This window comes from Parafrankia sp. BMG5.11 (genome assembly GCF_004337455.1).
The window spans coordinates 57672-173014 of record NZ_SJXI01000077.1 but is presented as its reverse complement, the minus strand read 5'-3'; the positions used below and the strand labels follow the sequence as shown (position 1 = coordinate 173014).

The following is a 115343-nucleotide window of genomic DNA, read 5'->3' as shown; positions in this document are numbered from 1 at the left end:
CCGGCCGGTGGACGGCCCCGGCACGCTCGCCGCCGCGCTCGACGGCTATCTCGACGACGCGGCCTGGGCCGACGTGGCACTCGGGCAGCTGGCCGTCGGCGACCCGTCGCCCACCGTCGGCGCCGTCTACGGCGACCTGTACCGGGCCGCGCTCCGGCGGCGGCATGCCCTCGACGCCCGGTTCGCCCGGCTGCTTGCGGACTGGACGACGACCGGCCGCCTGCCGAGCGAGGCCGAGGGCGCGCCGCTGGGCATCGAGGAGGTCCTCGACCGCGTGGTGGCCCCCGTCGTCACGGCCCGGGGCAAGGCCCTGCTCGTCGTGCTCGACGGGATGAGCGCCGCCGTCGCCATCCAGCTCGCCGCCGCACTGCGCCGCGAGCGGTGGGAGGAATGCGACCCGCTCGGCGACAGCGCGAGCGGCGCCGCCCGGCGGCGGACCGCGCTGGCCGTCCTGCCGACCGTGACGGACAGGTCGCGTGCCTCGCTGCTCGCCGGGCGCCTCCTCACAGGCGACAAGGCGAAGGAGAAGAGCGAGTTCGAGGCTCACCCGCGCTGGCGGCGGCGCGCGGTCCGGCTGTTCCACCACGCCGACCTCGACGGCACGCCGGGCTCCGCGCTCGACCGGGAGCTCGGCGACGAGCTGACCTCGAACACCCCGCTCGTCGCCGTCGTCATCAACACCATCGACGACCTGCTGGACTCCGGCCGGCAGCGCGACGACGGCGGCTGGAGCCTCGCCGACGTCGGCAAGCTGCGCACCATCCTGCGCTACGCGCGGACCGCGGGCCGGGCCGTGATCCTCACCAGCGACCACGGCCACGTTCTCGACCACGGCGCGTCGGCACTGGCTGCCGAGGACGCCATCTCGGCTCGGCACCGCATCCCGGTTGACGGTGTCTCCCCGGATGTTCGTGACGGCGAGGTCGCACTCACCGGGTCGCGGGTGCTCGTGCCCGGCGAGCGGATCGTCGCGCTCTGGGACCCGGAGCTGCACTACCGGGGCCGCAAGGGCGGCTACCACGGCGGCGCGTCGGCCGCGGAGGTGACCGTGCCCGTGCTGGCGTTCCTGCCGTTCCGCCTGTCGGCGGCGTCGACGAGCCGCGATGTGCCGGCGGGCTGGCGGCTGCTGCCCGACCAGCGGCCCCGCTGGTGGTCACTGGAGCAGCAGGACCTGCTCGGTGGGCTCGGCGGCGGCGACACCGTGCTCGTCGGTCGGCGCCCTGCCGACGCCGCTCCCGTCGTCGCGCCGGCGGCGCAGCCGCGCAGGCGGCCCAGGGCGGCCGAGGCGCAGGCCGGCCCCGCGCTGTTCGACCTGCCGGAGGAGGCGGCGCCGGCCGCGTCGCCGGCCATGTCGCCGGCCGCGTCGCCAGTGCCAGCCGAGGCCGCGCCGGCGACGGGCGTCGACGTGCTCGTCGCCGCGCTGCTGGCCAGCGAGCTGTTCCCATCCCAGCTCAGCGGCCTGGCCCGGCGGGTGCCGGTCGAGAAGGTCGAGGCGGCGGTGCGAGCGCTGCTCGACGCGGGTGGCACGCTGGCGACCACCGTCGTCGCCGACCGGGCCGGGGAGTTGCCGCATCGGGCCGCCGGCTTCGCCGTCAACCTGCAACGCGTCTTCAACGTCGACAACTACCCGGTGCTGGAGCCGCTCGACGACGGGCACACGTTGCGGCTCAACGTGGACCTGTTGCGCCAGCAGTTCGGGCTGCCCGCGTGACCGGCGCCGCCGTCAGCGCCGCGCGGCGGCGCGACGTCCTGGACGCGCTGCGGCGTGGGGCGGTGCCGGCCGCGGGGCTGGATCTGCTGGCCGTGGGGCTGGCCAGGTTCGAGCGTTCCGTGGCCGAGGACCTGGCCGCGGTCGCGTCGGGCGGGTCGGTGTTCAAGGCGGTGCGGGGCGAGTACGGCTCGGGGAAGACGTTCTTCACCCGGTGGCTGGCCGAGCGGGCGAAGCGGGCGGGGCTGGCGACGGCCGAGGTGCAGATCTCGGAGAACGAGACGCCGCTGCACAAGCTGGAAACGGTCTACCGGCGGCTCACCGAGCGGCTCGCCACGTCGACGTTCCCGCCGAGCGCGCTGCGCAACGTCGTCGACGGCTGGTTCTACGCGCTGGAGGAGGACGTCCTCGCCGCCGACGACATGGCAGGCGACGACCCGGCCGCGTTGGAGAAGGCAGTGGGCGAGCTGTTCGACCGGCGGCTGCTCGACGTCGGTCGGACAGCGCCGGCGTTCGCCGCCGCGCTGCGCGGTTACCGGTCCGCGCTCGTCGCCGGTGACGAGGCGACCGCGTCGGCGCTGCTTGCCTGGCTCGGCGGGCAGCCGCACGTCGCCGCCAGTGCCCGCCGGGCCGGCGGTGTCCGTGGCGACCTGGACCATTTCGGGGCACTGGGCTTCCTGCAGGGGCTGCTCGTCGTGCTGCGCGACAGCGGGTACAAGGGACTGCTCGTCGTGTTGGACGAGGTCGAGACGCTGCAGCGGGTCCGGTCCGACGCGCGCGACAAGGCGCTGAACTCGCTGCGCCAGCTCATTGACGAGGTGCAGGGCGGCCGGTTCCCCGGGCTGCACCTCGTGATCACGGGAACACCCGCGTTCTACGAGGGGCCGCAGGGGGTGCAGCGGCTCGCGCCGCTCGCGCAGCGGCTGGCGACCGACTTCTCGACCGACTCAAGGTTCGACAATCCGCGGGCGGTGCAGCTCCGGCTCACCGGCTTCACCGAGGCGTCGCTCGTCGAGCTCGGCGGGCGGGTCCGGGGGCTGTTCGTCGGTGGCGCCTCGCCCGAGGCCGCGGCCCGCATCGAAAGGCTGGTCGATGACGCATACCTCGCCGAGCTGGCCGGCGCGGTCGCGGGCCGGCTCGGCGGCAAGGTCGGCGTCGCGCCACGGCTGTTCCTGAAGAAGCTCGTCGCCGACGTTCTCGACCGCGTCGACCAGCACGCAGACTTCGACCCGCGCCGGGACTACCCGCTGACTCTCAACACGGCCGAGATGACGGATCTGGAACGCAACCTCGCGGGACGGGCCGCCTCGTCCGCCGACGACATCGACCTGGACCTGTAATGGCGGACCGGCCGGACCCGGCATCGTCGGAAACGGCCCTGTCGGACGCCGCGCCGCCGGACGCCGCACCGTCGGACGCGCCGGACCTGCTGCATCCGGTGGTGCTGCACCACATCGTGAACTCGTTGCAGTGGCCCGGGTTGCGGCCGTTGCAGGAGGCCGCGGTGGCGCCGCTGCTCGGCGGGTCGGATGCGTTGCTGCTGGCACCGACGGCCGGGGGGAAGACCGAAGCGGTGATGTTCCCGACGCTGTCACGGATGGCGTTCGAGAACTGGCAGGGCACGTCCGTTCTCTACGTCTGTCCGCTCAAGGCGCTGCTGAACAACCTGGCTCCCCGGCTGGAGACGTACGCCGGCTGGCTCGGGCGCCAGGCTGCCGTCTGGCACGGGGACGTGACGACCAGCAGGCGGGAGCGGATCCGCCGCGAACGGCCGGACGTCCTGCTCACCACGCCCGAGTCACTCGAAGCGATGCTGGTCAGCGTCCGCACCGACCATCGCGGCTTCTTCGCCGGCGTACGGACTGTGATCGTCGACGAGGTGCACGTCTTCGCCGGCGACGACCGGGGCTGGCACCTGCTGGCCGTGCTGGAACGGTTGCGACGGATCATCACCGCCGAAGCGGCCGACTCAGGCGCGGAGCGGCCCGAGCTGCAGGTCGTGGGCCTGTCCGCGACCGTCGGTAACCCGGCCGACCTGCTCCACTGGCTCCAGGGCTCCGGCGTCGGCCGCCGGCCCGGACTTGTGGTCGCGCCCGACCTGCCATTCGCGACCGGCACGTCGGTCACGACCGGCACGTCAGGCGCGACCGCGTCGGCGGCCGGTCCGCCGCCGGGCGAGATCGAGCTTGACTACGTTGGCTCGGTGCCGAACGCGGCGAAGATACTCGCCACGCTGCACCCAGGAGAGAAACGGCTCGTCTTCTGCGACTCGAAGCAGCTCGTCGAACAGCTCGGCAGCGAACTGCGCGCCCGCGGCGTGACCACGTTCCTCTCGCACGCGTCCCTGTCGGTTGACGAGCGGCGCCGCTCCGAGGAGGCGTTCGCCCAGGCCCGCGACTGCGTGATCGTCGCGACCAGCACGCTGGAACTGGGCATCGACGTCGGCGACCTCGACCGCGTGATCCAGTTGAACGCCCCCGGCTCGGTCGCGTCGTTCCTCCAACGCCTCGGCCGGACCGGGCGCCGGCCAGGAACCGTCCGCAACTGCCTGTTCCTGACCCTCACCGAGGACGCGCTCGTCCAGGCCGCCGGTCTGCTGCTGCTGTGGGGACGAGGCTGGGTCGAACCGGTCGTCGCCCCACCCGAGCCACGGCACATCGTCGCCCAGCAACTGCTCGCCTACTGCCTGCAGGAGAACAAGGTCGGTGACCGGCTCTGGGCCGACGAATGGAATGGCCTCGCGCCCTTCGACCGGTCCGCCGAACCGATCGTCCGTCACCTCGTCCGCCTGGGATTCCTCGACTCCGACGGCGGCATGCTGTTCGTCGGCCCGGAAGCCGAACGCCGCTTCGGCCACCGGCACTTCTCCGAGCTGACCGCCGTCTTCACCGCGGCACCCGAGTTCACCGTCCTCTCCGGCCGCACCGAGATCGGCCGCACCGACCCGATGCTCCTGTGCGACCCGGTCGAAGGCCCACGGCTGCTCCTGCTCGCCGGCCGCAGCTGGCGTGTCACCCACACCGACTGGAAACGCCGCCGCTGCTTCGTCGAACCCGCCGACGGCGGGGGCCGCGCCCGCTGGACCAGCACCCTGCCCCCACTGTCCTTCACCATGGTCAGAGCCATACGCGAAGTCCTTCTCGGAGCCGACCCCCAGGTCGCCATGACCAAACGCGCCGCCGCCCGCCTGACCGAGATCCGTGAGAAGCACACCGACCTCGTTCACCCCGCCGGCACCGTGATCGTGCGCGAGTCGGAAGCCGACGTCCGCTGGTGGACCTGGGCCGGCCACCTCGCCAACCGCACCCTCACCGCCTCCCTCGGCGACCTCGCCGACCCCCGCCAGAACCCCGACGAAGCATTCATCCGGCTACGTTCTGACCTGACCCCAGCCATGTGGAAGACCGCCGTTCCGGATCTGGAAAAGCGGCTCTGTCTGCCCCATGTGGACGAGCAGGCCCTTGCTGGTCTGAAGTTCAACGCGGCCCTGCCCCCACGCCTGGCCGAAGCCACCCTCGCCACCCGCCTGGCCGACCTGTCCAGCGCGAAGGCGGTTCTCGCCGAACCGGTCCGGTGGTACACCAGCCGGCGGGATTCGTAGTACGCGCCCGGCGCCGGTGGCGGCGATCCCGCCACCGGCGCCGGGATGCGTCAGCCGGTTGCCGCGGCCGCTGGGGGCGGATCCGTCTGCGGCGGTGGTGGCTCCGTCGTCGGCGCGGGTTGTGGCGGTGGCGGCGTGCTCTCTGGCTCCGGTTCCGGTTCCGGCCGGTCTCCTCCCGGTGGCGGAGTGGTCGGATCCGGGATGATCGGATCGGGCGGCGGAGTGGTCGGATCATCGCCCGGGACCGGATCGGGCGGCGGGGTGGTCGGGTCGTCGCCCGGGACCGGATCCGGCGGCGGATCGTCTGTCGGGTCCCCCGGTGGTGGCGATATTGAGTCGCCGTCTTCTGGCAGGGCGACCTCGTCCTGGGCTGACGAGCTGCCGGCCGCGTTGCTCGCTTCGAGGCCGATCCCGTAGGTCCCTCCTGGTTCGCCGTTGACGGTGTAGGAGGTCCCCGGGTCGGGGGTGAAGCCGCCGTCGCCATCCGCGCCCTGCGGGCTCGGGTAGGTGTGCGAGATGTAGTAGCCGTCGACAGGCGTGTTGGACGGAAGGACCCAGGTCCAGGTGATCTGGAGGCCGATGACCGACCGGGTGATGACGACCGGGTCGGGCACGGTGCAGCCCATCCCGGTGACCGGGTCCGAGGTCGCGGTGCCGCCCGGCCCGGTCGCCGTCACCGTGACGTCGAACAGGCGGCAGTCGGTGGTGCGGAAGCCGATCTGGTTGGCCTGCTCCTGCGCGCTGTAGCTGCCGTCGTCACCGCCGGCGGCCGTGTAGGACCACGAGTAGGTGATCGACCCGTCTGTCACCGGGTCCTTGACGGCGATGCTGAAGCCGAAGCCGTCGGGGGGGTTTTTCACGAGCACCGGTCTGTCGACGGGGCACAGGCCCGCGGCCTGCGGGTCGAGCGTCTGCGGGTCGAGCGTCTGCGGGTCGAGCGTCTGCGGGGAGGCTGCGGTGGCGGTGCCGTCGGCGGCGTAGGCGGTGAGGGTCACCGTGAACGGCGCGCAGTCGGGCGGTGGGATGACATCGAACGTCGTGTCCGACATCGGGGTCACCTCGACGTCCGCCAGGTCGGCGGTGAGACCGAACCGGGCCGTCTGGGCGCCGGCACCGGTGCCGGCCTGGGCTTCGACGCGCCAGCGGTCCACGGCGGGGGTCACCGTCATCGTCGGGACGGGTGGCGCCCCCGACTCGGTGATCGTGATCTGCTGGCTGGCCCGGCTGGTGTTGCCGGCCTCGTCGGTCACGGTGACCGACACGACGAACGTGGCGCCGGGATCGGCGGCCTCGTAGGTGTGGGTGGCGCTCGCCGCGGCCCCCGGCCCGCCGGTGCGGACCCCGTCGCCGAAGTCGAAGGAGTAGCCGGCGACGGGGGACGCACCGGCGGTGGAGGCGGAGGCGTCCGCACTGATCTGCAGTGGAGCCTCGCCGCTGGCCGGCGTCACCGCCAGCCGCGCGACCAGCAGGTCCGTCGGTACCGGGTCGGTCGGCGCCACTCCGGGCGGGAGCTCGACGCTGCCCTCGACGGGTGGCGTGCCGGTGCGGTCGACGGTGAGGTACACGGCGGGGGTGGCGTGCCGGCCGTCGGCGAGGGTGGCGTGCGCGACGACCAGATACTCGCCGAGCCGGGACCAGGCATGGCTGGTCTGCCCGCCGCTGCCGGTCGTCCCATCGCCGAACGACCAGGTCGCGCCGGCGACCCGGGTTCCGTCCCGGGCGGCGAGGCGCAGGGTCACCGGTTGGCCGATCCGCGCCCGGGCCGCCGACACCTGGATCGTGACCTCGGGATCGTCGACCGCGACGGCGTCCGGTGCCGTCTTCGTCCGGGTGATCGGCGGGGCTGCCGCGGTGTCCGGCAACGGGGCCGCTTCGGACCGCGCACCGTCGGCGCCGTCACCGGCGCCTCCACCGTCGCTGTTGTCTCCGCTGCCGGCGCCGTTGGTGAGGCCGGCGCCCGGCCGGTCCGGGTTGTACTTCTCGACGACCCGCGTACTGCCGTCGAGGCGGATCGCACCGGCCCGGAAGCTGGACGGGTCGTTGAAGAACACGAACGGGCCCTGCACGACCAGTTCGAACCGGGTGCCCGCCGGCAGCACCTCCGGCCGGCCGACGACCCGGCGCTGGCCGATGTCGACGACGATGACCCGCCCGTCGGTGAAGTCGGGGAGGAACAACCGGCCCGCGACCTCCCGCGGCTCGCCGAGGTCATGGCCGGCCGCGGCGAGGTCGACGACGGTGTCGCAACGTCCCGTCGTCAGATCGCTGATCACCAGCGTCCCGCGCTGACCGCTGACCGCGTACACCTCGGGCCTGCCCTGGCCGCCGCCGACGACGACCGACCTGTCGGCGGGCGCCGTCTCCAGGCAGGCGCCGGCACCGGGCTCGCCGCCGTCGCCGAGTGTCCGCACGGTGCGCGCGGTCGGATCGACGACGGTGAGCCGCCCACCGGCCAGGACCAGCCGGCCGCCGGCCGTGACACCGGCGGATGCCCGGGCCTTCCCGCCACGGTCGTCGAGCCGGACGACATCACCGCTGCCGCGGTCGATCAGCCACAGCCGGCCGGCGGCGTCGGTGACCGCACCGCCCGACCCGGCCCGCGCCGCGACGGACTGCAGCCCCCGTGCCTGCAGCGTGCCCGGGTCAGCCGTCGTGACCAGCCCCGACTCCTTGTCGACGACGAAGGTGGCGCCGCTGGTCGGGAACACCCGCAGCCGCCGCTGGCCCGTGCCGAACCGCACCGGGTCGGTGGGTTCGAACGTCGCCCCGTCGACCCGCAGCACGCTGCCCGCCGTGCTGTTGACGATGTAGGCGTCCGGCCCTGACTGCGTGGACGTCAGTTCTCCGCTGCCGACGGCGACCCTCGTCACCACCTGGGACGACGCGCCGTCGACGAGCGCTGCCTGGCCGGTCGCGGACGACACCAGCCAGGCCGCGCCGTTCTCGACGGCGAGCAGCCGCCCCGGCACCCCGCCGGCCTGGCCGACGAGCACCACCACCCCGCCGGCGAGCAACGCCACCGCGACCGTCAGCCGCAGCAGGTTCGCCGGCCGCACACTCGCTTGCGCCCTCGGTCGCACGCCGGCTCGGGCCCTCGGCCGGGCCCTGACTCGCCCTGCCGCCGCCAGTCTCAGGCTCCGCATGATCACCGTCGTCTCGTTGCCGCGTGTGCTGTGTGGGCCGGTGGACGGACCGTGCCGGGGGAAGATCTCCGCTGTGTTGCCGGGGACGATGCCGACCTGCCGGAGCGGGACAGCAGCGGCCGGGGGTCGAAGGCCGCCCGAATCCGTGTGCCGTGCCCACGCCAGCGGCGGTCAGGTCGACGTCCGAGATCGCGGATGGTGAGGTCGGCCAGCTGCCAGGCCTGGCGGGCGTCGTCCTCGCCCGGCTCGGCCGCGGCGAACAGCGCCCTGGTGACCAGTGGCGCCAGCGAGCCGAGATGGTGCGCCGCCGGGGCGCAGTCGGGCAGCGCACCGGCGCGGGCCGCGGCCTCCCGTGGGGTGAGCGCGGCGGCGCCGGTCAGACCGTGCTCGGCGAGCCGGTCGCCGACCTCCCGCCAGGCGGCTTCGGTCCGGGTGGTCGGGGTGCCGACGCGGCGCCGTCGCCGGCGGCGGCGGCGCTTCTCCGCCGGAACCAGCGCGAGCAGGAGCAGCGCCATCGCGGCGACCGCCGCCGGGTAGCGGAGCCACGCCCACCTCCGGCCGGTTCCCGGCCCGCCCCGGGTGGACGCGCCGGCCGGGTCGAGCTGGGGAACGACGACGGGGGTGACCACGTCCACGCTCCACTCCTGCTGGCTGGTGTCACCGGTGATCGGGCGGTCGACCGGCGGTAGGGCGAGCCCGAGCCGGCTGATGTCGGTGGGTTCGAACGGAACCCAGCCGAGCCCCTCCAGCGCGACCTCCGGCCAGGCATGGGCCTGCCGGGTCGTCACGTGGAACACCCCGTGGCCGTCGCTGGACTGCTGGTCCAACAGGTAGCCGACCGCGACCCGGGTCGGGAACCCCTGGGTGCGGGCGAGGACGGCGAACGCGGCGGCGTGCTGCTCGGCATACCCGCGGCTGTCCGCGTCCACGTCCACGTCGGTGCCGGTGTCTGTGCCCGTCGGACTGCCCCCGGCCCCGAGGAACCGGGCGATGACGCCGTAGGAGTGGCCCGGACGGGCGTCGCCGTCGTAGGGGAAGCGTCGCGGATCACGCAGGTACCGCTCCAGCGCGACGAGCTTGTCGTAGGGCGTCGCCGCCGCGCCCGTCACCTCGTCGGCGATCTGGGTCAACTCGGGGGCGAGCCCGGGCGGCAGCGCCATCACGTGGTCCGTCGCGGGTCCGACCGCCGCGCGGGCGAGGCGGAGATCCTCCGCGCCGGGGGTGGAGACCTCGGCGCGGAGCTGGTAACCATCCCCCGCGCGGGGGATGGACGTCGCCGCGACAGCACCCGATCCGGCCTGGACGGAGACCTCCCGCCCATGCAGCGCGACCGGCACACCGACCGCCGGCAGCAGCGTCTGGCCCCACGACTCGAAGGACACATCCAGGCCCACCCGAGTGGTGGGGGCCGTCACGGCCGGGCCGTCCTGGGGCAGCGTGCCGCCCGCGCGCAGGAAGAGTCCGTCGTCGACCCAGGTCGCCCCGTCGAAGTCGCCGAGCGCGGCGATCCGTAGCCGGTCGACGGGCAGCCGTCCGCCGGTGGCGGACAGGCTTGCGGTGAACAGCGACCGCGGCGGGTTCGCCCGCAGCTGGACCTGGACCTGGGCCAGCGGGTCGAGCAACGACACCGCCTCGACCGGTGGCGTCCGGTGCTCCCGCGGGTCGAACCGCTGGTCGCCGTCGGCGAGTGGGAGAACGCTCGCGCCCACGGTGGCGACCACGGCAGCGCCGGCGACCAGGGGCAGCCCGAACGTCGACCAGCCGGTGCCCGCGCCCGCGCTCGTTCCGTCGGCCTGGGACGTCCTGAACAGCACCAGCACGAGGGCGGTGAAGGTGAAGCAGCCGGTGAGCGGCACCTGCGAACGTCCACCGGCGGCCGTGACGACCAGGGTGGCGACCTGAGCGAGCACCGTCGGCAGGAGCGGGAGCAGCACCGACTCGGTGCGGCCGGCGAGTACGACGGCGGCGAACGTGGCCGCCCACAGCAGCAGGCTCGGGACGAGCAGCAGCTCGCCGGTCGGGTCCGCCGGCAGGCCGACGGTGAGCAGATCCGCCCAGCTTTCGCGCAGTGCGCCGGCGAACGCCGCCGGGCCGGCACCACCGAACAGCACGGCCAGCGCATACACCAGCCAGCCGCCGGCGGCGGCCGGCACGATCAGGTCGATCTTCCGGAGCCGGCTGGACGTCGCCGCCGCCAGCACACCGGCCAGCAGCACCGCACCGCCGAGCGACAGCAGGAAGCCGGTGCCCGCGAAGAAGCCGCGGTAGGCCACCGCCACCTGCACCATCAACAGAACGATCACCGCGGCCTGCACGCGATGGTGCCCCCGCACCGTCCCAGCCGATGCCGCCGGCACCACGGGCACGCCATCGGATTCGGGTGCGCCGCGCATGGGCGTGGTGGGCGTGGGCGTGCGCTGGCGCGAGGTGGCCTTCGAGGGGACGTCCGCGCCGGTGACCGGAAGCGGCGGGGGCAGTCGCAGGGTGGCCTCGTCGGAGATGTCCTCCAGGGGTGGGCCGGTCACCGGGCCACCTGTGTGTTCCACGCGGCCACGAAGTCCTCGCTGGTGCGCACGTTGAGCACCAGGGCGCCCCGCACCACCGGACCGGGTCGTCCCGGCACCGCACCGACCTGGATGAGGCTCACCATCGCGAACCGCGGGCGGACCGTCGACACCACGGCGCCTGCCACCGAGGAGGTCTGACCGGTCACGACTCCGAGGACCACCCCGCTGTCGCGGGGCACCATCCCGGTCAGTGTCGTCAGGCCCGGGTCGCCCGCGTCGGTCTCGACGCCGGCGAGCAGGTCGAGGACCGCCATCGACGCGGCCTCGCCGCGTTCCGCGACCGCGCGCAGGCCACCGGTGGTGCGCACCTCGATGGGGAAGCCGTGCGTCACCGCGGCGGCGGCCAGCGAGGCGGCGATGCGCACCGCGTCCTCGAAGCAGCCGTCCCGGAAGCGGGGTCCGTCAGAGTAGGGCGCGGCGCTGGTGTCGAGCACGACCAGCATCCGCGGCTCCCGCGGCACCACGTTGTGGCGGACCATGAGGGTGCCGGTCCGCGCGGTCGAGCGCCAGTGGACGAGCCGCAGGTCGTCGCCGCGAACGTAGTCGCGCAGGCCGTGGAAGGCCACCCCGCCGGGTGCGGCGGCGGCCGTCGTCGGCCCGTCCAGGTCCGGCGAGCCGCCGGTCGGCAGGGGCACGACCGGCAGCAGCTTCGGGTACACCCGCAGCACCGAGCGGGACGGGAACCCCCGCCGCACATGCATCAGCCGCAGCGGATCAGCGTGCCCGAGGGTCAGCGGCCCCACCTCGAACACCCCGCGCCGCGTCGTCGGCAGCGGGTACTCGGCCTGCTGGCGGCCTCCCGGTGGCAGGCTCGCCACCGCGATCCCGACCCGCTGCCCGCCCACGGACTCGCCGGCGACGATCGGCGGCGATCGCCGCCGCGCCGTGTTGGTCACCACCAGGACGCCACGTGCCACCTCGCCCTCGGCAACCCGGTCCGGACGGATCTCCCGCTCGATGGTGACGTCGGGCCGGGCGAGCATCCAGCCGGCGGCCGCGACCACGACCGCCGCCGCGCCCAGGCCGAGAACGACCAGCTCCGGGTAGTCGAGCAGGATCCCGGAGACGACGAGCACCCCCGCAGCCACGATCATCGTGGCGCCGGATCTCGTGATCAACGGCTGGCCAACCGCTGGTTCGGAACCGGGATCGAGGCGATCGCCTCGCCCAGCAGATCGGCCGCGCGCAGGCCCGACATCTCGGCCTCGGGGCGCAGCAGCACCCGATGCGCGAGCACGTACGGCGCCAGCTCCTTGATGTCGTCCGGGGTCGCGTAGGTGCGGCCGTCGGCGGCCGCGTGCGCCTGCGCGGCGGCGGCGAGCGCCAGCGCGCCCCGGGTGCTCACCCCGAGACGCACCTCAGGTCGGTGCCGGGTCGCGGCGGCGAGGGTCACGATGTACCCCAGCAGCTGGGTGGACAGATGCACCCGGCGGGCGATCCCGATCATGCGCTCGAGGTCGGCGATGGTCAGCACGGGCGGCACGGTGGCGGCGGACTGGCCGCTGCGGCGGTTCGCCAGCACCTCCACCTCGGCAGCGTGGTCGGGGTAGCCGATCGTCAGCCGCATCATGAACCGGTCGATCTGTGCCTCGGGAAGGTCGTACGTCCCGCCGTGCTCGACCGGGTTCTGGGTGGCCACGACGACGAACGGGCGCGGCACCGGGACCGGCTCGCCATCCACCGTGACCTGCTGTTCCTCCATCACCTCCAGCAATGCCGACTGCGTCTTCGGCGAGGCACGGTTCACCTCGTCGGCCAGGATGACGTTGCCGAACACCGGGCCCGGCTGGAACTCGAACGCACTCGCCCCGGCGTTCCACACCTGCACGCCGGTGACGTCGGTGGGCAGCAGGTCCGGCGTGAACTGGATGCGTCGCATCGTGCCGGCGATCGAGTTCGCCACCGCCTTCGCGAGCGACGTCTTGCCCGTCCCGGGGACGTCGTCGATCAGCACGTGGCCCTCGGCCGCCATGCACACGGCGACGAGCCGCACGATCTCGGTCTTGCCCCGGATCAGCGTCTCCACGTTGCGGACGAGCGCCGCGCCGCGTTCGGCGAACCAGGCCGCCTCGCTCGCGTCCAGCAGAGATTCCGTCATTGGTTTTCCCCCCCGAATCGAACGCGGCGGACGTCGTCCCGCCGCTGCGCACCATCACCAGGCCAGAGCCGTCATCCAGCCAGAGCCGTCATCAGGTCAGAGCCAGCACCATGGCCACCAGCAGGCAGAGCGCGCCCAGGAGCACCACCGCGACGACCGCCGTCCGGTACCCGAACCTGCGGTACTCGGCGTCGGATCCGGTGCGGATCACGACCCGCGGTTCATCGCCGACAACCTGCTGCAGCACGGACGGAGCCCGGACCGCACCGCCCGGCTGCGCGAGCGCTCGCGGTACCGGCGGCGACAGCGACCGTGGTGCTGTCGGTAGCCGTGGTGCTGTCGGTAGCCGTGGTGTTGTCGGTGGCGGTGATGTTGTCGGTGGCCGTGGTGGCCGTGGGGTTGTCGGCGGCCGTGGTGGCTGTGGTGGTGCGGGCGGCTCGATGCGGTTCGCCAGAGCTGTGCGCTCCGGGTCCTCCGGCATCTGCGTGATCGCGCCGACGTCCAGGAATGCGCCGGAGCCGTGGGCCGGGACCCGGAGCGTGATCTCCTCGCCGGCCGCGAGAGCGCGGATATCGTCATCGAGGTCCAGGACCAGGCCCGCGCGCTCCAGCCAGCCCGGGCCGAGCGACTCGTAGGTGGCGCGAGCCAGCGCGGCAGAGAAGTCCCGCGCTGTCCGGTACCGGTCGTCGGGGCGCTTCTCCAGCGCCCGCAGCACGACGGCACCGAGTGGTGCGGGTGACCCGTGCAGAGGTGGCGGCGGCGCACCCAGATGGCTGCGACGGAGCCCCTCGAACGACTGCGCCTCCGTCGGCGACGCCCGGAACGGCGGCCGGCCGGCGAGCAGTTCGTAGAGAATCACGCCAAGCGCGTACAGATCGGTGAACGGGCCCAGCCGCCCGGCCAGGAACTGTTCCGGTGCCATGTACCGCGGGGTGCCGACTGCCGTTGTGGTCTGCAGGGCGGAGCCCGTGTATTCCCGGGCGATCCCGAAATCGGCGACCTTCAGCCGCCCGCTTTTCGTGAACAGCACGTTCGCCGGCTTTACATCCCGATGCAGCACGCCCCGCTCGTGGGCATAGCCGAGCGCCGCCGCGGTGGCCAGGCCGATCGCACACACCTGCTCCGTGGACAGCCCACGCATGGCCCGCGCGCGCAGCGTGCCACCGTCGAGCAGCTCCATGACGATCAGCGCGAGGCCGTCCCGCCGGATGTAGTCATACACCCGCACGACATGCGGATGGTCAAGCCTGGCGAGAGTGAGCGCCTCCGTTTCGGCATTGTCGGCAGCGCCATCCAACCCGTGCACAATTTTGATGGCTACTTCCCGGCGCAGCCTGTCCTGGCCTGATAAAACCACACCGAAAGCTCCATGGCCGATCTCTCCGCGGATCTCATATCCCGGCAATGCAGCCATGAGCAGGTCACGCTTGCCGGTCAAGAAGTCGCCCCCCCAGGCAAAGTGCAGTGCGCCGCGGCCGGAAGGCCCACGGAAGCCGAGCACTCCACTATCGCAGAACACCCCGTGCCAGATGTTCCATAGCGCGTCTGTTGACAGGATGAAGGTTCGCGTTACTGGCCAGGTGGGCGCCGGAGGGTCGGTGCGCCGGCCCTCCGGCGCCGGCTGACCTCGCGCTGGCCCCTGCGGTACCGTCCGATTCGCGTCGTCGACCAGATACCAGATCCGTCCGTCGGTGGTCACTCGAACTACCAGTGCTCCAGGTGATGCCCCTTGAAGATCGCGGTGCGGAGAGTTCCCTTCAGGCGGCGCTGGCGATCCGGGAGGCCCCGGGAACGTGGTGTGGATCTGATGGCGTCGAAGGCACGACACAGATTGTTCGGGACCACACCTGGCCGCCGGGAAATCTCCTCGATCGGAACATCTTCAGCCCGATGCAACCGGTGGTTCTCCCCCCATCCTCGGCCTTCAGTACCCCTCCCGGTCCAGTTCGTGACGCGACGCACTGTCACCGACGACTGGATGATCCTGCCCGCCGACGGCTCCCGGGCTTTTGAGCTCCACTTCTCGCTACCGGCGCTGCTGGAAGACTGGCTTCTTTATGACGAGCGCGCGGTGGGGCAGCGTGCCCGCGGCATCAAGGCCGACTTGCCGTCCTCGATCTCGCTGTTTCGAGATGGCCGCCTCATCCGGTTGAACTATCAACGACCACATCGCGGGTGACGGCAGCAGTTGATCTGTCAGTCGGTGCGGGGCACGAACAGGTTGGCCTGGTGCGGAGCGTCTTCGCTGGTCAGAGGCTGCGCGGGACACGAACGGAATGTTCGTCGTCCAGGGAATGTGCGACTCGCTCCGATCGGGCAGGGTGACAGCAACCGATTCGACGATCACGATCTGTGTTTGAGGTGTTGCCACGTGGATGTGGTTCAGGATGAGCCGGCGGCCGTCTTCGACGAGGAGCAAGCGGACGGGCTGCGTGCACGGCTGGTCGAGGGCCTGCTTTCGGGTGGGTGGATCCGGACGGCGGAGGTGGAGGCCGCGTTCCGGGCGGTGCCGCGGCACCTGTTCGCGCCCGAGGCGACGGTGGAGGCGGGATACGCCGACGATGTCCGTGCGGACGAAGTTCGACGCGGACGGGGCGACGATCAGTTCGGTGTCCGCGCCGTGGTTGCAGGCAACGATGATCGAGCAGGCACGCCTGGCGCCCGGGATGCGCTGCCTGGAACTGGGTTCGGGTGGGTACAACGCGGCTCTTCTCGCCGAGCTGGTCGGTCCGGCGGGCGAGGTGACCACGGTCGACATCGACCCGGACATCACCGACAGAGCCGCCCGCTTCCTCGCCGCGGCGGGCTACGACCGGGTCCAGGTCCTGACCCGCGACGGCTGGTACGGCGCGGCCGAGCACGCCCCGTTCGACTCGATCATCGTCACGGCACAGGCCGTGGACATCCCACCGGCGTGGGTCGACCAGCTCGTCGATGGCGGACGTCTCATCGTCCCGCTACGACTGCGCGGCCTCGGCCGCGGGGTCGCGTTCGAACGGCACGGCGACCGGCTGGTCAGCCGCGAGACGCAGATGTGCGGCTTCGTACGCATGCAGGGCGCCGGCGCGAACCCGCTGCAACGCCTCGCGCTGCGCGGCGACGAGATCGTCCTACGGTTCGACGGCAACTACCCGGCGAAGCCCGAGCTGTTCGACGGCATCCTCGACACCCCTCGCGTCGATACCTGGACCGGGGTGCGAATCCCGCCCGTGACCCCGTTCGACACATTGAAACTCTGGCTCGCGACGGTGTTCGACGGCTACTGCCAGATCGACGTCGCGAAGGACGCGGCGACGGAGCTCCTCGCGCCCGCCGGCCGCCCACCCGGCGACGCCATCGTCAACAGCACCAGCATCGCTTACCTGACCTGCCCGAAAATCGCCGAATCGCTCTACGAGTTCCGCGCCCACGCCTTCGGCCCCGACGCCACCACCCTCGCCGAGGACCTCGCCGACCAGGTGCGCACCTGGGATCGCGACCACCGCGACGGCCCCGACCCCCGCATCACCGCCCACCCCCTCGGGACCCCGGACCACGACCTGCCACCAGGCCGGACCCTCGACCGAGCCCACGCGCGCATCACCATCACCTGGCCACATCCAGCGGACCCGGACGCTACCTGTCACGGCTCCCGGCCGGCGCCGAGCTAGACCCGGCGACCTCGTCCCGGATGCGCAGGGTGGCCAGGTCGGCGGCGGCCCGGCCGAAGGCCAGCCCCTCGCGGTCGGTGCCGCTCACCGATTTTTCCACGATCTCCGGGAACATCGCCGCGACCGCCGCGCGGACGGACTCGTCCCGGGAGGCGAGCACCGGCAGGAGACGCGGGTCGCCCGCCTCGGCGACAGCCTGGGCGCTGGCCTGCTCCGTCGCGACGCGCAGTCGCTCACCGATGCGGGTCGCGAAGGCGGTGAGGAACGACTGGCGGAACGAGCGCGTGCGGGATCGTCCGTGGCGGTCCTGGCGGGTGCCGGCGTGCGTCATCGCCGTGGTCGCCTGGACCAGCAGCGAGGTGTAGAGCAGTTCCACCGCGTCGATGTCGGACGGGTAGCCGACGACAGTGCTCGAACCGAGATGCTTCGCCCACACCGCATGGCAGCGGTTCGCGCCGGCGATCACATTCAGCAGGATCGCTTTCGCCGCCTCGTAGGGGTTGTCGATGCCGATCCGCCGGCCGATCGGTTCCACGGTCGCTGTACGTTGCGCCGCCAGTAGCGCCTCGTCGATGCTGTGCCGTGCCATGAGCTGCTGGGCCTTGGCGGTCAGCGCCTCGGCCTCCTCTGCGAAGGATGTCGACTCGGCCTTCGCCAGCAGCGCACGGACCTTGTCCAGGAGGCCCTGGTCCACGCCGCCGCTCCCACTCCCGACTCCCCCAGCGCCACCCGCACCGCCGCGCCGCGCCGTGCCCGGCACGGGGCCCAACATCTGGATCACAGGAAGACCACGCAGGAGGTTGACCAGCTCGACGGCGTCGCCGAGCACCTCCGGACGTCCGCAGCCGTGCCGCGTACCCCAGGCGTCGAGCCAATGGTCGTCGTCGTCCCACCAGACGGTCGCGTCGAGGGCCCGCAGCTGCCCCGTCCACCGTTCGTCGACGGTGGACGGGGCGTACTGACGCATCTGCGCGGCGATCGCGTCCACGGCGAGCGCCGCCACCCGCACGCCGGCCCGCCTGCTCACAACCCGGTGCAGGTCAGCGGGCTGCCAGCCCGCCTCCCAGAGCATCTCGACGAGGCCGTCGAGCAGGGAGTCAAGACAGGTGTTGACGATCCGGTGGCCGCCGGCGCCTCCCGGCGGCGTGGCCAGGCTCGCCAGATGGTTCGCCAGCGCGGCGTCATCGCCCTGGTCATGGGCGTCCAGCGCGGCCGCGATCAGGGCCCGCGCCGACCGCAGGCTCAGCTCGCGCTGTTCACGCTCCCGGTCGTACCGACTCCCCGGTCCCGCCGCGGCCGCGCGACCGCGTTCCGCCCGCGCCTTCTGCTTGGCCCGGCGCTTCTCACGATTGCGTGTACTCATGATCCCTCCGTAGCGTTTCGCCGGGGAGCTCCCCAAACCGTCGATGACAGCTTCGTCCGCTCCGCGGCGACGAAAAACGACTCGGGTCTCACACCCACACACGGATCACAGCACCTCGTGACGCACAGCCCGCGCTGCCTCTGTTCGAACAGGCCGGCGTCGACTTCACCGCGGGCTCGGCGGCTTGCGAGCGGCGCTCGCGGGGATCTCGGGTCAGCCGTGCATGTCCATCATCAGGGCCTGGTACTCGTCGAACGGTCCGAGCCCGGCGGCGGCTCGCCGTTCGTCGAGACGGTCGGGTTCGGCGATCGGTTGGGGCTGCAGCTCACCCAAGCCGTCGGCTCCACGCCAGAACTGAGTGCCGTAGAGCTGTAGATCGCCGCGGGCACACCGGACCCGATCCGTCAGATACGCCAGGTCAACAGGGGACGCCACACCGGAGTCGACCGCCGCGGCCAGCAGATCCAGGCATTCAGTCTGGAAGACAGGATCGTGATCGGCGTGTTGAGCCAGCAGCCAGGCATCGTGCGCGCCCGCCTCGCCCACCAGGGAACTGTCCGGCCAGCCGTGCTTGGCGACAACGCTCCTCAGCCAGGCTGTGTTGTCCTCGTCGACCGCACCGAGCCTCGCGAGCTCGTCCTCGTCAGCGCCGTCACCGGGACGGGCTGGCCAGGCCCGACGCATCGCCTGGTCAGCTTCGACCCGCCGCGCCAACTCCACCCGCAACACCTTGTCCATACGTTCAGTGTGCAGGTGAGCGAAAAACGTAACAGCCCGGTCTGTTCGGACGGACGCAACAGACCCCAGCACCGGATGACGTCTCCGTGTCCGGACCCTGGCGGGCAGCTACCGGCGACGCCGGCCTGCCACCCCGGGAAGATCAGGAACGGACCACGCACAGTCCACACAACCAAGGTTCAGGACAGGCGCTCAGGCTTTCGGCGGCATCCCGCCCGCGGCGCCGTCCCCGGGGAGGTGGGTCCAGGGGTTGATGAGTGAGCCGCCCATGGGGGCGAAGTCGGATTCGTCGCGGGTGACGAGTGTGAGGCCGTATACCTGGGCCGTGGCGGCGATCAGAGCGTCGTGGGCCGGACGTCGGTTCGGCGCATGAAGCCGCGCCGCGGAGTCGGCGACGGCCTGGTCGACGTCGAGCATCCGACCCGTGTAGGCGGGTAGGACGCTGTGGTCCAGCCATGAGTCCAGGATCGCCGCCTGCCGCGGGTCGTGTCGTCGCTTGTTCTCGATGCCGGCGCGTAGCTCCAGCAGAGTGATGACCGAGAGGTAGGTCTCCGACGGCGACAAGGTCCCGGCCCAGGCGTTGAATCGGTCGTCCCTGCGCTTGGCGGGTTTGCGGAGCTCGGAGATGATGTTCGTGTCCAGCAGGAAGCTCACAGGTCGACCTCGCGCAGCGAGTCCCGAGGCCGCACAGGCTCGAAGTCGATCTCCTCATCCAGGACGAACGCGTCTCCCAGGCTGCCCGCGGTGCCCGTGAGCCTCTGGTAGTCGGCGAAGGACAACAGGACGTGCGACGGCCGACCGTGATCCGTAATGATCACTGGACCACGAATGGCTGCCCGTTTGACCGCACTCACGTCATGGTTGAACTCTCGGGACGAAACCACGCTCATCTCGATCACCTCCCCGCGTAGGTACATACCTACAGTACTTGCGGCAGGGTCCTTTCCATGGCCGCGCCTCGGCGCCCCAGGAGGAACCACGATCATCGCTCTCCCCGTCATGGCCTGGACCCCCGGCAAGCCAGCGCCTTCCCCTGGCCTCCCGCGGTCGTAGCGGCTCGTCGGCACGCGCCACTCAGCCCCGGCTGCCCCCCGAGCCGGTCAGGAAATGAAACACCGTGAGCAGGAACATCACAGTCGCCACGAAGGCGCATCCACCGCACTGGATCGCAGCCGGGAGGGACGCCTGATCCGCCATCCGCAGGATGCCGCCGACCAGTGCGACGATGACGCCGAGCAGCACGGCAATCGTGGCGAGGAGGATGCGCACAGTTCCCGGCGAGTTCGGCGGCACGGCACTCATCTGGGTTCCTCCGACAGGGTTCCGGTCATCAGCAGGCCGGCGACGAGATGGTCGGTAACGTCGGCCCGGAGCCCCTCGGCCGCATCCGCGAGGGCTCGATGGGCGGCGATCTGGTCGTCGAAGTCGGCGAGGACCGCGCCGATTCGCCGCTGCTCGGCGGGCGGCGGCCAGAGCGCGGGAAGCGAGCCGAGAGTCGTGGTACTGATGGAGGGAATCGCGGTAGCGGATTCGGAGCGCCTGGTGATCCACTCCTGCGCCGGCCGCGAGGACAGCAACGCCAGCAGGTACCCGGGATCCACGCCCTCGTACGCGCGCAGACGCATGAGGTTGGTACCAAGCAGCCAACCCACCTCGGCGGCACCCACCCGAGCGACGGGCCCGACCGAGCCGGTCCGAACGAACAGGATGTCGTCCTCCCACAGCGCGAACCGCGCCAGGCCCGCCGCCCCGGCGCGGGAGACCCGCTGCGGCGAACTCGTTCGGACACGCCGGTCCCGCAGGTCACGGGGCAGTACCACCGCGATCCCGTCGGCGGTGGTGGACCGGAGTTTTTTGATCACCTGGTTGGACGGGCCGGCCTGGATCGCGCACAGATCCCGCAGCACGGCACGCGACCAGCCATCAGGAAGATCGCTGGCTGCCGTGTCATCGCCTGCTGCCGTGTCACCGCTACGCAGGACGATGCCTGCGACCTTCTTGTCCGCGATGCGAGCGGCACGCGTCGGGCCCGCCAATGCCGTGGCCGGAGGCGGTGGGATCCGGGCGGTACAGCCGGGCGAGACGGCGGGCGAGACGGCGGGCGCCAGATGATCAGCGGGATCAAGCGAGTACCCCAGTCTTGTGATCTGGGCATTCGGCACGACGCGGGCCGCCCCGGCCTGGCCCATGGCCTCGGCGAGATCTGCCGTGCCTCCCGCCTGGTCCTGCCAAAGCTGGCGGCAGGCGGCGACGGCGTCGATCTCCGCCTCCGTGAGAACCCGCTGATTACCGAGCATGGGACCGGGCCCTCGCACCTCGACGAACAGCACATCGTCGCGGGCCGCGCCCGGGGCCCGCAGGCCCCACAGCATCACCGCCACCCGTGTCGTCGCGAAAAGCCGTCGCGGCAGCGCGACGACGAACTCGACGGCGCCGGTCTCGATCATCCGTTGCCGGATGAACTGTTCCCGAGGGTCATCGGACGCCGCCGCACGGTTCGGCATGAGCACGGCGGCCCGGCCGTCCGGCGTGAGCGACGCCAGTACGTGCTGTAGCCAGGCGTAGTTGTCGTTGCCCGGGGGCGGCGGCCCGAACAGCCAGTGCTCGTCCGAACGGCGCGCGGACGTCGCGTTGAACGGCGGGTTGGTCAGGACGAGATCAGCGAGCGGGCCCGGTGCGTCGCGCCAGGGTGTCTCCGAACCGGGCGTCAGCCGAACCCGGCCGTCGCTCAGGTTGACACCGATCTCAGCCAGCCGACACATGTCCGGATCGGGGCCGGCCGCGGACAGCTCACCCGACCCGCCCGCCTCACGCGCTCCTACGAGCAACTCGCCCGCCCGCACGTAGGGGTCGTGCACCCGGACGCGGTCACCCGACTTGACGAACAGCGTCGTGACCAGGTTCACCAGCGAGCGCGGGGTGGTCGAGGAGCGGCCATCCGGGCGGGCCCACAGGTCGTAACGGCTGAGCAGGTCACGGAACATTTTCGGCGGTAGAGCCTCACACAGCCGGGTGAGCTGTCCGACGTCCTCCACCGCCGGTCCGCCGAGCGCGCTGAAGGTACCGGCGGCTGCTTCGGGCGCCGACGGCAGCCCCTGAGCCCGGCGGGCCGCGTCGACCCGACGGCCTATTCCACTCATCAGCTGCCGCGGGTCGCTCTGATCGTCGGTCGCGACCCGCACATCGTCGCGCAGGCCGGCCCACGAGCCTGGATCTCTGTGGCGTAGGAAGAGCAGACCGAGCACGAAGTGGAGATAGGCGGCGCCCGAACCGCCGCCGCGGATGCGGCGCCCGAGCGGCCCGAAAATCTCCGTGAGCATCTCCTCGGCCGTGGTGCCATCCGCCTGCAGCTGCAGCTGCCGGCGCTGCTGCCCGCCCGCACCCGTACCCTTGTCGACCGACGGCCGTGCGGCGCGCCGCACCCGGTCGGCATAGGTGATGCCGTCGGGTTCACCGGCCCGGCGCTGGGCCTTGGGCACAGGCCGATCAGCCAGCCAGGCCAGCACCTCGCTGAGGCGGAAGCGTTCCATCCCTCCGTCGGCTTCCGGCCGGGGAAAGTCCGCGTGCCGGCCCTGCCAGATCGTCACCGTCTCCCGGCTGATACCCGCCCGCTGAGAGATCTCACGGCGGGTGACCAGCGGGTCGGCACCCGGGGCCCGCTCCCCCACACGGTCCGGAGACCCCGTGCTGTCTGAACGCATATGTGCATCGTGACGGGAGGGACCCGACGGCGGCAAATGCGCATCGCGATGCGCGCGATGAAGAACGAGCCCCTGACATGATGCACCGCTACGAAGGCGCTTGTTAACAGGGAATATGTAATCCACGATGCGACCCCGGACCGACGCGAGGGGGTTAACAGAAGGCTGGCCGATCCTGCCCTTCGCCGGCAGGAGAGAGCTCCCGAGTCGTTCGCGTAGCCATGCGGGCCCGACCGCGAGCAAGGTCAGGTCGGACAGGATCCGCTACGCCCGCATGACCGTCGCCCCGACGCTCGTCACCATGAGTCACCGCGACGAGGCATGTGCCGAGCTCGAGGACGTCCGCCGAATATGGCCGACGATCCCACCGGACCGGCATCGGGCTCATGACGTTCCTCGGATGTTCTGCAGGAACCTTCCCGACCCGTCGTCGAGGACCCAGAACGACCAGCCGTTGCGGTGCGGGCTGACGCTCGGCTTGTAGTGGCTGACCACGGCGCGAGCCGCGCCGGTCGGCGTCTTGAAGCTCTGTCCCCGCAGCGGCCCGGACGTGATGTCGATCCGAGACGTCTTCGGGTCGTACCTGGCCTGGGTGCGGTGCCCCTCGTAGTCGACGTACACCGCCACCACATCCACCACCTCCGAATGCTGCTCGCTCTCCTTGGATGTCTCTGTGGGTAACGTCGCCAGGCTCGCCTCAGCCACCAGGCGGGCCACCACTTCGCCTACCGTACAGCCACTTATGCGCGCGGCGAAGGCGAGCGAGCGATAGGTTTGATCGTCAACCTCTACCGAATGCGTCACGAAAACCTCCCTCCCCAGGAGCATAAGACAGCGGGAGGAGTTTACGCAAGATTTTTAAGCGGCGAGAGCTCGAGGTGCCTCCTTAGAGGGCCGCGGCGGGAGAACGGGACGCCGGCACCGACCTGGCGACGGATCCGCCCGACAAGCCGCCAGGCCCGTATGTCGTCGCCGTCGGCCGCGGGGCCGCCGGCGAACAGGAAGGTGAGCGCGGTGCGGACGGCCTCCCGTTTGCCACGCAGCACACGGGAATCGTCCTCCCAGGAGACCGTGAGGCAGCCGGGCCTGGGGGACGCGACCGTGGCGGCGAGGGTGACCTGCTCGAGTCCGGGATCGGCCGTCGCGGCGGGGTCCGGGGCGGATCCCGCTCCCGTGTCGAGCAGGGCCACACATCCGCCGATCAGCAGGCCCACCACAGCCGTGATCACGACAATGCCCACCGTGAGCCTGGCCGGTGGAACCCGCCTCTTCGGACGGGGATCGACCGGCGCCGGGGACAGGTCGGGCTCCGAAGGCGGTTCCGACTCCGGTTCCGGTTCCGGTGGCGGCGGCTCCGGCGGCGGCTCCGGCGGCGGCGGTTGCGGGGACGAGGGCGGCGACGCCGGCGGGGTCGACTTTCCCGCGAGGCCCGGGCCCGACCGGGCGATGGAAGCCGGAGCGGAGCCCGGCCTGCCGGGTACCAGGTCGAGGCGGCTCTCGGGAAGCTCCCGGAGCAGTCCGGGTAGTTCGCTCGCCGGCGGGCGAGCCGTGCCCGTCTTGGCGAGGCATCGGACGATAGGCGTTCGCGGTCCATTCGAGCGTGGCGATCGAAGCATGTAGATCGTTGCGGATCGAGTTCAGTGCGGTGGACACCACGAGCTGGTCGAGGGCCACCATGAGCGCCGCGGTCGACGTCAGCGCGAGCACCCACTTCTGCGTCCTGATCACCGATGCCTCCAGATCAGACTGTGTGCCAGTACTGACCGATCTCGACCCGGCGGTTCACCGATGTGGGTCGAAGAGGTCGCGACGCGGCGAAGACGGGAGGGCTGCCCGTGTCGCACGGTGTTCAGACGATTACGTGCCAATACCACCCATAATCACCCACGGCCATCAAAAATGGTCGACCGGCGGGGACCGTTGTTCCGTACGAACCAGCCGGTGGGACCTTCTACCTGCACGTTCGGGCGGGTCGACAAGCTCGTCGAGCCGCTCGGCGCGCAGGGCATCTCGAAGTCCCAGGGCTCGCAGCTCGCCGGCAAGCGTGTGGGCATCGACCCCCGGGCGACCCGCTGGACGACACGGCCGGCGTAGGCGGCCTGCGCGAGGACGAGGCCAAGCCGAGGGTCGCACAGCGGGGACGCCCCAGCCGCGTGACGACTGCCTGCGCCCCACGCGGCCGGGCGGGAGCGTGGGCGGACTCACGATACTGACCGCGCCGGCAGGGGTTGAGGTTCCGGCGCAACGGCAATAACGTGGTCGTTATCATGGTTGCATGTCCTGGGACGTCGTGGTCCACCCTGATGCAGTCGACGAGTTGGCCAAGCTCCCCGCCGACGAGCGCACGGCGATCGACAACGCCCTCGACAAGCTGCGAGAACGCGGCACGGATCTTCCGTTCTCACACACCAGTGCCGTCGTGGACGCCGACCATCTGTGGGAGCTACGCCCCCGAGGTGGCGACAGTCCGTGGCGGGCGTTCTACAGGCGGATGGGGGCAAAGCTCGTCGTCGTTGGCGCCAACGGACACCACGACAGGCGGAAGTACAAGCGGGCAGTCGCCCTGGCCGTGGAACGGCTCAACGATCTGAAGGAGGACTGATGAAGCTGTCGGAGCTCAAGACCCTCGACCAGGTCATCGAAGAGCACCGCCAGGACCCGGAGTTCCGCGAGGAGTGGGACGCGCTGGCGTTCGCCCGGAAGGTCGCCCACCAGGTGATCGCATATCGGGTCGAACACGGCCTCACGCAGCGGGCCCTCGCCGAGCAGGTCGGCTTCAAACAGCCCGCTATTGCGCGCTTGGAAATTGCCGAGACGCAGCCGCGGCTCGAAACGCTGGCGAAGCTCAGCAAGGCCACCGGTTTGACCTTTAACCTTCACGTCGCCAATGGAGCCGTCGAGATCGTTCAGGTCGCCTAGGCCGCGGCTACGGCCGCCGCTCGCGGCTTCACGTTCGTGTTCGACTCGACCGTGCTCACCGCCCTCTCCTACGCTCGGCCGTTGGTCGAACAGCTACTAACGCCCACACAGTGGGTGATCGACCGGCCGACGTCATCGTCGAGGGCGAGCAGGATTTTGCGCTACTACGACTCAAGTCCTGCCGCTTGCCGGGTGCGCGGATCTACGCGATGACGCAGGCCCACGGATCGCACGACGAGATCGACGAACTTCTCCGCATCCTGCCCGCAGACACGACCATGGAACTGGTTGAGGTCGGGCAAGCGAAGGAATACTGACTGCTCGCTGGGTGCGGGGCGGACGCATCCACCCGCGCCCAGCAGGGAAGGGCCGCACGGGCAGGCAGAACAGCGCCGCGCTCAGCGGGGCGACATCACGAAACCGGCTGACAGGTCAGTGAACGTCCCGTAACCTGCCGGAGGTGGTCGGTCACGGGCGAGGGATGGCGGATGCTTGATGCCAACCAGCATCAGGGCAAGTTCGGCGAGGACTACGTGCGCGTCCTGGCCTCCGCTGCCGGCCTGATCGTCCTGAAGGAGGACATCGACGCCGCCGGAGGGAACCGACACACGGAGTGACACCCAGATATGAGGAGTACGCCGAATACGCGCCAGTCGAACACGCGACTCTGCCAGTCTCGACCCCGGAATACGGCTGCGGATCGTCCCTGCTCCCGCCAGCTCGCACCGGTGGCGGGCACAGCTTGATCTGATTCACGACAGCGGCGCTGCCTACGACGACCACGACCGGTGCTGGTACCTGCCCCTCACCGAGGACCTCATCGCACCTGGCACGCTCGATGCCCTGTTTCGCGCCGCCGCTGACTATCGCACCCGTATCACCACGCAGTGATCCACAATCCCGTCAAGATATGTATCTCATATCGCGTTAAGTAATTATATGAGGCCTTAGAGTGACGTAGTCCTTTTGCCTACCTGGTAGATGACATGGAGGCAGAACGACTCCCTGTGGTTGATCTCGATGAGCGTGAACGGCATCGCTGGTTGTTGACCCGTCGCTACTGGACTGGCTGGACCGGCAGCAGCCCGGTCCCGTCCGCGGAAGCGGTCGCGATGGTGGCCACAGTCGCCTCGACGACCGTCGATACGGCCCCGCTCGCCGACGACATCTACGCGGCCCTGGCGCTGCTTGCCGACGCCCGGGAGACTCTGGACTACTGCGAGCTGGTCCTGCTGGACGCCGGCCGCCGCGCCGACCTGACCTGGAAGACCCTCGGCGGCGCCCTCGGCCACACCACCCCGGCAGCCCGCTCGGCCACCTCCACCCGGGCCCGGCGGCTCTTGGCTCGCTGGCCGGGCTACCACCCCCAGCTTCCCCGGGGCCTCCACCGCTGATCGCCACGGCAGCACACGGACACCGTCCCTCCCACCAGCAGGGCGGCTGCGGCGAGTGCAGGACGGCGCCACACCAGCATCGCGACCGAGTTGTCCCACCGAGGGAACAGGCATCGCCTCTTGCAGTGCGGTGCACGAACGCGGTGGCCACGGGAGTAGATACGGGTGCGTACCCGTATCCTCCGAGGGGAGTGGGAGGAGTCCACCTGTGGCCGATGCGAACGTGCGTATCCCTGCCGATGCCCGCGACCGGCTTGCCGAGGTGGCCGCGTCTGACAGAACATCACGCTGCCGTTGGGCGAGCGGCCGATCTGGTGGCACGTGTTGATGTCGCGCAGGTACCCGAAGGAGAACGCCTGGGCCCGCTGGGCGGGTGTGCCGTGCGCGTCCGGCGCGGACGCCGACTCCTGGTCGAACCAGCCGCCGCGGGGTGTCGCCCAGGCTGAAGAACAGCATCGCCCCGCTCATCGCGTCGTTGAGCGTGAGCCGGCCCGCGTCGCCCGCGAACCGGGTCTGCGTGTCGGCCAGACAGTCCGCCTGGTTCTCCTCCGCGCGGGAGACCGCGCCGAGGGTCCCGCCGATCCGGTCGGCCCGATGGCCGAGCTCGTGCATGAGTACGAACGCCGGGTAGGAGGCCCCGCCGATCTCGGACAGCTCGGTCATGAAGTCGACGCTGTCGTCGAGGGGGCAGTACAGGGCGTTGTTCGCGAACACTGGGGATCGTCGACGTCCTCGGCGCAGGCGATGTCAGGCATCTCGCCGTTCTTGTACGCGACGGACCGGGGCTGCGTCCAGGCGTCGCCGAGCTGGTCGTGCCAGTAGGTGTTCACCGCACCGGCGCAGCCCGCCGGTTCGGAGACCAGCGCCTCGACATCCTCGACGGTCTCGACCTTCCCGCCGCACGCCTGAGCCTCGGCGGCCTGGGTGTCGGCAGCCTCGGCGGTCAGCGCTCCGGTCTGTGTCCGGGCCTGGGCCTGCGTCATCGTGGGTGATCCTCCCGAGGGCTGCAGCGAGACCGAGCCGCTGGCGCTCCGGAATCCCGCGCACCCCGCAAGCAGGCAGGCGGAGAGGATAAACACGGCCATAACCGCACATCTGACGCGCAGGACGATCACCGTAGAGGCCAGCGGGCCCCGTTGGCGGCGTCGGTCGTCCCGCTGACAGCCGGACCGGCGCCCCGGTGCCGGTCCGGTGATCCGCGTCGGTCCAAGGGGGAGCGGCCCAGCGATCGAAACCCCACTTGGGACGCTGACGCGCGGACAGTGGGGGTGCGATGTGACAGTTGTCCCGTGTCTGCTCCGGGGGGCACGGACGGGCCACCCGCCCGGACCGTGTGGTCCGCGCGGGTGGCCCTGATGTTCCAGCCGGGGCCGTCAGCCCGTCCCGGTGACGCGGGCCGTATCGGCCCCGAGGGCTGCCCGGTCGGCCCGGCCCTGGTGGGTCCGGCCTGCCCTGGTCAGGAGCGGCAGGAAGCGCCGCTGCAGACCGCCAGTTCGTCGAGACGGGTGTCGAGCTCTGCGACGAGTTCGGCGTTCTGCTGGTGACCGGCGGGGGTGGCCAGCAGGTTCGTCAGCTGGTACGGGTCGGTGGACAGGTCGTAGAGCTCGCGCTCGTGGACCTCCGTGCGGTCGGTGTCGTACCACCGGACGTAGGTATAGCGCTCGGTGCGCAGCCCACTCCACGGGGGAACGTCGAAGTAGTGGGCGATCGGGTCACCGGTGAACTCCGGCGCCTCGATCTCGGCGCCGGGCACCTGCTCGGCGGCGATGCCGTCGACGCCCAGCGGACCCGGACCGGCGTACTGGCCGATCAGGTCGGTGCGCCACGACTGCGGTTCCTCACCGCGCAGCAGCGGGGCGATCGACATGCCGTCCATGTCCTGCGGGACGGGAACCCCGGCCAGCTCCAGGAACGTCGGAGCGATGTCGTGCAGGGCGACCATGTGGTCGTCGGTGCCCTTGACGACGCCCGGGCCGGCGACGACCAGCGGCACCCGCAGCGACTCCTCGTACGGAGCCATCTTGTTGATCAGTCGGTGCGAGCCGAGGTTGTAGCCGTTGTCCGAGGTGAAGACCAGGTAGGTGTTGTCGAGCTCGCCCGTCTCGCGCAGCGTGTCGACGATGCCGACGACCATCTCGTCGAACGCGTAGAGCGAACCCATCCGGTCCTGGTAGTCGCGGTCGTTGGTCAGGTTCACCTGGGCGGAGCGCACATTCGCGCTCGTGCGCAGCCAGGCGGGCTTGTCGCTGAGGTCCTCCTCCTGGAAGTTGGGCGTCTGCGGCGCGGCGTCGTCCGCGAACGGGTTGTCGGCGTGCCGCGGCGCGGGCGGCAGCGGCAGGTGCGGCGCCGTCGACGCCGCGTAGAGCATGAACGGCTCGTCCTCGGCCGCCGCGCGTTCGAGGAAGTCCACCGACTTGTTCGCGACGACGTCGGTGGAGTAGTTGGCGGGATCGTCGTTTCCTCCGTACTGAACGATCGTCCCGTTCTCGTTCAGCGCGTAGTTGTAGCCCGTGTAGAAGGCGTTGTCGACGCTGCCGTACCACTCGGTCCAACCGGGCGGAACATGGTTGGGGTCGTCCTCGATGCCGTTCATGTACTTGCCGACGAGCGCCGTGCGGTACCCGCCGTCCTCGAGGTACTTGGCGAACGTCTTGTCCTCGTTGCCGTTCGCCTCGAAGGTCGCCCAGCCGCCCTGGTCACCGCTGTTCGTCAGAACACCGGTGTTGTGCCCGTACTTGCCGGTGAGCAGCGTGCCGCGGGCGGGGCAGCAGATGGGAGTGGGCGCGAAGCTCTCGGTGAACGTCAGGCCGTTGTCGCGCAGCAGCGCGGCGGTGTTCGGCATGGCGTCCCAGTAGGGCGACGTGGTCGCGTCGAGATCGTCGGCGGGGATGAAGACGAAGTTCGGGCGTTCCCCTTCCGCTGCCGCGAGAGCGATTTCGGACGGCGTTCCACCGCCCCCGCCGCCCGCTCCGGCGAGCACTGTGACCCCGAGGGTCGCCAGGCCCAGCATGCCCGCGATCCCCACCTTGGCGCGCGGTCCGAGACGTCGATGTCGTCCGGGCACGTCATCACTCCTTCGTGTCTGGTGTGCGATCGGCCAGAAATGCGTGCCGCCGTGCAGGCGGCACAGCCACGATCGCGCACAAGATTGCGAGGAGTTCGTCAGGAGTGTGTGCGCTCCATGTGAGAGCGGGCAGCGCGGTCAACCGCTCAGCAACCGGATTCACCTCCCACTGTCAAGTACCGGGTTTGATGGAGGCTCGGTTGTCACGCGCCGGCGGGCTGCCGGGCGTCCTCGATCTTGTGCTGGGCGGCCGCGTAGGCGGCTTCGTACTCCGCGGGCGGGACCATGTTGATCTCCCCGTGGAGCCTTCGGTGGTTGTACCAGTCGATGTACTCGGCGACGGCAACCTCAAGATCGGCGTGCCCCGCCCACGGTCCTCTGTTGCGGATCAGCTCAGCCTTGAACAGCGAGTTGAACGCCTCCGCCATGGCGTTGTCGTAGGAATCGCCGACCGAGCCCACGGAGGCGACGGCCTCCGCCTCGGCCAGGCGCTCGGTGTACCGGACGGCGACGTACTGACCGATTCGATGCGGTGGAAGTAGCCGGCTGGCTTGAGAAGCAGAGGAGCGAATAGCACCGGGAATCCACTGCCAGCCAGGAACCTCCGGCCCGCGAGGCAACGATAACCAGTTGCGGCGAGAGAACCAGTCAGCCCGTGGCGCGAACACCGGGCAACAGAAATCCCTGAAGTAGAAACGACCCCCGGCACCTGGTCAGGTGCCGGGGTCGTTCGGATTTTCGGTGAGGAGTTCGGATTTTCCGGTGCCGGAGCTGACCGACGGTGCCGTCAGGCGACCGTCGGCCGCCCCGACATGGTCAGGAACCTCCCCGTGTCGATCCGCAGTCGCACGGGCTGACGAGCCACGTCCGCCGCGAGGCAACGTTCGGGTCGATGATCCCGGTCATCGCCTCCACGTACCGCACGGCGAGCATGGCCGAGGGCCGGTGGCGTAGCGGTGACGGCTGGCCGTCGGACTCGACGAACATCAGGTGCACCGGCCCCGGATCGTCGCTCGCAAGAATGACGACCCGGGCGCCCGTCGTCGCGCCCATGGCCCTACTCACCGGTGAAGGCGCCGAGGGCCGCTCCGACGGCGCTCAAGTCGGCGTCCTCGTCATCGTGGCCGATGACCTTGAACGACAGCTTGCCGTCCATCATCGACGCCAGGATGCACGCGATGGGCAGCGTGCGCAGTGCGGCCGCGAGCGTCGCGGGGTGGATGCCGTCCGGGACGGTCACCGTGACGTAGTGGTAAGGGCCTGTTCCTTCCTCCTCAATCGTGAGCGTGGTGTTGGGGGTGCTCCCAGCGCTGGCGCTGCGCGCGGGAGCTGACAACATGTCGGACACGGTGTCGACCTCCTACAAGGGTCGGTGCCGAGGGCCGTCCCCAGTGCTGACTCACCGGGGGCGGCCCGACCTCTTTCGGGCTACTGGGCACGCTACACGCGCTCTTCCACCATCGGTAGTCCTAGGGTGGTAGTCCCTAGGTTGGTAGCGGTGGGCCGGCTGATCACCATCTCCGAGGTGCAGGAGCTACTGCGCCCGTCGTCACCGGACGGGCACCTCTCACGCCGACGCGCGGACCAGATCACGAGGAAGGCGGGCTTCCCAGAGCCTGCACAGAAGACCCCGGCCGGCCGCTTCTGGGACGAGGACGACGTCCAAGCTTGGATCGTGGCAAACCGCTCGTCGGACGACACCGACTCCGCCATCGGATAAGCACGCCCGACCTCGGCGGTGCGATGATCGTCGGATGCGGGTTCGCCGGGGTGTTATCGGTGATGCAGAGCAGGTCGCCAAGGTGCATGTCCTTGCCTGGCAGGCCGGGTACCGCGGGCTGCTGCCGCAACCGCTTCTGGACGGGCTACACCCCACACAGCGCCTGCCTCGGTGGACGACGACCCTGAGCCAGGCCACCTGGCCGACCCGAGGCACTCTGGTTGCCGCCGATGCCGGTGACATCCTTGGCTTCGCGGACCTGTGTCCCACCCAGAACGACGACCAGGAAGCGGACCAGGTAGGAGAGATCCTCTCGTTCTACGTCCTGCCCGCCGCTTGGGGCCAAGGCGTGGGACGGCACCTGATGGCCGCGGCGATGGACACGTTCGACTCGGCGGGCTTCACGTCCGCAACCTTGTGGGTGCTGGAGACGAATCTTCACGCAAGGCGGTTCTACGCTCGCCTGGGTTGGGAGCCGGACGGTGCCGTGCGGGACGAGATCGTCGGCGGCGCAGCGATCCGTGACGTTCGATATCAGGCGCACAGCTCGGTCGGTGAGGGCCGGCGCGCGAAGGTCAGCGCACCCGCCGCGCGCCATGGCAGACCCCGCACGGACCGACCGGGGCGGGGGCACTAGCGGCAGACGACGAGCGGCATCGAAGATTAAAGATGACCGTCGACAGCTTCGCAAAGCGTGGGGTTACCGTGGGGTTTGCGATCTTCGGGGCTTACCCGGCAACGCCGAAAATTGCTGTCTACCAGGGATTTTAGTGGGGCGGGTGGGGCTCGAACCCACGACCGACGGATTATGAGTCCGCTGCTCTAACCGGCTGAGCTACCGCCCCGGAGCTGCGCGCCACCCGACCTCGGCTGGGGCGCACCACGGGCAAGCATATCCGGGTGATCGGGCTGCGGCAGCGCGAGCGCATCCGGCGATCTCAGGCAGATCACACCCGACAGTCCTCACCGCGGCCGACCCGTTGTTCCCATCGGTGAGCCGTCGCCGGCAGCCACCCGAGGACGTCGTGGGGGCACCCGCGCCCGGCTCGTCGCCGAACGGGTGCAGTGGCCGGGCGGGGCCGCCTCAAGCGGTGCGCGCCACCACCAGCCCGGATGGTCAAGGGTTCGGGCCGGCCAGAAAGGAGATGACGTCGGGGAACGCTCGGACGTCCTGGGCGAAGAAGGTGTGGCCGCCCTCGTAAGTGCGCAGCGTGGCGGTGGGGATCCGGCTGGCGATCGCCTCGCTGTTCGCGGCGGGCGCGATTCCGTCGTAGCGGCCACAGGCGACCAGGGTCGGGCAGGTGATCGCGCCGAGCCGGTCGAACACGTCGTGGTGTCGGCGGGCCTCAAGCTGCGCGGTCTCCCCGCGTCGCTGCTCGTCGGTACGCGGCGTTGAGGCACGCCCGGCCATGCCGTCCGCCGTCATCCGGTCGGCGGGATGCGAAGCCAGCCATTCGGGGGTGAAACGCGAGTCAAGCAGCCGCGGTGCCAGCGCCGCCCGTTCGGCGGGGCTGAGCCCGTCGAGCTCATGGAGGGGGTAGGACGATCCGCCGGCGCCGCCGGCCGACGTGCACAGCAGCGCCAGCCGCTCGATCCGAGCCGGCCAGGTTACGGCCAGTTCCTGGGCGACCATCCCGCCGAAGCTGATGCCGACGACCCGGCATCGCTCCCAGCCGACCTGGTCGAGCAGGCTGGCGGCGTCCGCCGCGTAGTCGGCCATCGAGTAGGGGCCGGGTGGTACCGCGGTCCTGCCCAGGCCGCGCTGGTCGTGGGCGAGCAGGTCGAAGTGTTCGGCGAACGGGGCGAGCAGCCGTCCCGTCGTCGCCAGTGTGGTTCCGGAGCCGTTCAGGTAGAGCAGTGCCGGGCCGGCGCCGCGCCGTTCGTAGTAGATCTCGATTCCGTTGGCTGTCACCGTGGGCATCGGCCCCTCCCCCGCTTCGCCGCCCTCGGTGTCTCCGGCGGATTTACTCCCAACGTGGTCCGGTCAGTCCGGTCCGGTCAATGCGATCCGGCCTGCGCGAATCTCCGAGCCGGGAACGGGCGAAAACGCTGGGCGTCGCCCACCTGCTCGCCGCGCGGTTGTCCGGCGTCACCGTCGGCGGTGGCCGGTATCGTGAAGGCGCAGGGCGAGTCAGCTCTGCCGGCGGTGGGGCCCGCCGTCCTCGCGCCTGGGGAGAACCGCGACGGCGTCGCCAACGGTCCCTGCCAGTAGCTGTTTCCGCTGGTAGGAGGCCCGCCATGTCCGAACCCGTTGCCCGTCCCGGCCGCTCGGACGTCGATGCTCCGCGGCCCGTCGTCCGGCCCGGCGGGGCATCCGAAACCGTGGCTCGGCCCGTCGACCCCGATGTCGATCTGTCCGATCCCGAGGAGCGGGCGGAGCTGCGGCCGAGTCCCTGGCCGGTTCTCGCGGCCATCGCGGCCGGTGGTGTGCTCGGCGCGCTCGCCCGGCATGGCCTGGTTGTGGCCTTCCCACACGAGGCGGCCGATTTCGACCGGGCCACGTTCGCGATCAACACGTCCGGCTGCCTGCTCATCGGCGTGCTCATGGAGCTGGTCGGGAGCGTCTGGGCCGGGCGCCGGCTGGTCCGGCCGTTTCTCGGCGTGGGCGTGCTCGGCGGCTACACCACGTTCTCCGCCTACGTCGTGGACGTCGAGCGTGCCGTCGAAGCGGACGCGCCCGGCACCGCCCTTCTGTTCCTCTTCGCGTCCCTCGCCGCCGCGCTCATCGCGGTCGCCGTCGGTTCAGGTCTCACCGCGCGGCTGCTGCGCTCCCGTGACCGCACCCGTGACCGCACCCGTGACCGCTCCGGTGACGGCTCCCGTGGCGGCTCCCGTGACCGCTCAGCTGATCGCCTCCGCGGCGCCGCTCACGGGGCTGGCGAAGTGCGGGGTGGACGGTGACGGTGCTGCTGGTCGCGCTCGGAGCGGCGGTCGGGGCGCCGTTGCGCTACCTCACCGACCGGGCGGTCCAGAGCCGTCACAGCTCGGTTTTCCCGTGGGGCACCCTGACCGTCAACACCGCCGGGTCCCTGTTGCTCGGGTTCCTGGTCGGCCTGCCGGCGTCGTCCGAGGTACTGTCCGTCGCCGGTACGGGGCTGTGTGGCGCGCTGACCACCTACTCGACGTTCAGCTACGAGACGCTGCGGCTGGCCAGGGACTGGACCCATCGCCACGCCGTCGCCAACGTCGTCGTGAGCCTGACCGTGGGTCTCGCGGCCGCCTTCGCCGGGGTCGCGCTCGGGCAGGCGGTCGGCGGGTCCGCGGGCTGACCCGGGCCCGGCAGCGCCTCTGGACCCGGGAAAGTCACCTGCCTTAGATTGCGGTCGACCGATTGAACGCAGTCCGGAGAAGCAGTCCGGAGGAGCGGAGCCGTCCATGACAACGGAAGGCACCGCGCAGGCGGGGCAAACGGGGCGAACAGGGCACGCGGGGCACGCGGGCGATGAGCGGGACCCCGCGCAGGCAGACGACGAGCGGGATGCGGGACGCACCGGCGTGGCCGAGCGCGTGTTCCGGGAGGTCATGGCCACCGAGGCACCACCGGCACTGACTCCGTTCGAGGCGGCGGCGCGGGACTTCGTCTTCGGCGAGGTGTGGCGGCGTCCCGGGCTGAGCCGGCGGGACCGGCGGTGGGTGACGCTGACCTGCGTCGCGGCGGCCGACGCGCCCGGTCCCATCGACGCGCACGTCTATGCCGCCCTCAGCAGCGGTGACATCGAGATCGCGGAGATGCTCGAGTTCGTCCTGCACTTCGCGGTCTACTGCGGCTGGCCGAAGGCGTCCCACCTCGAAGGGGTCGTCGGCCGGCAGTGGGCGCGGGTCCAACGGGAGCGGGGGGTGGAGCCGACGGGATGGCCCCCGCTGGACGTCCCCTCGTTCGAGACCGGCGACTGGAACGCGCGGTTGGAAGGGGGCAGGGCCGAGTTCACCGACGTGAATCTGATGCCGGCGCCACCCGCGGACACGCCGTACCGCCAGGCCGGGATCCTGGGTTTCGTGTTCGGCAACGTCTGGCGGCGGCCCGGTCTCACCCGCCGGGAACGCCGGATCATCACCGTCGCCTGTGTGGGGATCGACGACTCCCCGATGCCGCTGCGGACGCACGTCGACGTGGCGTTGCGCTCCGGCGACCTCACCAGCGCGGAGATGGATGAGATCGTGCTGCAGTTCGCCGTCTACTACGGTTTCGCCAAGGGCGAGGCCCTCAGCGACGCCGCGGCCGCCGCTGTCACTACGGCCGCCGCTGTCACTACGGCCGATGCTGTCACCGCCACCGAAGCGGGCCCCGCGGGAAGTCCGCACCTGGAGGAAAAACGATGAAAGATCAGCGTCGAGGCCGCAAGATCGCCATGAGCCCGGCCGAGGTCGATGCGTTCCTCGCCGAGGAGCGAACCTGCCGGGTGGCGACGACCAGCGCGGACGGGCCGCATCTGACGCCCCTGTGGTTCGTCTGGGACGGGCAGGCGCTGTGGCTCAACTCGGTCGTCAAGAGCCAGCGCTGGACCGATCTCGAACGTGACCCGCGGGTGGCGATCGTCGTGGACACCGGTCACGAGTTCACCGAGCTGCGCGGGGTGGAGATCCGCGGCCGGGCCGAAAGCGTCGGCGAGGCGCCCCGGGTTGGCACCCCCGACCCCGGCCTGGCCACGCCGGAGCTGCTCTACGCCCGCAAGTACGCCGGCCGCGACGAGATGCACTACGACGGCCGGCACGCCTGGCTGCGGGTGACCCCGGAGAAGATCACAAGCTGGGACTTCCGGAAGATGTGACCGGCGGCTGGACGTCGGCATCGGCATCGACATCCACGCACGGTTGTCGCGCGCGGGCGTCAGAGTGCGGAGAAGGCCACCTCGGTTGACTTGATCAGTGCGGTCACGGGCAGGCCCGGGGCAAGCTTGAGCTCGTCGACGGCGGCGCGGGTGATCGCCGCGGTCAGCTCGATGTCCGTGCCGAGGTCGATGCGGACGAGCGCCATCGCGCCGCCGGTGTCGATGCCGACCAGCGTCCCGCCCAGCCGGTTCCGGATGGTCAGGCCCGACGTCTCTCCCGTGGCGAGCGAGACGTCCGTCGACTTGACCAGCACCTCGACCGCCGAGCCGATGCCGATGCCGACGTCCTTGATGGCGTCCATGGTGACGGCCGATGTCAGGGTGTCGCCGTTCGCGAGGGCGATGCGGACAGTGCCCATGACAGCACCATCCGTGATATCAGCGACGGTGCCAGCCAGCCGATTACGGATGCTCAAGGTCATGGCTGGACATTAACGGCGTCCTGTTGCGGGCTGGTTGCGCCAGGCCGTGCGCACCCTCCTCACCTGCCCGTTCGGGCCGTCGGGAGGGTCGGTCACGGTTCACCCAGGCCGGCGCGGCGGGCTCGCAGGATTGCCGCCGTGCGGTCCGGGGCGTGCAGTTTGGTGAGGATGTTGGAGACATTGTTGGCGACGGTCTTCGGGGTGAGTTGGAGATGGCGCGCGATGCGGCTGTTCGGCCAGCCGTTCGCCAGCAGGCTGAGTACTTCACGTTCCCGTTCGGTGAGTTCGGGGAACGGGGCGTTCTCCGCGGGTGGGCTGGTGAAGGTGCGCAGTACGCGGTGCGCGACGTCCGGTCCGAACACGGCGTCGCCGCGGGCAACGGCCCCGATGGTGCGTACGACGTCCTTCTGCTGGGCGCCTTTGAGCAGGTAGCCGCGGGCGCCGGCGCGTAGGGCGGCGAAGACGAACTCGTCCTCGCCGTACATCGTGAGCATCACGACCGCGATCGTCGGCTGGGCGGTGGTGATCCGGCGGGTTGCCTCGACCCCGCCGATCCCGGGCATCTCGATGTCCATGAGCACGACGTCGGGCTGTTCCGTGCCGGCGAGGGCGACGGCCTGCTCGCCGGAGGTCGCCTCCCCGACCACGGTGAGGCCGTCGACGGAGTCGATCAGCGCGGACAGGCCGTCCAGCACGAGGCGGTGGTCGTCGGCGAGGAGCACCCGGATGGTGGCGGGGGGTTCGGTCACTGCTGGCTCCTCGTGAGCATTCCGGTGACGTCGGTGTGCGCGGATGAAGAAGATCCGTGATGCCTTTCTGGAGCGACCACGGCGGCGGACCGGGGTATCGCGCTTCCGGCGAGGGAGAGGGGGAGTTCTACCAGGACCCGGCCGCCGGTAGCGGTGGGTCCGGCGATCCAGCTGCCACCGAGCGCGGTCGCCCGTTCCCGCATCGAGGTCAGGCCGACCCCGGGTGCCCATGTTGCGCCGCTCCCGCTCCCGCTCCCGCTCGCGGTGCCGCCTGTCGCGGTGTCGCCCGTCGCGCTGTCGCCTGTCGCGCCGTCGCCGGCTGTTCCGTTGTCGCGGATCTCGACACGCAGGTGATCGACGCAGGTGATCGACACTTCGCAGGACGACGCCCGGGCGTGCCGGGTGACGTTCGTGATGGCTTCCGTGATGATCCGGTAAGCGGCGATCTCCACCGCCGCCGGCAGCGGCGGCAGGGATTCGGGCGCCGACACCACGACCGGGACCGCGGCGTGCCGAAGCTGCTCGCGCAGCGCGGGCAGCAGCCCGAGTTCGTCGAGGACGGGCGGCCTCAGGGCGTAGACCAGGCGGCGCAGGTCGGCGAGGGCCGAGGTGAGGTCCCGCCGGACCGAGTCGAGCAGGTTCCTGGTCCGCGCCACGTCCCGGTCGACGAGGTTCCCGGCGGCGTCCACCTTGGTCGCGGCGGCGGTCAGGGTCGGTCCGAGACCGTCGTGCAGGTCGTGGCGCAGCCGGCGGCGCTCCTCCTCCGCCGCGCTGACGATGCGCTCGCGCGAGCGCATCAGCGCCTCGGTGAGTTGCACGTTGCTGGCGGCCACCGCGACCTGGCGGGCGATGTCGGTGAGCAGGCGGTTCTCCCGCGGAGCCAGCGCGTTCTGCCCGGCCCGCAGGCTGACGACGAGCGCGCCGATGTCCTGCCCCTGATGCACCAGCGGGAAGCGGACCGACGCGCCCGGCCGCGCGGCCTCGCCGTGGGTGATGGAACGAACGGAGCCGTCGTCGCCGCGCATCTCCACTGCGGCCGACGGCAGCCGCAGTGCCCCGACCAGGGCTTCGAGCAGGCCCGGCAGCAGGGTCTGCACGCTGCCGGCCGCTTCCAGGCGCGCCGCCACCCCGGTCACCACGGTGTACGGCTCGTCGCGTTCGCCGTAGAGAAAGCGGTTCACCATGCGTTGCACCCGGTCGCGTGCCGGGGCGAGGCTGAACGCCGCGCCGACCGCGGCGAGCACCGTGGACGTCCCGCCCACCTGCTGGCCGAACGCGACGAGGACCGCGACGCCGGCCGCGTACACGACGGCCACGAACGCGGTGAGCAGCGTGTAGACGAGCGTGCGGTTGAGGACCGCCTCGATGCCGTAGACACGGTTCGCGAGCACCACGGCGACGACGACGACGAGTTCGACCACGGTGCCGACACTGCCGATCAGCTCTCCGGCGGGAAGCGCGACGACGACGGGGGTGAGCACGATCGCGACCGCGTTGATCACGGCCAGCCAGCGCAGCACCTGGCGCAGCTCGCCGTCCGCCCGCATCCAGCGGACCACCATCACGGCCGACCCGAGCAGCAGGCCCGAGGAGAACAGCGCGACCGGCAGCCAGCCGGGGATGGCGTCCACCCCGATCGGATTGGTGAGCCCGGCATAGGCCGGCGGAGACTCGGCGGATCTGAAGGACCACAGCGGTCCGCTCAGCCAGCCCACGGCGCACAGCCCGACGCTGACCGCCGCGAGCCGCCCGACCCAGCCGTGGGGGAACCGCCCCTGCGGGAACGTCGCCCAGATGATCGCCAGCACGAGGGGCCCCAGCGCCTCGCACGTGGAGGCGGCGAGAAGCGCCGGCGCAGCCCCCGGCAGCTCCCGGTCGCCGAACACGGTGAACACCGCCCAGCCCGTGCCGGCGGCCGCCACACCGTGGCCGATCGCGGCGGCCAGCGCGAGCCAGCCGAACGGGACCTCCGGCCGGCGCGTGGCCAGCAGCCAACCGGCCGCCACGAACGGAACCGCGAGGAGGACCTGGGTCCAGCCCGCCGCGCTGGCGGAGCCCCCCGACGGCGTGAGGAACCCGTGCCGGTTGGCGACGGCCAGCACCGCGCCAGCGACGGCCAGCACGAGCGCGGCCAGGGCCAGGATGTGCGCGGCCCGTCGACGCCCTGGCCGTGCCGGCGGCGGGTCCTGCGCGAACACGTCCAAGCCAGCTCCCTCACCTAAACCCGTGGGGCGCGAAGGATCGCATGATCGCACCCCGTGGGGACCCAGTGTGCGGGACCGCTGATCCCGTCCGCCTCGGGAATTTCTCCCGGCCGTTCCGGGAACGCGCACCCGTGCCGGCGGGACGGTTCCACCCGAATGATCAGGCTGCCGCCGCGACCGGTCAGCAGGACCGGTCCGGCCCGGGATCCGATCGGGAGACAACGATGAAGACCCACAGCATCGCCGGCCAGGCCCGCCGCCGATGGATGATCACCGCCGGTGCCCTCGGCCTCGGCGCGGTCGTCGCGCTCGCCGGCTGCTCCGACTCCTCCGGCACGGCGGGCGCGACAGAGACACGCGGAGCCACGACGACTCCCGATGCCTCGACCACCGACGCCACGACCACCGACGCCACGCAGGCGGCCTGCGCCGCCCAGTTGGCGAGCAACTGGGTCGGCATGCCGGGGATCGACCCGGACTCGCCGCCGCCGAGCGCCACCGAGGTCCAGACCTGGGCGGCGTCCGTCGAACCGCACCTCGGGCCGCTGCGAGCGGGCGTACCCGGCGACGTGGCGAGCCAGGTCGACGTCCTCGCCGAGACCGTGCGGGGCGCCGCGGAGGGAAAGCCGCCCGCCGACCCCGACGGCTCCATGAACACCGCGCTCACCGCCGTCAACGCATGGGCTCATGACACCTGCGGCTACACCACGCTCGACGTGACCAACAGCGACGGCAGCGGCCTCGCCGGTGTCCCAGCCTCACTTCCCGCCGGCCCGGTCGCACTGAAGTTCACCAACACCGGCGACCCGGCGAAGGCCGGATTCATCCTGCTGCTCGGCAGGGTCCGCGACGGTGAGACGGCCACCGCGGCCGACGTGCAGTCCGGGAAGACGAACATCGAGGCTGTCGCCGACATCGTCGCCGTGGCCCAACCGACCGGTTCCGATCCCGCCTACGGCCTCACCACACTCGTTGCCGGACGCTACATCGTGACCACGCCCATCGGGGCGCCCCCGCAGTTCAGCGGCGTCATCGCCGCCGGGTTCGAGGTCAGCTGACGCCACACGGCACCGTCAGCCACGACGAAGCTGTCAGGTTCCGCGCGCCGGCAGGGGGCGCGCGGAACCCCTGCGACGACTGATCTGATCGTCGACAAGGCCGACGCCGCAGCGCGGGAGGCGTTGGGGGCGGCCACGCCGGCGCAGGTGGCGCTTTACGGCGACCACCTCGCCGCGATGGAGCAGGCGGGGGCCACGGGGTGCTGTCCGGTGGTCCGGTGCGTGACTGGATATGTCGGTACAGTGTCGGTCAGGCAGTCAGATCACCGGGTCGGCGTGGGGGACGCTTTCTGATCATCGATCGTGCCCGGGTGGAAGCCGCGTTGCCCGACTACGAGCTGGGGCTGGAGCTCGGCAGCGGCGCTTTCGGCCTTGTCGTGGCCGGCCGTCACCGGCGTCTGCACCGCGACGTCGCAATCAAGATCCTGGCAAGCGAGCTGGACGCCGACGAGTTCGAGGCGGAGGCTCGGGTGCTCGCCGGGCTCGATCACCCCCATGTGGTCCGCATCTACGACTGTCGCGAGCACGGTGGGCTCGGTTTCATCGTGATGGAGCTGTTGCCCGGCGGGAGTCTGCGGCAACGCACGGCCCGGCGGCACGGATCACGGCGGCGCAGCGTCGAGACCGCGTGCGCGATCGGCCTGGCGGTCGCCGGCGGCGTCGGCGCGGCGCACCGGCGCAACGTGCTCCACCGCGACATCAAGCCGGAGAACATGCTGTTCGCGGCCGACGATCGCCTGAAAGTGACCGACTTCGGTCTTGCCAAGGCCATCGACGGCAGCGCCGTGGCGGCCAGCCGGATCGTCGGCACTCCGCTGTACATGGCGCCGGAGCAGTTCGACCTGCGTGAGCTGCGGCCGGCGACCGACGTGTACGCCCTGGGCGTCGTGCTCTACGAGGTGCTCACCGGGGCGCACCCGTTCGCCGACCATCGGCGTTCCTTTGCCGCGCTGCAGCACTGCCATCTCAACGAGGTGCCGCCACCCCCGGTCGGGATACCGGGCCCGATCGCGGACGTCATGGCGCGTGCTCTTGCCAAGGCGCCGGACGACCGGCCGGCCACCGCCGGTGAGCTGGCACTCCAGCTCGCCCGCGCGGCGCGGGACACCCTCGGCGCCGGCTGGCTCGACCGGGCCGAGCTCGTGCCCCACCTCGACGACGACGTACGGGTCCTCGCCTGGAGTACCGGCGGCGACATCGGCTCGCCGACCACGATGTCCGACCTCGCGCCGACCGCGACACCCGACTCCACACCGACCGCGGCCAGGCCGGCCGACACCCCGCCGTCCGAACCGCCGCCGTCCGAACCGCCGGCGAACGACGCCGGGCCAGACGCAGGCGCGGCCACCGGTGTCACGACGACCGCTGCCTCAGCGCAGCAGGCGATCGGGCCGAGCACCATCCGCCCGCCCGAGGCGCCGCCGACCAGTGACGAGGCGCTCGACGAGGACGGGACCACACACCGACCGGACGACACGAACCGGCTCGGGCAGGAGGACCGGAACCGGCCGGGATCACGGGACGGGCCCTGGCCCGCGGTGGACACCCCTGCGGCCGCGGGCCCGCGCGACCGACCGCCGGGCACGGGTGACTCGCCGGGCATCTGGCCGCACGTCGTGCTGGGCGTGGCGGCCCTGGCGAGCATCGGCCCGTTCCTGGCCCCCGTGACCTCCACGATGGCCTACTACGGGACGCTCGGCGCGTGGGCGGTCTGGGGACCGTTCGCGGTCGTGCTGGCCGCCCTGCCGGTGGTGCTCGCGCTGCGCGTCACGCTCGACCGGTGGGCGGCGGTGCGCGCGCCGACGACCGGAGCCGCCTTCGGCCTGGCTGCACTGACCCTCGGCGCGCTGGCGGAGGTACGCCAGCAGGCGATCGAATACAGCCATCCGCTGCGAGCCGGCTGGTGGGTGTCCGTGGCCGCGGCCTCGCTCGTGCTGGCGGTCACGGCGTTCGCACGGCTGCGGCGGGCGCCCGACGCAGCGGGTCGGGTCGGCCCGGCGCTGGCCGCCCTCGGGTTCGTCGCGCTGCTACTTTTTCCCGATGATCCCTACTGGACGCACCAGGCGTCGTTCCGGTTCGGACAGGCCACGGCGGTCACGGTGCTCGCCGGGCTGGCTCTGCTCGTCCTGCTTTTCCGCCGGGGAGCGCCACCCGCCCTGCTCACGGCCGCAGCGGTGGCGGTGACCTCGGTCGATCTCCTCGGATGGTTCCGGACGACACCGAACTTCCAGGTCGGCAACGCCACGGTTCTGATCGCGCTGCTGGCCCTGTCACTCGTGACGGACCCGCGCCGGAAGACAGACCGTGCATTCCTGCTCGCCGCCGGCCTGTCCGGTCCGCTTCTCGCAGTCCGCGTGCTCGTCGACTACCAGCCGTCCGGGTACGCCGTGGCCAGCACCATCGGCTATGGGGGATTCGCGCTGCTCGTCGTGGCCGGGTTCGTCGCGGCACGCCGCCGGCACCGGCGGGTCGGACCGGCCGGCGCCGAGCGGCCTGGGGCCGAAGGAACAGCGGGTCCACCGCCGATCAGAACACTCGGCTCGGCCGGGGCGCAGCTCGCGGCGACGCTCGCCGCGGTGGTCGTCGTGGCGCTCCCCCTCGGCGTGACGGCGGCATCGACCAGCGACCAGATGCCGCTGGCGGCGAACTCCTCGGCCGGCGCGGGGTCGCAGGCGGAACCGGCCTCGGACGGGCAGGGCGGCGAACCATCCGACCCAGAGGAGGGCACGGCCGGCGACGATCTACCCGCGGTGGCCGGGGCGACCGATCTGACAACCGAGCCGGTGGTCAGTGCCGGATCGGGCAGTCCACCGACCTCGCTGGTCACCAGGGACCTGGTGGCAGGCATCGGCCCGGCCGCATCGGCGTCGGGCACCGTCACCATCCACTACGTCGGCGTCCGGTGGCGGGACGGAAAGGTGTTCGACTCGAGCTGGGGCCGCGGCGCATCCGACACGTTCTCGCTCAGAACGGTGATCGACGGGTTCGCACGCGGGATCGAGGGGATGCGCACCAGCGGCCGCCGCGAGATCGTCATCCCACCCGATCTGGGTTACGGACCCGCCGGTGGCCAGCCCCCGGACATCGCGGCCGACGACACGCTCGTCTTCGTCGTCGACCTGATCAGCGTGGCACCGGAACCGACCGCGGGCTGAGGCGTTGTCGGGCATCCGGCCTCGTACAGGTTGACGGGCTCCGCACACACCAGTACTCGACGAACTCCCGATCGTCGTCGTTCAAGGCGCTCCCGACCAGCGCAGCCGCCGCCTCGGGCTCATGCGCCCGACGTCCTGGCCGCCGAACGCAAGGAACGAGCCCGCATCCGAAGCGAGAAGGGCATCCGCTGGGGCGGACGCCCTCTCAAAACCGCAGCCTGACCCAACCCGGCGAACCAATGCGGTCACAGCTCCAGCCGAGCCCCCGTGAAGTGATCTGACTCACGTCCTGTCACAGCGACCGATGACGCGGTGTCTTGAGGCCGACCACCTGGAAACGGAGGAGGCACTATGACTGGGAACACGCATGTGGTCGTGATCGGTGGCGGATACGCGGGCGTGATGGCCGCGAACCGGCTGACGCTGCGCGACGACGTGACCGTGACGCTGATCAACCCGCGCCCGGACTTCGTCCACCGGGTCCGCCTGCACCAGCTGGTGGGCGGGTCCGACGACGCGGTCGTCGCCTACCAGGACGTCCTGGCCGAGGGCGTCCGGCTGGTGGTCGACACCGTGACCCGTATCGACGCGGCCGAGCGCAGCGTGACACTGGCGGCCGACCGCACGCTCGGCTACGACTACCTGATCTACGCCGTGGGCAGTGGCAGCGCCGAACTGAGCGTGCCAGGGGCGGCCGAGTTCGCCTACCCGATCTCCACCCTGGAGGAGGCACAGCGGCTGCGCCCGGTCCTCGACGCCGCGCCCGCGACGGCCCCCGTGACGGTGGTCGGCGCCGGTCCCACCGGCATCGAGACCGCCGCCGAGCTGGCGGAGCAGGGCCGCCGGGTGACCCTGGTCTGCGGCGGCGTGCTCGGCCCGTACCTGCACACCCGGGGTCGGCGCTCGGTTGCGAAGCGGCTCGCCAAGCTCGGTGTGACGGTTATCGACGGCTCCGACGCGAAGGTGACGGCGGTGACCCGCGACACCGTACGGCTCGCTGACGGCCGTGAACTGCCGAGCGAGGTCACCGTCTGGACCGTCGGCTTCGGCGTTCCTGAACTGGCCGTACGCAGCGGTCTGAGCACCGACGCCGTGGGCCGCCTGCGCACCGACGAGACGCTGACCAGCGTGGACGACGAGCGCATCGTCGCGGCCGGGGACTCGGCGGCACCGTCCGGCCTGCCGCTGCGGATGAGCTGCCTGAACGCGATGCCGCTGGGCGCGCGGGCCGCCGACACCGTACTCAGCAGGCTCGCGGGTGAGCGGCCCGACGACATCCACCAGTCGTTGGGCGCCCAGTGCATCAGCCTGGGCCGAAGCGCGGGCATCTACCAGTTCGCCAACAGGTCCGACGTCGCGGTGTGGCTGCACATCGACGACGGCCTGGGCGCCAGGGTCAAGGAATTGGTCTGCAAGGTCATCCCCAAGCACTTGGCCGAAGAGGCGCACAAGCCCGGTTCGTTCAGGCTGCACCGCATTCCGGGAGGTGTCGCCAAGCGCCAGCAGCTGCTGCGCGCCAACCGCGCCGAGGCACCGGCCGCCGCCGACCGGGCAGCCTGACCGGTGCGTGCCGCGAGGATCTTGCTGTGGACGCACGCGAACGCGGTCGGCCGCCAGGGCCGACCGCGAAGGACGAGGAGAAGGGACGAGAGATGAGCGACGACGCCACCGACCCGGCGACCGAGGCGTTCCTCGCACACCGCAACCTGCTCTTCACCGTCGCCTACGAGATACTCGGATCGGCGGCCGACGCCGAAGACGTCCTCCAGGAGACCTGGCTTCGATGGGTCAAGGCCGACCAGGGGCAGATGCGCGACCAGCGCGCCTACCTGGTCCGGATCACCACCCGCCAGGCGCTCAACCGGCTGCGCACCATGAAGCGCCGCCGGGAGGCATATGTCGGCCCCTGGCTGCCCGAGCCGCTGCTCACCGCGCCGGACGTGGCCGAGGACGTCGAGCTCGCCGAGAGCGTGTCGATGGCGCTGATGCTCGTCCTCGAGACGCTGTCACCGACCGAGCGCGCCGTCTTCGTGCTGCGCGAGGTCTTCGACATCGGCTACGACGAGATCGCGGCCGCCGTCGACAAGAGCCCTGCGGCCGTCCGCCAGATCGCCCACCGCGCCCGCCAGCACGTCGATTCCCGCCGCCCCCGCCGGGTGGTCTCCTCGAACGAGGGCCAGGCAGTCCTGGAGTCGTTCCAGCGCGCGATCGAAACCGGGGACCCGCAGGGCCTCCTTGAGGTGCTCGCCCCCGAGGTCGTCCTGATGAGCGACGGCGGCGGCATCAAACACGCCGCGCTGCGGCCGGTCACTGGCGCCGAGCAGGTGGCCCGTATGTTCGCCGGCGGCATCGGCAAGCTCGAAGGCACGCTCACCGCCGAACCGACCGTGGTCAACGGCAACCCGGCACTCCTCGTCCGCCTGGACGGCGAGATCGACGGCGTCATGGCGATCCGTGTCGAGGACGCACGCATCACCGGCCTCTACTACGTCCGCAACCCGGAGAAACTGTCCCACGTCGCATCCGCGACCCCACTCACCCTGCGCTGAACACCACCGGTCCCCGACGCGCGGACGTCAGGTCGCCGAGTCGCCGGTCGGTCGGCCCAGGCAATCCGGCTTGCCGTGAACGGGAAGGCACGCGCCCTCGGTCGGCTCGGTGACCGCACCGGCGTGGACCGATCCGTGGCCGAAGCGTTCGACCTGGCCGACCAGTATCCGGTGCCCGACGGGATGTCACCCTGTATCTCCTTCGGGCCCTACAGCACGGCCCGTGTCGCCGCGAACGCAGCGACCGCATACGTCTCCCTGGGCGAAACGGCCAGGGTGCGGGAGTATGCGGACATGGCCGTGCAGGTAGCCGACCGATCCCCATCGATGTGGAGCCGTTGTCTCGTCCGCCTCGACCTGGCGACCGCGCTGCTCCTGTCCGACGCTCCCGACCCGGAGCAGGCTGCCGCACTTGGGATCGAGGCTCTGACTAGCGCGGCCGGCAACCCGATCGAGTCCATCCGACGTCGTAGCCACGAGCTGGTCGCCCGTGCCAGGCCATGGCAGCAGATCGGCCCGGTCACCGAACTCGCGGAGGCTTCCCGCGCGCTCGCCCTCCCCGCCGGCGCACACCGGTGACCACGTCACCCACCACGAACCCGGTCATGGACGACTGGCACCGCTTCACCAGCCTCGACCGGCTCGACAACCACTGGGACCGGCCCGGCTGGACGCCCGGACGCCGCTCCTACCACTGGATGCTGACCTTCGAGAACGCCACCGAGCTGCACGCCCTTGCCGACCGGTGCCAGCAGCGGCTGCGCCTGCCCGTCCTCGACCCGGTACCGCCTGACGGGCTGCATCTGACGCTCCAACGTCTCGCCTTCACCGATCAGATCGGCCGGGCTGATGTTGACAGAGCCGTGGAGCAGACGTGTGTACGGCTGGCCGGTGTCGAGCCGTTCTCGTTGGCTGTGGGGCCACTGGCGGGGTCGTCCGGTGCCGTCCGCTTCAGCGTCCTGTCCTGGGCGCCGGTGGTCGCCGTTCGGGACGGGCTCATCGAGGCGATCACGGCCGTACTCGGGCCCGCCGCGGTGGTGGTCAAGCCGAACGGGTTTCGGCCCCACGTCGGCATCGCCTACTGCAACAGTCGGACCGACGCCCATCCGATCATCTCGGCCGTCAGAGATCTCCGGGAGCTTCCACCCGTCCGTGTCACGGTCGGCGCCGTCACGCTGGTCGAACTACGCCGCGAGGAACGCGCGTACCGGTGGGACACCTTGGCCCGCGTGCGCCTTGTCAGCGCCTGCTAGGTGTACTGACCGGGGACGTTGGTTGAGCACCGCGCCCACGGGCTCTCTGCCGTCGGCACCTGCAACGGAGCTGCGGGCCCGAGACTCACGAGGCCAACCGCTCGCGTGCGTTGCGACCTGATCTTGTGGGTTCGACCTCGCCGTCAGGCTGGTTGATCTCGGCCCACACTTCGTCGAGGGAAAGGCCGAGGACATCGGCGATCGCCGCGATGGTCGGGAAGGCAGGGGTGGCTACGCGACCAGACTCGATCTTCCGAAGGGTTTCTGGTGAGACACCTGCATCCAGCGCGGTATCGAGCATCGAGCGCTCCCCCCTGGCCCGACGCAGGAGGGCGCCGAGGCGCTGCCCGCGCTCGACCTCTGCCGGAGTGAGCGGCAACCTGACCATGACTCCAATTATAGTACCGGTATAATATGGCCGGGATAGTTATTGGTAGTGCGAGAAGGGCGCCGCATGATCGAGATCCTGAGCCCCACCAAACTGGCCCAAGCAAAGGACACAGGCGCCCTGGTCGCTGACATTTTGCAGACGCTGAAGAGCCGCAGCACGGTCGGCACGAGCCTCCTGGACATCGATCGGTGGGCCGAGACCATGATCGTCGAGGCTGGAGCGCAGTCCTGCTACGTCGACTACGAGCCGTCCTTCGGACGCGGGCCGTTCGGCCACTACATCTGCACGGCCGTCAACGACGCCGTGCTCCACGGCCTGCCCTACGACTACACGCTTGCCGACGGCGACCTGCTGACGCTCGACCTCGCCGTCTCCAAAGACGGAGTCGCCGCGGACTCCGCCATCAGCTTCATCGTGGGCGACTCAAAGCCCCCGGAGAGCGTCGCGATGATCAACGCGACCGAACGCGCGCTGTACGCAGGGATAGCCGCTGCCGGCCCCGGAGCTCGCATCGGTGACATCTCCCATGCCATCGGCTCCGTCCTCAGCGAGGCCGGGTACCCGATCAACACCGAGTTCGGAGGTCATGGCATCGGATCGACGATGCACCAGGACCCGCACGTTTCGAACACCGGACGGCCCGGCCGTGGATACAGACTGCGCCCTGGGCTGCTGCTGGCATTGGAGCCGTGGGTCATGGCGGACACCGCCGAGCTCGTCACCGATGCCGATGGCTGGACCCTCCGAAGCGCGACAGGCTGCCAGACAGCGCACAGTGAGCACACGATCGCCATCACCGACGACGGAGCCGAAATCCTCACCTTGCCGACGCAGGCGCACTCGTGAGATCGGAGCCACACCTGCCCCTATGCTCCTGGCGCCTCATCACGAATCACCGGTGAAAAGGAAGGTCCCCGACGTCTCATGTCCACGCGATTGATCAACGTCCCCGATCATTACAGCTAGAGGCTCCCCACCAGACGCCCAGGAGAGGGTCCCCTCTCCGCCCACTGGGGACTACGGCGCGACCTGTCTCCCCCGACCAGCCGAACCCCGTCGATACCGGGGCGGACCGGCCGCCGCTCGGCCGACATCGGGATGGGGCCTGAGGCCAGGATGACGGTCGACTCGGCGGGTCGGTGGCCCAGGTAGACGATCCTGGGAACGGTCACCGCGGAAAGAATCATGGGGTAAAGCTAGGGTGATCTTCGTCTCGCGATCCGAAGGATCTTGAGGAAACCTGGCCTGACCAGGGAAAACGTGCTCCCGCGATAGGACTCGAACCTATAACCTGCCGGTTAACAGCCGGCTGCTCTGCCAATTGAGCTACGCGGGACCGTCATTTCCGTCAGGCCCGAACCGCCCAGGTTCCGCCGAGCGACCAGATGCTCCGCGGCCTGGCCGCCGTGCCGCCTGGATCTAGCCGCCCGAACCGGGCGGGTGGCGGCGACGGATCGTGCCTGACGTCGTCAGCCTACCTGAGGTTCCGGCACGGCTGTCGGTGGGGTAGTAAACAAGCCTGTGACAAGCCGGAGCAAGCGCGGTGTCAGCCGCGAACGCCCGGCCCCTGCCCCGGGAGGAACCATGCGCATCAGGCCCAGTGTGGTCGTTGCCCTCGGCATCGGGTACGTCCTCGGTGCCCGTGCGGGGCGTGACCACTACGACGCGATCATGCGCCAGGCGCGCGAGGTCAGGGAACGCCCGGAGGTCCAGAGCGTCGCCGGGGTGGTCTCGGCCCAGGCCGGGGCCCTCGCCCAGCGGGTCCGCACCGTGCTGGGCAGCGCCCAGGACAGCGACGGCACCACCTTCGCCGCGTCCCTGGGAGCGCACAGCTCCAACGGTGTGGGGGTGCACTCGCGCTGACGACGACCAGCATCTCCCACCACACCGCGGTGTGGGCCCTGCCCCATTTGGGGGACCACCCCAGGAAACGCCGGTTCCGGGCGGTCTGGCTGCAGGCCGTCCGGGTCCGTCCCGCTGGCGAGCGCTCGGCACGGGTCCACCCGGCCGCCGGCGGCCACACCGGTGTCCGTGCGCGCTGACCGGGGGCGACGCGGCCCCGGCGGCCGGCGGACGTCCACGCATGCCGGCGGTGCCACGCCGGGGTCAGGTGCCGGGTCCGGGCCTGGCTCCGGCTCCGGCTCCGGCTCCGGGCAGGCTGCGGCCGGTGTGCCGGAGGAGCTCGCCGCCATCCTGGAACTGCTGGGACGCCGGTACACGCTGGCCGCCTTCTGGAGCCTTCGCGGCGGTTCGTCCTCCTTCCGGTCTCTCACCGGACGGGTCGGCGCGCCGGAGTCCCAGCTCTCGCAGCGGATGCGCGAGCTGCGCGAAGCCGGCCTGGTCGAGGTCGACGAGGCCGGCGAGTACCGCCTGACCAGCCATGGACGTCGGCTGTTGGGCGTTCTGGAGCCGCTGTCCGCCTGGGCCCAGGACTGGGTCGCGCTGAGTCCACGCCAACGGATCCCGAAGGGCTCCGCCAGCCACGCGACGGACGAACCGGACCCCGACTGACCCGCCCCGGCACCCCGGTCAGCCCCCGGGCCGACTACGGCGTCCCGCGGTCGGGTGGACATCCCACGGTCAGTAGGTGCAGTTCGGCGGGGGGGGTGGGGTGGCCGCCGCGGGGGGCGCGGGTGCGCCGGGGACGGTTCCGGCTGCCGTGGTACCGGCGGCGGCGGTCTCGGCGCCGGTGGCGGCCGGAGCGGCCGCGGGAGCCGTGACCGGGACGTCGGCGATGCCGTCGAAGGACGATCCGAGGATCAGCTGGAGCCCGTCGATGCCGGGGTCGCTCTCCAGCCGTGCCCCGGGTACGAGGGTCTGCAGGGTGGCCGCCGCGGCGTCCAGGCCGGTGCCGAAGCGGACCCGCGAGGTCACGTAGTTGCTGGTGGAGGCGTTGCCGGCGTTGGTTGCCCGGAAGCCCTTGCCGTTCAGCTCGTCGACGGCGTCGGCGGCCAGTCCGGCGATCCCGCTGCCGTTGAAGACCTGGACGGCGACCTCGGTGGCGTCGGCGCCGCCGGCGCCCGGGGCCGAACCTGTGGAGCCGCCCAGCGGGGCGACGATGCGCTCCAGATCGGCCGGGTTGTAGAACTGGACGGACACCCTCTGCCCTCCGACGAGGATCTCGCCGCGGTCGTTCACCGCGCCCTCGGCCCTGGTGGGCGGATGGGTCGGCAGGGTCTGCATGCCGACCCCGCCCGAGGCGATGCCCTTCAGCCTGGTCGCGAGCTTCCGCAGGTCCAGGAGATCGGTGTTGTCGTCCAGGGTGAGCGCGCCGGTGGCCGTGGACAGGAGCTGCTCGAGCTGGCTGGGGTTCGTCAGGACCCCGCCGCCGACGACCTTGTGGAACACCGCGCCCATGAACTGCTGCTGGCGGCGGATGCGGTCCATGTCGCCGCCGGGCAGGCCGTGCCGCTGCCGGACGAACGCCAGGGCCTGCTCGCCGCCGACGTGCACCGTCCCCGGGCCGCCGACGAAGCCGCTCATCGGGTCGTTGGTGTTGCGGCTCGTCCGGCCGTTCTCGGCGACGAACTCCTTGTGGTCCGAGGGTAGGACACAGACGTCCACGCCGCCGATCGCGTCGGTGATCGACTTGAAGCCCGCCAGGTCCATCGAGACGTAGTGGTCGATGCGCATGTTGGTCAGCGACTCGATCGTGCGGACCAGCAGTGACGGGCCGCCGTCGGAGATCGCGGAGTTGAACTTGGCCTTGTGCCGGGCGTGCTTGCGCCCGTCGGTGTCGGTGTACTCGGGGATCGTGACGTAGGTGTCGCGCGGGATGGACAGCATGGTCACGGTCTCGTCCTCACCGAAGTGGGCGAGGATCGTGGTATCGGAGCGCTGCCCTTCGAGGCCCGCACGGCTGTCCGTGCCGACGAGCAGGAAGTTGGTGGCGCCCTCGGACTCTTCGGGCCGGTCGTCACCGAGGTCGAGGTTGACCTGCCCGATGCGGCCGTTGGCGTACGTGTAGACGGCCCATCCGCCCGCGGTGACGGCGAAGACCAGGACGGACAGGAAGCCGAGGAGCACCCGGGAGAGCTGCGAGGAGGCGCTGCGGGGCGGCCGGCCTCCGCCGCGCAGGTCGAACGGGAGCGTTCTGGATCGCCGCTCTGGATCCCGTGGCACACCCGGTCGCCCGCCCAATCCAGGGTCTCCCTCCGGCGCACCACACGGAAAACAGCGCTTGGGGCGGAAATCATAGGCTATGCACTCACGGACGGGACCACCTGGTGGTCCCGTCCGCGCTGGTCAGGAGCGCCCGCGCGGAGACACCCTCCGACCGGGCCAGATCGCCACCGGGACTGTTCCGCGCCGCCCGCGGCCGGGTTCAGAACCTCGCCAGCCGGGTTCTTGACCTCACCAGCCGGCTCTGGACCTCACCAGCCGGGATCGGGGCCTCACCAGCCGGCTGGCCGGCTGCCGGGCTGACTGGCCCGCCCGTCCCCACCGCTCATACCTCTGCGCGATGTTCATCGCGTTCCGCAACGTTCATCGCGCCGTACGCGGAGCGTCGGCGGGGAGTCGGTCGCCGGATCGCCGTGATTGCCAGGCTTCTCCCCACTGGGGCCATCGCGCTGACGCCGCGCCGGAACCACCGCGCGGGATGGCGGCCATGGGGGCGACCGCCGGGGCGCGCGCGGGGCCGGTGCGGCCGGAGGAAGGACGCTCATGACCGCACCTGACCACCGATCCACGTCACCCCTCGAGAACGGTCCGGCGGAGCTCGGGCCGGCCGGAGTGGGACGCCGGGCGCTGCTGCGCGGCGGCGCCGTCGTGGCGACCGCCGGCGTCGTCGGGCTGGGGAGCGGGGCCGGGCGGGCCGGCGCCGCGACCGGTGCGCCGGCGGTCGCCGCCGGCGGGCCGGGGCAGGTGCTGGGCGGGCGCCCGGCGTTCACCTCCGGGGTGCAGGCGGGCGATGTCGACACCAGCGGCGCCGTGATCTGGGCCCGCTCGGACCGCCCGGCGCTGATGACCGTGGAGGTGTCAGGCAGCGAGTCGTTCCGGTCGGCGCGGACGGTGGGCGTCACGCGTCTCACCGATGCCACGGACCGCACCGGGGTCGTCGCCGTGAACGGGCTCCCGCCCGGCAGCGAGGTCTTCTACCGGGTGCGGCTGGCGGCGGCGGATGATCCGCGCCGCGTCGGCGAGACCCTGGTCGGACGTCTGCGGACCGCGCCGGTCCGCCCCCGGGACGTGTCTTTGGTGTGGTCTGGTGATGTCTGCGGCCAGGGCTGGGGAATCAACCCCGACCGCGGCGGAATGACGATCTTCGAGACGATGCGCCGGCTGTCGCCGGACTTCGCCATCTGCTCGGGTGACTTCGTCTACGCCGACGGGCCGCTGGCCGAGACGGTCGCGCTGCCCGACGGCAGTGTGTGGCGCAACCTGGTCACCGACGAGAAGCGCAAGGTCGCCGAGACCCTCGCCGAGTTCCGCGGGAACTTCCGCTACAACTTCATGGACGCGAACCTGCTCGCGTTCAACCGCGAGGTTCCCTGGGTGTTCCAGTGGGACGACCACGAGACCACGAACAACTGGTATCCGGGCGAGATCCTCACCGATGACCGGTACACCGAGAAGCGCGTGGACGTCCTGTCCGCCCGGTCGCGGCAGGCTCTGTTCGAGTACACCCCCACACTGCCGGGCCGGCCGGACCCGGCGGGCCGGCTGTACCGCAAGATCTCCTACGGCCCGCTGCTGGACGTGTTCGTCCTGGACATGCGCAGCTACAAGAACAACAACGGGGTGGGGCAGACGGATCCGGCCGGCGCGGCGATTCTCGGCACCCGGCAGCGGGACTGGCTCATCGACGGCCTGACCAGGAGCAGGGCGACCTGGAAGGTGATCGCGAACGACCTGCCGCTCGGCATCGTCGTTCCGGACGGCACCACCGCCATCGAGGGAGTGGCGCAGGGCTCGCCCGGGGTGCCGCTGGGTCGTGAGGTCGAGATCGGGCAGGTCCTCTCGGCGATCCGGCGCAACCGGGTGCGCAACACCGTATGGATCACCGCGGACGTGCACTACACCGCGGCGCTGAGCTATCACCCCGACCGGGCCGCCACCCGGGGCTTCGACCCGTTCTGGGAGTTCGTGGCGGGGCCGCTGAACGCGGGCACGTTCGGCCCCAACGCGCTCGATCCCACCTTCGGTCCCGAGCAGGTCTTCGCCCGGACGCCTCCGCCCGGCCAGTCGAACCTCCCTCCCTCCGCCGGGCTGCAGTTCTTCGGCCGCCTCGCGATCGACGGCGGCTCCCGCGCGCTGACCGTCGAGCTGCGTGACGCGGCCGGCGGCGTCCTGTGGTCGAAGGCGCTGCCAGCCGGCTGACCACACCGTGTCGGGCGCAGCCGTACCCACCGTGCCAGCCACGGCGCTGGCCGCCGCGCTCGCCATGGCTGGCACGCTGCCGCGCCAACCGCCGCCTCGCTCGCCGCCGCCGGGCCTACTCGGCGCCGGCGAGCGCAGGCGCAGGCTGAAGCGGCACCTCCGCGACGGGGTCCCGCTGCTCGAACTGGGTCCGGTACAGCTCGGCGTAACGACCGCCCGCCGCGATGAGCTCGGGGTGGCTGCCGCGCTCGACGATCCGGCCGGCCTCGATGACGAGGATGACGTCGGCCGACCGCACGGTGGAGAGCCGGTGCGCGATCACCAGCGCTGTCCGGCCGGCCAGCGCCTCGCCGAGCGCCTCCTGCACGGCCGCCTCGGACGTGGAGTCCAGATGCGCGGTGGCCTCGTCCAGGATCACCACCCGGGGGCGGGCCAGCAGCAGGCGGGCGATCGTGAGGCGTTGGCGCTCCCCGCCGGAGAGGCGGTAGCCCCGCTCCCCCACCACGGTGTCCAGCCCGTCGGGAAGCTGGGTCACCAGGTCCGCCAGCCTGGCCCGGCCCAGCACGTCCCACAGCTCGGCCTCGGTGGCCTCGGGCCTGGCCAGCAGCAGGTTCGCCCGCACGGTGTCGTGGAAGAGGTGGTCATCCTGGGTGACCATGCCGATGGTCTCGCGCAGCGAGTCCGCGGTCAGGTCACGGACGTCCACCCCGGACAGCCGGATCGCGCCCGAGCCCACGTCGTAGAGACGCGGGATGAGCTGGGCGATCGTCGATTTTCCAGCCCCGGACGAACCGACGAGGGCGATCATCTGGCCCGGCTCGGCCCGCAGCGAGACGTCGTGCAGCACCTCACCGTTCTCGCGCTCGTCCAGGACGGCCACCTCCTCCAGCGACGCCAGTGACACGGCGTCGGCCGAGGGGTAGGCGAAGTGCACGTGGTCGAACTCCACCGACACCGGGCCGGCGGGCAGCGGGCGGGCGTCGGGGCGCTCCACGATGAGGGGCTCGAGGTCGAGGATCTCGAACACCCGCTCGAAGCTGACCAGGGCGCTCATCACCTCCACCCGGGCGCTGGCCAGTGAGGTCAGCGGCGCGTAGAGGCGGGTGAGCAGGAGCGCCAGGGCGACGACGGCGCCGGGCTCCAGCTCGCCGCGCAGGGCGTAGTAGCCGCCCAGCCCGTAGACGAGCGCCAGTGCGAGGGCGGACACGAGGGTCAGGGCCGTCACGAACACCCACTGGACCATGGCGGTGCGCAGGCCGATGTCGCGCACCCGCTGGGCGCGGCGGGCGAACTGGGCGGATTCGTCGGCGGGCCGGCCGAACAGCTTGATCAGGGTGGCGCCGGGGGCGGAGAAGCGCTCCGTCATCCGCGAGCCCATGACGGCGTTGTGGTGGGCGGCCTCGCGCTCCAGACGGGCGAGGCGGGAGCCCATCCGCCGTGCCGGCAGGACGAACACGGGGAGCAGGACCAGCGCGAGCAGGGTGATCTGCCAGGACAGGCTGATCATGACGACGAGGGTGAGCAGGAGCGCGACGAGGTTGCCGACGACTCCTGACAGGGTGTCGCTGAAGGCGCGCTGGGCGCCGATCACGTCGTTGTTCAGCCGGCTGACCAGGGCACCGGTGCGGGTGCGGGTGAAGAAGGCGATCGGCATCCGCTGGACGTGGTCGAACACCGCGGTGCGCAGGTCGAGGATGAGGCCCTCGCCGATGCCGGCGGACAGCCAGCGGTTGAGTACGCCGAGGGCGGCCTCGGCCACCGCGATCGCCGCGATCAGCGCCGCGAGGACGATGACCGTGCGGGGGCGGGAGCCGTCCACGATCGCGGTGACGACCCGGCCGGCCAGCACCGGCGTCGCCACCGCCAGGACGGCTCCGGCGATGCTCGTCACCAGGAACAGGCCCAGGGTGCGGCGGTGCGGCCGGGCGAATCCCGCGATCCGGCGCACGGTCGCCCGGGAGAACGGGCGCCGCTCCTCCTGGGCGTGCATCGCCGAATACATCGAGTTCCAGGCCGCGAACTCCATGCTCATCTGAACACCACCTGTCCGTCGCCGAGGTCCGTACGGCCGCACGTATCGGAACACGGAGGTCCGACAGTTTTCCGCGCGTCCCAGGTGGGCGCGCCGGCGGCGTTCGGGGCACGCGGCCCCTCGGCCGGACGGCCGGGGGATCACGAGCCGGCTCGGACGCTAATACCTGAAGTTGACTTCAGGTCAAGCTTTTGCGACCGGGGCCGCCCGGCGGGCCGACGTCGCCCTGCTCCGCGACGAGCGAGGGCCAAGGGCGAAGGGTGGGCTGGCGAGGAGAAAGGCAGAAAGCGGATCCGCCTGCGGGAGCCACCCCGGGATTCGGCGGTTCCAGGGGGCCGGCGAAAGGTGTGCCCGGTCGCCGTTGACCGGACTACGTCCCTCGTCGCGGTCCCGACCGCGAGCTCAGGCGATGCGTGTCGCCCGCTCGGCCATTCGCGGCGCCGCCGGCAGCACGGACACCGGGTGGTCCGCCATCCATCCGACGTCGGCGACCGTCACCTTCATCCGGCTGGCGAGATCGGTGGGGGCGTACCCGCCCTCGAGCGCCTGCCTGATGGCGGCGGCCCTGATTGCGCGCAGGGCCGAACGCTGCGGATGTGACGTCCACATCAGCTCGTCGGCAAGCCCCGCACGTTCGATCGGGTCAGTTACCTGCATTACCTCGTCACATGTCACGGTGATAGATGGTTGCGTGAGCAGGAAGTCTTGGCAACACCCTGCACAACAGCTGTTCCGGCGGCCTGCCAGACCGGCCACCGGAACGGACCTCGAGGCGACGCGACCCGTCCCGCGGATCGATTACAGCCCGTTTACGGATCCCCGCCGGACCATAACGCGATCCCGCAGCGGTGTGCGCTCGGTAACCGGCGGCGCTCAGTTCTCGGAGGGAACCCCGAACCAGGAGACGACCTGCCCGCCGAACTTGAGGTCACCGTCAATCTTGATCTTGCGAGTGAGGTAGAGCTTGGCGGCGTTCGCCTGCCCTGTGACAACGCGCACCAGCCGCACGCGGTCGGTCGTGATGGTCACCGTCCGCCCGCCGCCCGGCGCCGTGCCGCCGGGCGGGTCGATGGTCAGCTCGCACGCCGCACCGTGGACGGCCAGCACATACACCCGCGTCGCACCGCCCGGCCCACCGCTGAGGACGAACTGGACCAGCGCGTCCTCGCCCTTGGCCTTCTCGGGCTGGAAGCTGTCGCGCATCCGGGCGAACAGCTCGTCGAGGACGGCGTCGCCCGACGGGCCACGCAGAACCGTCTCCGTCTGGGACTCCGACAACGAGCCCAGCGCGTCGACCAGCGTGGCCGGGTCGGCGTTCAGATCAACGGACAGGTCGGACATGGGTGCTCCCAGGTGCCGCGCCGATACGGATGGCCGGCCATGTGCCGGTACGTCCCATGATGTCGCGCCCCCTCGACGCCCTCGGCGCGACCCCCTGCCGAAGGTGACACCCGGCCGCTGCCACGGCCGTGTGGCATTTGGGCCTGTTCGGGCGCATGTGGCCGGTGGATACCATCGGCGACCGGGCGGCCGGCCCGGCGCCGTCGACACCGAGCCGCGGCGGAAAGGACACCGGATGCTGGAGCCGCTCATCGACTCCGACCCGCGTGCCATCGGGCCGTACCGGCTGTCGGGCAGGCTCGGCACCGGTGGGATGGGCGCCGTCTACCTGGGGTTCGACCCCGCCCGCCGACCAGCGGCGGTCAAGGTCGTCCGGCCTGACCTGCTCGGCGACGCCGAGTTCCGCGGCCGGTTCCGCCAGGAGGTCGCCGCCGCCCGCCGCGTGCGCGGCTCGTTCGTCGCCGCCGTTCTCGACGCCGACGTCGACGCACCGACACCGTGGATGGCGACCGAGTACGTCGACGGGGTGAGCCTGCAGGCGGCGGTGAGCCGGCGCGGGCACCTCGACGGGCCGATGCTCGCCGGCCTCGCCGCCGGTCTGGCGAACGCGCTGGTGGCCGTGCACGCCGCCGGCCTGGTGCATCGCGACCTCAAGCCGTCCAACGTGCTGCTGGCCTGGGACGGCCCGAAGATCATCGACTTCGGCATCGCCCGGTCGCTCGACGCCACGAGCCACACGACCGCCGGGGGCGTGCTCGGGACCGTCGCGTGGATGGCGCCCGAGCAGCTTCGCGGCGAGCGGGTCGGGCCACCCGGAGACATCTTCGCCTGGGCTCTGTGTGTGGTCTTCGCGGCGCGGGGGCGGCACCCGTTCCCCGCCGACGCGCCGGCGGTGTCCGCGATGCGCATGCTCGCCGACGACCCCGATCTGACCGGTGTGCCCGACCACCTGCTTCCGCTGCTCGCCCGTGCCCTCGCCAAGGACCCGGGCCTGCGGCCGACGGCGACGCAGGTCGTGTCCAGCCTCGCCGGGGTCGCGGTGGCCAGCCTCGACGAGGCCGACGCCGCGGTCCGCGGACTGATCGGAACCGGCTGGGTTCCACCGACGCCGCCAGGCGCCGGCCCCCCGCCCGACGTGTCGGACGTCCAGACCGCGGCGGCGCGGGCGGGCTCGGTGGCACCGGCGGGCTCGGTGGTGGCGCCGGGCGCGGTGGTGGCGCCGGGCGCGGTGGTGGCGCCGGGCGCGGTGGTGGCGCCGGGCATCGGCACGGTGGCGGATCGGACCCTGCGGGCGCGCCGCCGCGGGAGCGGCGGCACCGGTGGCGGCCGCTCCGGCCTGCTGACCGGTCTCGCCGCCGCCGGCCTGGCCCTCGCCGTGCTCGCGGTCACGTTCGCCGTGACCGGTGTGGGATGGGACCGGTCGGCGGGGAGCGGTGACCGGAGCGACCAGGACGCGCGGATGCGGGTCGGGGCGCTCAAGGACATGGTGCCCCCGGTGCCGGCGGACAAGGGGGCACGCGCGAGCCGGCCGGGCTTCCCGGCCGCGGATCCCGCGAAGCCGGGCGCGACCCAGACCGCCTCCGGCTCCCCCGGCGTGGCGCCGGGCTCGAATCCGCCGGGCCCTTCAACGGGCACACCGGGTGTGCCGCCGTCGGCGGCCCCCGCGCCCGCGCCGTCCCAGACTCCGCAGCTGCCGCCGGCCACGCCGCTGTACCGCTACTACAACGGTCAGGATCACGCCTCGCTCACGAGCGCGGCGCCGGCGGCCGGCTTCCACCTGGAGCATGTGCTGGGCAAACTCTTCACCAGCGGTGACGCCCCTGGGACGGTTCCCGTCTACACGTGCCTCAACGGGGCGGAGTCGTTCACCTCGCTGGCGTCCTCATGCGAGAGTCGCACGCCGGTGGGCGTGCTGGGCTGGATCTACGCGGCGAAGCCGGCGGAGCCGGCCACCCAGGCGGTGTACCGGTGCCGTATCGGCGAGGATCACTTCGAATCACTCCAGGCCGACTGCGAGGGCCAGACAGCGGAGGGGCTCATCGGCTACGCGCCGCCCTGACGGCCGGCAGGCCGGTCCGCCGCGCTCTCCGCCCCGCGGAACAGCGTGCCCGGCCGCCCCGCGGAACAGCGTGCCCGGCCGTCCTACGGAGTAGCGTGCCCGGCGCGGCGAATCCGCCCCGGCCCGGCCCCGCCGTACAAACACTCTCCGCACAAACCCGCTCCGCGCGAATCTCCGCCGTGCGCCCCGCCGCACGAATCACGCGCCGGCGTGTGGTTTCCTCTTACCAGCACCGGCGGGATACGGGAGCGAGGATGCCGTGAAAGTCGTGGCAGTCGTCAATTACAAGGGCGGGGTGGGAAAGACGACGCTCACCGCGAACATCGGCGCGGACATCGCCCGTTGGGGAAAGCGCGTCCTGATGATCGACCTCGACCCGCAGGCGAGCCTCACGTTCTCGTTCTACCGCCCGGAGGAGTGGCGGGCGAATCTCGCCGACGACCGGACCGTCAAGGAGTGGTTCGAGGCCTGGCGCGGCGAGTCCTACGTTCCGCACCTCTCACCGTTCGTCACGACGCCGCCGGTCGTCAACTCGGCCATCACCCACAACGGCGGCGGGCTCGGGCTGGTCGCGTCGCACCTCTCGCTGGGTGACGTCGAGATGAACCTGGCGGCCCGGCTGGGCGGGGCGCAGGTCCACCGCTCGACCCGGTACTACTTCGACGTCTACCAGCGTCTCGCCGCGGGCCTGGCGACGTTCCACCCGCACGACTACGACCTGGTGCTCATCGACTGCCCGCCGAACTTCGGTGTGATCACCCGCATGGCGGTCGCCGCGTGCGACTTCCTGCTCGTCCCGGCCCGGCCGGACGAGCTGTCGACGCTGGGCATCGAGCACCTGCTCACCCGGCTGCGCCGCTTCGCGTGGGAGTACAACCGGGTCGCCGACATGCAGTCGGACCGCTACCCGGGGGTCAAACGGCTCGACCCGCAGATCCTCGGCATCGTGTTCACCATGGTGCAGTACTACGGCGGCCAGCCGATCACCGCGATGCAGCCGCACATCGAGCTGGCGAAAAGCCTCGACGCGCCGGTGTTCGACGCGATGGTCCGGGAGAGCAACAGCTACTTCGCCGGCGCGGCCGGAACCCAGCTCCCCGTCGTGCTCTCCGAGCGCATTCCCCGCGGGCTCGCACTCGAGCTGCGCACGCTCGTCGACGAGTTCCTCCGGCGGATCGGGGCGGCCAACCGTGGGTACTGAAGCCACCACCATGAGCACGGGAACCGGCGCCGTGGGTGCTGACTCCGGCGCCTCGCCCGCGGACCTCGGCGCGTTGCTGCTGCGCCAGGTGGCGGAGCTGCTGACCGGCCTCGACAGCCGCCAGGTCGCCGACCTGATCGCGGGCCACGCCCGGCTCGCCGTGGTGTCCACAGCCGCCGGACGCCCTTCGGGCACGGCGGCGCGACGTCCCACGGGCACGGCGGCGCGACGTCCCGCTGGTGCGGCGGCGGGCGCCGCGGGCCGGGCCCAGGTCGAGGTTCCCAGCGGAGCCGAGCTCGAGGAGCTGCGCCGATCCCTGCTCGACGCGCCCAGCCGCGCGGCCGCCGAGCAGCTCCTGGACGCCCTCGGCCCGCTTACGGTGGCCCGGTTGCGGGCGCTGGCCGTCGACCTGGGGATCAAGGGCATCACCAGCCGTGACCCCCGGGCCGCCGTCCAACGGAAGATCGTGGACCAGACGGCCGGCCTGCGGCTGCGGTCGGAGGCGATGTTCGGCGGCGTCCACGGCACGTGAGGCCGCCGCCCCAACAGCGGGTGGCGGGTGCGGCTACCGGCCGGGCAGGGTGATCCGGATGGCGGTCTGGGTCTCCGGCGGACGCCGGCGCACCGTGCGCGCCGCCTTCGACATGGCCGAGACCAGCGGCGCCGCGACCCGGTAACGGTGGCGCACCATGGCCCGCGCGGCACCGGTACGTTCCGGGACGATCTCTGCCATCACCTCCACCGGGCTCTCCGCCGCCTTTCCGCGGGCGTCGCACGGGGCGACCGTCGCCCGCGGGGAGTCACGCAGACGGCGCACCTTTCCGCTTTTTTCGTCGGTAAGAACGAGCAGCTCGGCGCCGTTGACCACGAACCACACCGGCGTCGAGACGGATCGCCCGTCACTGCGAAAGGTGGTCAGTGACAGGTACTTCGACGTTTCGGTCCATGCAGGCAGTGTGACGGCTGACGACATGGGCGGAACCGTAGCCCGGCCGCGGCCGGGCCGCTCGCCGGGTGGCGGAGAAGCCCGGAAGATCCCCCGCACGAATCACGCGGCCGGACCGATTCACCGCGCCGGCGGGATGATTCCGAGATTCGGGAGAACGAACCTCACCCGCCTGGCTTCGCCGGCTTTCTCTCGTTCCCCCGCCGGCCGCGGGCGCTGACGGGCGTCCGGTGCGGTCCCGCGGCGGCGGGCCCGACACCGGTCGGTCACCGCCGCGCCACCTGCGGTCACGCCCACCCAGCCGGGAGCCGGGCAGGCCGGACGGACGGGTCAGCGAAGCCGGCGGCTCCGGCGGCGAACCCCACCCGCACACCGGCCCACAGCGGCGGAGTGCTGACTCCGGTCAATATCCCGGAAACGCGGCCCGGTAAAGCCGCGGACGGGCGTCCCGCCGCGGCGACGACCCGAGGCCCATACGGGCGTGGAGCGGAGTCACGGAAAGCGGCCGTGGGTCGACACGAATACCGACGCCGGGCCGGCGGAGCACTTGACAGCGTTCGCCCGCTTGGCAGAATTGGGTCTCCGGCCGACGATGGCACATCGGATGAGGAATCGGCGTTCTCATCCGCGGGATCGACCGATACCACGGCGTGCCTTTGTCCCGGAGGCGAATACCCCGGAGGCGGAACCTCACCTCCCACATCCCGCGCGGTGCCAGACCCACCTCGCCGCGGGTGCCGCCGAAACAACCAGAGAATAATCCTCTATATAAATTTCTCGCTCGATCCGGCGGCGGGACGACCTCCGTGGCGATCGGGCCAGTCTGGAGGCGGCACCCGATCCGGTGTCCAGGGAAGGCACACAGATGAGCCAGGTGGCCAGAAAGGAACGATCCGACAAGGGCAGCATCCGCATCAACGCGCGTGACTTCCGGTGCCTGAGCTGGCTGCTGGAGATGGGTTCGGCCTACGAGGTGGATCTCGCCATCGTGCTCGACCCGGCGCGGCTGGCCTCCCCGAGCGCGGCGAGGGCGGTCGTGCGGCGTTGGCAGCAGGCGGATCTCGTCCAGGCGGAGGGGCTGTTCGCCAACCGGGGTCGGATCGTGCGTCTCACCGACGACGGCGCATGCCTGGTCGGCGAGGTCGATCACAGCGCCGCGGGCCCGCTGACCGCGGCCGTGCACGCCGCCGAGGTGGCTCGCACCCGGCTGCTGCTGGAACACCGGCCGCCCGGCATCCCGGTGGTCGGGTGGGTGGGCGCGCGCCGTTGGCGCGACGAGCACGAGCGGGCGGTCCGGACCGGCGCGCACGTTCCGGACGGTGTCGCCCGGCTCGCCGACGGATCCTGCGCCGCCGTGCAGGTCGAGCGGGTCAACCACGGGATCAGCGCGGCGATCGGTGTCGCCGGCGACCTGCTGCGCAGGTTCCCCCACGTGGTCTACGCCGTCCCGGCGATGAACGACGGGGTGTCGGCGGTGATCGAGTCGGCCGTCGCGGCGGCGGCGCGGCAGATCCGCTCCGCGGGAGCGGATCCGGGCACCGCGCTGGTGATCAGCATCCCCGACCGGCTCCACGGGGCGTTGGACGACGCACCGGACGGTGGCTGGTCGGCCCCGGGCCGACGGATGGCACGACCCTGCCGGTGACATGAAAAGGCCGCCCGGGGTACGGGGGGATCCCCGGGCAGCTAGTACATGTTTGCACCGCCCCACCGGGTGATGCAACGGTCTGCGGACAACGAGATGGTCACACGTGGTCGAGCGCCCGCACCGGGCTGTTCGCGGCGGGTGGCCTCATGCTGCCGCTGCGCACTGCCGCGGCCGCGGCGGGTGGCCTTAGGCAGCCGCTGCCGCGGCGAGCGGCAGCACGACCCGAGGGCAGAGGTGGATCAGCCGGGTTGACAGCGTCCCGCCTTCGAGGACGTCCAGCAGGGCACCGGCTCGCCGGCGGTCGAGCCGGCCGGACCGGTGCAGACCGCGCAGGCGGAGCAGACCGGGCAGGTGGGCCTCGATCGCGTGCTGGTCCGGTCGGGGGGCTCCGTCGAGCCACGCGTCGAACTGGGCGTCGGTCATGACCTCCCAGACCACGGTGTCGGCGATCGCGCCGGTGGCGTCGGTGACGGTGACCAGATGGGGAATGCGCACCAGGTCCGCCAGGCCGGTCAGGTCAGGCCGGGCGCCGGCGGTGACCACGTGGGTCTCCCGCCCGCTGCGCAGCAGCACCGACCGCAGGTGGGAGGCGAACGCGAGTGCCAGGGCGCTGCGGCCGGGCAGCCCGCCCTGCATGTGCATCACGACCGCGTCGATCCCGGGGCCGCGGACCCGCTCGGCGGCGGCCCGGGCCAGCCAGCTCGGCTCCACCATCACGAATCCCACCTGCGCACGCCGCCGTTCACCGACGGCGTCACCGCCGTCCTCGGCCAGGGCCCGCACCACGACAGGCTCGTGGAACCATCTGCAGGTGATCAGCCCGTCGGCCTGCGGGAGGGACAGGAGCGGGAGATCCCCGGACGTGAAGATCCGATCCATGGTCAGGGTCGTCATTCGGCTCTCCGGTGCGCGTACAGGGCATGGCAGCGCTCGCGTCAGCCCCGGGGGGTCGATGTCGCATCGGTACGTGGTGCGGCGGGTACCGGGTCTCGCGTCGGCGGTCGGGTGCGGGCGGTGCGCGGGCGTGGATCCGGCGGTCCACAAGCCGTCATGCGACCCGGCAGGTGCTGCCGAGGCCTGGGGTACTGCCCGCCCCCGTATCGGCGCCTGGCGACGGGCCACGGCGGCCCGCGCAGGGCGTCACGGAGACGGTCTGGCGGAGAGCTCCCAGCCACGCATCTCACCTTGCGATCATGACCGGACGCCGGTGTCCGGTCGTGATCCGGAGCGAGACGGACTACAGCAGGATCCGTCAAGCTCGCCCTGGCGCTGATCGAGCGGCCGGCGCCGGTGGGCCGGCGCCTCGTTCGTCAGCGGTGGTGGTGCGTACCTGGCGCGAGTCACCCAGGCGGAGGTTCGTGGCGCCGGTGGTGCGTGGCGCGATGTCCCATGCGTTCGCCACCTGGAGATCGCTTGATGCGTTTGGCATTTCACTTTCCGTTAGTTCACACGTGTCGAACGACACCCTGACGGATGCCTGGTCACCACCCCCGAGGGCGACCGTGACGCCACGCGCTGGGGACCCCCGTGAGACCACCCCGCTCAGATGAGCAGGTTGTCGAAATCCCCGTCCTTCGCGCCCAGGATCAGCGCCTCAATCTCGGCCCGCGTGTAAACCAGCGCGGGTCCGTCGGGATGCCTGGAGTTTCGGACGGCCACCGCGTCCCCGGGAAGCCGCGCCATCTCGACACAGTTGCCCTGCGAATTGCTCCGTCGACTCTTCTGCCAGGTAACCCGCTGTAGGGCCGTGGCAGGCATACCGCTGTAGATCTTGGACAAGGTCGTTCTCCTGAAGATTCGTCCGGAGCCAGGCGATCGCTACACGCGGTCTGGGCACCTTTCCGCTCGAGCGGCTCGCAGCTCGTCCGCAGCCACAGAACCGCTCCGCCACAGGGAAGCCTCGGCCGATGAGAGGCCTCGTCCCACCTCCCTCCGGGGGTCGGCGCGTGCGCTTGCACGGACTTCGGCTCACGATACAGCACGCGCGTGTGCACGTGCATCCGACCTGCGCCCACGTGCACGCGACGTTCGACCGCTACGGATCGACCCTTTCGGGTGACACTCACAACCCGCGACACGGACACACGACATCAACACCAGGACACACTGAATGCACTACGGAATACCGCAGGCAGAACGTCGATCTCGTGTTCCGCCTACATTTCATCGTCGTTACGGACACGGATCATCGCGGAGATCCCCTGTGGTGTAGGACTTTCTCCGGCGACAAAGAAGATCGGAAGGAAGAGAGCCCGCCACGAACCCGCAGCCCTCCGGCCCCGGCCCGGCACGCCCGGGCTCGACGGACCCGACGGACCCGACGCCCGACGGACCCGACGGCTACACAGACCCGGCGGCTGACGGACCCAGCCCCGACAGACGCGACGCCATCGGACCCGTCGAACCTGGCCCCGGTCCGGTCCGGTCCCGATCCCGTCCCGACCCGGCCAGGCAGCGCCCAGCCCGCCTCGGCCGCCCGAAGGATCCATTCCGGTGATCACCCGATCGTGCCCACTCGCCGGCGCCGGCAGTGGTGGCGAACGGCCTGTTCGGCTCCGCCCGCGGCGGCGCCCGTCCGGCCTGCCGACATCCCGCCGGCGCGTGCCCCGAGCAGCGTTCCCACGTGAATTCCGGCGCGCGCGGCCAGGCTCCCGCCCTCAGCGCCGTACCGCCCTACGTGCCGAGACGAAGGTCCCGATCACACCCGGCAGGCCTGCGGGGAGGTTGTACGGTCGACACGACGCCCGATTCCGGCCCACAGAAGCGGGTCCCGGACCGAACGCGGCGGCACCGTGCGCGAGGCGCGAGCACCGTCGGCGAGCGGGGAAAAAGGTGTGCTCCGCGTCGTTGACAGGCGCTCTTCCGATCCCGGCGACGGGATCACCGGTGAGGAGATCAGAGGTGTGCTCCGGCGGCCGGCAACTGCTCGACCCAGCGTGGTCTTTCTGCCACAGTGGCGACCGAGCAAGGCTGATCCGGTCAAGGGGGATCCGGATGGAAGCAGGCACCACCAGACCTCCTCCGGTGGTCCCGCCCCGGGGGATGCCCGATGGCGGGGGTAACGGCAGCCGTCCCAGGAGCCGGCCGGACTGACGCGGGTTACGCACCCGCCGCCCGGGCTTCGCCGCGCCCGGAGCCGCCCGCCCAACCTCGGAATGCGTACCCAGCGTGGGACGCAATGACCGGGCAGTATGCGGAACGGCCGGACCGAGTCTCGTACCCCACCGAAATTGGGAGTCGGTCGCGAGCGCTCTCCGTCAACCGTGTATACGTATCTCGTTCGCACCGCGAGACGTGACTTGAGTTGAACGGGGCGGAGAAGGCGCGAGGTGAACGAGGGTAGAAGATCGAATGCCGTACTCTTGCATTGACCTATGGCGAGGGGGCCGACAGTGACGACCACTCAGCCGGGTGGCGGTCCGACCGTACGTCGGATCCTGCTCGGCTCACAGCTCCGTCGGCTTCGGGAGGAAAAGGGCATAAGCCGCGAGGATGCCGGCTACCACATCCGGGCCTCGGAGTCGAAGATCAGCCGCATGGAACTGGGGCGGGTGAGCTTCAAGGAACGCGACGTCGACGACCTCCTCACCCTGTACGGGGTGACGGACAGCGCCGAGCGCGCGCCGTTGCTCTCCCTCGTCCGGGAGGCCAACCGGCCCGGCTGGTGGCACAGCTTCGGTGACGTGCTCCCGAACTGGTTCCAGCCCTTCATCGGGCTGGAGGAGGCGGCGCAGCTCATCCGGACCTATGAGCTCCAGTTCATCCCCGGGCTCCTCCAGACGGAGGAGTACGCCAGGGCGGTGATCAAGCAGGGCAACACCGGTGTGCCCGCGGAGATCATCGAGCGCCGGGTCAACGTGCGCATGAACCGGCAGAAGGTTCTCCACCGCGAGAACGCGCCTCGACTGTGGGTAGTTGTCGACGAGGCCGCCCTGCGGCGCCCGATCGGCGGCCCCAAGGTGATGCGCAGCCAGCTCGAGCAGCTGATCGCCCTGTGCGACCTGCCGAACCTGACTCTGCAGATCATGCCCTTCGCCTTCGGCGGGCACGCGGCCGAGGGCGGCGCTTTCAGCATCCTGCGTTTCCCGGAGTCAGACCTCCCCGATGTGGTCTACCTGGAGCAGCTCACCGGCGCCGTCTACATGGATAAAAGAGAAGATGTGGACATTTACGCCGAAGCGATGAACCGGCTGACGGTGGACAGCCCGCCGCCGGCCACCACGCCCGAGCTTCTCAGCCAAATCATCACCGAGCTCTGAAGCCGGCCAGGCGTACCACAACGAGATTCACCCCGACGCCGGATAGGCCAGCCAGTCATGCGGGGCCGTCCGGCGGCACGAGGCAGGCCACGGCTCGGGCGGGCCAGGCCACCTCGACACCCTTCTGAGCCGCGGTGCTCGGAGCCGCGGCTCGCGGCGTATCCGCGGGCTCCACACGGCGCCGCCCCGGCGCTCAGGATGCGCTCGCGGCGCGATCCGCGACGTCGCAACCGGCCACGGCCGGCCCGAGCGACCTCGGCGGCGGCCGACGCGTCCACCGTCGGTGACTCCGGCAGACATCTGCATCAACCGGCACACATCTAGGCAATGGCACCCAAGTGCTCCCGCAACTTGGTATGAATGCACCCATTCAGCCGCGCCCACAGGATGGAGAGCCGGAAAACCATGGTCTCGGCGCTTGTCGTGATCTCCCTAGTCCTGACCGGGCTCGTCGCGGGGACCATGGCCGTCGGCCTGGTCGCCGTCCGGCCCGCGATGCACTCCCTGCCCCCGACTTCGTATGTGCTGGTCAAGCAGGCGTTCGACGTCAGCTACCCGAAGCTGATGAAGCCGCTCCAGATCAGCAGTCTGCTGTCGACGGTCGCGCTGGCCGTCGTGGCGGCCGTGGACGGCGCGTCCACCTGCGCGATCATCGCCGCCGTCGCGGCCGTCGCCGTGCTCACCAACATCCTCGTCACGGTGCGGGGCGACCTGCCGATCAACAACGCGATGGCCACCTGGCGCCCGGAGGCCCCGCCCGCCGACTGGCAGTCCCAGCGGGCCCGGTGGGACTTCTTCAACTCCATCCGCACCACCGCCGCCGTCGGCGCGCTGGTGCTGCTCGCGCTGGCGGCGACCACGACCTACTGACCGCGTCGACCGACTGAGCGCGCCCGCCCGGGCGGCGCGTCCGCCCGGGCCCGGGGCTGATCCCGGGACGATCCCCGACCGGAGCCGGCGTCCGCTGGGAATGCGGGCCGCCGGCCCGGCGCTGGAGAAAAGCAGGTGCCGGCGCGCGGCGGCGCGGGCACAATGCTGCCCTGAGGGGCTGCCTCGGAAGAGCTGCCTCGAAGACAACGCCGCGCGAAGGCGGCCGCCGCGGTCCGGGCCGGAGTGCGGCCGCGCTCGTAGCGTGGCCCGTGCCCAGCTCGACCGGGGTACCCACGAACCGACGACCGCCCGGGAATACGCCGTCTGTGATCTCTCCTGCTGAAACGCCGCCGCCGGCACCGCCGCCGCTGGCCGAGCTGCGTGCCTGCCTGCCCCAGCTCATGGCGCGCGACGCCCACCGCCTGAGCCGGCACCTCGACCGGGCCCGCCGGATGCGCGACCCGGCGGCGCGCGACTCCTCGATCGCGCGGCTGGCGGCGGACGTCGAGACCGCCCGGCTGCGGGTGGAGACGCGCCGGGCCAGCGTCCCGGTGATCGGCTACCCGGAGGAGCTGCCGGTCAGCCAGCGCCGGGACGAGATCCTGGCCGCCATCCGGGACAACCAGGTCGTGGTGATCGCCGGCGAGACCGGTTCGGGCAAGACCACGCAGCTCCCCAAGCTGTGCCTGGAGCTGGGCCGGGGCGTGCGCGGCATGATCGGGCACACCCAGCCGCGGCGGATCGCCGCGCGCACCGTGGCGGAACGGATCGCCGAGGAGCTCGGCAGCGTGATCCCCGAGACCGGCCGTGACCGGGCCCAGGCCGGCCCGAACGGCAGCGGAGGCGGAGGCGGGAACGGCAGCGGGGGCGGGCTGGTCGGCTACCAGATGCGCTTCACCGACCGGGTCGGCCCGTCCACGCTGATCAAGCTGATGACGGATGGCATCCTGCTCAACGAGCTGACCGCCGACCGGCTGCTCCGCCAGTACGACACCCTGATCATCGACGAGGCGCACGAGCGCAGCCTCAACATCGACTTCATTCTCGGCTACCTGCACGGGCTGCTCCCCCGCCGCCCGGACCTCAAGGTGGTCATCACCTCGGCGACGATCGACCCGCACCGGTTCGCCCGCCACTTCCACGACGCGCCGGTGATCGAGGTTTCCGGCCGCACCTACCCGGTCGAGACCCGCTACCGCCCTCTGATCGACACCGGGCCGGGCGTCGATGCCGACTCCGAGGCTGACGCATACGCCGACGCCGACGCGGATGCCGGCACCGCGGCACGGAGCGAACCACGAGCCGGTGGTCGCAAGGGAGCCGGCGGCGACGGCCGAAGAGGCAACAGCGAGGCCCGGCGAGGAGCCGGTGGCGACGCCCGAACCGGGGCGGGCGCCGACACCGAGCGCGACCAGGTCTCGGCGATCTGCGACGCGGTGGACGAGCTGTGCGCCGAGGGGCCGGGCGACATCCTGGTGTTCCTCAGCGGAGAGCGCGAGATCCGCGACACGGCCGACGCGCTGGCCCGCCGCGACCTCCCGATGACCGAGATCGTCCCGCTCTACGCCCGACTGTCCTCGGCCGAGCAGCACCGGGTCTTCGCCCCGCACACCGGACGCCGGATCGTGCTGGCCACCAACGTCGCCGAGACGTCGCTGACCGTCCCGGGCATCCGCTACGTGATCGACCCGGGGCTGGCGCGCATCTCCCGGTACAGCCATCGGACGAAGGTGCAGCGCCTGCCGATCGAGCCGGTCTCGCAGGCCTCGGCCAACCAGCGGGCCGGCCGGTGCGGCCGGACGTCCGACGGGATCTGCATCCGGCTGTACTCGGAGGAGGACTTCGCCGGCCGGCCGGCCTTCACCGATCCCGAGATCCTGCGCACCAACCTGGCCTCGGTGATCCTGCAGATGGAGGCGCTCGGCCTCGGCGAGATGGCGGACTTCCCGTTCCTCGATCCGCCGGAGTCGCGCCAGGTCACCGACGGCATGCGGCTGCTGACCGAGCTGGGTGCCTTCATCGAGGACGCCGAGCCCGGCAAACGGCTGACCCCGATCGGGCGCAGTCTCGCCCAGCTGCCGGTGGATCCCCGGCTGGCCCGGATGGTGCTCGCGGCCGGCGAGCTGGGCTGCCTGTCCGAGGTGCTCGTGATCGCCTCCGCGCTGGCCATCCAGGACCCGCGGGAGCGGCCCGTCGAGCACCGGGCCGCCGCCGACGAGCGGCACGCCCGGTTCACCGATCCGACGTCGGACTTCCTGTCGATCCTGAACCTGTGGCGGCACCTGCGCACCGCGCGCGAGGAGCGGTCGTCCAACCAGTTCCGGCGGATGTGCCGCACCGAGTTCCTGAACTACCTGCGGATCCGGGAGTGGCAGGACGTCCACGGCCAGCTGCGCGCGATCGCCCGGAGCCTGGGGCTGGAGCCGAACGACAGCCCGGCCGACGCCCGGTCGGTGCACCAGGCGCTGCTCACCGGGCTGCTCTCCCACCTCGGCCGCTACGAGCCGGAGAAGAAGGACTATCTCGGGGCCCGGGGCGCCCGCTTCGCGATCTTCCCCGGTTCCGGGCTGGCGCGGCGGAGGCCGGCGCGGCCCGAAGCCGGCGACGCGGGCCGGGGCGCACCGGCGGAAGCGGACGCGGAGGCCGGAGGGCGGCGCGGGCCGGGCATCCCGACCTGGGTCGTCGCGGCCGAGCTGGTCGAGACGTCCCGGCTGTGGGCGCGGACCGTGGCGCGGGTGGAACCCGAGTGGGTCGAGCCGCTCGCCGAGCACCTGCTGCGGCATACCTACAGCGAGCCGCACTGGTCCCGCAAGCAGGCCGCGGCGCTGGCCTACGAGAAGGTCACGCTGTACGGGATCCCGCTGGTGACGTCGCGGCTGGTCCAGTACGGCCGGATCGACCCGGTCGTCAGCCGGGACCTGTTCATCCGGCACGCGCTCGTCGAGGGCGACTGGAACACCCGGCACGCCTTCTTCCACGCGAACCGGGAGCTGCTCTCCGGGGTCGAGGAGTTGGAGCACCGGGCCCGCCGCCGCGACATCCTCGTCGACGACGAGACGCTGTTCGAGTTCTACGACCAGCGCATACCCGCCGACGTCGTCTCCGGCCGCCATTTCGACACCTGGTGGAAGGCGACCCGCCGCACCGAGCCGGACCTGCTCGACTTCTCCGCGTCGATGCTGGTCAACGACCACGCGGGCGCGATCCGCCAGCAGGACTACCCCGACGCCTGGGTCGCCGACGGCGTCGAGCTGGCGCTCACCTACCAGTTCACGCCCGGGGAGGCCGCCGACGGGGTGACCGTACGGGTGCCGCTGCCGGTCCTCGGCACGCTGCGCGCGGAGCCGTTCACCTGGCAGGTGCCCGGGCTGCGGGAGGAGCTCGTCACCGCGCTGATCCGTGCGCTGCCCAAGGTGGTGCGGCGCGGCTTCGTCCCGGCGCCGAACTACGCCCGCGCCGTCCTGGACCGCCTGACCTCCGACGACGGCCCGGCCCCCGGCGGTCCCCCGGCCGAGGGCGGCGGACCGCCGGCCGACGACCGCCCGCTGGCCGACGCCGTCGCCGGTGAGCTGCACCGGATGAGCGGCTCGGCGCTCCCCTCGGGGGTCTGGGCGCCGCCGCGGCTGGCCGAGCTGCTGCCGCCGCACCTGCGGATGACCTTTCGGGTCGTCGACGACGGCGGGGCGACGCTCGCGGAGGGCAAGGACCTGGCCGAGCTGCGGGCCCGGCTACGGCCCCGGACGAAGGCGGTCGTCTCGGCCGCGGCCGCCGGCGTGGAACGCTCGGGCCTGCGCACCTGGGACGTCGGCACGCTGCCCGCGGTGATCGAGCGCAGCCGCGGCGGGCATGTCGTGCGCGCCCACCCGGCTCTGGTCGACGAGGGCGACTCGGTCGCGGTCCGGGTCTTCGACGACCGGGAGGAGGCCGACCGCGCGATGTGGGCCGGCACCCGCCGGCTGCTGCTGCTCAACGTCGCCTCCCCCGTCCGGGGGATCATCGGCCGGCTGCCGAACGCGGCGAAGCTGGCCCTGAGCAACAACCCGCACCGCGACGTCACCGACCTGCTGGACGACTGCGTCGCCGCCGCCGTGGACACGCTGCTGCGCCGCGCCGGCGGGCCCGCCCGGGACGAGGCGGGTTTCGCCGCGCTACTCGAGACGGTGCGCGCGGACCTGGCGGACACCGCGTGGTCGGTGGTCCGCGGCACCGAGCGCGTGCTGGCCGCCGCCCACGAGATCAGCCTCGGGGTGCGGGCGCTGGGCAGCCCGGCGCTGCTGGTGACCGCGACCGACCTGCGTGCCCAGCTCGACACACTGATCCACCGGGGCTTCGTGACCGAGACGGGCGCCGAGCGCCTGCCCGATCTGGAGCGCTACCTCACCGCCGCCCGGCGGCGCCTGGACCGGCTGCCCGCCGACGCCGCCCGGGACCGCCAGCTCACCCTCCGGGTGCGTAAAGTCGTCGAGGCCTTCAACGAGCTGATCGACGAGGTGGGCCCGGCTCGCGCCGGGTCCGAACCGGTCCAGGCGATCCGCTGGATGATCGAGGAGCTGCGGGTCAGCCTGTTCGCCCAGGCGCTGCGCACGCCGTACCCGGTCTCCGAGGAGCGCGTCTACCGGGCGATCGACCGGCTCCGCCCCGGCTGACCTCGCCACGCGCCGGGCCCGTCACCCGCCGGCTGTCACCCACCGGAGGGCACCTGCGGCCGGCGCACGTCGGCCGGCCCGCACGGACGGCAGCCGCCATGGCACCCTCGGCAGGCACCCGCTGGTGGCGGCTCGCGCGCGGGAGGACACCGCCGGTGAGACGCCTCGCCCAGGGAACGACCGGCCGTCGGCGCCCACTACGATGACACCCCCGGCGAGAAGCCTCTGTCGATCACAGCAACGTACGAACATCTCCCGGATCCACCCGATCTCACCTCCTCGTGAGCAGGGTCGTTCTTCTTGTCTTCGGTGGCCTCAGGTCGCGCTGGGCCGGGCGTTGGGGGTGCGGTGACGGCCGGCGGCAGGCTCCTGGCGGTGCTGCTCGTGATCGTCGGCATCCCGCTGGCCGCCGTGCCGGTGGCCCTGATGTACGGCGGTGGATCACCTCCTGCGGCTACGGCGCCTGCCCCCGCACGGCCGGCCGCGACGTCCGCGTCCCCGTCACCGGCCGCTGCGTCCACCATGCACCGGGCCACCGACAGAACTGGCGACCGGACCGCGAGCGATGCCACCGACGCGGGCCCGGTGTACACCAAGGAGATCGCGCTCCGGTCGGGGCGCAGCTACGACCTGCACACCACCGTCCGTTCCGGGGCGCCCAGGCCGCTCGTCGTCCTGCTGCACGCCTACGCCCACACCGCGGCCGACATGCGCGACATCAGCGGGGCCACCCCGTTCGCCGACGAGCACGGGTTCGTGCTCGCCTACGGGCACGCCGTGGACGGATCGTGGAACGCCGGCACCTGCTGCGCCGGGACGAATGGGCAGGACGACATCGCCTACCTACGCGAACTCGTGGCCGACGTGGCCCGGCGGACCCCGGTGGACCGCAGCCGCGTCTATGTCTGGGGCTACTCCAACGGCGGGATGCTGGCGGCCCGCGCCGTCTGCGAGGCACCGGACGTGTTCGCGGCGGCCGGTGTTGTCGCGGGCCACCTGCTCGTGCCCTGCGACCAGGCACGCATCCGGATGATGCACATCCACGGTACGGCGGACACCACCGTGCCGTGGCGCGGCGGCTGGTCGGACTACGTCCATGTCACATTCCCGGACGCGCGCACCGAGTCGGAGCGGGTCACCAGCTCGTCGACGGTGGTGGGCATCCCCTGGGACGGCGGACACGCCTGGCCGTGGTGGGCCACGGGCACCCTGTGGGGGTTCTCCCAGCAGTGGTCCGGGACGACGGCACTCCCCAGCACCCGCTGACCCCCGCGTCTGCTGCCACCGGAAGCCAGGCCACCGCTCGGGATCATCCCGGCGTGAGCCCCCGCGTGGGCTCTGTTGTCCGTTTCTCCGCGCGAGCCCCGGCGGCCCGCAGCCGGGCGGCGGCGTCCTCCGGGGTGATGTCGCGTAGCACGCCTGCGAACATCTCGTAGCCCACCAGGTGCTTGCGGACGGTCGGTGACCGCAGCAGCGGCGGGTGGAAGTGGGCATGCAGCTGCCAGTGCGCGGGCACCGGCGCGTCGGGATCCGGGCGCGCGCCGGGCGCCGCGTGCCAGCCCATCGAGTAGGGGAAGGGCGAGTCGAACAGCGCGTCGTAGCAGCTGAGCAGGGACCGCAGCGCCTGTGCCAGCGCGTCGCGCTCGGCGTCGGTCAGGTGCTGGAGCAGGCCGACCGGGCGGCGCGGGAGCACCAGCGTCTCGAACGGCCAGAACGCCCAGTAGGGGACGACGACGAGCCAGTGGTCGTTCGCCACGACCACCCGGCTCGCGGACCGGCCGGGGCCGTCCACGCCGTCAGCGGCCTTGCCGTTGGTGGCCTTGCCAGCAGCGGCTCTGCTGGCGGCGGCGGTGCTGGCGCCGTCATCCGCGGCGGCGAGCTCAGCCTCCAGCGCCGCGTAGTCGACCAGCAGCGAGGTGCCCCTGGACCGCAGATGGTCGCGCTGGGTGCGGTCCTCGACCGCGGCGAGGTCGGGCAGGAACGACGACGCCCAGATCTGCCCGTGCGGGTGCGGGCTGGACGCCCCCATCGCGGCGCCGCGGTTCTCGAAGATCTGCACCCAGTTCCAGGTCCGGCCGAGCTCACGCTCCTGGTCGGCCCAGGTGTCGACCACCGCCCGCACCCGGTCGAGCCCCAGGCTCGCCAGTGACTGGTCGTGGCCCGGGTCGAAGCAGACGACGCGGCACGTGCCGATGCCCGGCTCGGCGTGCAGCAGCCCCGCCGCCCGCGCATCCAGCCCGGACGGATCAGCAAACACCGCCTGATCGGGAGACACCGCCTGATCGGGGGACGCGGCCAGGTCCGCGGGCTCGGGGCGCAGCGCCGGGAAGTCGTTGTCGAACACGTAAACGCCGTCGTAGTCGGGATTCGCCTTGCCGGAGGCGCGCACGTTTCCCGGGCAGAGATGGCATTCGGGGTCGTAGGTCCCCACGGCGGTGGCGACCGCTTCCTGGCCGCCGCGCCACGGACGCGCCACCCGGCCCGCCGAGACGATGATCCAGCGATCGCCCAGCGGATCGTGCCGCCGGTGCGCCGCGGGCCCGGCCGCAGCCTGCCCGTTCGGCGAGGGCGTCTCGCCGCGCCGGTCGCAGTCGCCCCCCGGCCCGGGCTGATCGTCCGGACCAGGACCGTCATCGGACGGGAAAACCGAGACCAGCACGGACGAACCGTATCAACGCCCCACCGGCGCCTCCGGCGCCAGAGACATGCGTCACCGCCGCCGGCGGACGACCCGCCACCGGCCCCGCCACTACTAGCAGTGTCATCGTCATCACTTTAGGGTCGGGTCGCTGACCGCAGTGAGGAGGCGACAACCGTGGACCGCCGCGCCGTGCTGCGCCTGGCGCTCGCGAGCGCCGGGGTGGCCGCTCTGTCCGGAGCGAGCTGGGCACCCGCGCTCGCCGCCACCGCCCGACCGGGCGAGGGCCCCTATGGCCTCCCTCAGGCACCTGACGCCAACGGGGTCGCCCTGCCCCGCGGGTTCACCAGCCGGGTGGTCGCCCGTTCGCGCCAGGTCGTCCCCGGCACGGATCTTCAGTGGCACGACGCCCCGGACGGCGGCGCCTGCTTCCCCGCCGGAACGGGTTGGACCTATGTCTCCAACTCCGAGACGGCGTGGCGCGGGGGCGCCTCTGCGCTGCGCTTCGACGCCACCGGCACGATCGTCTCGGCCAGCAGGATCCTGCGGCGCACCTCGGCCAACTGCTCGGGCGGGGCGACGCCGTGGGGCACCTGGCTCTCCTGCGAGGAGCACGCGTTCGGGCGGGTGCACGAGACATGGCCGGACGGCCGCCGGGACGCGGTGGCACGCCCCGCGATGGGGCGGTTCACCCACGAGGCGGCCGCCTGCGACCCCGACCGCCAGGTCGTCTACCTCACCGAGGACCGCCGTGACGGCTGCTTCTACCGCTTCCGCCCGGCCCGGTGGGGCGATCTGTCCGCGGGCGTCCTGGAGGTGCTGGTCGCACCCGAGGACACCGAGTCCGGTCCGGTGCGCTGGGCGCGGGTCCCCGACCCGGACGGCCTCCCGCGGTCGACCCGCAGGCAGGTCTCCGACGCCCGCGCCTTCGACGGCGGCGAGGGCTGCCACTACGTGGCGGGCACCTGCTTCTTCACCACCAAGGGCGACAACCGGGTCTGGGCCTACGACGCGGTCGGCGAGCGGATCTCCGTGCTCTACGACCCCGAGCGGGTCCCGCGCGGCGGAACGCGGATGACGGGCCCGGACAACATCACCGGATCGGCCGCCGGCGACCTGTTCATCGCCGAGGACAACCCCGGGCCGGCACTGCACATGATCACAAGTGCCGGCGTCCTCTCCCGCTTCCTGCACCTGCCGGACCACCGCGCCTCCGAGATCACCGGCCCGGCCTTCAGTCCCGACGGGCGCCGGCTGTACTTCTCCTCCCAACGGGGGAAGGACGGGCGCGGCCGGACCGGGATGACCTTCGAGGTGTCCGGCCCGTTCCGGCGGTGAGCCGCCCGCGCTAGCTCTACCTGACTTCAGGTTCAGGTAGTACCGTCGGGCGATGCGCTCCACGGATCTGCTGACCCTCGGCGAGGTCGTGCACCGCAGCGGGTTCACCCCGTCCGCGCTGCGCTTCTACGAGCGGGAGGGCCTGCTCACCGCGAGCCGGACCAGCGGCGGCCAGCGGCGCTACGCCCGCCACGTGCTGCGCCGACTGGCGTTCATCCGGGCCGCGCGCAACATCGGCCTGAGCCTGGAGGAGGTCCGGGAGGCGCTGCGGCGGCTTCCCGACGAGCGGACCCCGACCCGCGCGGACTGGACGGCGATCTCACGCGACTGGCGTATCCGCCTCGACGAGCAGATCGAGGCGCTGGAGCGGCTGCGTGACGGTCTCGACTCGTGCATCGGCTGCGGCTGTCTGTCGTTGCAGCACTGTCACATGTCCAACCCCGACGACCGGGTCGCCGCCTTCGGTCCGGGCGCGGTGGCGCTGCCGGCTGCGCTGCGGCGCGGCCCGGACCACTCCTGACACGCCGACCACCCGTGACACGCCGACCGGCCACCATCCGTCGCATCTGACCTGGTCTTTGCGGTAATGAGATGAGAAGTCATTCAACACATCCGACCGATGTCCGGCGCTGGGCGCCCGGGCCTCGGCGGGGGCCCGGTCTCGGGCGGTCGCCGGTCGCGGACCGGGGCGCCGCACCGCGCCGGTCCACCGGGGAACCGCACGAGGTCTGGTGAGGAGGAGTCGATGGACGACGTGCACGGCGCGTTCACGACGAACGGCGAGGGGCACAACTCCGAGGGCCTGCTGGCCCGGCGCCGGGTACGACCGGGTCAGGATCTACCGGCCCGGTCGGGGGGTGACCCGCTGGGCGGCCTGGGCGGGCTCGACGCGCTCAGTGGGCTGACCGGGTTCGCGGGCCCGACCGTCCGGAACGAGCGGCGGCGCCGCCCGACCATCGTCGGCATCGGGGGGACGACCCGGCCGGAGTCGACGACGCTGCACGCGCTGAGCACCGTCCTGCGGACGATGGCCGGCGCGGGAGCGGAGACCGTCCTGCTCAGCTCGGCCGACCTGGACCTGCCGATGTACGTCCCGGAACAGCGGGAGCGGACGCCGGCGGCCCAGCGGCTGATCAGTGAGGTGGCCCGGGCGGACGGCCTCGTCATCGCCACTCCGGGCTACCACGGCGGCATGTCGGGCCTGGTCAAGAACGCCCTGGACTATCTGGAGGACCTCCGGGACGCGCCCCGCCCCTATCTCGACGGGCGTGCGGTCGGGCTCATCGTCTGCGCGGACGGCCCGCAGACCGCAGGCACCGCGCTCGCGACGCTGCGCTCGTCCGTCCACGCCCTGCGCGGCTGGCCGACCCCGCTCGGCGTCTCGATCGACACCTCGACGCCGCCCTTCGGCCCGGACGGCAAGGTGGTCGACCAGCGGACGGCGAGCCACCTGGAGACACTGACCGACCACGTCATGGGCTTCGCCTACGCGTGGTCCCAGGTGATCTGACATCAATCCGAGCGGCGTCCCAGATGATCTGAGCGGCGCCGGCCGGCGACACCTTCCGGCACCCGCGCCCTGACCTTCGGGCACCACGTCCGGCCTGGTCAGGGCGAATGTGCGCGGTCTCGCCATGCCCTGTGACGCCACGACCCGCGACGCTGCGTAGCGTCACCCCGGAGGCACACTGGGAGATTCCCGACTCACCCTGCCGTAGGGATCGCGTACGGACGGGTCTACCGTGGCGAGGCCTGTGGCGCCGCGCGGGCGGACGACCCCGCCGCGCCGCCGGCACGCCAGGAGTATTCAGGAGGGACGAACCGGTGAGACGACGTCTGGGTCTGCGGCTCGGGGCCGCCTTCGCCGGGGCCGCGCTGGCGCTCGCCGCGTGCGGCGGCGGCGACGGCGAGCAGGGCGGTGGCACGGCCACCAGCTCCGGCGAACCGGTCAAGCTGATGATCATCGCGCCGGTCGGCACCACCGGGGCCAACCATCCCGAGATGGTGGCGGCGGTCCGGGCCGCCGCCCGCGGTGTCAACGAGCGTGGCGGCATCAAGGGCCATCCGGTCGAGATCCTGCACTGCAACGAGAAGAACGACCCCACCGCGGCGAAGGAATGCGCCCAGAAGGCGGTGGACGAGCACGTTCTGGCCGTGGTCTCCACCGTCAACGGCTCGGGCGGGATCATGCCGATCCTCGAGGAGGCCGGCATCCCGGCGATCGGGTCGGCCGGGATCGCGGCGGACGGCTCCGAGCTCAGCTCGGACGTCAGCTTCGTCGTCAGCCCACTCACCTTCTACCCGGCCGTCTGCCCGTCGCTGCTACGCAAGGCCGGGGCGTCCAAGGTCGGGCTGGTCGGCTACGACCTGAGCGCGAGTGACCGCCTGATCACGATGGCCCAGGCCGGCGGGCGCGCGGCCGGGGCGCCGATCAATCCCGAGCTGCGCATCCCGATCACCAGCAGCGACCTCACCCCGACCGTCGCGCAGCTGAGCAGGGCGGGTGCGGACGGCGCCGTCCTGGTGGTGTTCGACCAGGCCGCCTACGCGGTCATCGGCGGCGGCGACCCGAACCTGCGCACCTGCCACGCGGCCGGCACCCTCTCCAAGGAGTACCTCGCCACGCTCGGGCCGGCCGCCGACAACCTCGTCGTCGCCAGCGCGTTCCCCGAGCTCAGCCAGGCCGCCGAGTTCCCCGAGCTCAAACGGATGATCTCCGAAATGGACGCCGAGGCGGCTGGGGGCGATGCCGACGCGCGCGCCGAGCTCCGGGATTCCACGGAGACCACCGGGGCGTGGCTGTCCGTCCAGATCGCCGAGAAGGTCGGCAACTCCGTCTCGGGCGACCTGACGACGAAGAGCCTGCTCGAGCAGCTCCGCGCGACCAAGGGCCTCGACCTCGGCGTGATCCCGCCGCTGGACTTCACCACGCCCAACCCCATCCCGGGTGTGGAGCGCGTCTTCAACACGACGATGCGCGGTGCCCGCTGGAACAGCGCCCAGCACACCTTCGTCCCGCTCGGGCCGGAAACCTACGAGGCGCTCGGCCTGCTGACCCGCGGCGCTTCCTGACCCGACGGCCTGGCGCGCGGGCCCAGCCGGCCCGCGCGCCGGGCGACGACCTCCGGGTGGCGTCAGGCCAGGGGCAGGTAGGCGCCGAGGAGCAGGTCGGGATCCGCCCGCACCCCGGCCGCCGGGCCCGACCACGCGACCTGGCCATGCCGCAGGACGATCACCCGGTCGGCCACCGCCAGCGCGCTGCGCACATGCTGCTCGACGAGGAGCACGGCGAGACCACCGTCGGCCGCGGCCCGGACGGCGCCGAGCAGCCGTTCGACCAGCTGGGGCGCGAGGCCGAGCGAGAGCTCGTCGGCGAGCAGCGCCGCGGGCCGGCGCGCGAGGGCCCGGGCGAGCGCGACCATCTGCTGCTGACCACCGGAGAGCAGGCCCGCCCGCCGGTCGAGATGCCCGGCCAGCTCGGGGAACGTCTCCAGGGCCACGCCGGTGTCGGCGCGGCCGAGCCGCAGGTTCTCCCGCACCGTCAGATCCATGATCACGGACCTGTCCTCGGGGACGAAGGCCAGCCCGGCGCGGGCACGCTGGTGCAACGGGGCGGTCGTCACCCGGCCGTTCCACGAGACGGTGCCGCCGCTGGGCGACAGCGCCCCGCTCAGCGCGAGCAGCGTCGTCGTCTTGCCGGCGCCGTTCGGCCCGAGCAGGGTGACCACCTCCCCCGGCCGCAGGTCCAGGTCGAGCCCGCGGACCACCGGCCCGCCCTCGCCGTAGCCGGCCGACAGCCCGCGCGCGCTGAGCACCGGCGCGGCAGGCCCCGTCCTGGGCCGCGGCACACCGGGGGCCGGGGGGTTCGTGCTCACCGGCTAACCGCGCCGGCCGAGCCGGCCGCCGGTGTGCGGCCGGCGCCGGTCGCCGCGCCCAGGTAGGCCCGGCGCACCCGCGGGTCGACCCGGACCTGACCCGGGGTGCCCTGCGCGATCACCTCACCGCCGTCGAGAACGACCACCTGGTCGCAGATCCGCATCACCACGTCCATGTCATGCTCGTTGAGCAGGATTCCCAGCCCCCAGTTGTCCGCCAGCCGCCGCAGCAGCGTGGCCACCCCGGCGCTCTCGTTCTCGTCGAGCCCCGCGCACGGCTCGTCCAGCAGCAGCACGGACGGGCAGGTCGCCACCGCGCGGGCGATCGCCAGCAGCCGGCGGCGGCCGTAGGAGAGCTCCGAGACCGTGCGGAGCAGGTCGTCGCGCAGACCGAAGGCCTCCACGGCGGCGGCGGCCGCGGCGGGCAGCGGCCGGGAGCGCGGCAGCACCAGGTCACCGGCGTAGGCACGGGCGTCCCGCGGGTCGCAGGCGGCCTGGATGTTCTCGATGACCGTGAGATCCTCGAAAAGCTCGAGGTTCTGGAACGACCGGCTGATCCCGGCACGGGCACGCAGGTGGGCCGGCAGCCGGTCGAGCCGGGTGTCGCCGAGCATCAGGGACCGCGAGACGGACGAGGTGTAGCCGGTGATCGCGTCGATCACCGTCGTCTTGCCCGCACCGTTCGGGCCGATGACGCCGACGACCCGTCCCGGCTCGACCCGCAGGTCGACCGAGCGGACCGCAGCCACCGGCCCGAAGCTCACCGACAGTCCCCAGACCGACAGCGTGGCCGGCCGGGCCGGGTAGGCGACCGTGCCGACCCGGCGGATCGGTCCCGTCGCCGGGCCCGCCGCTGCGGCGGGGGCGGAGGCGTTGGCGGCGTTGACGGCGGGGGCGTTGGCGGCGGGGGCGCTGGCGGCGGGGACGCTGGGGGCGCTGGTCGCGGCGCTCAGGGAAGCGGTGCCGTTGGTGGCGTTCGGGGTGGCGAGAGTTGGTTCGCGGGTCGGAGCGGGGCCGAGCAGGCGGGCGACCCGGGCCGCGTCGGCGGCCATCCGCCGCTCGACGGCCTTCGGGAAGCGGCGCTCCAGGATCCGGCGGGCGGTACGGGCGTTCTCCGGCGCCATCCCACCACCGGACCGGGAGAGGACCGTGACCAGCACCAGGCCGCCGATCAGCGGGACGTAGCGGTCAAGGTCGGCCAGCCAGTCGACGACCCTGCCCCCGCCCGCGAAGGCGGCTGCGGCGAAGGCCGCGGTCACCACCCACGGCGCCGCCCGCCGCAGGTGCGCGGCCCGCACCGTGCCCGGCGCCGTCCCGCCTGCGGCCGGCGCTGTCGGCCCCGTACCTGGTGGCACGACGGCGCGGCCGACCGCGAGGCCCAGCAGGCCGGCGGCCGCGGCGAAGAGCAGGCGCAGCAGCAGGCCGAGCTGGCCGAGGACGCTGCCGACCCAGGCCCCGGCTCTCGTCGCCAGCGCCTCGGCGGCCATCGTCGCGCCGGCGAAGGAACCGCTGATCCAGCCGACTCCCCCGACGACCGCGTAGGCGATCAGCAGGATCGAGGCGAACGGCGAGAACAGGCCGCCGCCGTAGTCGATGTTGCCGCGTTCGCCGTAGGTGTAGAACGCGTACAGCACCCCCCCGAAGCCGGCGATCGCGGCGGACAGCGCGAAGGCGTAAAGCTTCGCCCCGACCACGCTGATGCCCAGCGCCGCCGCGGCCCGCTCGTTCGTCCGGACGGCGATCAGCCGCCGTCCCGCGCGCCCCCGCCGCAGGTTCGCCACGGCCAGCCCGAGCAGGACGAACGTGAGCAGCGACAGGGTCGCGAACCCGCGCGGGTGCGTCACCTTGTCCAGACTGATCCCGAACAGGGTCGCGTCGCCGACCTCCGTCCCCTCGAGCGTGCCGAGATCACCGAAGAGGGCACCGAGCGGGCTTGCCGCCGGCGAGTGGTAACCGCGCTGGAACAGCAGCGCGTCCACGGCGGCACCGAGGCCGAGCGTCACGACGGCCAGTTGCAGGCCCCGGGTGCGCAGCGCCGGCAGCGCGAACAGCACGCCGACGACCGCCGTCCCGGCGACGCCCACCACGAGGGCAGCCTCCAGCGGCCAGCCCCGGGTGGCGACCAGCCGTCCGGCGATCAGTGCCGCGATCCCGGAGAAGGCGAGCTGCGCCAGCGAGAGCTGCCCGGTGAAGCCGACCAGCACCACGACCGACAGGATGATCGTCGCCCAGATGGCGTTCGCGTTCAGCGCGTTCACCCAGGACGCCGGCAGCAGCCACCACACGGCGACAAGCGCGCAGCCGACCGTGATCCCCAGCGCCCGCCAGTGCACCCGGCCGCTACCCAGCACCGGATGGCGCTCGGCGACATGGCCCCGGTCGGGAATGCCGCGCCCGCGCACCGCCAGGTAGAACACGATCACCGCGAGCGGGACGGCACGGTCGACACCCCGCCAGGCCGGATGGTCCGCGACCAGGTGGACCTGGGTCTCCAGCTCCACGACGCCCAGCGCCAGCGCCCCCACCAGCACCGCCGGCAGCGACCGGAACCGGGCGACCAGCGCCACCGCCAGCCCCGGGACGATCAGCAGCATCAGACCACCGGCCGACAACGGATTCTGCAGCGGCGCGAGCAGCACACCGCCCAGCCCCGCCAGCGCCGACCCGGCCAGCCACGCCCAGCTCGCCACCGCGTCCGGCGACCAGCCCAGCGACGCCGCGGCCTGCGGATTCTCCGTCACCGCGGTCGCCGCGAGCCCGAGCGTGGTGAACCGGAACACGGCCCACAGCCCCGCCACGACGGCAGCCACCACGGCGAGCCGCACCAGGACGTCCACCCCGACCGCGGTGTCGAACAGGGTCACCTTGCCGGTCGGCAGCACGGTGGGCGAACGCCGGACATCCCCGCCGTACATCAGGGTCAGCAGCGACTGGATGACGATCAGCAGGCCGAGCGTGGCCATCAGGCGCAGCACGGCCGTGGCCTGGCGCATCGGGCGGAGTACCAGCTGGTGGAACACCAGGCCGACCGCCATCGTCGACCCGACGGCGAGCACCGCCGCCGGCGCCGCGGGCAGACCCCACTCGTCGCGCGCCCCGTGGAACGCGTACGCGGCCCACGCCAGCAGCGCGCCCTGCGCCATGTTCAACACGCCGGCACCGCGCTGGATCACGACCACGCCGGTGGCGACGAGCGCGTACAGCGCGCCGGCACCCAGGCTCAACAGGGCGTAGCCCATGACGTCGTCCACGGCCGCCCACCTCACATGGCACCGGTGACCGGTGCCTGCCTGCGCTCGGGATGGTCACAGAGGACCCCCCGGAAGCCCGCGAGAAGATACGCGGAACCATACGACCACCGCGACAATACTGATCACGGTGACGGGAGCGAACGTAAGGTCGTGAATGGTCGCCGGACAAGCAAACCAGCCACAACTCACCGGCCCCAGACCCCGCCGGCACCGCTCCGAGGGGCCCGGACCAGGGCATTCAGCCCTCGACCGGCGTCCGGGAGACCCTACGTCACACCAGCCGCCGACGAATCGCCACCTTTGGACCCGGCTGCCGCCGGCAATGGACGGCCACCGCAATTCCACCAGCGTGGGGACACACCGAAGTGCCGGGCGCGGGAGTCAGCGGGGGGTGCCGAAGACCTGGGTCCAGTAGACGCCGTACTCGCCGCCGTCGAAGCGGGCCACGCCTGTCTGGCGGACCTCGGGGCGCAGGATGTTCGCGCGGTGCGGCGGGCTGTTCATCCAGCCGGCGACCACCTCGGCGGCGGTGCGCTGGCCGGCCGCGATGTTCTCGGCCACGACGGCGTAGGAGTAGCCGGCGGCCAGGACCCGGTCGGCCACCGTGATGCCGTCCGGGGTGTCGTGGGCGAAGAATCCCCGGGTCGCCATGTCGGCGCTGTGCCGGTGCGCCGCCGCGGCCAGCCGCGGCTCGGTGACCAGGGCGACCAGGCCGCCCCGGGCTCGTTCGACGTTCGTCAGCGCCACGACCTCGGCGAGGTCCCCACCGTCCGGCGCGCGGGAAACTCCCCCGGCCGGCCCGGCGTCGACGCCGCCATCAGCGCTGACATCGACGCCGAAGTCGCGGGCGAGCCCGGCCAGTCCGTCCGCGTAGCCCAGGCCGAGCGCGCGGATCTTCCAGTTCCTGTCCCGCCGGTAGAGCTCGGCGAGCTGTAGCGCCGTCTGCGTCCCGAGGCGGGGTGGGCGCAGCGTCGCGATCGTGCGGCCGGCGGCGCGCAGGGTGGCCAGCGGTGGTGGCAGCCGACCGAAGGGGGTGGCGCCGTCGGCGGGGCTCGCGACCAGGACGACCCGCTCACCGCCGGGGCGCAGGCCATCCAGGTCGAGCTCGACGGAAGGCACGCCCGCGGTGGCGCGCAGGGTGACACCGGGACCGGTCGGCTGGTTGTAGAAGATCATGTCCCGGTCGCCGGAGACTCGGCCGTCCGGCCCGAGGACCAGAGCGGTCACATCGAAGGGACCGGGGAGTGACAGCGCGACCACGGGGCCGGGCAGGGTCAGGTTCGCGCCGGACACCAGCTCCGTCATCCGGCCCTCCGCCTCTCTTTCTCACCAGTCACCGGGCTCCGCGCATCGACACAGGCGCATCGGTAGTACCGCGCATCGGTACGGCGCCGCCCCACCACACGTGGAACGAGCGACACGCGGAGAGGTTCCGCCGGGCCCACGGCCCGAAGGGACGTCTAGATCGCGCGGCCGCGCAGGACGATGAGGTCGGGGGCGCGCAGTACGCGGACGTCCGCGGTCGGGTCCTCGGGGTAGACCACGAGGTCGGCGGGCGCGGCCTCCTCCAGGCCGGGTCGGCCGAGCCAGCGGCGGGCGTCCCAGCAGGCGGCGCTCAGGGCCGTCCGCGGCGGGAGGCCGGCGGCGACGAGCTCGGCCACCTCGTCCGCCACCAGGCCGTGCGGGAGGGAGCCGCCGGCGTCCGTGCCGACGTAGATCGGAATGCCGGCCTCGTGCGCGGCGGCCACGGTGTCGTACCGGCGGGCGTGCAGGTCGCGCATGTGGCGGGCGTAGGTGGGGAACCTCGCCTCGGCGCCGGCGGCGATCCCTTCGAAGGTCGCGATGTTCACCAGGGTCGGGACGATCGCGACGCCGCGCTCGGCGAACAGCGTGATGGTGTCGGCGGTGAGCCCGGTGGCGTGTTCGACGCAGTCGATGCCGGCCCGGGCCAGGTCCGCGAGGGAGTTCTCTGCGAAACAGTGTGCCGTCACCCGGGCGCCGTGGGCGTGTGCGGCGTCGATCGCGGCGCGGGCCGCGTCCGGCGGCCAGCAGGGGGCGAGGTCGCCCACGGACCGGTCGATCCAGTCACCGACGAGTTTGACCCAGCCGTCGCCGCGGCCGGCCTGCTCGATGACCTCGGCGACGAGGTCCCCGGGGTCCACCTCGGCCGCGTAGCCGCGCAGGTAGCGCCTGGGCCGCGCGATGTGCCGGCCGGCGCGGATCAGTCGCGGCAGGTCCGGGCGGCCGTCGATCCAGCGGGTGTCGGACGGCGATCCCGCGTCGCGCAGCAGGAGGGCGCCGGTGTCCCGGTCGGTGCGGATCTGGTCTTCGGCGGTCGCGGCGTCGGTGGCCCCGGTCGCGACGAGGCCCACGTGGCAGTGCGCGTCGACGAGGCCGGGAATCGCCCACCCTGACACGGTGCGCACGTCGCGCGCGGCGGCCCCGGTCGGGGCGGAGAAGCTCACCCGCCCGTCGACCACCCAGGCCTCATCCCGGACGTCGTCGGGGCCCACCAGGACGTGGCCGGTGATCCGCAGCGTCGGCGTGGTCGTCACGCCCTCCATCTTCCCCGCCTGAAGCGGCCGTCCCCCGGGGATACCGCCGGATCGGCGGCCCCGGGGGCCCGGCGGCGTGACTCAGAGGTCGAGCTGTGCCTCGTTGGTGCGCAGGCGGTGCCGGGACAGCGCGAGGTTCGCTCGCGACTTGTCGAGCACCAGGTAGAGGAACAGCCCCCGCCCGGAGTGGCTCTGCAGCAGGCGGATCAGGTGGTACTGGCGGCCCAGGGTGATGAGGATGTCCTCGATGGAGTCCGCCAGACCCAGGCTGTCCATGGTGCGGATCTTCGCCCGGATCACCTCGGTGTTACCGGCCGCTGCCACCTCCAGGTCCAGGGTGTGGCTGCTTCCCAGCGTGCCGAGCGTCATCCCACTGGTGAAGTCGACCAGCGCGACCCCGGTCGCACCATCGATCTCCATCGCTTCCTTGAGAGCGATGTCGACGCTGTTCATATTGCCTCCCGCACGTATTTCCTGAGTATCCGGAACGCCGGGCTCCGAACGCTCCGACGAGTTCTCCTGCTGCTCAGTCGCAGCTACATTCGACCGCTCGAACCAGGTGTTCTCGGCCCGTCTACGCATCTCGCCCCACTGGCCCATGCGCCCCGCCCGGTCGCCGAGCGCGGTCAAGATCCCGCGCCCCCTCCCAGGCCGGGACGCCCACGAAGATCCGGGAACGTGTGCTGGTCAGATGCGTGGGGGACCCGCGGGCGGGGAGCGGGGGCAGCCTCAGGCCCACCGTGACACCAATGCACCACCGGCCGGCTCCCAGCCGGCAGGAAAGATCGAGAAACGGCTTGGCGAACATGGTCCACCACAGCACCGACCCCCCGTTCCCGGCACCGGGACCCGTCAACGGAATCGCCTGCACCGCAACAACTTCGGCGCCGGTCACCCGACACCGTCACCCCAATCTCCGAACCCGGCTCCGAATTGCTTCGAACAGCTGGTTGCGGACATTACGGAGTACTCAGAGGCCAACGCCGACCAGGAAATACACATTCACAAACGTGATGTACATCATATTCGCGAGGGTAATACTCTCCGTGATAGATATGGTCGCGCAGAGCGTGTGCCATCCAGGCCAGCGGACGCGTTTCATCCAGCCCGGAGACGTACGTCATCCGAACCGGGAGACGCGTGTCAGCCGGGCAGGAGATCCGTGCCCGGCGGGAGCGTTCCGGCCTCGGCCGTGCTCTTCAGGTAGGCCCGCAGGCTGCGCCGCAGCTCCTGGGCCGCCCGCGGCGGCTCGACGTCACGGCGGTGGGCCAGCCCGATCGTCCGGTGCAGACCGGGCGGGGCGAAGGCGGTGGTACGCAGCCGCTGGCGCCGGGCGACCATGCTCGGGATCACCGCGGCACCCAGCCCGGCCTCGACGAAGCCGACCACCGCGTCCATCTCCCCGCCCTCGATCGCGAAGGTCGGCTCGAAGCCGGCGATCCGGCAGGCACTCACGGTGAACTCCCGGAGGTCGTAGCCCCGGCGGAACATCACCAGCGGGCGGTGGCGCAGGTCGGACACCTGGAGGTGGCCGTCCCGCGCCGGCGGCGGGGAGTTCTCGGACGTGACGACGACCAAGTCCTCGCGCAGCAGTGGCGTGGTCGACAGCGCCGGATCCGAGCTGTGCAGCGGAAGGATGATGAGCGCCAGGTCGAGGTGGCCCTGCGCCAGGTCGCGGATGAGATCGCGTGAGCCGCCCTCCTCGACGAGCAGCCGGATGCCCGGGTAGTCGAGGTGGAAGGCGTGCAGCACCTCGGGCAGGAACCCGGTGCACAGGCTCGGCGTCGCGCCCAGCCGCACGGTGCCGTGCCGCAGATCGAGCAGCTCCTGCACCTGACGGCGGGCCGTCTCGGTGTCGGCGAGGATCCTTCGTGCCAGCGGGAGCAGTGTCTCCCCTGCCGGAGTGAGTGTGATGTTCCCCCGCATTCGGTTGAACAGGGGACTACCCAGCTCCTGTTCCAGGGCACGGATCTGTTGCGAGAGGGACGGCTGCGCTACGTGCTCACGCTCGGCCGCACGGGTGAAGTGCCTGGTCTCGGCCACGGCCACGAAATACGCAAGCTGATGGAGCTGCACACCTTAGGGTAGCCGACGATAGTTACTGGCTATCGAGATCAGGCCCATCATGTCTTGGACCACTCGGAGACTTGTCCTTAGGGTTTCCCAACGTGGCTGTAACGAACGACGCGCGGCCTACGTCCCCCGTAGGCATCTTCTGGCGGTCCACCATCGGCAAGAAGGCTGTGATGGCCGTCACCGGGGCGGTGATGCTCCTCTATCTCCTCGCCCACATGCTCGGGAACCTGAAGATCTTCTTCGGCCGCGAGAGCTTCGACGAGTACGCGCACTGGCTGCGCTCGATCGGAGTACCGGCGCTCCACGAAGCCTGGTTCCTCTGGGTCATGCGAGCCCTGCTGCTCGGGGCGGTGGTCCTGCATGCCGCGTCGGCGTACCAGCTGAGCCGGCGCGACCTCAGGGCCCGGCCGCAGAAGTACTCGCACCGGCAGCGGCTCGAGGCGAGCTACGCCGTGAACACGATGCGCTACGGCGGCATCATCATCGGCCTGTTCATCATCTACCACCTCCTCGATTTCACGGCTCTGACGCTCAACCGCAACGGGGTTGAGGGCGCCGCCTACGACAACGTGGTGTCCAGCTTCTCCGTGTGGTGGGTCACACTTTTCTACATCATCGCCATGCTAGCGCTCGGTCTCCACATCCATCACGGATTCTGGAGCGCTGCTCGTACCCTCGGCGTGCACAGTGCGGCCCGGGAAAAGAACCTGAAGGCCGTCGCGACCGTGCTGGCGGTCCTCCTCTCGGCGGGTTTCATGGTCGTTCCCATCGCCGTGCTGGCCGGATTGGTGGACTGAGATGCCCGAGACGACCTCCCTCGGCTCTGGCGGAGGCTCCTACTGGACGGTGGGCGACGACATCGTCGACACCGCCGCCCCGGACGGCCCGATCGAAACCCGCTGGGACCGGCGCAAGTTCGCCGCCAAGCTGGTCAACCCCGCCAACCGCCGCCGCCACACCGTGATCGTGGTCGGTACCGGCCTCGCCGGCGGCGCGGCCGGCGCGACCCTGGCCGAGCAGGGTTACAACGTCATCCAGTTCTGCTTCCAGGACTCGCCCCGGCGCGCGCACTCGATCGCCGCGCAGGGCGGCATCAACGCGGCGAAGAACTACCGCAACGACGGCGACTCCGTCTACCGGCTGTTCTACGACACGGTCAAGGGCGGCGACTTCCGCGCCCGCGAGTCCAACGTCTACCGGCTCGCCCAGATCTCGACGCAGATCATCGACCAGTGCGTCGCGCAGGGCGTGCCGTTCGCCCGCGAGTACTCCGGCCTGCTCGACACCCGCTCCTTCGGCGGCGTGCAGGTCCAGCGGACCTTCTACGCGCGGGGCCAGACAGGCCAGCAGCTGCTGATCGGCGCCTACCAGGCGCTGTCCCGCCAGATCGACGCCGGCGGGGTGGAGATCCACCCCCGCACCGAGATGCTCGACCTGATCGTCATCGACGGCCGGGCCCGGGGCATCGTCGCCCGCGACCTGGTCACCGGCAAGATCACTCCGTACCTGGCGGACGCGGTCGTGCTCGCCACCGGCGGCTACGGCAACGTCTTCTTCCTCTCCACGAACGCCAAGGGCTCCAACACCACGGCGACGTGGCGGGCCCACCGGCGCGGGGCGCTGTTCGCCAACCCCTGCTACACGCAGATCCACCCGACCTGCATCCCCCGTTCCGGGGAGTACCAGGGCAAGCTCACGCTGATGAGCGAGTCGCTGCGCAACGACGGCCGCATCTGGGTGCCCAAGCAGAAGGGCGACACCCGCTCGCCGGACCAGATCCCCGAGGCCGAGCGCGACTACTACCTGGAGCGGATCTACCCGGCCTTCGGCAACCTGGTCCCGCGTGACATCGCGTCGCGCGCGGCGAAGTACCAGTGCGACGACGGCCGCGGCGTCGGCCCGGGTGGGCTCGGTGTGTACCTCGACTTCGCCGACGCCATCAAGCGCATGGGCGAGGACAAGGTCCGCGAGAAGTACGGCAACCTGTTCGAGATGTACGAGCGGATCACCGGCGAGGACCCGTACAAGGTCCCGATGCGGATCTACCCGGCCGTCCACTACACGATGGGCGGGCTGTGGGTCGACTACGACCTGCAGAGCTCCATCCCCGGGATGTTCGTGATCGGTGAGGCCAACTTCTCCGACCACGGCGCGAACCGCCTCGGCGCCAGCGCCCTCATGCAGGGCCTGGCCGACGGCTACTTCGTCCTACCACCCATGATCGGCAACTACATCGCCAGCACCAAGCTGGGCTCGGTCAGCCTGGACGACCCGACGGTGACGTCCGTGGTCGGCGAGGTCACCGGCCGGCTCGGCCGGCTGCTGGAGATCAACGGCGACCGCACGCCCGACTCGTTCCACCGCGAGCTCGGCGAGCTCATCTGGGACGAGTGCGGCATGGGCCGCACCGAGGCGGGCCTGCGCAAGGCGCTCGCCCGCATCCCGGAGATGCGCGAGGAGTTCTGGCGGCGGGTGAAGGTGCCAGGCGACTCCGGCGAGCTGAACCAGTCGCTGGAGAAGGCGAACCGGATCGCGGACTTCCTCGAGTTCGGCGAGCTGCTGTGCATCGACGCCCTGCACCGCGCCGAGTCCTGCGGCGGCCACTTCCGCGAGGAGAGCCAGACCCCGGACGGCGAGGCGCTGCGCGACGACGAGCGCTTCGCCTACGCGGCGGCGTGGGAGTACACCGGCGGGGCCCCGGTGCTGCACCGGGAGCCGCTGCAGTTCGACTACGTCCACCTGGCCCAGCGCAACTACTCGTGATCCTCCTGGTCGGCCGCCGCCCGTCGCCCCGATGTGGGGCGGTACGGTGGCGGCCGGCGACGGGGCTGCCAGCGGCGGCCGGCACACGTCCCACCGGGTGAGCCCGGGCGGCCGTGGGCACGTCCCGTCCGGAGCAGCCAGCGGCCGCCGGCCGCTCCGGACGCGCCCCTCCCCCGCTCCCCGCTCCCCGCCATCAGTCTTCCCCGCGCCACAGGCGGCGCGATCATGGACGTCCGCGCGCCGCGCGACGAGCCCACAGCACTCGAAGGAGCCCCGACCGTGAACCTCACCCTTCGGATCTGGCGGCAGCGCGGCCCGGAGGACCGCGGTGCCATGGTCACCTACGACCTGCCCGACGTCAGCCCGGACATGTCCTTCCTCGAGATGCTCGACGTGCTCAACGAGCGGCTCATCCTCGAGGGCCAGGATCCGGTGGCCTTCGACCACGACTGCCGCGAGGGCATCTGCGGCGCGTGCGGAGTGGTCATCAACGGCCAGGCGCACGGCCCGCGTGACCGCACCACGACCTGCCAGCTCCACATGCGCTCGTTCAACGACGGCGACGTCATCGACGTCGAGCCGTGGCGGGCCGGTGCCTTCCCGGTCGTGCGGGACCTGGTCGTCGACCGCTCCAGCTTCGACCGCATCATCGGCGCCGGCGGCTACATCTCGGTGGTCACCGGCAGCGCGCCCGAGGCGCACTCGACGCCGGTGCCCAAGCCCGTCGCCGACGCCGCGTTCGACAACGCGACCTGTATCGGCTGCGGTGCCTGCGTGGCGGCGTGCCCGAACGGGTCGTCGATGCTGTTCACCTCGGCCAAGGTCACCCACCTCAACCTGCTGCCCCAGGGCGCCCCGGAGCGCGAGACCCGGGTCCGCAACATGGTCGAGGCCATGGACGCCGAGGGCTTCGGCGGCTGCACCAACACCGGTGAGTGCACCGTGGCCTGCCCGAAGGGCATCCCGCTGACGAGCATCGGGAACCTGAACCGCGAGTACCTGCGGGCCGTCACCCGGCGGTAGCCGCCGTCCCACCCACACCGCGCCGCCCGCCCGCCCGGCGCCCGCCCGCCCGCGCCACTCGACGCCGGCCGCCCCGCCCACCTGGCGGGGTGGCCCGCAGGTGCCCGGTTGGTGGCTGTTTCGGCGGCCGGAGGGCTGAACGGCCCACGGGCGGGAACATCTTCGGTCGTGGACCCTCGTCCCGCGCATGTCATCTCCTCCGCCCCCAGGGCGCGCTCCGCAGGGCCACGCCCCGACCACGTGGCCGTCGTCGGCGGCGGCATGGTCGGGCTCTGTGTGGCCTGGTTCCTCCAGGAACGCGGGGTCGGCGTCACCGTCCTCGAACGCGACCGGGTGACGCCCGGTCCGGTCTGGGGCGGGGCCGGCGCGTCCTGGGGCAGCGCGGGCTGGCTCACCCCGGGGCTGGCCACGCCCCTGCCGGAACCGGCCGTGCTGCGCTATGGCCTGCGGATGCTGCTCCGGCCGGACAGCCCCGTCTACCTGCCGCCGGCGGCCGACCCGGCGCTCGGCCGCTTCCTCGCCGGCTTCGTCGCGCACAGTACGCACGACCGGTGGCGGGCGGCGATGCGGGCGCTGTCCCCGCTGACCCGGCGCAGCCTGGACGCCTTCGACGACCTCGCGGACGGCGGGGTGGCCGCGCCGACCCGGGCCGCCGCCCCGTTCCTGGCCTGCTACCGCGACCAGCGCGGCGCCGACGCGCTGCTCGCCGAGCTCGACGACGTCCGGGCCTGCGGCCAGCCGGTGGACGCGGTCGCGCTTGATCCACTGACAGCGCGGGACCTCGCTCCCCTGCTCTCCGACCAGATCACCCACGTCGTCCAGGTGCACGGGCAGCGCTACTGCGACCCGGGCCGGTTCGTCGCCGCGCTGGCGGACGCGGTGCGCGAGCGCGGCGGGATCATCCGGGAGGGAGTCGGCGTCGACAAGGTCATCGACCTGGGCTCCCGGGTGGTGCTCGCGCTGGCCGACCACACCGAGCCACCTGTGCACTTCGATGCGGTGGTGCTGGCGACCGGCGCCTGGCTGCCCCGGCTGGCGGCCCGTTACGGGGTGCGGTCGACGGTGCAGGCCGGCCGCGGCTACTCGTTCACCGCCGCGGTGGAGAAGCCGCCCACCGGGCCGATCTACTTCCCGGCCTCCCGGGTGGCCTGCACCCCGATCGGGGACGGCCTGCGGATCGCCGGGATGATGGAGTTCCGCCGTCCCGACGCCGCGCCGGACCCGCGCCGCGTCGACGCGATCGCCGCGGCCGCGGGCGAGCTGCTGCGCGGGGTCGACCTGCGCTCGCGGACACTGGAGTGGGTGGGCCCGCGCCCGTGCACGCCGGACGGGCTGCCGCTCGTCGGGCCGACATCCTCACCGCGGGTGCACGTGGCTGGCGGCCACGGGATGTGGGGCATCACCCTGGGCCCGATCACCGGGCGGCTGGTGGCTGAGGCACTGGTCGACGGGCGGACACCACCCGAGCTGGCCCCGTTCGACCCGCTGCGCAGGTCGGCCCGCTGGCCCCGCTCCGCCGCTTCGGGCCTGCGACACCGGTAGCGGCCAGCGGCGGGCTCGGTTCGCGGCGGAACGGCGACGGGCCGCCCGCGCGAGATTCGCGCGAGCGGCCCGAGCCGTTCACAGGTGGTGCCGGATCACCTCTTCCCCACGGTGCCGGACCGCACTTCCTCAGCCTGGACGGGTCAGCCCTGCATCCGGCCGGTGAGGCGGCGACGGCGAGCGGCTACCCGCAGCAGCACACCGCCGCCGAGCAGCGCGACGGCAATGGAGGCCATGGCACCGGTCGCGACACCGGTGAAGGGCAGCGCCCCACCGGCCGCGCCTGCGCCGCCGGCGCCGCCGACACCGCCGACACCGCCGACACCGCCGACACCGACCACGCCACCGGCGATGATGCAGTCACCGTTGCGGTCCCTGCCGTCCTTGTCGTCCCGGTCGTCCCGGTCGTCCTTGTCGTCCCGGACGGCCTTGTCGTCCCAGCCATCCTTGTCGTCCCGGTCGTCCTTGTCGTCCCGGACGTCGGCCAGTGGCGCGGCCACCGGGGCGGCCAGACCGTCGCGGTGCTCACCGAACCTGTCGTCCCTGACACCGTCGACCTTGCCGCGGTCCTTGTCGAAGCCGTCGCCGAAGCAGGAGCGGTCACGGTCCTTGTCGAAGCCGCCGACGCCCCAGCGGACCCAGTCGCCGACCCAGCTCCCGACCAGGGCCGGGTCGAAGGGCAGACCGGTGATGCCGCGCTCACCGATTCCGATGACCAGCACCGAGGCGGTGACGATGCGCTCGCCCTCCACGCCCACCGGCCAGTCCTCGTAGCCCTTGTCCTTGTCCAGCACGCTGAGACCGGTCGGCACAGGCGGCTCGGTCACGGCCGCCGCGGCATCCGGGACCACCGGCTCGGTCACGGCTGCCGGCACGCCGGGTACACCCGGCACAGCCGGGTCGGTCGCGGCGACACCCGGCGCCACCGGCTCGGTCGCGGCCGGCGGTGCATCCGGGAGGACCGGCCCGCCGAAGTCGTCCAGCAGTCCCGGCTCACCAGGCACGTCCGGCGGCCCCGGATCACCGGGCGGCGGGTCCACCGGCGCCGGCGATACCGGCCCAGCGGGCACGTCCGGCGGCCCCGGATCACCGGGCGGCGGGTCCACCGGCGCCGGCAGTACCGGCCCAACAGGCGGATATGGCCCGCCGGGGCCAGTAATGGCGGTACCGACTGCGGTGATCGTCTGGACACCCGCGGTGGAGAAGGTGAGGTTCATGCCGAACAAGCCGTCGCCGTCGACGGAGGCATTGTCCCGGTAGATTCCGTTGACCTCGACTCTCACCGATGTCGACGGCGCGAAGCCGCATCCACTGAAGTAGATTGGCTCGCCCACCATGACGACCGAGCTGCTGACGCCACCTTCCCCGGTCGGTCCGAAGCAGCCGCTAGGCCCTTCGTCGTCGATCGCCGCCGCTGGTGAAGCCGGCAGCGCGGCGAGCGCCAGCCCGCCGCCCGCCAGCAGCGCGACGCCGAGAGTTCGGAACTTCATTCAGACACTCTCCCTGAGCATGATCCGTTCAAGCCGTTGGATGATTGACTACGGGGAGACTACAGAGAGTCACTCTCAGCGTCTAGAACGCTCCGCACTCACTTTCCAACTCTCTGTGACCAGGGTGAGGTGACGGGCAGCCCCTCTACCACCAGCCGCTCGGGAAACGGCAGAGGCTGGCCACGAACGGCGAGTGTCGGGCCGGCCACCGGTTCGAGGACACGCACCTGCAGCGTCCGCGTCTGGCCCCGGTCGACCGTCAGATACGTCGACAGGACCGGGTGGCCGCGCTCCTCGCCCGATGTCAGCGAGACGGGCCTGCCGTCAAGGCGCGCGTCGACGAACCAGCTCCCGCGCCCGGTGTAGAGGGAGAACCACAGGTTGTTCTGAGCTTCTTCGTTCCGCCGCCCGGGGCCGTCGAGGTCCGCGCGGTTGCGGACGTAGTCACTCAGACCCACCGGCGCGGCGTTCGTCAGCCGCACGGTGATCGTCACATATCCGGTCCCGTCGGGCTGGCGCTCCATTCGGTAGGTGGTGCTACGTCGCAGCCAGTAGTCGAGCTTGCTCGCTGTAGCGTTCTGCGTGACGACTCCGAGGAACGGGCCGGGCGCCTCCGGCAACGCACCACCGAGCACGGTCGAGGAAAGCACCTCCTGTTCATCGGCGTGGTTACTTGACACCAGCAGCCGACCTTCTCTCGCGGCGCGGGCCATGACCCGGAGAAGGTTCTCCGTACCGCCCGCGGCACCCGCGTCCGACACGACCGCCTCGTAGACCGCCTCGCCGACCGCGGCGAAGAAGGCGTCCCGCGCCGCGACGTCGTCGATCTCCTGGTAGACCCGGGACTCGACCAGCTCGACGAGTTCTCCAGCCGTGATCACCCGCCCGTCGGGCAGGACGGCCGGGCGGGTGGCCGCCAGCAGGTAGGACAGCGTGGTGGGGTCAAGGCTGATCGTCCCGTCGACCGCCGTCCCGGTGCCGGCGCGGTACAGCTGGGAGTAGAGCCGCCCCGCGCTCGGGTAGTCCGGGGTGAGGTTGACGTTCGCCCACACCCTGGCCGGCCAGAAGGCCCCGTAGCGCGCTGCGAACTCGGGCGACAGCGCGGTTACCGGCCGAGCCTGGGTCGACCCGCCGGGCAGCGCACCGTTGCCGGAGATGTCGTCGAGCTCCAGTCTGCCGCCGGTGGCCGTCAGCACGCCGAACCCGCCGATGATGCCGCCGTTCGTCCGCGACTCGGCCGGGTTCTGCACCACGAGCAGGTAGCGGCGGGGACCGTCCGCTCCGAGCATCCCCGGGCCCAGCCGGGTGGCGAGGACCAACGTGTCGAGCGCGCCGTGCAGCCGGGAGCCGGTGGCGACCGCCTCCTCCCTGGCCTCGTCGAGGCCGACCGCTCCGCCGAGCCACCCGCAGCCGGAAACCCGCCGGGCCGCCGCCTCGAACGATTCGACGGCCGCCCGGGCCCGCGCGGCAGGCGCTCGCGCCACGGCAAGCGCCCTGACGTTCACCGCCATCCCCGACCGCAGGCTGGACGGGGCCAGCCGGTCCCCCAGCTCGGCGACCGGCGGCAGCGCGCCGGCGGCCACATCGTGGAGCGCGGCGGCGAGGGCCGCGCTGGAGCGCAGCGGGCAGCCCGCCAGCGGCACACGCCCGGCCAGCGACCACAGCGGGTCGGCGGTGAGCGCGCGGGCCGACTCGGTCTGCGCGGTGATCTCGTCGACGGCCCGGCGCAGCTCAGCCCCCTCGGGAACCGCCCCGTTCGTGACGGCGGCCTGCAGCCGGGAGATCTGTGCCCGGGCGGCCTCCAGGTGCGACCGCGCGAGCAGGCCGCGCACGACGATCCAGGTGCCGGCCATCAGCAGGACGACCAGCAACAGCGCGCCGCCCGCCACGATCCTCCGGTCCGGTCGCCACTCCCGCCGCGGCGACGGGCTGGTGCCACCGTCGCCCGGCCGCACCTTTCCCCCGGCCGGCTGTTCCCCCTGGCCGGCCGGCCGTTCCGCTTCCCCCGTCGACCGCCGCGTCACCGGCCTGTCGAACCGTCGGAACCGCGGTCGGGCGTGCTCGCGCCATAGGCGAGCGGCGCGGTGTGGTCCCCCGGCTCGCGCTGCGCGGCGATCTCGACGGTCGGCGGGTTCGCACCGGCCTCGGTGGCCTGATCAGGCGCCCGCTGCGCGGAGCCCGAAGACCCCGGCGAGTTGGAATCGGGCGCTGTGGCGCCCTGCTGCTGGCGCGCGCCCTGCCGTCCAGCGGCCGATCGCTTCGTCGCCGGGGCGGCGGGCGTTGACGCCGCGGCGGCCGGCGGCTGTGCGGGACCGGCTGCCTGCTCCCCTTGGCCCGCTGGCGCTGACGCCGCCGCCGATCCCGCGGCGGATGCCGATACCGGGGCGGATGCTCCCGACCCGGATCCGAGCCGGGACCCGGCCCGCGATCCCCCCCGACCGGCATCGGTCACGGCCCAGGTCGCGGCCTTGCGGGCGCCCTGGGCGGGCTTCACCGGCGCCGCCGACGCGGAGGCGCCCTGGGCCGCGGACCCGGTGGGCGAGGCGTTCCCCGGGCGGGACGCCGAACGCTGCCCGGACGGCTGGCCGGAAGACGACGTCGCGGGGGAAGCGGCGGAGGCCGGCCTGGCGGTCGCCGCGGATCGGCCGCCGGCCGGGCGCAGGCCGCGGTCGGGGGCGGCTGGAGTGCGAGCCCAGTTCAGCCCGGGTGCGCGCGCGTGCCGGGCGCGCGGCGCGTAGCTCTCGTACCGCCCGTAGTAATGGGCGTTCAGTCCCTTGGTCGGCACCATGTTGAGAACCGTTCCGATCATCCGCGCGTCGACCGCCCGCAGGGTCTCCGCGGCCCGGTGCAGCTGCTCGCGCCGCGTCCGTCCCACCCGGGCGACCAGCAGGGTGCCGTCCACCCGGGTCGCCAGCACGGCGGCGTCGGTCACGGGCAGCAGCGGCGGCGCGTCGATCAGGACGATGTCGAAGCGGGAGTGGAGCACCTCGATCAGGTCGGACATGTTGCGGGAGCCGAGCAGCTCACTCGGGTTGGGCGGGATCGGTCCGCTCGGCAGCACCTCGACCCGGCCGTCGCCGACCCGGCCCTCGCCCCAGGGCTGGAGCACGTCGTCGAGGTCGGCCGCGCCGATCAGCACCGAGGTCAGGCCGGCCGCGGACTCGATGCCCAGGTACTCGCCGAAGGAAGGCCGCCGCAGATCACCCTCGACCAGGCAAACCCGGGCGCCACCCTGTGCCAGGGCGATCGCGAGGTTGCAGGCCGTGGTGGTCTTACCCTCCCCCGGCACCGAGCTGCTGACGAGGATCGACCGGGGGGCGGTGTCGACGTCCACGAACTGCAGGTTGGTGCGGAGCTGGCGGAAGGACTCGGCGCGCGGCGAGTGCGGGCCCGCGTGGATTATCAGCGGCCGCCGCCCGGAGCTCGAGTCATAGTTGATCATCGCCAGGTTCGGCAGCCCGGTGACGCTGTCGGCGTCCGCCTCCCCGGTGACGCTGGTGTCGAGGCGGTGCCGGAGGAACGCGGCGCCGATGCTGATCAGCAGGCCCAGCAGCAGCCCGAGCGCGATGTTGCGCACGGGCTGCGGGGAGACCGGGGTGGTGGGAAGCTTGGCGTGCTCCCACACCCTGACCCGCACCGACGGCGGCTCGTCCGCGACCGGCTGCTCGATCCGGGCGACGGCCTCGGAGAACGCCTCTCCGACCGCGTCCGCGATCGACCGCGCGCGGCCCGGATCGGCGTCGCGCACGACGGCGCGCAGCAGGACGGTGTCCGGGATGGCCTGCGCCTGGATACGCCCGCGCAGACCGGACGGGCTGTCGTCCAGCTTCAGCTGCTCGATGACCGCCGCGGCCACCCGCTCGCTGGCGACGAGGTTGGCGTAGGACTTGACCCGCTGCTGGGACAGCAGGCCGCCCTGGTAGGCGGTCGCCACGCCCTCGCTGTTGTCCGAGGACGACACGATCATGGTCACCGTCGCCGCGTAGATCCTGGCCGCCCGCCAGGTCGCCGTCGCCGCAAGCAGACCTCCCAACAGGGCGCAGGTCAGCACGAGCAACCAGCTTCGACGCAGGACGCGCACGTAGTCGCGCAGTTCCACTCGCCGACCACCCTCCCGGGACCTCTCCCGAACACTCACCGTGACACTCAACAGACACAACGTACCGCACCGGTAGTCGTCCATTTACGCACAGTGGCAATTACTCTATGGCCTCATGTGGAGACGTAGAGTAGACGGATCGCGTCACGGTCTGTGGATGACAGCGGTCGCACGGCGCGTGTCGCGCCTCAATCTCCGTCAGCGGGTCGGGCTCCAGATCGTCCTGGACGTCTGTGCGCTCGCGCTCGGGTTCACCGCCGCCCAGGTCGGCCGGCTCGACCTCGACCCGGCCGCGCTGGCCGACCCAAGCTTCTGGGTCATCGTCTTCCTGGCCACCTGCCTGCTCCACTTCCTGGGCACGGCGCTGCACCTCTACCTGGGCCGGTACCGGTTCGGCGGGTTCGAGGAGGTGCTGGGCATCCTGGTCACGGTGGCCCTCACCGTCCTCGGGGTGCTCGTCGTGGTGATGGCGTTCGGCGCGCCCCGGCCGGTTCCGCTCAGCGTGCCGCCGCTCGGCGGGGCGGTGACCCTGGTACTGATGTTCGGCGTCCGTTACCTGTGGAGGCTGACGGAGGAGCGGCTGCGCCGGCCGGCCCCGGACGCGGCCGAGCCCCTGATCGTCTTCGGCGCGGGCGACGGCGGGCAGATGGTGCTCACCGCGATGCTGCGCACGCCGAGCAGCCCCTACTACCCGGTCGCGCTGCTCGACGACGACCAGCGGACCTGGAACCTGCAGCTTTCCGGGGTGCGGGTCCGCGGCGGCCGGGACGCGATCGCCGGCGTCGCGGCATCCACCGGCGCACGCACCCTGCTCGTCGCGATCCCCAGCGCGGACGCGGCCCTACTGCGGGAGATCAGCGCGCTGGCCGAACCGGCCGGGCTCGCCGTCAAGGTGCTCCCCCGCGTCGTCGACCTGGTGGACGGCACCGTCGACGTCGCGGACATCCGCGATCTCGACCTCGCCGACCTGCTCGGCCGGCGGCAGATCCAGACCGACATGACAGCCGCCGAGCGGTACCTCACCGGGCGCCGCGTCCTGGTGACCGGCGCCGGCGGGTCGATCGGATCGGAGCTGTGCCGGCAGATCCACGCCTTCGGGCCGGCCGAGCTGATCATGCTGGACCGGGACGAGTCGGCATTGCGCGCCGTCCAGCTCTCGCTGCACGGCCGGGCGATGCTCGAGGACGACGCGATCGTCCTCGGTGACATCCGCGACACCGAGCTGATGGCCTCGCTGTTCGCCGCCCGCCGGCCCGAGGTCGTCTTCCACGCCGCGGCGCTCAAGCACCTCCCGCTGCTGGAGCGCTTCCCGGGTGAGTCGGTGAAGACGAACCTGTGGGGGACGCTGACCGTCCTGGAGGCCGCGGTCGCCTGCGGGGTGCGGCGCCTGGTGAACATCTCGACGGACAAGGCCGCCAACCCGAGCAGCGTGCTCGGCCACTCCAAGCGGATCACCGAGCGCCTCACCGCCCACGTCGCCGGGCAGGCGCCGGGGGTGCTGGTCAGCGTCCGCTTCGGCAACGTGCTCGGCAGCAACGGCTCGGTGCTGACCGTCTTCGCCGGCCAGCTCGCCGCGGGAGGGCCGCTGACGGTCACCCACCCGGAGGTGACCCGCTACTTCATGACCGTCCAGGAGGCCGTGCAGCTCGTCCTGCAGGCCGGGGCGCTGGGCTCGGCCGGCGAGGCGCTGGTCCTCGACATGGGGGAACCGGTGGGCATCGCGGACGTCGCCCGTCGCATCGCGGCCCGCGCGCCCGCGCCGGTGGACATCGTCTACACCGGGCTCGGCGCGGGCGAGAAGCTGCACGAGGAGCTGCTGGGCGCCGGCGAGTGGGACTCCCGGCCGCGACACCCGCTGATCTCGCAGGTACCGGTGCCGCCGCTGGACCCGGCCGCCGTCCGGGACGTCGACCCGTACGCGGCGCCGGATCTGATCCGGGCCACGCTGGCCCGGCTGGCCGCCGAACAGCCCACGCCGAAAGTGCCGCGCCAGGCCGGTCCACGCCAGGACGGGCCGCGCCAGGACGGGCCGCGCCAGGACGGGCCGCCCGAGGCTCGGGTCGGGTGAGGCTCGGGTCGGGTGAGCCGGCAGTGACGGTCAGCGGTGGGGGGTGTCCGCGGATCTGGGCGCGGCGCCGGGGGCCTCGCCGAGGCGTTCCCGGTACCAGTGCACGGTCTCCTCCAGGGTCGCCCGCAGGTCAGAGCGCTCGACGGAGCCGAAGAGCGCGTGCATGGCGTCCGGGCGGGCGCACGAGTCGCGGACGTCCCCGGCGCGCGGCGCGCCGTGCGCCACGTCCAGCCGGCGGCCGAGGATGTCCTCGAGGTGGGCGACCAACGCCAGCAGGTCGGTGCTCGTCCCGAACGCCAGGTTCACCGGCCCGGGGTGGGCCAGCCGGCGGCAGGCCGCGTCGGCCAGCAGCCCGGCGACCGCCTCGACGTAGGTGAAGTCCCTGGTCTGCCGGCCGTCGCCGTGCACCGGCAACGGACGTCCACGCAGCGCGGCGTCGATGAACGACGGCACGACGGCGGCGTGGGCGCGCCGGGCCGGCTGGTACGGGCCGTAGACGTTGAACAGCCGCGCGACCAGGACCGGCAGCCCGAAGCTCGCCTGGTGCGCCAGGGCGTACCCCTCGGCCGCCAGCGCGCTGGCCGCGTACGGGCTGGTCGGACGCGGCGGGTCGTCCTCGGTCTGGGGGCGGCCGCCGGACGTCCCGTACACCAGAGCGGAGGAGACGACCACCACGTGGGTCTCGCCCCGCTGCGCCACGTCGAGCACGGTCAGTGTGCCGGTCGCATTGACGTGGTGGGTGGCCAGCGGGTCGAGCAGCGAGCGCTCGACGGAGGGCCGCGCAGCCAGGTGGACGACGCTGTCCGCCCCGGTGCAGGCGTCCTCCAGCAGCTCACGGTCGGTGACGCTGCCGAGGACGAGGCGCGCGGGCAGGCCGAGCAGGTTCGACCGGGCTCCGGTGCTGAGGTCGTCGACCACGACCACCTCACAGCCATGGGCCAGCAGCGCACGGGTCAGGTGGGCACCGATGAACCCGGCGCCCCCGGTCACCACGACCCTCATCGTCCGAATCACTCCCCATGAGCACATCAAGCGACGATAAGCAACCGATCAGATACCCATAGTAATCGAGTCGAGGGAAGCGGCCGGCGATACCGCACATCCCGTGGCGGCGCACCCTCCAGGCGGGCGGCACCGCCCGACGGGATCGACTACTCAGAGTGTCTGATTGAACGGGAGCCGTCATCGCTCTACGGTCGGCCCCGTGCCAGACCTCGGACGCCAGCTCGTCATCGTGGGAGCCGGCGGCCACGGCCGCGAGCTCCTCGACCTCGTCGAGGCGGTCAACGCCGCCAGCGACCGGGACATCTACCGGTTCCTCGGGTTCCTCGACGACGGCGAGGTCGATCCCGACCCGCTCGCCCGGCGCGGGAGCACCGTGCTGGGCGGGCTCGACCTGCTGGCCAGCCTCGAGGCCGACTACCTGATCGGCGTCGGCGCGGCGGCCTCACGGGCCCGCATCGACCGGTACGCCAGCGCGTGCGGACGGCGCCCGGCCACGATCGTCCATCCCCGCGCCCACCTGGGCGGCGACGTGAAGCTCGGGCCGGGCACCGTGGTCTGCGCGCTCGCGAGCCTCACCACCAACATCGAGACGGGCCGGCACGTCCTGGTGAACATCGGTGCCGGCATCGCGCACGACTGCCGCCTCGGCGACTACGCGACGCTCGCCCCCGGCGCCCGGATCGGCGGCGGCGTCGAGGTCGGCCCCGGCGCCTGGGTGGGGATGCAGGCCAGCGTCGTGCGGAGCCGGCGGATCGGCGCCGGGGCGGTGGTCGGCGCCGGGGCGGTCGTCACCGGCGACGTGCGCCCCGGACTCGTCGTGGCCGGGGTGCCGGCCCGCCCGATCGACCCGTCCGACGCCGGTGCGGACGCCGCCCGGCCACCGATAGTGGAACCGAGGACACCCGAACCCCAGTCCGGGGCACCCCGAGCCGACCTATGATCGGGAGGTGCACCGCTGGTTCGACCTCGCAGGCACTGACAACACCCGTGACCTCGGCGGGATGCCGACGTCCGACGGGCGCCTGACCCGGTCGGGCGCCTTCCTGCGCAGCGACACCCTGCAGGAGCTGACCACCGCCGACGTGGCCCGGCTGCGCGAGGTGTTCGGCCTGCGGACGGTGCTCGACCTGCGGGCCCGGGTGGAGGCCGCGCGGGAGGGCCGCGGCCCGCTGGAGTACGAGGACGTGGCCTACCACAACCACTCGTTCCTGCCCGGCGAATGGATCATGCCGGACGATCCCCGGTTCCCCGCGATCGTGAAGGACCTCGACTCGGTCGACCGGGTCGAGCACTACCTGGACTACCTCCGCCTGGCCGGGGACGCCGTGGCCGAATCCATCCGCCTGCTCGCCCAGCCGGTGACGGGGCCGGCACTGTTCCACTGTGCCGCCGGCAAGGACCGCACCGGCGTACTGTCGGCGCTCCTGCTCGGGATCGTCGGCGTCGACGACGAGGCGATCATCAAGGACTACACCCTGACCAACGAGCGCATCGCCCGGGTCGACGCCCGGCTCGCCCGCCGCCCGTCCTACAACCGGCCCGAGGATCCGCTGACCATCGACAAGATGAGCTGCCGGCCGGAGGTCATGCGCGGTTTTCTCGGCGGTGTCGCCGAGATCTGGGGTGGTCCGGCCGCCTGGGCGCGCGGGGCGGGCGTCCCCGAGGAGGACCTGCGCTCGCTGCGGTCACGGCTTGTCGGGTGAGGGGGGGCGACGGCTGGAACGGCCGCGGCGAAGACCACAATCGCTCGGACACATCACCCGTACGGAACGGACAACAGGAGGCATGATCCGGCGCGCGCCCGTCACCGCGGTCCTGGCCGTGGTCATCGTGATCGCGCTGCTGTCCGGATGCAGCCACATCTTCGAACGACCCTTCGCCGACGTGCCCGCCGACCTGATCCCCGTGTTCCAGGCCGCGGCGGCCACCTACGGGGTCCTCAGCGCGGCGCAGCTCGCCGCGCAGGCCAGGGTGGAGAGCAGCTTCGATCCCGCGGCCGTCTCGCACGCCGGCGCCCGCGGCATGATGCAGTTCCTCCCGACCACCTGGGCGGAGTTCGGCATCGACGGCAGCGGCGACGGCCGCGCCGACCCCCTCGAGCCCCGCGACGCGATCGTCTCGGCGGCCCACTACGAGGCACACCTGGCCGAGGCCGTGGCCAATCTGCCCGGGGATCGCATCTCCCTGGTGCTCGCGGCCTACAACGCGGGGCCGGACGCCGTCCGCGTCGCGGGAGGCATCCCGGACTTCGACGAGACCCGCTCCTATGTCGCTCGGGTGCATGACTGGGCCGCCACCTATCGGGACCAGCTCTGACGGCGTGACATGCTCGACGCCGTGGCAGCAGACCGGTCCGGCGAGGCATCCGCGCACGAACCCCCGGCCGGTCCGGGATCGCCGGCGGAGGGCGCTCCGCTGCCCCCGTCCCTCTCGCCGGCCACCGCGGCCTCCTTCTCCTCCTCCACCCCCGTCTCCTCGACGTCGGGGCCCGGCCACGTCGTGCCGCCGGCCCGGACCGCGCCGCCCGCGCGGGACGACGCCCTCGGCGGCGCACCGGCCGGCCGCGCGCTTCCGCCCCGCGGCTCCACCGACGAGGTGATCCGCCGGGTCGAGCTGGCGAGCGGCCGGCTCGCCTCGCGGGCGGTCACCCGGATGACCGAGGTGCTCCCCTGGTACCCGGCGATGTCCGCCCGGCACCGCGCCGACATTCAGCTCGTGGTGCAGGCCGGGATCTCGTCGTTCGTCGAGTGGTGCCGCCGCCCCGAGCACGCCCGGGAGCTGTCCGGCGACGTCTTCCGGGTCGCGCCCCGCGAGCTGGTGCGGGCGGTGACCTTCCGCCGACTGGTCGACCTCGTCCGGGTCGCCGTCGAGGCGATCGAGGCCGAGGTGCCGACGCTGGCCGGCCCGGAGCACGAGCAGCGGCTGCTCGCCGACGTGTTGCGCTACTCCCGGGACATCGCGTTCGCCGGCGCGGTCGTGTACGCGCGGGCCGCCGAGGAGCGCGGTGCGTGGGACGCCCGGCTGGAGGCGCTGGTCGTCGACCACGTGGTGCGCGGCGAGGTCGACCGCGGCCTGCCGTCGCGGGCCGCCGCGGTCGGCTGGCGCAACCCGCCGTCGGTCACCGTCGTCGTCGGCGCGGCGCCGCCGACCTCGCCCGAGGTCGCCGTCGACGAGGTGCACCGGCTGGCGCGGGGAGCCGGCCTCGAGGTGCTCGCCGGGGTCCACCACGACCGGCTCGTGATGGTCGTCGGCGGTGCCTTCGGCCCTGATGACGGCGACCCGCCGGGCCCGCCGGCGACCAGCGGCGGAAGCGGGCCCGGCAGCGTTGGGCACGGTGGGTCTGGGCACGGTGGGAGTGGGCACGGTGGGAGTGGGCCTGGCGGCGTCGGCGGGTCCGCGTCCGCCGCGACGGGTACCGGGGGCGGGTCCGGCCGCGGCGACACCCCGCCGCCGTCCGGCGACGCCGACACCGCGCTGGAGGCCGCCCGCGCGCTGCTGCCCGCCTGCGGGCCGGGCCCCGTGGTGGTCGGGCCGATCGCGGGCGATCTCACCGGGGCGCCCCGGTGCGCCCGCGCGGCGCTCGCCGCCGCGGACGTCGTCGCCGCCTGGCCGGCGGCGCCGCGCCCGGTCTCGGCGAGCGCACTGTTGCCGGAGCTCGCGCTGGCCGGTGATCCGGACGCCCGGCAGAGCCTGATCAGGGAGGTCTACCTCCCGCTGCGCCACGCCGGCACCCCGCTGTTGGAGACAGCCGGCGCATACCTCGACTTCGGCGCGTCGCTGGAGGCGACCGCCCGGGCGCTCTACCTTCATCCGAACACGGTGCGTTACCGGCTGCGCAAGGCCGCGGACGTCTGCGGTCTCGATCCCGCCGATCACCGCGAGCGGTTCATACTGCACATCGCTCTGGTACTCGGTCGCCTGGACGGTACGTAACCTACAGGTCAGATCGGACCCGACCCCCGTCCGCGACCCGCCCGCGCGGCCCCTCCCGTCGGTGCGAGAACCGTCACACCAAGCAAATTTACCGCCCTGTCACCGGATTCCGGTCCAGAGGCATGGAGGGGCACTAACGCACCGTCGGAGCCTGCCGCTTTGTAGGACACCGACAACGAGCCGACGAGACATCGGTGACTCGTCGCCAGCGACAACGACCGGCCACACGGGGTTAGGTGAATACGTGCTCGCGATCCTCGCACCAGGACAGGGTGCTCAGACGCCGGGACAGCTCCGTCCCTGGCTGGAACTCGACGGCGTCGAGTCCCGGCTGCGCTGGTGGTCGGCGGCGGCCGGTTTGGACCTCGTCGACATCGGCTGTGAGGCACCGGCGGAGACGATCCGGGATACCGCGGTCGCCCAGCCGCTCATCGTCGCGAACGGGCTGCTGGCCGCCGAGCAGCTCGGCCTGCTGCCGGCGGCCCCCGCCGGCGGCGCCCGCGCCGTCGTGGCCGGGCACAGCGTCGGCGAGATCACCGGCGCCGCGATCACCGGCTCGCTCACCCCGGAGTCGGCGCTGCTGTTCGTCGGCCTGCGGGGCCGCGCGATGGCCGAGGCGTCCGCGCGGACCCCCACCGGGATGACCGCGCTGCTCGGTGGCGACCCGGACGAGGTCGCCGCGGCGCTGGAGGGAATGGGCCTCACCGCCGCGAACCGCAACGGCGCCGGGCAGATCGTCGCCGCGGGCACGCTCGAGGACCTCGCGAAACTCGCCGACTCCCCGCCACCGAAGACGAAGCTGCGGCCCCTGTCCGTAGCCGGCGCGTTCCACACCCACCACATGGCCTCGGCCGGCGACGCGCTGCGCGCCGTCGCGGGCGGCATCCGGCCCGGGGCTCCGGTCCTCGGCCAGCTCTCCAACGCCGACGGCGCCGCGGTGCACGACGGCGCCGACCTCCTCACCCGGCTGGTCACCCAGGTGGCGGCACCGGTGCGCTGGGATCTGTGCCTGGCCGCCATGCGCGAGGCCGGGGTGACCGCCGTGATCGAGCTGCCGCCCGCCGGCACGCTCGCCGGCATCGCCCGGCGCGAGCTGCGGGGAGCGAAGATCGTCGCGGTGAAGACGCCCGCCGATCTGGACGCCGCCCGCGAGCTCGTCGCCGAGTACCTGCCCCCCGCCGGAGTGGCCGTGCCGACCCAGACCGAGTCCCTGGTCGGGGAGACCTCATGACAGGGGCGCGGTTGCTGGGGCTGGGCACCTACCGCCCGGGCCGGCTGGTCACCAACGACGAGATCACCCGGCAGGTCGACACCTCGGACCTCTGGATCCGCACCCGGACCGGCATCTCGACCCGGCGGATCGCCGACGACGACGAGACCACGGTCGCGATGGGGGTCAGCGCCGCGGACAAGGCGCTGGCCGCCGCCGGGCTGGCCGCCCGCGACGTCGACGCCGTGATCGGGGCGACCTGCACGGCGCCGTCCCAGATCCCGGGCACCGCGCCGCAGGTCGCCGCCCGGCTCGGTGCGTCGGCCGCGGGGACCTTCGACATCAACGGCGGGTGCGCCGGCTTCTGCTACGCCGTCTCCACCGCGGCGGACATGGTGCGGGCCGGCAGCGCCCGGCACGTGCTGGTCGTCGCGACCGAGCGGCTCTCCGACTACACCGACTGGAGTGACCGTTCCACCTGCATCCTGCTCGCGGACGGCGCCGGCGCGGTCGTGATCGGCGCCGCCGAGACCGATCACATCGGCCCGGCTGTCTGGGGCCACGACGGGTCGCGGCCCGAGGCGATCCAGGTTCCCGGGCGGGGCGACAACTCGTTCCGCATGGAGGGCCCGGCCGTGTTCCGTTGGGCCATCTCGCTCGTTCCCACCCTGCGCACGGTCTGCGACCGGGCCGGTGTGGCGCCCGAAGAGCTGGCCGCGATCGTGCCGCACCAGGCGAACCTGCGCATCGTCGAGGCGCTCGCGGGTGGCCTCGGTGTCCCCGACGTGCCGATCGCCCGCGATGTGGTGGACTCCGGCAACACGTCCGCGGCGAGCATCCCGCTGGCGCTCGACCGGATGATGGAAGCCGGCGAGGTCGTCTCGGGCGATCCGGTGCTGCTGTTCGGTTTCGGCGCCGGCCTGACCTACTGCGGACAGGTCGTCCGATGCCCCTGAGCACCGACGTCCCCGAGCACCACATTTCTCCCAGGTACTCCGCTGCCCCCGAGTACCCCGGCCCGAGCCGCGGCCACCCGTGCCGCGACCGGGCCCCGCACCACCGCCGGACGGAGCTGCCCGCGCGGGCCGCCCGTCCAGCCACCGGCTCGGCCGGAACGCTGATCCCGTAACGCACAGGAGGAAAGCCATGTCGCAAACCGATATTCTCGCCGGCCTCGCCGCGATCCTCGAGGAAGTCGCCGGTGTGGACCCGGCCGACGTCACCGCGGACAAGACCTTCATCGACGACCTGGACGTCGACTCGCTCTCCATGGTCGAGGTCGTCGTCGCGGCCGAGGAGAAGTTCGGCGTGAAGATCCCGGACGAGGACGTCAAGACCCTCAAGACCGTCGGCGACGCCGTCTCGTACATCCAGCGGGCGGGTGTCGCCGCGTGACCCCGACCCCCAGGCAGGTCGTCGTCACCGGCCTCGGGGCTACCACTCCCCTCGGCGGCGACGTGCCGTCCACGTGGGAGGGGCTGCTCTCCGGCCGCTCCGGCGCGCGTCGCCTGACCGAGGACTGGGTCGAACAGCTCCCCGTCCACATCGCCGCCCCGCTCGCGGTCGAGCCACCGCTGGGCCGCGTCGAGGCCAGAACTCTCGACCGCAGCCAGCAGATGGCGCTGGTCGCCGCGCGGGAGGCATGGGCCCACGCGGGCTCCCCGGAAGTCGACTCCGAGCGCCTCGCCGTCTGCGTGGCGTCCGGGATCGGCGGGGTGCTGACCCTGCTCAACCAGCACGACGTGCTGCGGGAGCGTGGGGCTCGGCGGGTGTCGCCGCACGTCGTGCCGATGCTGATGCCAAACGGCCCGGCGAGCACGGTCGGCCTGGCGTTCGGTGCCAAGGCCGGTGTGCACGCGCCGGTCAGCGCGTGTGCGTCCGGCTCGGAGGCGATCGCGCTGGCGCTGGACATCATCCGCGCCGGCCGGGCGGACATCGTGATCGCCGGCGGCACGGAGGCGGCGATCGCCGCCCTGCCGATCGCCGGGTTCGCGCAGATGCAGGCGCTCTCCCGGCGTAACGACGCTCCCGAGACCGCCTCACGGCCGTTCGACAAGGCCCGGGACGGCTTCCTGCTCGGCGAGGGCGCGGCGGTCATCGTGGTGGAGGCGGCGGAGCACGCGCAGGCACGCGGCGCGCGGGTCCTCGGGACCCTCGCCGGCGCCGGCATCAGCTCGGACGCCTACCACGTGGCCGCGACGGATCCGACCGGTGCCGGCGCGGCCCGGGCGATCCGGGCGGCGCTGCGCTCGGCCTCCCTGGAGCCCGAGGACGTCATCCACGTCAACGCGCACGCGACGTCGACCCCGACCGGAGACGTCGCCGAGTCGATCGCGCTTCGGCTGGCGCTGGGCTCCGCGCTCGACTCGATCGCGGTGACCTCGACCAAGTCGATGACCGGCCACCTGCTCGGGGCGGCCGGCGCGCTGGAGGCCGTGGTCACGCTGCTCTCGCTGCGCGAGCGCGTCGTCCCCGCGACGCGCAATCTCGACGCGCTCGACGACGAGATCGCCCTGGATGTCGTGAGCATCGACAACCGGGAGCTCGGCACCGGCGCGGGCCTGTCGAACTCGTTCGGGTTCGGTGGGCACGACGTCTGTCTCGCGTTCACGGTGTAGGACGCACGCCCGGCGCCCCGAGGGAAGACCGTGCCGCCGCCGCGGCGGCGGCACGCCCGGGGGCGCCGGGACGGTTCGCCGGGATCCAAGCCCCGGCCAGGAAACACCTCACGGTGGCCGCACCGGGGCCGCCATCTGCGCAGGAGCAGGCTGATACCGCTCAACCAAGGAGACCTACGGTGAGTCTGTCCACCATCGACCGCACCGATTCCCGAACTCCCGTCTCGCGGCTGAGCCGCTTCTTCGACCCGGACACGCTCTCGCTGTTCGCCTCCGCCGACGGTTCGGGTGTCGTGGCCGGCCAGGGCCTCGTCGACGGCAACGAGGTCGTCGCCTTCGCCACCGACCCCACGGTCCAGGGCGGCGCGATGGGCCGGGACGGCTGCGCGCGCATCGTGCACGCGATCGAGTCGGCCGTCCGGATGAGCTGCCCCGTGATCGGTATCTGGCACTCCGGGGGCGCCCGCCTGCAGGAGGGTGTGGCCTCGCTCGACGGCGTCGGCCGGGTGTTCGCCGCGACGGTCCGCGCCTCGGGACGGGTGCCACAGATCTCGCTGGTCCTCGGGGCCGCGGCCGGCGGCGCCGCCTACGGCCCGGCGCTCACCGACCTGGTCATCACCGGGCCCGACGCGAAGGTCTTCGTCACCGGCCCGGACGTCGTCCGCTCGGTGACCGGCGAGGAGTGCACGGCCGACAGCCTCGGCGGCCCCGAGGTCCACTCGACCCGCAGCGGTGTCGTCCACCTCGCCTGCGACACCGACGACGCCGCGTTCGACCGGACCCGCGCGATCACCGCGCTGCTGGCCGACCAGGGCTCCATCGGCCACGTCGCCGAGCGTGAGCTCGGCGATCTGCTGCCGGAGAACCCCCGCCGCGCCTACGACGTGCGACCGCTCGTCGCCGGCCTGCTCGACGACGAGGTCGTCGAGCTGCACCCCAAGTGGGCTCGCAACATCGTCACGGCCCTCGGCCGCCTCGGCGGGCGGACGGTCGGCGTGGTGGCGAACAACCCGCTGCGCCGCGGTGGCTGCCTCGACGCGCTCTCGGCGGAGAAGGCCTCGCGGTTCGTGCGGATGTGCGACTCGTTCGGGATCCCGCTCGTGGTGCTCGTCGACGTCCCCGGCTACCTGCCCGGCGTGGGCCAGGAGTGGGAGGGTGTGGTCCGGCGCGGCGCGAAACTGCTCTACGCCTTCTCCGAGTGCACCGTGCCCCGGGTCACCGTCGTCACCCGCAAGGCCTACGGCGGCGCGTACATCGCGATGAACGCCCGCTGCCTGGGCGCGACCGCGGTCTACGCGTGGCCGACCGCGCAGCTCGCGGTCATGGGGGCGGAGGCCGCGGTCGGCATCCTGCACCGCCGGCAGCTGGCCGAGGTGCCCGCCCAGCGCCGCCCGGACGTGATGGCCGAGCTGGCCGAGGAGCACGTCCGCACCGTCGGCGGGATCGACCGCGCGGTGGAGCTGGGCGTGGTGGACGCGGTCGTCACACCGGCGACGACCCGCGGGGCGGTCGCGGCCGCGCTCGCCGACGCGGTCGCCGCGGCCCGGGTGGACAAGAACGTTCACGGCAACATCCCTCTGTAGTTCCTCCCGCTCCGCCCGGCCCGCCGGCCGGGGCGCCGGCCCTCGGCGGCTCCGGCCCTCGACGGTGCTGGACTTCAGCGGCGCTGGACTTCGAGACGTGGCGGCCGGGCGAGTCTCTGGACTCCCCCGGCCGCCACGTCTCATCTCGGGGCTGTCGCCCTCCGGCCCGTGCTCCCGGGCCTCGCCACCGGACGCCGTCGCGGCCCACCGGGCCCGCCCGGCGCAGTGGGCCCGCCCGGCGCAGTGGGCCCGTCACGACCCAGGGGGCTCAGACCCGCCCGGGAGACGTGGGCTCTCCGACTCGGCCAGGCGGATCCACGTCCGGACGACGTTGCCCATCTGACGGGGGTTCATCCACAGGGCCGCGCGGGCGAAGATCGGGTCGGCGCTGCGCGCGAGCTCGCCGCGCGCGGCCTCCAGCGCGGGGGCGATGGCGCGGACGTGGTCGAAGCTGATCGTGCCCGTCCGGAAGGCCTCCGCGGTCACCGGCAGGGATCGCAGCGCGCGCGCCACCGTAAGCGCCGAGGTCGTCGTGGGGTGGACAAGCCTGCACTCCCGGCGCAGCCAGGCGGCCGCCGACCGGGCACCGTCGAGGTTCCACAGCTCGCGCCGGTCGAACTCCGCGAGCAGACGGACCCAGCAGGCGTCGGTGGCGTCGACGAGCCGGCGCACGTCCATCACCAGCAGGGCGAGCTCGGCGTCCGGCACCTCTCCGGGATCCACGGCCGCCAGCCGGGCCACCTGCGCGTCGAGATCCTTCACAGCCGCCTCCTTGTCCGACACCCGCACTCCACTCACTGAACGCCCCGTGTGCGGCGCCACCCCACGCGCCCGCCACCTCCGCAGGCCCTGCCGACGGGGCCTGCCCTACCGGCGGCCCCTGCCCCGCCTGCGGGCAGCGCCTGCCCACCCGGCCACACCGAGACCGTCGAACACATGTTCGAATGCTAGGGCATCATCACCCAGCCACCAAGCCGCGGCCCGGATACATGACCGATCCGCGACCCCGAGCCACCCTGCTCCACCCTCGTTCCCACCCGCCCACGAAATACTTAGCTGCGCGAAATAAATATCGGCCGGGGCGTGTTGTGAACCTCGGAGGTGCACCGCATGAGTCGTTCGGACCAGGTCACGTCGAGGACGAGCGCAGGAGGCGCGGAGGAGGCAGGCACCCGGGCGCTGTCGTCCACAGGCACCTTCGCCGCCCTACAGGTACCGAACTTCCGCCTCTTCCTCGGCGGTCAGGTGGTCTCGCTCTGCGGGACCTGGATGCAGATGATCGCCCTGGGCTGGCTGGTGCTGTCGCTCGGCGCGTCCGGCACCGAACTCGGGCTCGTCACCGCGGCCCAGTTCCTGCCCGTGCTGCTGTTCGGCGCCTACGGCGGGCTGATCGCCGACCGCTCGAACACCCGCAGGCTCCTGATCACCACCCAGATCATTCTCGGTTCCCTCGCCGTCCTGCTCGGCGTCCTGGACCTGACGGGCACGGCCCAGCTGTGGATGGTCGCCGCCGTCGCGGCGGCGATCGGGATGACCAGCGCGGTGGACAACCCGGCGCGGCAGAGCTTCGTCCAGGAGATGGTGGGGTCGGAGTTCCTGCCCAACGCCGTCACGCTGAACTCGGTGACCATGAACGCGGCCCGGGTCGTCGGGCCGGGCATCGCCGGCATCCTCATCAGCCTGGTAGGCACCAGCGGCTGTTTCCTGCTGAACGGCGCCTCGTTCGTCGCCGTGGTCATCGCGCTGCAGCGGATCGACACCGCGGCGCTGGTGCGCCGACGTCCCGTGCCGCGGGCACCGGGGCAGGTGCGCTCCGGGCTCGCCTACGCGATGCGGACGCCGAGCCTGCGGATCCCGCTGCTCATGATGGCCGTGATCGGAGCGTTGTCCTACGAGTTCCAGGTCGTGCTGCCGCTCGTGGCACGTGAGACCTTTGCCGGGTCGGCCGCGACGTACAGCCTTCTCACCGGCGCGATGGGTGCGGGGGCCGTGGCCGGTGGCCTGGTCGTCGCCCGGCACCGGCGGGTGGGGATCCCGGCCCTGGCGGTCACCTCCGGGGTGTTCGGCGTGGTCACCCTGGTAGCAGCCGCGGCCCCGGTGCTGGCGCTGGAGGTCGCCGCGCTCGTGGTGGTCGGCGCGGCGAGCGTCGCGTTCATCTCCACCGGCAACGCGACCGTGCAACTCTCCGCGGCACCGGAGATGCGTGGCCGGGTGATGGCCCTGTGGTCGGTGGCGTTCCTCGGCTCGACCCCGGTCGGCGGCCCGATCGCGGGCTGGGTGTCCGAGACGTTCGGTGCGCGGGCCGGCCTGGCGATGGCCGGCGTGGCGGCGTTGGCCGGATCCGCCTTCGCGGCGGTGTCCCTGCGCAGCCAGGCGGCGCGCGCGCAGGCTGTCCCGGCGGCCGCGGCCAGCCCCGGACCACCGGCCGCGCCAGGCGTCGACCCGCCACTCGCCACAGGCATCGTCACCGCAGAAGGCACCGCGCTCGACGCGGACACAACGCTCACCGGTGGCACCACTCTCATCGCTGGCACAGTGAGCGACGCTGACGCAGCAGGAGACGCTGACACAGCGCTCACCGCCGGCCCCACACACCGCGCTGGCACGGCAGGCGACGCTGACACAGCGCTCACCGCCGGCCCCACACACCGCGCTGGCACGGCAGGCGACGCTGGCA

The 115343-nt window shown here is 72.1% G+C and carries 94 protein-coding genes, 2 tRNA genes and 3 pseudogenes (1 of these 99 only partly in view); 55 read left to right on the top strand and 44 right to left on the bottom strand.

Annotation, left to right across the window (positions count from 1 at the left end):
• The 3 genes in view from pglZ to E0504_RS39180 are tightly spaced (each overlapping or abutting the next) and all read left to right on the top strand, a layout consistent with a single transcriptional unit that may run on beyond the window.
• Positions 1 to 1711, top strand: partial view of a BREX-2 system phosphatase PglZ gene (gene pglZ, locus E0504_RS39190; protein WP_112106786.1) — the 3' portion only. The gene continues 1271 nt to the left of window position 1, outside the view; 1711 of the gene's 2982 nt are visible here — the last part of the coding sequence; its start codon lies beyond the left edge, outside the window; it ends in the stop codon at positions 1709 to 1711.
• The gene (gene brxD / locus E0504_RS39185) at positions 1708 to 3048 is read left to right on the top strand and encodes a BREX system ATP-binding protein BrxD (protein WP_112106785.1); all 1341 of its coding nucleotides are present in this window, start codon (positions 1708 to 1710) and stop codon (positions 3046 to 3048) included. The genes pglZ and brxD overlap by 4 nt, the downstream gene beginning before the upstream one ends.
• Entirely contained in the window at positions 3048 to 5309 is a 2262-nt protein-coding gene (locus E0504_RS39180) for a DEAD/DEAH box helicase (RefSeq protein WP_235014082.1), read from the top strand. The genes brxD and E0504_RS39180 overlap by 1 nt, the downstream gene beginning before the upstream one ends.
• 50 nt (positions 5310 to 5359) lie before the next feature.
• Here the strand turns inward: E0504_RS39180 and E0504_RS39175 are convergent, their stop codons facing one another.
• The 5 genes from E0504_RS39175 to E0504_RS39155 all read right to left on the bottom strand — a co-directional run bounded on the left by E0504_RS39175 (position 5360) and on the right by E0504_RS39155 (position 14555).
• Positions 5360 to 8365, bottom strand: a complete 3006-nt coding sequence (locus E0504_RS39175; protein ID WP_131626880.1) for a PKD domain-containing protein — start codon at positions 8363 to 8365, stop codon at positions 5360 to 5362.
• 89 nt (positions 8366 to 8454) lie between these two features.
• The gene (locus tag E0504_RS39170) at positions 8455 to 10977 is read right to left on the bottom strand and encodes a transglutaminase domain-containing protein (protein ID WP_131626879.1); all 2523 of its coding nucleotides are present in this window, start codon (positions 10975 to 10977) and stop codon (positions 8455 to 8457) included.
• Complete coding sequence (locus tag E0504_RS39165; protein ID WP_235014081.1) at positions 10974 to 12137, bottom strand: DUF58 domain-containing protein; 1164 nt, start codon at positions 12135 to 12137, stop codon at positions 10974 to 10976. Before E0504_RS39165 ends, E0504_RS39170 begins: the two co-directional genes overlap by 4 nt.
• On the bottom strand, positions 12134 to 13117 hold the full coding sequence (locus E0504_RS39160; RefSeq protein ID WP_112106781.1) for a MoxR family ATPase: 984 nt from the start codon (positions 13115 to 13117) through the stop codon (positions 12134 to 12136). The genes E0504_RS39165 and E0504_RS39160 overlap by 4 nt, the downstream gene beginning before the upstream one ends.
• A 91-nt stretch (positions 13118 to 13208) precedes the next feature.
• Positions 13209 to 14555 (bottom strand): serine/threonine-protein kinase, encoded by a 1347-nt coding sequence (locus E0504_RS39155; RefSeq protein WP_131626878.1) that lies wholly within the window; start codon positions 14553 to 14555, stop codon positions 13209 to 13211.
• 510 nt (positions 14556 to 15065) lie between these two features.
• Between E0504_RS39155 and E0504_RS39150 the strand changes: the two genes are divergently transcribed.
• Complete coding sequence (locus E0504_RS39150) at positions 15066 to 15296, top strand: hypothetical protein (protein WP_131626877.1); 231 nt, start codon at positions 15066 to 15068, stop codon at positions 15294 to 15296.
• Between the two features lie 382 nt (positions 15297 to 15678).
• On the top strand, positions 15679 to 16767 hold the full coding sequence (gene fxlM / locus E0504_RS39145; protein WP_243657822.1) for a methyltransferase, FxLD system: 1089 nt from the start codon (positions 15679 to 15681) through the stop codon (positions 16765 to 16767).
• On the opposite strand, the gene E0504_RS39140 is transcribed toward fxlM, so the two are convergent.
• From E0504_RS39140 to E0504_RS50810, 8 genes are all read right to left on the bottom strand, one after another.
• Entirely contained in the window at positions 16733 to 18130 is a 1398-nt protein-coding gene (locus E0504_RS39140; RefSeq protein ID WP_131626876.1) for a DUF2786 domain-containing protein, read from the bottom strand. The genes fxlM and E0504_RS39140 overlap by 35 nt on opposite strands.
• 213 nt (positions 18131 to 18343) lie before the next feature.
• Positions 18344 to 18850, bottom strand: a complete 507-nt coding sequence (locus E0504_RS39135) for a DUF6624 domain-containing protein (protein WP_243657821.1) — start codon at positions 18848 to 18850, stop codon at positions 18344 to 18346.
• Positions 18851 to 19060: 210 nt separating this feature from the next.
• Positions 19061 to 19522, bottom strand: coding sequence for a type II toxin-antitoxin system VapC family toxin (locus E0504_RS39130; protein WP_112108776.1), 462 nt, complete (start codon positions 19520 to 19522; stop codon positions 19061 to 19063).
• The gene (locus E0504_RS39125; protein ID WP_112108781.1) at positions 19519 to 19758 is read right to left on the bottom strand and encodes a type II toxin-antitoxin system Phd/YefM family antitoxin; all 240 of its coding nucleotides are present in this window, start codon (positions 19756 to 19758) and stop codon (positions 19519 to 19521) included. The genes E0504_RS39130 and E0504_RS39125 overlap by 4 nt, the downstream gene beginning before the upstream one ends.
• Before the next feature lie 184 nt (positions 19759 to 19942).
• Positions 19943 to 20170 (bottom strand): hypothetical protein, encoded by a 228-nt coding sequence (locus tag E0504_RS39120; protein WP_131626874.1) that lies wholly within the window; start codon positions 20168 to 20170, stop codon positions 19943 to 19945.
• The gene (locus tag E0504_RS39115; RefSeq protein ID WP_112108778.1) at positions 20167 to 22569 is read right to left on the bottom strand and encodes an N-6 DNA methylase; all 2403 of its coding nucleotides are present in this window, start codon (positions 22567 to 22569) and stop codon (positions 20167 to 20169) included. Before E0504_RS39115 ends, E0504_RS39120 begins: the two co-directional genes overlap by 4 nt.
• Before the next feature lie 384 nt (positions 22570 to 22953).
• A complete protein-coding gene (locus E0504_RS39110) occupies positions 22954 to 23373 on the bottom strand; it encodes a hypothetical protein (RefSeq protein WP_131626873.1) in 420 nt (139 codons plus the stop codon).
• 41 nt (positions 23374 to 23414) lie between these two features.
• Positions 23415 to 23798 (bottom strand): hypothetical protein, encoded by a 384-nt coding sequence (locus tag E0504_RS50810; RefSeq protein WP_165938749.1) that lies wholly within the window; start codon positions 23796 to 23798, stop codon positions 23415 to 23417.
• A gap of 712 nt (positions 23799 to 24510) precedes the next feature.
• Here E0504_RS50810 and E0504_RS50805 point away from each other — a divergent pair.
• The 6 genes and pseudogenes from E0504_RS50805 (at position 24511) to E0504_RS39075 (ending at position 26882) form a co-directional block, all read left to right on the top strand.
• Entirely contained in the window at positions 24511 to 24663 is a 153-nt protein-coding gene (locus tag E0504_RS50805) for a hypothetical protein (protein WP_160144360.1), read from the top strand.
• A 181-nt stretch (positions 24664 to 24844) separates the two neighbouring features.
• Entirely contained in the window at positions 24845 to 25171 is a 327-nt protein-coding gene (locus tag E0504_RS39095) for a type II toxin-antitoxin system RelE/ParE family toxin (RefSeq protein WP_131626872.1), read from the top strand.
• A complete protein-coding gene (locus E0504_RS39090; RefSeq protein ID WP_112108780.1) occupies positions 25171 to 25488 on the top strand; it encodes a helix-turn-helix transcriptional regulator in 318 nt (105 codons plus the stop codon). Before E0504_RS39095 ends, E0504_RS39090 begins: the two co-directional genes overlap by 1 nt.
• A 110-nt stretch (positions 25489 to 25598) precedes the next feature.
• A complete protein-coding gene (locus E0504_RS39085; protein WP_112108507.1) occupies positions 25599 to 25805 on the top strand; it encodes a hypothetical protein in 207 nt (68 codons plus the stop codon).
• Positions 25806 to 25976: 171 nt separating this feature from the next.
• Positions 25977 to 26084, top strand: a pseudogene (locus tag E0504_RS53710) (DUF4365 domain-containing protein); the annotation flags it as partial.
• Between the two features lie 411 nt (positions 26085 to 26495).
• Positions 26496 to 26882, top strand: a complete 387-nt coding sequence (locus E0504_RS39075; RefSeq protein WP_131626871.1) for a hypothetical protein — start codon at positions 26496 to 26498, stop codon at positions 26880 to 26882.
• 659 nt (positions 26883 to 27541) lie between these two features.
• Here E0504_RS39075 and E0504_RS53705 read toward each other — a convergent pair.
• The 5 genes and pseudogenes from E0504_RS53705 to E0504_RS39050 all read right to left on the bottom strand — a co-directional run bounded on the left by E0504_RS53705 (position 27542) and on the right by E0504_RS39050 (position 31285).
• Positions 27542 to 27865 carry a hypothetical protein gene (locus E0504_RS53705; protein WP_306769307.1) on the bottom strand — a complete coding sequence of 108 codons (324 nt, stop codon included), beginning with the start codon at positions 27863 to 27865 and terminating at the stop codon, positions 27542 to 27544.
• Between the two features lie 473 nt (positions 27866 to 28338).
• Entirely contained in the window at positions 28339 to 29946 is a 1608-nt protein-coding gene (locus E0504_RS39065; RefSeq protein WP_243657820.1) for a sulfatase-like hydrolase/transferase, read from the bottom strand.
• Between the two features lie 203 nt (positions 29947 to 30149).
• Positions 30150 to 30464, bottom strand: a pseudogene (locus tag E0504_RS39060) (integrase core domain-containing protein); the annotation flags it as partial.
• 298 nt (positions 30465 to 30762) lie between these two features.
• Positions 30763 to 30999, bottom strand: a complete 237-nt coding sequence (locus tag E0504_RS39055) for a hypothetical protein (RefSeq protein ID WP_112108504.1) — start codon at positions 30997 to 30999, stop codon at positions 30763 to 30765.
• A gap of 4 nt (positions 31000 to 31003) precedes the next feature.
• Positions 31004 to 31285 (bottom strand): hypothetical protein, encoded by a 282-nt coding sequence (locus E0504_RS39050; RefSeq protein ID WP_235014710.1) that lies wholly within the window; start codon positions 31283 to 31285, stop codon positions 31004 to 31006.
• A 159-nt stretch (positions 31286 to 31444) separates the two neighbouring features.
• On the opposite strand from E0504_RS39050, the gene E0504_RS52690 reads away from it, so the two are divergent.
• Positions 31445 to 31666, top strand: a complete 222-nt coding sequence (locus E0504_RS52690; RefSeq protein ID WP_243657819.1) for a hypothetical protein — start codon at positions 31445 to 31447, stop codon at positions 31664 to 31666.
• A 34-nt stretch (positions 31667 to 31700) separates the two neighbouring features.
• Positions 31701 to 32303 carry a GNAT family N-acetyltransferase gene (locus E0504_RS39040; RefSeq protein WP_131626870.1) on the top strand — a complete coding sequence of 201 codons (603 nt, stop codon included), beginning with the start codon at positions 31701 to 31703 and terminating at the stop codon, positions 32301 to 32303.
• A 134-nt stretch (positions 32304 to 32437) separates the two neighbouring features.
• Here the strand turns inward: E0504_RS39040 and E0504_RS39035 are convergent.
• A tRNA-Ile gene (locus E0504_RS39035) sits at positions 32438 to 32511 on the bottom strand.
• A 272-nt stretch (positions 32512 to 32783) separates the two neighbouring features.
• A complete protein-coding gene (locus tag E0504_RS39030) occupies positions 32784 to 33587 on the bottom strand; it encodes an alpha/beta fold hydrolase (protein ID WP_131626869.1) in 804 nt (267 codons plus the stop codon).
• Positions 33588 to 33904: 317 nt separating this feature from the next.
• On the opposite strand from E0504_RS39030, the gene E0504_RS39025 reads away from it, so the two are divergent.
• The 4 genes from E0504_RS39025 to E0504_RS39010 all read left to right on the top strand — a co-directional run bounded on the left by E0504_RS39025 (position 33905) and on the right by E0504_RS39010 (position 36435).
• On the top strand, positions 33905 to 34567 hold the full coding sequence (locus E0504_RS39025; RefSeq protein ID WP_131626868.1) for a CrcB family protein: 663 nt from the start codon (positions 33905 to 33907) through the stop codon (positions 34565 to 34567).
• Positions 34564 to 34935: a fluoride efflux transporter CrcB gene (gene crcB / locus E0504_RS39020; protein ID WP_071059970.1), complete on the top strand. Its 372-nt coding sequence runs from the start codon at positions 34564 to 34566 to the stop codon at positions 34933 to 34935. Before E0504_RS39025 ends, crcB begins: the two co-directional genes overlap by 4 nt.
• Positions 34936 to 35188: 253 nt before the next feature.
• A complete protein-coding gene (locus tag E0504_RS39015) occupies positions 35189 to 35986 on the top strand; it encodes a carboxymuconolactone decarboxylase family protein (RefSeq protein ID WP_235014708.1) in 798 nt (265 codons plus the stop codon).
• Positions 35983 to 36435, top strand: a complete 453-nt coding sequence (locus tag E0504_RS39010; protein WP_020459053.1) for a pyridoxamine 5'-phosphate oxidase family protein — start codon at positions 35983 to 35985, stop codon at positions 36433 to 36435. Before E0504_RS39015 ends, E0504_RS39010 begins: the two co-directional genes overlap by 4 nt.
• Positions 36436 to 36494: 59 nt before the next feature.
• Here E0504_RS39010 and E0504_RS39005 read toward each other — a convergent pair whose 3' ends face one another.
• From E0504_RS39005 to E0504_RS38995, 3 genes are all read right to left on the bottom strand, one after another.
• A complete protein-coding gene (locus E0504_RS39005) occupies positions 36495 to 36917 on the bottom strand; it encodes a molybdopterin-binding protein (protein ID WP_112108497.1) in 423 nt (140 codons plus the stop codon).
• A gap of 92 nt (positions 36918 to 37009) precedes the next feature.
• Positions 37010 to 37666, bottom strand: coding sequence for a response regulator transcription factor (locus tag E0504_RS39000; protein WP_112108496.1), 657 nt, complete (start codon positions 37664 to 37666; stop codon positions 37010 to 37012).
• On the bottom strand, positions 37663 to 39864 hold the full coding sequence (locus E0504_RS38995; RefSeq protein WP_131626894.1) for a sensor histidine kinase: 2202 nt from the start codon (positions 39862 to 39864) through the stop codon (positions 37663 to 37665). Before E0504_RS38995 ends, E0504_RS39000 begins: the two co-directional genes overlap by 4 nt.
• 230 nt (positions 39865 to 40094) lie before the next feature.
• Here E0504_RS38995 and E0504_RS38990 point away from each other — a divergent pair, with 230 nt between their 5' ends.
• The 6 genes from E0504_RS38990 to E0504_RS38955 all read left to right on the top strand — a co-directional run bounded on the left by E0504_RS38990 (position 40095) and on the right by E0504_RS38955 (position 47885).
• Positions 40095 to 40928, top strand: a complete 834-nt coding sequence (locus E0504_RS38990) for a hypothetical protein (protein WP_235014702.1) — start codon at positions 40095 to 40097, stop codon at positions 40926 to 40928.
• Between the two features lie 323 nt (positions 40929 to 41251).
• On the top strand, positions 41252 to 44083 hold the full coding sequence (locus E0504_RS38980) for a protein kinase (protein ID WP_165938748.1): 2832 nt from the start codon (positions 41252 to 41254) through the stop codon (positions 44081 to 44083).
• A gap of 351 nt (positions 44084 to 44434) precedes the next feature.
• The gene (locus tag E0504_RS38970; protein WP_131626865.1) at positions 44435 to 45643 is read left to right on the top strand and encodes an NAD(P)/FAD-dependent oxidoreductase; all 1209 of its coding nucleotides are present in this window, start codon (positions 44435 to 44437) and stop codon (positions 45641 to 45643) included.
• Between the two features lie 92 nt (positions 45644 to 45735).
• Positions 45736 to 46632 (top strand): RNA polymerase sigma-70 factor, encoded by an 897-nt coding sequence (locus E0504_RS38965; RefSeq protein WP_131626893.1) that lies wholly within the window; start codon positions 45736 to 45738, stop codon positions 46630 to 46632.
• Positions 46633 to 46767: 135 nt separating this feature from the next.
• Positions 46768 to 47211, top strand: coding sequence for a hypothetical protein (locus tag E0504_RS38960; RefSeq protein WP_235014700.1), 444 nt, complete (start codon positions 46768 to 46770; stop codon positions 47209 to 47211).
• Positions 47208 to 47885 (top strand): 2'-5' RNA ligase family protein, encoded by a 678-nt coding sequence (locus E0504_RS38955; protein ID WP_200835442.1) that lies wholly within the window; start codon positions 47208 to 47210, stop codon positions 47883 to 47885. The genes E0504_RS38960 and E0504_RS38955 overlap by 4 nt, the downstream gene beginning before the upstream one ends.
• Before the next feature lie 85 nt (positions 47886 to 47970).
• On the opposite strand, the gene E0504_RS38950 is transcribed toward E0504_RS38955, so the two are convergent.
• A complete protein-coding gene (locus E0504_RS38950; RefSeq protein ID WP_071067269.1) occupies positions 47971 to 48273 on the bottom strand; it encodes a helix-turn-helix domain-containing protein in 303 nt (100 codons plus the stop codon).
• Positions 48274 to 48339: 66 nt separating this feature from the next.
• Here E0504_RS38950 and map point away from each other — a divergent pair, with 66 nt between their 5' ends.
• Positions 48340 to 49122 (top strand): type I methionyl aminopeptidase, encoded by a 783-nt coding sequence (map, locus tag E0504_RS38945; RefSeq protein ID WP_131626864.1) that lies wholly within the window; start codon positions 48340 to 48342, stop codon positions 49120 to 49122.
• Between the two features lie 417 nt (positions 49123 to 49539).
• Here the strand turns inward: map and E0504_RS38935 are convergent.
• Positions 49540 to 49612, bottom strand: a tRNA-Asn gene (locus E0504_RS38935).
• 248 nt (positions 49613 to 49860) lie between these two features.
• Here E0504_RS38935 and E0504_RS38930 point away from each other — a divergent pair.
• Positions 49861 to 50139, top strand: coding sequence for a hypothetical protein (locus E0504_RS38930; protein WP_020458943.1), 279 nt, complete (start codon positions 49861 to 49863; stop codon positions 50137 to 50139).
• Between the two features lie 306 nt (positions 50140 to 50445).
• The gene (locus E0504_RS38925; protein ID WP_112108489.1) at positions 50446 to 50787 is read left to right on the top strand and encodes a helix-turn-helix domain-containing protein; all 342 of its coding nucleotides are present in this window, start codon (positions 50446 to 50448) and stop codon (positions 50785 to 50787) included.
• 69 nt (positions 50788 to 50856) lie between these two features.
• On the opposite strand, the gene E0504_RS38920 is transcribed toward E0504_RS38925, so the two are convergent.
• Entirely contained in the window at positions 50857 to 52398 is a 1542-nt protein-coding gene (locus tag E0504_RS38920) for an LCP family protein (protein ID WP_373693985.1), read from the bottom strand.
• Positions 52399 to 52941: 543 nt separating this feature from the next.
• On the opposite strand from E0504_RS38920, the gene E0504_RS38915 reads away from it, so the two are divergent.
• A complete protein-coding gene (locus tag E0504_RS38915) occupies positions 52942 to 54597 on the top strand; it encodes an alkaline phosphatase (protein WP_131626862.1) in 1656 nt (551 codons plus the stop codon).
• A 115-nt stretch (positions 54598 to 54712) separates the two neighbouring features.
• On the opposite strand, the gene E0504_RS38910 is transcribed toward E0504_RS38915, so the two are convergent.
• The 3 genes from E0504_RS38910 to E0504_RS38900 all read right to left on the bottom strand — a co-directional run bounded on the left by E0504_RS38910 (position 54713) and on the right by E0504_RS38900 (position 57970).
• Positions 54713 to 56629 carry an ABC transporter ATP-binding protein gene (locus tag E0504_RS38910; protein WP_112108265.1) on the bottom strand — a complete coding sequence of 639 codons (1917 nt, stop codon included), beginning with the start codon at positions 56627 to 56629 and terminating at the stop codon, positions 54713 to 54715.
• A 402-nt stretch (positions 56630 to 57031) separates the two neighbouring features.
• The gene (locus tag E0504_RS38905; RefSeq protein ID WP_020458932.1) at positions 57032 to 57286 is read right to left on the bottom strand and encodes a hypothetical protein; all 255 of its coding nucleotides are present in this window, start codon (positions 57284 to 57286) and stop codon (positions 57032 to 57034) included.
• Between the two features lie 216 nt (positions 57287 to 57502).
• Positions 57503 to 57970 (bottom strand): SCP2 sterol-binding domain-containing protein, encoded by a 468-nt coding sequence (locus E0504_RS38900; protein ID WP_071061261.1) that lies wholly within the window; start codon positions 57968 to 57970, stop codon positions 57503 to 57505.
• A 235-nt stretch (positions 57971 to 58205) separates the two neighbouring features.
• Here E0504_RS38900 and E0504_RS38895 point away from each other — a divergent pair, with 235 nt between their 5' ends.
• From E0504_RS38895 to E0504_RS38885, 3 genes are all read left to right on the top strand, one after another.
• Positions 58206 to 60029 carry a serine/threonine-protein kinase gene (locus E0504_RS38895; protein ID WP_165938747.1) on the top strand — a complete coding sequence of 608 codons (1824 nt, stop codon included), beginning with the start codon at positions 58206 to 58208 and terminating at the stop codon, positions 60027 to 60029.
• Between the two features lie 259 nt (positions 60030 to 60288).
• Positions 60289 to 61230, top strand: coding sequence for a ParA family protein (locus E0504_RS38890; protein WP_112108263.1), 942 nt, complete (start codon positions 60289 to 60291; stop codon positions 61228 to 61230).
• 10 nt (positions 61231 to 61240) lie between these two features.
• Positions 61241 to 61762, top strand: a complete 522-nt coding sequence (locus E0504_RS38885) for an oxidoreductase (protein WP_235014565.1) — start codon at positions 61241 to 61243, stop codon at positions 61760 to 61762.
• 33 nt (positions 61763 to 61795) lie between these two features.
• Here E0504_RS38885 and E0504_RS38880 read toward each other — a convergent pair whose 3' ends face one another.
• Complete coding sequence (locus tag E0504_RS38880; RefSeq protein WP_071061269.1) at positions 61796 to 62203, bottom strand: PPOX class F420-dependent oxidoreductase; 408 nt, start codon at positions 62201 to 62203, stop codon at positions 61796 to 61798.
• An 838-nt stretch (positions 62204 to 63041) separates the two neighbouring features.
• On the opposite strand from E0504_RS38880, the gene E0504_RS38875 reads away from it, so the two are divergent.
• Entirely contained in the window at positions 63042 to 63821 is a 780-nt protein-coding gene (locus E0504_RS38875) for a hypothetical protein (RefSeq protein WP_243657817.1), read from the top strand.
• 189 nt (positions 63822 to 64010) lie between these two features.
• On the opposite strand, the gene E0504_RS38870 is transcribed toward E0504_RS38875, so the two are convergent.
• Positions 64011 to 64718, bottom strand: a complete 708-nt coding sequence (locus tag E0504_RS38870; protein ID WP_112108261.1) for a hypothetical protein — start codon at positions 64716 to 64718, stop codon at positions 64011 to 64013.
• Positions 64719 to 65366: 648 nt separating this feature from the next.
• Positions 65367 to 65603, bottom strand: coding sequence for a DUF397 domain-containing protein (locus E0504_RS38865; protein ID WP_020458923.1), 237 nt, complete (start codon positions 65601 to 65603; stop codon positions 65367 to 65369).
• Between the two features lie 1613 nt (positions 65604 to 67216).
• Here E0504_RS38865 and E0504_RS38860 point away from each other — a divergent pair.
• The 4 genes from E0504_RS38860 to E0504_RS38845 all read left to right on the top strand — a co-directional run bounded on the left by E0504_RS38860 (position 67217) and on the right by E0504_RS38845 (position 74865).
• Positions 67217 to 68083: a helix-turn-helix transcriptional regulator gene (locus tag E0504_RS38860; RefSeq protein WP_131626860.1), complete on the top strand. Its 867-nt coding sequence runs from the start codon at positions 67217 to 67219 to the stop codon at positions 68081 to 68083.
• Between the two features lie 405 nt (positions 68084 to 68488).
• Complete coding sequence (locus E0504_RS38855) at positions 68489 to 68953, top strand: DUF1772 domain-containing protein (RefSeq protein ID WP_131626859.1); 465 nt, start codon at positions 68489 to 68491, stop codon at positions 68951 to 68953.
• A gap of 401 nt (positions 68954 to 69354) precedes the next feature.
• Positions 69355 to 73599: a DUF3418 domain-containing protein gene (locus tag E0504_RS38850; RefSeq protein ID WP_165938753.1), complete on the top strand. Its 4245-nt coding sequence runs from the start codon at positions 69355 to 69357 to the stop codon at positions 73597 to 73599.
• A 348-nt stretch (positions 73600 to 73947) separates the two neighbouring features.
• Positions 73948 to 74865, top strand: coding sequence for a PHB depolymerase family esterase (locus E0504_RS38845; RefSeq protein ID WP_112108258.1), 918 nt, complete (start codon positions 73948 to 73950; stop codon positions 74863 to 74865).
• Between the two features lie 43 nt (positions 74866 to 74908).
• Here the strand turns inward: E0504_RS38845 and E0504_RS38840 are convergent, their stop codons facing one another.
• Positions 74909 to 76258 carry a UDP-glucose--hexose-1-phosphate uridylyltransferase gene (locus E0504_RS38840; RefSeq protein ID WP_112108257.1) on the bottom strand — a complete coding sequence of 450 codons (1350 nt, stop codon included), beginning with the start codon at positions 76256 to 76258 and terminating at the stop codon, positions 74909 to 74911.
• A 156-nt stretch (positions 76259 to 76414) separates the two neighbouring features.
• On the opposite strand from E0504_RS38840, the gene E0504_RS38835 reads away from it, so the two are divergent.
• The 4 genes from E0504_RS38835 to E0504_RS38820 all read left to right on the top strand — a co-directional run bounded on the left by E0504_RS38835 (position 76415) and on the right by E0504_RS38820 (position 80647).
• Complete coding sequence (locus E0504_RS38835; protein WP_131626858.1) at positions 76415 to 77575, top strand: alkaline phosphatase PhoX; 1161 nt, start codon at positions 76415 to 76417, stop codon at positions 77573 to 77575.
• 52 nt (positions 77576 to 77627) lie between these two features.
• Complete coding sequence (gene soxR, locus E0504_RS38830; protein ID WP_020458915.1) at positions 77628 to 78095, top strand: redox-sensitive transcriptional activator SoxR; 468 nt, start codon at positions 77628 to 77630, stop codon at positions 78093 to 78095.
• A gap of 225 nt (positions 78096 to 78320) precedes the next feature.
• Entirely contained in the window at positions 78321 to 79085 is a 765-nt protein-coding gene (locus E0504_RS38825; protein WP_131626857.1) for an NADPH-dependent FMN reductase, read from the top strand.
• 314 nt (positions 79086 to 79399) lie between these two features.
• Complete coding sequence (locus E0504_RS38820; protein WP_071061284.1) at positions 79400 to 80647, top strand: ABC transporter substrate-binding protein; 1248 nt, start codon at positions 79400 to 79402, stop codon at positions 80645 to 80647.
• Positions 80648 to 80709: 62 nt separating this feature from the next.
• Here the strand turns inward: E0504_RS38820 and E0504_RS38815 are convergent, their stop codons facing one another.
• The 6 genes from E0504_RS38815 to E0504_RS38790 all read right to left on the bottom strand — a co-directional run bounded on the left by E0504_RS38815 (position 80710) and on the right by E0504_RS38790 (position 89332).
• Entirely contained in the window at positions 80710 to 81450 is a 741-nt protein-coding gene (locus E0504_RS38815; protein WP_071061286.1) for an ABC transporter ATP-binding protein, read from the bottom strand.
• Positions 81447 to 84701, bottom strand: a complete 3255-nt coding sequence (locus E0504_RS38810; RefSeq protein WP_131626856.1) for an ATP-binding cassette domain-containing protein — start codon at positions 84699 to 84701, stop codon at positions 81447 to 81449. Before E0504_RS38810 ends, E0504_RS38815 begins: the two co-directional genes overlap by 4 nt.
• A 381-nt stretch (positions 84702 to 85082) precedes the next feature.
• Positions 85083 to 86006, bottom strand: a complete 924-nt coding sequence (locus E0504_RS38805) for a CAP domain-containing protein (RefSeq protein ID WP_112104694.1) — start codon at positions 86004 to 86006, stop codon at positions 85083 to 85085.
• Between the two features lie 155 nt (positions 86007 to 86161).
• Positions 86162 to 87265, bottom strand: a complete 1104-nt coding sequence (locus E0504_RS38800; protein WP_373693984.1) for an amidohydrolase family protein — start codon at positions 87263 to 87265, stop codon at positions 86162 to 86164.
• A 72-nt stretch (positions 87266 to 87337) separates the two neighbouring features.
• Positions 87338 to 87709, bottom strand: a complete 372-nt coding sequence (locus E0504_RS38795) for a hypothetical protein (RefSeq protein WP_112104693.1) — start codon at positions 87707 to 87709, stop codon at positions 87338 to 87340.
• Positions 87710 to 88399: 690 nt separating this feature from the next.
• Positions 88400 to 89332 carry a LysR family transcriptional regulator gene (locus E0504_RS38790; protein WP_112104692.1) on the bottom strand — a complete coding sequence of 311 codons (933 nt, stop codon included), beginning with the start codon at positions 89330 to 89332 and terminating at the stop codon, positions 88400 to 88402.
• 134 nt (positions 89333 to 89466) lie between these two features.
• On the opposite strand from E0504_RS38790, the gene E0504_RS38785 reads away from it, so the two are divergent.
• The 4 genes from E0504_RS38785 to E0504_RS38770 all read left to right on the top strand — a co-directional run bounded on the left by E0504_RS38785 (position 89467) and on the right by E0504_RS38770 (position 94660).
• Positions 89467 to 90129, top strand: coding sequence for a succinate dehydrogenase cytochrome b subunit (locus E0504_RS38785; RefSeq protein ID WP_304598611.1), 663 nt, complete (start codon positions 89467 to 89469; stop codon positions 90127 to 90129).
• Position 90130: 1 nt separating this feature from the next.
• The gene (locus tag E0504_RS38780) at positions 90131 to 92095 is read left to right on the top strand and encodes a fumarate reductase/succinate dehydrogenase flavoprotein subunit (RefSeq protein ID WP_112104690.1); all 1965 of its coding nucleotides are present in this window, start codon (positions 90131 to 90133) and stop codon (positions 92093 to 92095) included.
• Between the two features lie 279 nt (positions 92096 to 92374).
• Entirely contained in the window at positions 92375 to 93118 is a 744-nt protein-coding gene (locus tag E0504_RS38775; RefSeq protein ID WP_112104696.1) for a succinate dehydrogenase/fumarate reductase iron-sulfur subunit, read from the top strand.
• 240 nt (positions 93119 to 93358) lie between these two features.
• Complete coding sequence (locus E0504_RS38770) at positions 93359 to 94660, top strand: FAD-binding oxidoreductase (RefSeq protein WP_131626892.1); 1302 nt, start codon at positions 93359 to 93361, stop codon at positions 94658 to 94660.
• A gap of 143 nt (positions 94661 to 94803) precedes the next feature.
• On the opposite strand, the gene E0504_RS50800 is transcribed toward E0504_RS38770, so the two are convergent.
• The 3 genes from E0504_RS50800 to E0504_RS38755 all read right to left on the bottom strand — a co-directional run bounded on the left by E0504_RS50800 (position 94804) and on the right by E0504_RS38755 (position 100249).
• Entirely contained in the window at positions 94804 to 96150 is a 1347-nt protein-coding gene (locus tag E0504_RS50800) for a hypothetical protein (protein WP_165938746.1), read from the bottom strand.
• Positions 96151 to 96248: 98 nt separating this feature from the next.
• The gene (locus E0504_RS38760; protein ID WP_131626855.1) at positions 96249 to 98039 is read right to left on the bottom strand and encodes a DUF4012 domain-containing protein; all 1791 of its coding nucleotides are present in this window, start codon (positions 98037 to 98039) and stop codon (positions 96249 to 96251) included.
• A gap of 131 nt (positions 98040 to 98170) precedes the next feature.
• Positions 98171 to 100249: a polysaccharide biosynthesis tyrosine autokinase gene (locus tag E0504_RS38755; protein ID WP_243657815.1), complete on the bottom strand. Its 2079-nt coding sequence runs from the start codon at positions 100247 to 100249 to the stop codon at positions 98171 to 98173.
• A gap of 157 nt (positions 100250 to 100406) precedes the next feature.
• Here E0504_RS38755 and E0504_RS38750 point away from each other — a divergent pair, with 157 nt between their 5' ends.
• Positions 100407 to 102317 carry a nucleoside-diphosphate sugar epimerase/dehydratase gene (locus E0504_RS38750; protein WP_243657814.1) on the top strand — a complete coding sequence of 637 codons (1911 nt, stop codon included), beginning with the start codon at positions 100407 to 100409 and terminating at the stop codon, positions 102315 to 102317.
• A gap of 30 nt (positions 102318 to 102347) precedes the next feature.
• Here E0504_RS38750 and E0504_RS38745 read toward each other — a convergent pair whose 3' ends face one another.
• Complete coding sequence (locus E0504_RS38745) at positions 102348 to 103319, bottom strand: NAD-dependent epimerase/dehydratase family protein (RefSeq protein WP_112106398.1); 972 nt, start codon at positions 103317 to 103319, stop codon at positions 102348 to 102350.
• Positions 103320 to 103521: 202 nt separating this feature from the next.
• On the opposite strand from E0504_RS38745, the gene E0504_RS38740 reads away from it, so the two are divergent.
• The 10 genes from E0504_RS38740 (at position 103522) to E0504_RS38695 (ending at position 112666) form a co-directional block, all read left to right on the top strand.
• A complete protein-coding gene (locus tag E0504_RS38740) occupies positions 103522 to 104262 on the top strand; it encodes a NeuD/PglB/VioB family sugar acetyltransferase (RefSeq protein ID WP_071061306.1) in 741 nt (246 codons plus the stop codon).
• 7 nt (positions 104263 to 104269) lie between these two features.
• Positions 104270 to 105025 carry a tyrosine-protein phosphatase gene (locus E0504_RS38735; RefSeq protein ID WP_112106391.1) on the top strand — a complete coding sequence of 252 codons (756 nt, stop codon included), beginning with the start codon at positions 104270 to 104272 and terminating at the stop codon, positions 105023 to 105025.
• 82 nt (positions 105026 to 105107) lie between these two features.
• Complete coding sequence (locus E0504_RS38730; RefSeq protein WP_112106390.1) at positions 105108 to 105638, top strand: transglycosylase SLT domain-containing protein; 531 nt, start codon at positions 105108 to 105110, stop codon at positions 105636 to 105638.
• 9 nt (positions 105639 to 105647) lie between these two features.
• Entirely contained in the window at positions 105648 to 107255 is a 1608-nt protein-coding gene (locus E0504_RS38725; RefSeq protein ID WP_235013994.1) for a CdaR family transcriptional regulator, read from the top strand.
• Positions 107256 to 107499: 244 nt separating this feature from the next.
• On the top strand, positions 107500 to 108486 hold the full coding sequence (locus E0504_RS38720) for an ACP S-malonyltransferase (protein ID WP_131626852.1): 987 nt from the start codon (positions 107500 to 107502) through the stop codon (positions 108484 to 108486).
• A complete protein-coding gene (locus E0504_RS38715) occupies positions 108483 to 109421 on the top strand; it encodes a beta-ketoacyl-ACP synthase III (RefSeq protein WP_071061313.1) in 939 nt (312 codons plus the stop codon). The genes E0504_RS38720 and E0504_RS38715 overlap by 4 nt, the downstream gene beginning before the upstream one ends.
• Entirely contained in the window at positions 109412 to 109594 is a 183-nt protein-coding gene (locus E0504_RS51530) for a hypothetical protein (RefSeq protein ID WP_112106388.1), read from the top strand. The genes E0504_RS38715 and E0504_RS51530 overlap by 10 nt, the downstream gene beginning before the upstream one ends.
• Positions 109595 to 109611: 17 nt before the next feature.
• Entirely contained in the window at positions 109612 to 109860 is a 249-nt protein-coding gene (locus E0504_RS38705; RefSeq protein ID WP_020458891.1) for an acyl carrier protein, read from the top strand.
• On the top strand, positions 109857 to 111083 hold the full coding sequence (locus E0504_RS38700) for a beta-ketoacyl-ACP synthase II (protein WP_071061315.1): 1227 nt from the start codon (positions 109857 to 109859) through the stop codon (positions 111081 to 111083). The genes E0504_RS38705 and E0504_RS38700 overlap by 4 nt, the downstream gene beginning before the upstream one ends.
• Before the next feature lie 179 nt (positions 111084 to 111262).
• Positions 111263 to 112666: an acyl-CoA carboxylase subunit beta gene (locus E0504_RS38695; protein ID WP_041253743.1), complete on the top strand. Its 1404-nt coding sequence runs from the start codon at positions 111263 to 111265 to the stop codon at positions 112664 to 112666.
• A 252-nt stretch (positions 112667 to 112918) separates the two neighbouring features.
• Here the strand turns inward: E0504_RS38695 and E0504_RS38690 are convergent, their stop codons facing one another.
• On the bottom strand, positions 112919 to 113428 hold the full coding sequence (locus E0504_RS38690; RefSeq protein ID WP_112106396.1) for a DUF222 domain-containing protein: 510 nt from the start codon (positions 113426 to 113428) through the stop codon (positions 112919 to 112921).
• Between the two features lie 348 nt (positions 113429 to 113776).
• Between E0504_RS38690 and E0504_RS38685 the strand changes: the two are divergent.
• Positions 113777 to 115058: pseudogene (locus E0504_RS38685) on the top strand (MFS transporter); the annotation flags it as partial.
• Between the last annotated feature and the right edge of the window lie 285 nt (positions 115059 to 115343).

Excerpts from the sequence above, each read along its gene's own strand:
- E0504_RS39090 (WP_112108780.1), top strand. The coding sequence starts at position 25,171 with ATGAAGCTGTCGGAGCTCAAGACCCTCGACCAGGTCATCGAAGAGCAC.
- E0504_RS53705 (WP_306769307.1), bottom strand. The coding sequence starts at position 27,865 with ATGACGCAGGCCCAGGCCCGGACACAGACCGGAGCGCTGACCGCCGAG.
- E0504_RS39115 (WP_112108778.1), bottom strand. The coding sequence starts at position 22,569 with ATGCGTTCAGACAGCACGGGGTCTCCGGACCGTGTGGGGGAGCGGGCC.
- E0504_RS38885 (WP_235014565.1), top strand. The coding sequence starts at position 61,241 with ATGAGCACGGGAACCGGCGCCGTGGGTGCTGACTCCGGCGCCTCGCCC.
- E0504_RS38750 (WP_243657814.1), top strand. The coding sequence starts at position 100,407 with ATGACAGCGGTCGCACGGCGCGTGTCGCGCCTCAATCTCCGTCAGCGG.
- E0504_RS38970 (WP_131626865.1), top strand. The coding sequence starts at position 44,435 with ATGACTGGGAACACGCATGTGGTCGTGATCGGTGGCGGATACGCGGGC.
- E0504_RS38850 (WP_165938753.1), top strand. The coding sequence starts at position 69,355 with ATGGCGCGCGACGCCCACCGCCTGAGCCGGCACCTCGACCGGGCCCGC.
- E0504_RS38915 (WP_131626862.1), top strand. The coding sequence starts at position 52,942 with ATGACCGCACCTGACCACCGATCCACGTCACCCCTCGAGAACGGTCCG.
- E0504_RS38825 (WP_131626857.1), top strand. The coding sequence starts at position 78,321 with ATGGACGACGTGCACGGCGCGTTCACGACGAACGGCGAGGGGCACAAC.
- E0504_RS39160 (WP_112106781.1), bottom strand. The coding sequence starts at position 13,117 with ATGACGGAATCTCTGCTGGACGCGAGCGAGGCGGCCTGGTTCGCCGAA.
- E0504_RS38905 (WP_020458932.1), bottom strand. The coding sequence starts at position 57,286 with ATGCAGGTAACTGACCCGATCGAACGTGCGGGGCTTGCCGACGAGCTG.
- E0504_RS38875 (WP_243657817.1), top strand. The coding sequence starts at position 63,042 with ATGAGCCAGGTGGCCAGAAAGGAACGATCCGACAAGGGCAGCATCCGC.
- E0504_RS39125 (WP_112108781.1), bottom strand. The coding sequence starts at position 19,758 with ATGAGCGTGGTTTCGTCCCGAGAGTTCAACCATGACGTGAGTGCGGTC.
- E0504_RS38965 (WP_131626893.1), top strand. The coding sequence starts at position 45,736 with ATGAGCGACGACGCCACCGACCCGGCGACCGAGGCGTTCCTCGCACAC.
- E0504_RS38895 (WP_165938747.1), top strand. The coding sequence starts at position 58,206 with ATGCTGGAGCCGCTCATCGACTCCGACCCGCGTGCCATCGGGCCGTAC.
- E0504_RS38950 (WP_071067269.1), bottom strand. The coding sequence starts at position 48,273 with ATGGTCAGGTTGCCGCTCACTCCGGCAGAGGTCGAGCGCGGGCAGCGC.
- E0504_RS38880 (WP_071061269.1), bottom strand. The coding sequence starts at position 62,203 with ATGTCGTCAGCCGTCACACTGCCTGCATGGACCGAAACGTCGAAGTAC.
- map (WP_131626864.1), top strand. The coding sequence starts at position 48,340 with ATGATCGAGATCCTGAGCCCCACCAAACTGGCCCAAGCAAAGGACACA.
- E0504_RS38870 (WP_112108261.1), bottom strand. The coding sequence starts at position 64,718 with ATGACGACCCTGACCATGGATCGGATCTTCACGTCCGGGGATCTCCCG.
- E0504_RS39025 (WP_131626868.1), top strand. The coding sequence starts at position 33,905 with ATGTCCGAACCCGTTGCCCGTCCCGGCCGCTCGGACGTCGATGCTCCG.
- E0504_RS39095 (WP_131626872.1), top strand. The coding sequence starts at position 24,845 with ATGTCCTGGGACGTCGTGGTCCACCCTGATGCAGTCGACGAGTTGGCC.
- E0504_RS38745 (WP_112106398.1), bottom strand. The coding sequence starts at position 103,319 with ATGAGGGTCGTGGTGACCGGGGGCGCCGGGTTCATCGGTGCCCACCTG.
- E0504_RS38805 (WP_112104694.1), bottom strand. The coding sequence starts at position 86,006 with ATGACGGAGCTGGTGTCCGGCGCGAACCTGACCCTGCCCGGCCCCGTG.
- E0504_RS39040 (WP_131626870.1), top strand. The coding sequence starts at position 31,701 with ATGCGGGTTCGCCGGGGTGTTATCGGTGATGCAGAGCAGGTCGCCAAG.
- E0504_RS51530 (WP_112106388.1), top strand. The coding sequence starts at position 109,412 with ATGCCCCTGAGCACCGACGTCCCCGAGCACCACATTTCTCCCAGGTAC.
- E0504_RS38780 (WP_112104690.1), top strand. The coding sequence starts at position 90,131 with ATGCCCGAGACGACCTCCCTCGGCTCTGGCGGAGGCTCCTACTGGACG.
- E0504_RS39050 (WP_235014710.1), bottom strand. The coding sequence starts at position 31,285 with ATGTTGTCAGCTCCCGCGCGCAGCGCCAGCGCTGGGAGCACCCCCAAC.
- E0504_RS39010 (WP_020459053.1), top strand. The coding sequence starts at position 35,983 with ATGAAAGATCAGCGTCGAGGCCGCAAGATCGCCATGAGCCCGGCCGAG.
- E0504_RS39055 (WP_112108504.1), bottom strand. The coding sequence starts at position 30,999 with ATGGGCGCGACGACGGGCGCCCGGGTCGTCATTCTTGCGAGCGACGAT.
- E0504_RS39005 (WP_112108497.1), bottom strand. The coding sequence starts at position 36,917 with ATGACCTTGAGCATCCGTAATCGGCTGGCTGGCACCGTCGCTGATATC.
- E0504_RS39015 (WP_235014708.1), top strand. The coding sequence starts at position 35,189 with ATGGCCACCGAGGCACCACCGGCACTGACTCCGTTCGAGGCGGCGGCG.
- E0504_RS38795 (WP_112104693.1), bottom strand. The coding sequence starts at position 87,709 with ATGAACAGCGTCGACATCGCTCTCAAGGAAGCGATGGAGATCGATGGT.
- fxlM (WP_243657822.1), top strand. The coding sequence starts at position 15,679 with ATGTCCGTGCGGACGAAGTTCGACGCGGACGGGGCGACGATCAGTTCG.
- E0504_RS38910 (WP_112108265.1), bottom strand. The coding sequence starts at position 56,629 with ATGAGCATGGAGTTCGCGGCCTGGAACTCGATGTATTCGGCGATGCAC.
- E0504_RS38730 (WP_112106390.1), top strand. The coding sequence starts at position 105,108 with ATGATCCGGCGCGCGCCCGTCACCGCGGTCCTGGCCGTGGTCATCGTG.
- E0504_RS38930 (WP_020458943.1), top strand. The coding sequence starts at position 49,861 with ATGCGCATCAGGCCCAGTGTGGTCGTTGCCCTCGGCATCGGGTACGTC.
- E0504_RS39180 (WP_235014082.1), top strand. The coding sequence starts at position 3,048 with ATGGCGGACCGGCCGGACCCGGCATCGTCGGAAACGGCCCTGTCGGAC.
- E0504_RS38800 (WP_373693984.1), bottom strand. The coding sequence starts at position 87,265 with ATGGAGGGCGTGACGACCACGCCGACGCTGCGGATCACCGGCCACGTC.
- E0504_RS38855 (WP_131626859.1), top strand. The coding sequence starts at position 68,489 with ATGGTCTCGGCGCTTGTCGTGATCTCCCTAGTCCTGACCGGGCTCGTC.
- E0504_RS39140 (WP_131626876.1), bottom strand. The coding sequence starts at position 18,130 with ATGAGTACACGCAATCGTGAGAAGCGCCGGGCCAAGCAGAAGGCGCGG.
- E0504_RS38705 (WP_020458891.1), top strand. The coding sequence starts at position 109,612 with ATGTCGCAAACCGATATTCTCGCCGGCCTCGCCGCGATCCTCGAGGAA.
- E0504_RS38990 (WP_235014702.1), top strand. The coding sequence starts at position 40,095 with ATGAAGACCCACAGCATCGCCGGCCAGGCCCGCCGCCGATGGATGATC.
- E0504_RS39120 (WP_131626874.1), bottom strand. The coding sequence starts at position 20,170 with ATGAGTGCCGTGCCGCCGAACTCGCCGGGAACTGTGCGCATCCTCCTC.
- E0504_RS39030 (WP_131626869.1), bottom strand. The coding sequence starts at position 33,587 with ATGCCCACGGTGACAGCCAACGGAATCGAGATCTACTACGAACGGCGC.
- E0504_RS50800 (WP_165938746.1), bottom strand. The coding sequence starts at position 96,150 with ATGAAGTTCCGAACTCTCGGCGTCGCGCTGCTGGCGGGCGGCGGGCTG.
- E0504_RS38715 (WP_071061313.1), top strand. The coding sequence starts at position 108,483 with ATGACAGGGGCGCGGTTGCTGGGGCTGGGCACCTACCGCCCGGGCCGG.
- E0504_RS38725 (WP_235013994.1), top strand. The coding sequence starts at position 105,648 with ATGCTCGACGCCGTGGCAGCAGACCGGTCCGGCGAGGCATCCGCGCAC.
- E0504_RS38900 (WP_071061261.1), bottom strand. The coding sequence starts at position 57,970 with ATGTCCGACCTGTCCGTTGATCTGAACGCCGACCCGGCCACGCTGGTC.
- soxR (WP_020458915.1), top strand. The coding sequence starts at position 77,628 with ATGCGCTCCACGGATCTGCTGACCCTCGGCGAGGTCGTGCACCGCAGC.